This is a genomic window from Synechococcus sp. FACHB-909 (assembly GCF_014698945.1).
In the GTDB taxonomy this organism is placed as follows: domain Bacteria; phylum Cyanobacteriota; class Cyanobacteriia; order PCC-6307; family Cyanobiaceae; genus Cyanobium.
In genome coordinates, this window is the sequence record NZ_JACJTY010000006.1 from 161,370 (window position 1) to 250,079 (window position 88,710).

General features: G+C 70.0%; 109 protein-coding genes and 4 tRNA genes (1 of these 113 cut by a window edge). 47 read left to right on the plus strand and 66 right to left on the minus strand.

Going from position 1 to position 88,710, the window contains the following annotated elements; all coding sequences use genetic code 11:
* A protein-coding gene (locus H6G99_RS11210) for a sensor domain-containing phosphodiesterase (protein ID WP_190611574.1) crosses the window boundary here: on the plus strand, positions 1-146 show its 3' end. It extends 1,054 nt beyond the left edge of the window; the window shows 146 of its 1,200 coding nt (coding positions 1,055-1,200); the start codon falls outside the window, past its left edge; the stop codon is at positions 144-146.
* Between the two features lie 40 nt (positions 147-186).
* Here H6G99_RS11210 and H6G99_RS11215 read toward each other — a convergent pair whose 3' ends face one another.
* Together H6G99_RS11215 and H6G99_RS11220 are read right to left on the minus strand one after the other, a co-directional pair.
* The gene (locus H6G99_RS11215) at positions 187-372 is read right to left on the minus strand and encodes a leucine zipper domain-containing protein (protein ID WP_233133864.1); all 186 of its coding nucleotides are present in this window, start codon (positions 370-372) and stop codon (positions 187-189) included.
* An 83-nt stretch (positions 373-455) separates the two neighbouring features.
* Entirely contained in the window at positions 456-638 is a 183-nt protein-coding gene (locus H6G99_RS11220) for a DUF499 family protein (protein WP_143594048.1), read from the minus strand.
* Positions 639-836: 198 nt separating this feature from the next.
* Between H6G99_RS11220 and H6G99_RS11225 the strand changes: the two genes are divergently transcribed.
* From H6G99_RS11225 to H6G99_RS11235, 3 genes are all read left to right on the plus strand, one after another.
* Complete coding sequence (locus H6G99_RS11225) at positions 837-1,382, plus strand: DUF4236 domain-containing protein (RefSeq protein ID WP_094584979.1); 546 nt, start codon at positions 837-839, stop codon at positions 1,380-1,382.
* A 353-nt stretch (positions 1,383-1,735) separates the two neighbouring features.
* Positions 1,736-2,185, plus strand: coding sequence for a hypothetical protein (locus H6G99_RS11230; RefSeq protein WP_094584980.1), 450 nt, complete (start codon positions 1,736-1,738; stop codon positions 2,183-2,185).
* Positions 2,185-2,664 carry a hypothetical protein gene (locus H6G99_RS11235; RefSeq protein ID WP_094584981.1) on the plus strand — a complete coding sequence of 160 codons (480 nt, stop codon included), beginning with the start codon at positions 2,185-2,187 and terminating at the stop codon, positions 2,662-2,664. The genes H6G99_RS11230 and H6G99_RS11235 overlap by 1 nt, the downstream gene beginning before the upstream one ends.
* A gap of 114 nt (positions 2,665-2,778) precedes the next feature.
* On the opposite strand, the gene H6G99_RS11240 is transcribed toward H6G99_RS11235, so the two are convergent.
* Positions 2,779-3,438 (minus strand): alpha/beta family hydrolase, encoded by a 660-nt coding sequence (locus H6G99_RS11240; protein ID WP_094584982.1) that lies wholly within the window; start codon positions 3,436-3,438, stop codon positions 2,779-2,781.
* A gap of 11 nt (positions 3,439-3,449) precedes the next feature.
* Between H6G99_RS11240 and H6G99_RS11245 the strand changes: the two genes are divergently transcribed.
* Positions 3,450-4,019, plus strand: a complete 570-nt coding sequence (locus H6G99_RS11245) for a hypothetical protein (protein ID WP_094584983.1) — start codon at positions 3,450-3,452, stop codon at positions 4,017-4,019.
* 40 nt (positions 4,020-4,059) lie between these two features.
* Here the strand turns inward: H6G99_RS11245 and H6G99_RS11250 are convergent, their stop codons facing one another.
* Complete coding sequence (locus H6G99_RS11250) at positions 4,060-4,317, minus strand: hypothetical protein (protein ID WP_353617232.1); 258 nt, start codon at positions 4,315-4,317, stop codon at positions 4,060-4,062.
* A gap of 63 nt (positions 4,318-4,380) precedes the next feature.
* Positions 4,381-4,620, minus strand: coding sequence for a DUF433 domain-containing protein (locus H6G99_RS11255; RefSeq protein WP_094584985.1), 240 nt, complete (start codon positions 4,618-4,620; stop codon positions 4,381-4,383).
* 171 nt (positions 4,621-4,791) lie between these two features.
* Between H6G99_RS11255 and H6G99_RS11260 the strand changes: the two genes are divergently transcribed.
* From H6G99_RS11260 to H6G99_RS11270, 3 genes are all read left to right on the plus strand, one after another.
* Complete coding sequence (locus H6G99_RS11260) at positions 4,792-5,052, plus strand: hypothetical protein (RefSeq protein ID WP_094584986.1); 261 nt, start codon at positions 4,792-4,794, stop codon at positions 5,050-5,052.
* 82 nt (positions 5,053-5,134) lie between these two features.
* Positions 5,135-5,497 (plus strand): UPF0175 family protein, encoded by a 363-nt coding sequence (locus H6G99_RS11265; protein ID WP_094585076.1) that lies wholly within the window; start codon positions 5,135-5,137, stop codon positions 5,495-5,497.
* Positions 5,461-5,970 (plus strand): PIN domain-containing protein, encoded by a 510-nt coding sequence (locus H6G99_RS11270; RefSeq protein ID WP_094584987.1) that lies wholly within the window; start codon positions 5,461-5,463, stop codon positions 5,968-5,970. Before H6G99_RS11265 ends, H6G99_RS11270 begins: the two co-directional genes overlap by 37 nt.
* A gap of 4 nt (positions 5,971-5,974) precedes the next feature.
* Here H6G99_RS11270 and H6G99_RS11275 read toward each other — a convergent pair whose 3' ends face one another.
* Both H6G99_RS11275 and H6G99_RS11280 read right to left on the minus strand, forming a co-directional pair.
* Complete coding sequence (locus H6G99_RS11275; RefSeq protein WP_190611575.1) at positions 5,975-6,286, minus strand: chaperone modulator CbpM; 312 nt, start codon at positions 6,284-6,286, stop codon at positions 5,975-5,977.
* On the minus strand, positions 6,279-7,256 hold the full coding sequence (locus H6G99_RS11280; protein WP_190611576.1) for a DnaJ C-terminal domain-containing protein: 978 nt from the start codon (positions 7,254-7,256) through the stop codon (positions 6,279-6,281). The genes H6G99_RS11275 and H6G99_RS11280 overlap by 8 nt, the downstream gene beginning before the upstream one ends.
* A gap of 91 nt (positions 7,257-7,347) precedes the next feature.
* On the opposite strand from H6G99_RS11280, the gene H6G99_RS11285 reads away from it, so the two are divergent.
* Positions 7,348-7,845 carry a hypothetical protein gene (locus H6G99_RS11285; protein ID WP_286191111.1) on the plus strand — a complete coding sequence of 166 codons (498 nt, stop codon included), beginning with the start codon at positions 7,348-7,350 and terminating at the stop codon, positions 7,843-7,845.
* A gap of 105 nt (positions 7,846-7,950) precedes the next feature.
* Here H6G99_RS11285 and arsB read toward each other — a convergent pair whose 3' ends face one another.
* From arsB to H6G99_RS11305, 4 genes are read right to left on the minus strand one after another with little or no spacing between them, the layout of a single operon-like run.
* Positions 7,951-9,012, minus strand: a complete 1,062-nt coding sequence (gene arsB / locus H6G99_RS11290; RefSeq protein WP_286191112.1) for an ACR3 family arsenite efflux transporter — start codon at positions 9,010-9,012, stop codon at positions 7,951-7,953.
* A 35-nt stretch (positions 9,013-9,047) separates the two neighbouring features.
* Complete coding sequence (locus H6G99_RS11295) at positions 9,048-9,869, minus strand: hypothetical protein (protein ID WP_190611577.1); 822 nt, start codon at positions 9,867-9,869, stop codon at positions 9,048-9,050.
* A gap of 48 nt (positions 9,870-9,917) precedes the next feature.
* On the minus strand, positions 9,918-10,976 hold the full coding sequence (pstS, locus tag H6G99_RS11300) for a phosphate ABC transporter substrate-binding protein PstS (protein WP_190611578.1): 1,059 nt from the start codon (positions 10,974-10,976) through the stop codon (positions 9,918-9,920).
* 11 nt (positions 10,977-10,987) lie between these two features.
* Positions 10,988-12,115, minus strand: coding sequence for a DUF389 domain-containing protein (locus H6G99_RS11305; protein WP_190611579.1), 1,128 nt, complete (start codon positions 12,113-12,115; stop codon positions 10,988-10,990).
* A gap of 84 nt (positions 12,116-12,199) precedes the next feature.
* Between H6G99_RS11305 and H6G99_RS11310 the strand changes: the two genes are divergently transcribed.
* The gene (locus H6G99_RS11310) at positions 12,200-12,742 is read left to right on the plus strand and encodes a hypothetical protein (RefSeq protein ID WP_094584994.1); all 543 of its coding nucleotides are present in this window, start codon (positions 12,200-12,202) and stop codon (positions 12,740-12,742) included.
* Here the strand turns inward: H6G99_RS11310 and H6G99_RS11315 are convergent.
* Entirely contained in the window at positions 12,709-13,098 is a 390-nt protein-coding gene (locus H6G99_RS11315; protein ID WP_190611580.1) for a DUF8680 family protein, read from the minus strand. The two genes, H6G99_RS11310 and H6G99_RS11315, sit on opposite strands and share 34 nt — an antisense overlap.
* Before the next feature lie 112 nt (positions 13,099-13,210).
* Here H6G99_RS11315 and H6G99_RS11320 point away from each other — a divergent pair, with 112 nt between their 5' ends.
* From H6G99_RS11320 to H6G99_RS11345, 6 genes are all read left to right on the plus strand, one after another.
* On the plus strand, positions 13,211-14,194 hold the full coding sequence (locus tag H6G99_RS11320) for a glycosyltransferase family 2 protein (RefSeq protein ID WP_190611581.1): 984 nt from the start codon (positions 13,211-13,213) through the stop codon (positions 14,192-14,194).
* 95 nt (positions 14,195-14,289) lie between these two features.
* Entirely contained in the window at positions 14,290-15,714 is a 1,425-nt protein-coding gene (gene rimK, locus H6G99_RS11325) for a 30S ribosomal protein S6--L-glutamate ligase (protein ID WP_190611582.1), read from the plus strand.
* A 24-nt stretch (positions 15,715-15,738) separates the two neighbouring features.
* The gene (locus H6G99_RS11330) at positions 15,739-16,536 is read left to right on the plus strand and encodes an ABC transporter ATP-binding protein (RefSeq protein ID WP_190611583.1); all 798 of its coding nucleotides are present in this window, start codon (positions 15,739-15,741) and stop codon (positions 16,534-16,536) included.
* Positions 16,537-16,572: 36 nt separating this feature from the next.
* Positions 16,573-18,774, plus strand: a complete 2,202-nt coding sequence (locus H6G99_RS11335; protein ID WP_190611584.1) for a mechanosensitive ion channel family protein — start codon at positions 16,573-16,575, stop codon at positions 18,772-18,774.
* A complete protein-coding gene (locus H6G99_RS11340; RefSeq protein ID WP_190611585.1) occupies positions 18,767-19,354 on the plus strand; it encodes a hypothetical protein in 588 nt (195 codons plus the stop codon). Before H6G99_RS11335 ends, H6G99_RS11340 begins: the two co-directional genes overlap by 8 nt.
* A 24-nt stretch (positions 19,355-19,378) precedes the next feature.
* Positions 19,379-20,029, plus strand: a complete 651-nt coding sequence (locus tag H6G99_RS11345) for a PCC domain-containing protein (RefSeq protein ID WP_094585000.1) — start codon at positions 19,379-19,381, stop codon at positions 20,027-20,029.
* Between the two features lie 9 nt (positions 20,030-20,038).
* Here H6G99_RS11345 and msrA read toward each other — a convergent pair whose 3' ends face one another.
* Positions 20,039-20,662 carry a peptide-methionine (S)-S-oxide reductase MsrA gene (gene msrA, locus H6G99_RS11350; RefSeq protein WP_190611586.1) on the minus strand — a complete coding sequence of 208 codons (624 nt, stop codon included), beginning with the start codon at positions 20,660-20,662 and terminating at the stop codon, positions 20,039-20,041.
* Between the two features lie 86 nt (positions 20,663-20,748).
* Here msrA and H6G99_RS11355 point away from each other — a divergent pair, with 86 nt between their 5' ends.
* The 3 genes from H6G99_RS11355 to H6G99_RS11365 all read left to right on the plus strand — a co-directional run bounded on the left by H6G99_RS11355 (position 20,749) and on the right by H6G99_RS11365 (position 22,643).
* Positions 20,749-21,030, plus strand: a complete 282-nt coding sequence (locus H6G99_RS11355; protein ID WP_094585002.1) for a hypothetical protein — start codon at positions 20,749-20,751, stop codon at positions 21,028-21,030.
* A gap of 329 nt (positions 21,031-21,359) precedes the next feature.
* Positions 21,360-21,578 carry a hypothetical protein gene (locus H6G99_RS11360; RefSeq protein ID WP_143594049.1) on the plus strand — a complete coding sequence of 73 codons (219 nt, stop codon included), beginning with the start codon at positions 21,360-21,362 and terminating at the stop codon, positions 21,576-21,578.
* 129 nt (positions 21,579-21,707) lie between these two features.
* Positions 21,708-22,643, plus strand: coding sequence for a phycobilisome rod-core linker polypeptide (locus tag H6G99_RS11365; RefSeq protein ID WP_094585004.1), 936 nt, complete (start codon positions 21,708-21,710; stop codon positions 22,641-22,643).
* Positions 22,644-22,660: 17 nt separating this feature from the next.
* On the opposite strand, the gene crtD is transcribed toward H6G99_RS11365, so the two are convergent.
* Positions 22,661-24,220, minus strand: coding sequence for a C-3',4' desaturase CrtD (crtD, locus tag H6G99_RS11370; RefSeq protein ID WP_190611587.1), 1,560 nt, complete (start codon positions 24,218-24,220; stop codon positions 22,661-22,663).
* Positions 24,221-24,692: 472 nt separating this feature from the next.
* On the opposite strand from crtD, the gene H6G99_RS11375 reads away from it, so the two are divergent.
* On the plus strand, positions 24,693-25,328 hold the full coding sequence (locus H6G99_RS11375) for a hypothetical protein (protein ID WP_190611588.1): 636 nt from the start codon (positions 24,693-24,695) through the stop codon (positions 25,326-25,328).
* 101 nt (positions 25,329-25,429) lie between these two features.
* Positions 25,430-26,371, plus strand: a complete 942-nt coding sequence (locus tag H6G99_RS11380) for a fructosamine kinase family protein (RefSeq protein ID WP_190611589.1) — start codon at positions 25,430-25,432, stop codon at positions 26,369-26,371.
* A 52-nt stretch (positions 26,372-26,423) separates the two neighbouring features.
* Here the strand turns inward: H6G99_RS11380 and H6G99_RS11385 are convergent, their stop codons facing one another.
* Positions 26,424-26,798 carry a CAAD domain-containing protein gene (locus H6G99_RS11385; RefSeq protein WP_190611590.1) on the minus strand — a complete coding sequence of 125 codons (375 nt, stop codon included), beginning with the start codon at positions 26,796-26,798 and terminating at the stop codon, positions 26,424-26,426.
* Between the two features lie 43 nt (positions 26,799-26,841).
* Between H6G99_RS11385 and H6G99_RS11390 the strand changes: the two genes are divergently transcribed.
* From H6G99_RS11390 to H6G99_RS11400, 3 genes are all read left to right on the plus strand, one after another.
* Positions 26,842-27,309: a M67 family metallopeptidase gene (locus tag H6G99_RS11390; RefSeq protein WP_353617234.1), complete on the plus strand. Its 468-nt coding sequence runs from the start codon at positions 26,842-26,844 to the stop codon at positions 27,307-27,309.
* A gap of 22 nt (positions 27,310-27,331) precedes the next feature.
* Positions 27,332-28,501, plus strand: coding sequence for a molybdopterin-synthase adenylyltransferase MoeB (moeB, locus tag H6G99_RS11395; RefSeq protein WP_190611591.1), 1,170 nt, complete (start codon positions 27,332-27,334; stop codon positions 28,499-28,501).
* Positions 28,502-28,622: 121 nt separating this feature from the next.
* Positions 28,623-29,294, plus strand: a complete 672-nt coding sequence (locus tag H6G99_RS11400; RefSeq protein ID WP_190611592.1) for an ion channel — start codon at positions 28,623-28,625, stop codon at positions 29,292-29,294.
* A gap of 24 nt (positions 29,295-29,318) precedes the next feature.
* Here the strand turns inward: H6G99_RS11400 and H6G99_RS11405 are convergent, their stop codons facing one another.
* Positions 29,319-30,482, minus strand: a complete 1,164-nt coding sequence (locus H6G99_RS11405) for a cob(I)yrinic acid a,c-diamide adenosyltransferase (RefSeq protein ID WP_190611593.1) — start codon at positions 30,480-30,482, stop codon at positions 29,319-29,321.
* 71 nt (positions 30,483-30,553) lie between these two features.
* Between H6G99_RS11405 and larE the strand changes: the two genes are divergently transcribed.
* Positions 30,554-31,423: an ATP-dependent sacrificial sulfur transferase LarE gene (larE, locus tag H6G99_RS11410; RefSeq protein WP_190611594.1), complete on the plus strand. Its 870-nt coding sequence runs from the start codon at positions 30,554-30,556 to the stop codon at positions 31,421-31,423.
* A 61-nt stretch (positions 31,424-31,484) separates the two neighbouring features.
* Here the strand turns inward: larE and speD are convergent, their stop codons facing one another.
* Positions 31,485-31,979 carry an adenosylmethionine decarboxylase gene (gene speD / locus H6G99_RS11415; protein ID WP_190611595.1) on the minus strand — a complete coding sequence of 165 codons (495 nt, stop codon included), beginning with the start codon at positions 31,977-31,979 and terminating at the stop codon, positions 31,485-31,487.
* A gap of 88 nt (positions 31,980-32,067) precedes the next feature.
* Positions 32,068-33,159: a DNA replication/repair protein RecF gene (gene recF, locus H6G99_RS11420; protein ID WP_190611652.1), complete on the minus strand. Its 1,092-nt coding sequence runs from the start codon at positions 33,157-33,159 to the stop codon at positions 32,068-32,070.
* 91 nt (positions 33,160-33,250) lie between these two features.
* Between recF and H6G99_RS11425 the strand changes: the two genes are divergently transcribed.
* Positions 33,251-33,324, plus strand: a tRNA-Arg gene (locus H6G99_RS11425).
* Here the strand turns inward: H6G99_RS11425 and H6G99_RS11430 are convergent.
* From H6G99_RS11430 to H6G99_RS11465, 8 genes are all read right to left on the minus strand, one after another.
* On the minus strand, positions 33,325-33,804 hold the full coding sequence (locus H6G99_RS11430) for a GNAT family acetyltransferase (RefSeq protein WP_094585015.1): 480 nt from the start codon (positions 33,802-33,804) through the stop codon (positions 33,325-33,327). It abuts the tRNA gene before it with no gap.
* A gap of 16 nt (positions 33,805-33,820) precedes the next feature.
* Positions 33,821-36,823, minus strand: a complete 3,003-nt coding sequence (ppc, locus tag H6G99_RS11435) for a phosphoenolpyruvate carboxylase (protein ID WP_094585079.1) — start codon at positions 36,821-36,823, stop codon at positions 33,821-33,823.
* A gap of 26 nt (positions 36,824-36,849) precedes the next feature.
* The gene (gene gshA / locus H6G99_RS11440) at positions 36,850-38,013 is read right to left on the minus strand and encodes a glutamate--cysteine ligase (protein WP_190611596.1); all 1,164 of its coding nucleotides are present in this window, start codon (positions 38,011-38,013) and stop codon (positions 36,850-36,852) included.
* Entirely contained in the window at positions 38,010-39,575 is a 1,566-nt protein-coding gene (locus tag H6G99_RS11445) for an anthranilate synthase component I family protein (protein ID WP_190611597.1), read from the minus strand. The genes gshA and H6G99_RS11445 overlap by 4 nt, the downstream gene beginning before the upstream one ends.
* 68 nt (positions 39,576-39,643) lie before the next feature.
* Entirely contained in the window at positions 39,644-40,075 is a 432-nt protein-coding gene (locus tag H6G99_RS11450; RefSeq protein ID WP_094585018.1) for a photosystem I reaction center subunit II PsaD, read from the minus strand.
* Between the two features lie 103 nt (positions 40,076-40,178).
* The gene (locus H6G99_RS11455; protein ID WP_190611598.1) at positions 40,179-41,582 is read right to left on the minus strand and encodes a sensor histidine kinase; all 1,404 of its coding nucleotides are present in this window, start codon (positions 41,580-41,582) and stop codon (positions 40,179-40,181) included.
* Positions 41,573-42,841: a rod shape-determining protein RodA gene (gene rodA / locus H6G99_RS11460; RefSeq protein ID WP_190611599.1), complete on the minus strand. Its 1,269-nt coding sequence runs from the start codon at positions 42,839-42,841 to the stop codon at positions 41,573-41,575. Before rodA ends, H6G99_RS11455 begins: the two co-directional genes overlap by 10 nt.
* 4 nt (positions 42,842-42,845) lie before the next feature.
* Positions 42,846-43,952 (minus strand): Mrp/NBP35 family ATP-binding protein, encoded by a 1,107-nt coding sequence (locus H6G99_RS11465; protein WP_190611600.1) that lies wholly within the window; start codon positions 43,950-43,952, stop codon positions 42,846-42,848.
* A gap of 193 nt (positions 43,953-44,145) precedes the next feature.
* Between H6G99_RS11465 and hemF the strand changes: the two genes are divergently transcribed.
* Positions 44,146-45,171 (plus strand): oxygen-dependent coproporphyrinogen oxidase, encoded by a 1,026-nt coding sequence (gene hemF, locus H6G99_RS11470; protein ID WP_190611601.1) that lies wholly within the window; start codon positions 44,146-44,148, stop codon positions 45,169-45,171.
* On the opposite strand, the gene H6G99_RS11475 is transcribed toward hemF, so the two are convergent.
* Together H6G99_RS11475 and H6G99_RS11480 are read right to left on the minus strand one after the other, a co-directional pair.
* Positions 45,098-45,973 (minus strand): dehydrogenase, encoded by an 876-nt coding sequence (locus H6G99_RS11475; RefSeq protein WP_094585023.1) that lies wholly within the window; start codon positions 45,971-45,973, stop codon positions 45,098-45,100. The genes hemF and H6G99_RS11475 overlap by 74 nt on opposite strands.
* Before the next feature lie 4 nt (positions 45,974-45,977).
* Positions 45,978-46,529, minus strand: a complete 552-nt coding sequence (locus H6G99_RS11480; RefSeq protein ID WP_190611602.1) for a cofactor assembly of complex C subunit B — start codon at positions 46,527-46,529, stop codon at positions 45,978-45,980.
* A gap of 92 nt (positions 46,530-46,621) precedes the next feature.
* Here H6G99_RS11480 and H6G99_RS11485 point away from each other — a divergent pair, with 92 nt between their 5' ends.
* Complete coding sequence (locus H6G99_RS11485) at positions 46,622-47,287, plus strand: ribonuclease D (RefSeq protein ID WP_094585025.1); 666 nt, start codon at positions 46,622-46,624, stop codon at positions 47,285-47,287.
* 36 nt (positions 47,288-47,323) lie between these two features.
* On the opposite strand, the gene H6G99_RS11490 is transcribed toward H6G99_RS11485, so the two are convergent.
* Together H6G99_RS11490 and H6G99_RS11495 are read right to left on the minus strand one after the other, a co-directional pair.
* Positions 47,324-47,581 (minus strand): DUF8658 family protein, encoded by a 258-nt coding sequence (locus H6G99_RS11490; protein ID WP_094585026.1) that lies wholly within the window; start codon positions 47,579-47,581, stop codon positions 47,324-47,326.
* Positions 47,582-47,621: 40 nt separating this feature from the next.
* Entirely contained in the window at positions 47,622-48,872 is a 1,251-nt protein-coding gene (locus tag H6G99_RS11495; RefSeq protein ID WP_190611603.1) for a lipid-A-disaccharide synthase-related protein, read from the minus strand.
* Between the two features lie 44 nt (positions 48,873-48,916).
* Between H6G99_RS11495 and H6G99_RS11500 the strand changes: the two genes are divergently transcribed.
* A tRNA-Cys gene (locus tag H6G99_RS11500) sits at positions 48,917-48,987 on the plus strand.
* A gap of 105 nt (positions 48,988-49,092) precedes the next feature.
* Entirely contained in the window at positions 49,093-49,278 is a 186-nt protein-coding gene (locus H6G99_RS11505; protein WP_143594051.1) for a hypothetical protein, read from the plus strand.
* Positions 49,279-49,374: 96 nt separating this feature from the next.
* Here H6G99_RS11505 and H6G99_RS11510 read toward each other — a convergent pair whose 3' ends face one another.
* The 3 genes from H6G99_RS11510 to H6G99_RS11520 all read right to left on the minus strand — a co-directional run bounded on the left by H6G99_RS11510 (position 49,375) and on the right by H6G99_RS11520 (position 50,977).
* Positions 49,375-50,013, minus strand: a complete 639-nt coding sequence (locus tag H6G99_RS11510) for a class I SAM-dependent methyltransferase (protein WP_190611604.1) — start codon at positions 50,011-50,013, stop codon at positions 49,375-49,377.
* A 266-nt stretch (positions 50,014-50,279) separates the two neighbouring features.
* Positions 50,280-50,801: a hypothetical protein gene (locus H6G99_RS11515; protein WP_190611605.1), complete on the minus strand. Its 522-nt coding sequence runs from the start codon at positions 50,799-50,801 to the stop codon at positions 50,280-50,282.
* Positions 50,798-50,977 carry a DUF8639 family protein gene (locus H6G99_RS11520; protein WP_190611606.1) on the minus strand — a complete coding sequence of 60 codons (180 nt, stop codon included), beginning with the start codon at positions 50,975-50,977 and terminating at the stop codon, positions 50,798-50,800. The genes H6G99_RS11515 and H6G99_RS11520 overlap by 4 nt, the downstream gene beginning before the upstream one ends.
* Positions 50,978-51,040: 63 nt before the next feature.
* Between H6G99_RS11520 and H6G99_RS11525 the strand changes: the two genes are divergently transcribed.
* Positions 51,041-52,042, plus strand: coding sequence for an aldo/keto reductase (locus tag H6G99_RS11525; protein ID WP_190611607.1), 1,002 nt, complete (start codon positions 51,041-51,043; stop codon positions 52,040-52,042).
* A gap of 5 nt (positions 52,043-52,047) precedes the next feature.
* On the opposite strand, the gene H6G99_RS11530 is transcribed toward H6G99_RS11525, so the two are convergent.
* Both H6G99_RS11530 and purM read right to left on the minus strand, forming a co-directional pair.
* On the minus strand, positions 52,048-52,710 hold the full coding sequence (locus H6G99_RS11530; RefSeq protein WP_190611608.1) for a DUF8655 family protein: 663 nt from the start codon (positions 52,708-52,710) through the stop codon (positions 52,048-52,050).
* Positions 52,711-52,806: 96 nt separating this feature from the next.
* Positions 52,807-53,841: a phosphoribosylformylglycinamidine cyclo-ligase gene (gene purM / locus H6G99_RS11535; protein ID WP_190611609.1), complete on the minus strand. Its 1,035-nt coding sequence runs from the start codon at positions 53,839-53,841 to the stop codon at positions 52,807-52,809.
* Between the two features lie 434 nt (positions 53,842-54,275).
* Between purM and H6G99_RS11540 the strand changes: the two genes are divergently transcribed.
* Together H6G99_RS11540 and H6G99_RS11545 are read left to right on the plus strand one after the other, a co-directional pair.
* The gene (locus H6G99_RS11540) at positions 54,276-54,770 is read left to right on the plus strand and encodes a septal ring lytic transglycosylase RlpA family protein (RefSeq protein ID WP_094585033.1); all 495 of its coding nucleotides are present in this window, start codon (positions 54,276-54,278) and stop codon (positions 54,768-54,770) included.
* Between the two features lie 58 nt (positions 54,771-54,828).
* Positions 54,829-56,424, plus strand: a complete 1,596-nt coding sequence (locus H6G99_RS11545) for a bifunctional pantoate--beta-alanine ligase/(d)CMP kinase (protein WP_190611610.1) — start codon at positions 54,829-54,831, stop codon at positions 56,422-56,424.
* Here the strand turns inward: H6G99_RS11545 and H6G99_RS11550 are convergent.
* From H6G99_RS11550 to H6G99_RS11595, 10 genes are all read right to left on the minus strand, one after another.
* On the minus strand, positions 56,421-56,963 hold the full coding sequence (locus tag H6G99_RS11550; protein WP_190611611.1) for a low molecular weight protein-tyrosine-phosphatase: 543 nt from the start codon (positions 56,961-56,963) through the stop codon (positions 56,421-56,423). The genes H6G99_RS11545 and H6G99_RS11550 overlap by 4 nt on opposite strands.
* Positions 56,960-57,622, minus strand: a complete 663-nt coding sequence (gene cpcF / locus H6G99_RS11555; RefSeq protein ID WP_190611612.1) for a C-phycocyanin alpha-cysteine-84 phycocyanobilin lyase subunit CpcF — start codon at positions 57,620-57,622, stop codon at positions 56,960-56,962. The genes H6G99_RS11550 and cpcF overlap by 4 nt, the downstream gene beginning before the upstream one ends.
* Entirely contained in the window at positions 57,622-58,443 is an 822-nt protein-coding gene (locus H6G99_RS11560) for a HEAT repeat domain-containing protein (RefSeq protein WP_190611613.1), read from the minus strand. The genes cpcF and H6G99_RS11560 overlap by 1 nt, the downstream gene beginning before the upstream one ends.
* Positions 58,444-58,560: 117 nt before the next feature.
* A complete protein-coding gene (gene cpcA / locus H6G99_RS11565) occupies positions 58,561-59,049 on the minus strand; it encodes a C-phycocyanin subunit alpha (RefSeq protein WP_015109240.1) in 489 nt (162 codons plus the stop codon).
* Positions 59,050-59,109: 60 nt separating this feature from the next.
* The gene (gene cpcB / locus H6G99_RS11570; RefSeq protein WP_015109239.1) at positions 59,110-59,628 is read right to left on the minus strand and encodes a C-phycocyanin subunit beta; all 519 of its coding nucleotides are present in this window, start codon (positions 59,626-59,628) and stop codon (positions 59,110-59,112) included.
* A 352-nt stretch (positions 59,629-59,980) separates the two neighbouring features.
* A complete protein-coding gene (locus tag H6G99_RS11575) occupies positions 59,981-60,832 on the minus strand; it encodes a phycobilisome rod-core linker polypeptide (protein ID WP_094585038.1) in 852 nt (283 codons plus the stop codon).
* Positions 60,833-61,029: 197 nt separating this feature from the next.
* A complete protein-coding gene (gene cpcA, locus H6G99_RS11580; RefSeq protein ID WP_015109240.1) occupies positions 61,030-61,518 on the minus strand; it encodes a C-phycocyanin subunit alpha in 489 nt (162 codons plus the stop codon).
* A 60-nt stretch (positions 61,519-61,578) separates the two neighbouring features.
* On the minus strand, positions 61,579-62,097 hold the full coding sequence (gene cpcB / locus H6G99_RS11585) for a C-phycocyanin subunit beta (protein ID WP_015109239.1): 519 nt from the start codon (positions 62,095-62,097) through the stop codon (positions 61,579-61,581).
* A 450-nt stretch (positions 62,098-62,547) separates the two neighbouring features.
* Positions 62,548-62,805, minus strand: coding sequence for a rod-capping linker protein CpcD domain-containing protein (locus H6G99_RS11590; protein WP_094585039.1), 258 nt, complete (start codon positions 62,803-62,805; stop codon positions 62,548-62,550).
* Positions 62,806-62,848: 43 nt separating this feature from the next.
* On the minus strand, positions 62,849-63,694 hold the full coding sequence (locus H6G99_RS11595; protein ID WP_094585040.1) for a phycobilisome rod-core linker polypeptide: 846 nt from the start codon (positions 63,692-63,694) through the stop codon (positions 62,849-62,851).
* A 291-nt stretch (positions 63,695-63,985) separates the two neighbouring features.
* Here H6G99_RS11595 and H6G99_RS11600 point away from each other — a divergent pair, with 291 nt between their 5' ends.
* Positions 63,986-64,414 (plus strand): hypothetical protein, encoded by a 429-nt coding sequence (locus tag H6G99_RS11600; RefSeq protein ID WP_143594052.1) that lies wholly within the window; start codon positions 63,986-63,988, stop codon positions 64,412-64,414.
* Between the two features lie 16 nt (positions 64,415-64,430).
* On the opposite strand, the gene H6G99_RS11605 is transcribed toward H6G99_RS11600, so the two are convergent.
* The 12 genes from H6G99_RS11605 to psbB all read right to left on the minus strand — a co-directional run bounded on the left by H6G99_RS11605 (position 64,431) and on the right by psbB (position 73,490).
* Positions 64,431-65,024 carry a chromophore lyase CpcT/CpeT gene (locus H6G99_RS11605; protein ID WP_094585042.1) on the minus strand — a complete coding sequence of 198 codons (594 nt, stop codon included), beginning with the start codon at positions 65,022-65,024 and terminating at the stop codon, positions 64,431-64,433.
* 9 nt (positions 65,025-65,033) lie between these two features.
* Entirely contained in the window at positions 65,034-65,267 is a 234-nt protein-coding gene (locus tag H6G99_RS11610) for a hypothetical protein (RefSeq protein WP_094585043.1), read from the minus strand.
* 31 nt (positions 65,268-65,298) lie between these two features.
* A tRNA-Phe gene (locus H6G99_RS11615) sits at positions 65,299-65,371 on the minus strand.
* A 30-nt stretch (positions 65,372-65,401) separates the two neighbouring features.
* On the minus strand, positions 65,402-65,878 hold the full coding sequence (locus H6G99_RS11620) for a ComF family protein (protein ID WP_094585044.1): 477 nt from the start codon (positions 65,876-65,878) through the stop codon (positions 65,402-65,404).
* 249 nt (positions 65,879-66,127) lie between these two features.
* On the minus strand, positions 66,128-66,400 hold the full coding sequence (locus H6G99_RS11625; RefSeq protein ID WP_094585045.1) for a DUF2470 domain-containing protein: 273 nt from the start codon (positions 66,398-66,400) through the stop codon (positions 66,128-66,130).
* Between the two features lie 146 nt (positions 66,401-66,546).
* Positions 66,547-67,896: an FGGY-family carbohydrate kinase gene (locus H6G99_RS11630; RefSeq protein ID WP_190611614.1), complete on the minus strand. Its 1,350-nt coding sequence runs from the start codon at positions 67,894-67,896 to the stop codon at positions 66,547-66,549.
* Positions 67,871-69,130: a methionine adenosyltransferase gene (gene metK / locus H6G99_RS11635; protein WP_094585047.1), complete on the minus strand. Its 1,260-nt coding sequence runs from the start codon at positions 69,128-69,130 to the stop codon at positions 67,871-67,873. The genes H6G99_RS11630 and metK overlap by 26 nt, the downstream gene beginning before the upstream one ends.
* Before the next feature lie 29 nt (positions 69,131-69,159).
* A complete protein-coding gene (locus tag H6G99_RS11640) occupies positions 69,160-69,966 on the minus strand; it encodes an HAD family hydrolase (RefSeq protein ID WP_094585048.1) in 807 nt (268 codons plus the stop codon).
* Positions 69,967-69,988: 22 nt separating this feature from the next.
* On the minus strand, positions 69,989-71,065 hold the full coding sequence (locus H6G99_RS11645) for a 30S ribosomal protein S1 (protein WP_094585049.1): 1,077 nt from the start codon (positions 71,063-71,065) through the stop codon (positions 69,989-69,991).
* A gap of 127 nt (positions 71,066-71,192) precedes the next feature.
* Positions 71,193-71,678 (minus strand): transcriptional regulator NrdR, encoded by a 486-nt coding sequence (gene nrdR / locus H6G99_RS11650; protein ID WP_094585050.1) that lies wholly within the window; start codon positions 71,676-71,678, stop codon positions 71,193-71,195.
* 132 nt (positions 71,679-71,810) lie between these two features.
* On the minus strand, positions 71,811-71,906 hold the full coding sequence (locus H6G99_RS11655) for a photosystem II reaction center protein T (protein ID WP_010314684.1): 96 nt from the start codon (positions 71,904-71,906) through the stop codon (positions 71,811-71,813).
* 24 nt (positions 71,907-71,930) lie between these two features.
* Positions 71,931-73,490 (minus strand): photosystem II chlorophyll-binding protein CP47, encoded by a 1,560-nt coding sequence (gene psbB, locus H6G99_RS11660; RefSeq protein ID WP_094585051.1) that lies wholly within the window; start codon positions 73,488-73,490, stop codon positions 71,931-71,933.
* Positions 73,491-73,682: 192 nt separating this feature from the next.
* Between psbB and H6G99_RS11665 the strand changes: the two genes are divergently transcribed.
* On the plus strand, positions 73,683-74,153 hold the full coding sequence (locus H6G99_RS11665) for a 2Fe-2S iron-sulfur cluster-binding protein (protein ID WP_190611615.1): 471 nt from the start codon (positions 73,683-73,685) through the stop codon (positions 74,151-74,153).
* A 27-nt stretch (positions 74,154-74,180) separates the two neighbouring features.
* Positions 74,181-74,288, plus strand: a complete 108-nt coding sequence (gene psbM / locus H6G99_RS11670) for a photosystem II reaction center protein PsbM (protein ID WP_015109223.1) — start codon at positions 74,181-74,183, stop codon at positions 74,286-74,288.
* A 7-nt stretch (positions 74,289-74,295) separates the two neighbouring features.
* Here the strand turns inward: psbM and H6G99_RS11675 are convergent, their stop codons facing one another.
* On the minus strand, positions 74,296-75,147 hold the full coding sequence (locus H6G99_RS11675) for a universal stress protein (RefSeq protein ID WP_094585053.1): 852 nt from the start codon (positions 75,145-75,147) through the stop codon (positions 74,296-74,298).
* A 71-nt stretch (positions 75,148-75,218) separates the two neighbouring features.
* On the opposite strand from H6G99_RS11675, the gene H6G99_RS11680 reads away from it, so the two are divergent.
* The 6 genes from H6G99_RS11680 to H6G99_RS11705 all read left to right on the plus strand — a co-directional run bounded on the left by H6G99_RS11680 (position 75,219) and on the right by H6G99_RS11705 (position 79,388).
* Positions 75,219-75,683: an acyl-CoA thioesterase gene (locus H6G99_RS11680; protein ID WP_094585081.1), complete on the plus strand. Its 465-nt coding sequence runs from the start codon at positions 75,219-75,221 to the stop codon at positions 75,681-75,683.
* 36 nt (positions 75,684-75,719) lie between these two features.
* On the plus strand, positions 75,720-76,886 hold the full coding sequence (locus tag H6G99_RS11685) for a DNA-processing protein DprA (protein WP_190611616.1): 1,167 nt from the start codon (positions 75,720-75,722) through the stop codon (positions 76,884-76,886).
* Between the two features lie 28 nt (positions 76,887-76,914).
* On the plus strand, positions 76,915-77,850 hold the full coding sequence (prmC, locus tag H6G99_RS11690; protein WP_190611617.1) for a peptide chain release factor N(5)-glutamine methyltransferase: 936 nt from the start codon (positions 76,915-76,917) through the stop codon (positions 77,848-77,850).
* Positions 77,847-78,440, plus strand: a complete 594-nt coding sequence (locus H6G99_RS11695) for an L-threonylcarbamoyladenylate synthase (protein ID WP_190611621.1) — start codon at positions 77,847-77,849, stop codon at positions 78,438-78,440. Before prmC ends, H6G99_RS11695 begins: the two co-directional genes overlap by 4 nt.
* A complete protein-coding gene (locus tag H6G99_RS11700) occupies positions 78,440-78,592 on the plus strand; it encodes a hypothetical protein (RefSeq protein ID WP_158219515.1) in 153 nt (50 codons plus the stop codon). The genes H6G99_RS11695 and H6G99_RS11700 overlap by 1 nt, the downstream gene beginning before the upstream one ends.
* Positions 78,593-78,734: 142 nt before the next feature.
* Entirely contained in the window at positions 78,735-79,388 is a 654-nt protein-coding gene (locus tag H6G99_RS11705; protein WP_190611623.1) for a TMEM165/GDT1 family protein, read from the plus strand.
* 6 nt (positions 79,389-79,394) lie between these two features.
* On the opposite strand, the gene H6G99_RS11710 is transcribed toward H6G99_RS11705, so the two are convergent.
* The 5 genes from H6G99_RS11710 to minD form a co-directional block, all read right to left on the minus strand.
* Positions 79,395-79,730 carry a hypothetical protein gene (locus H6G99_RS11710; protein WP_094585058.1) on the minus strand — a complete coding sequence of 112 codons (336 nt, stop codon included), beginning with the start codon at positions 79,728-79,730 and terminating at the stop codon, positions 79,395-79,397.
* Between the two features lie 61 nt (positions 79,731-79,791).
* Positions 79,792-79,863, minus strand: a tRNA-Thr gene (locus H6G99_RS11715).
* Positions 79,864-79,886: 23 nt separating this feature from the next.
* Positions 79,887-80,090, minus strand: a complete 204-nt coding sequence (locus tag H6G99_RS11720; RefSeq protein ID WP_233133869.1) for a response regulator transcription factor — start codon at positions 80,088-80,090, stop codon at positions 79,887-79,889.
* 61 nt (positions 80,091-80,151) lie between these two features.
* Positions 80,152-80,547, minus strand: a complete 396-nt coding sequence (gene minE / locus H6G99_RS11725) for a cell division topological specificity factor MinE (protein WP_190611624.1) — start codon at positions 80,545-80,547, stop codon at positions 80,152-80,154.
* Positions 80,548-80,552: 5 nt separating this feature from the next.
* A complete protein-coding gene (gene minD / locus H6G99_RS11730) occupies positions 80,553-81,386 on the minus strand; it encodes a septum site-determining protein MinD (RefSeq protein ID WP_190611625.1) in 834 nt (277 codons plus the stop codon).
* Positions 81,387-81,476: 90 nt separating this feature from the next.
* On the opposite strand from minD, the gene H6G99_RS11735 reads away from it, so the two are divergent.
* The 3 genes from H6G99_RS11735 to H6G99_RS11745 are packed head-to-tail and all read left to right on the plus strand — an operon-like array spanning position 81,477 to position 83,678.
* Positions 81,477-82,475: a phospholipase D-like domain-containing protein gene (locus H6G99_RS11735; protein ID WP_190611627.1), complete on the plus strand. Its 999-nt coding sequence runs from the start codon at positions 81,477-81,479 to the stop codon at positions 82,473-82,475.
* Positions 82,468-83,064 carry a chromate transporter gene (locus H6G99_RS11740; protein ID WP_094585062.1) on the plus strand — a complete coding sequence of 199 codons (597 nt, stop codon included), beginning with the start codon at positions 82,468-82,470 and terminating at the stop codon, positions 83,062-83,064. Before H6G99_RS11735 ends, H6G99_RS11740 begins: the two co-directional genes overlap by 8 nt.
* Positions 83,064-83,678, plus strand: coding sequence for a chromate transporter (locus tag H6G99_RS11745; protein WP_190611628.1), 615 nt, complete (start codon positions 83,064-83,066; stop codon positions 83,676-83,678). The genes H6G99_RS11740 and H6G99_RS11745 overlap by 1 nt, the downstream gene beginning before the upstream one ends.
* 18 nt (positions 83,679-83,696) lie before the next feature.
* Here the strand turns inward: H6G99_RS11745 and H6G99_RS11750 are convergent, their stop codons facing one another.
* From H6G99_RS11750 to ctpZ, 3 genes are read right to left on the minus strand one after another with little or no spacing between them, the layout of a single operon-like run.
* Positions 83,697-84,374 carry a septum site-determining protein MinC gene (locus H6G99_RS11750; RefSeq protein WP_190611630.1) on the minus strand — a complete coding sequence of 226 codons (678 nt, stop codon included), beginning with the start codon at positions 84,372-84,374 and terminating at the stop codon, positions 83,697-83,699.
* 25 nt (positions 84,375-84,399) lie between these two features.
* On the minus strand, positions 84,400-85,674 hold the full coding sequence (locus H6G99_RS11755) for an HD domain-containing protein (RefSeq protein WP_190611632.1): 1,275 nt from the start codon (positions 85,672-85,674) through the stop codon (positions 84,400-84,402).
* Positions 85,671-86,969: a carboxyl-terminal processing protease CtpZ gene (gene ctpZ, locus H6G99_RS11760; RefSeq protein ID WP_190611634.1), complete on the minus strand. Its 1,299-nt coding sequence runs from the start codon at positions 86,967-86,969 to the stop codon at positions 85,671-85,673. Before ctpZ ends, H6G99_RS11755 begins: the two co-directional genes overlap by 4 nt.
* A gap of 50 nt (positions 86,970-87,019) precedes the next feature.
* Between ctpZ and petB the strand changes: the two genes are divergently transcribed.
* Together petB and petD are read left to right on the plus strand one after the other, a co-directional pair.
* Positions 87,020-87,694, plus strand: coding sequence for a cytochrome b6 (petB, locus tag H6G99_RS11765; protein WP_015109205.1), 675 nt, complete (start codon positions 87,020-87,022; stop codon positions 87,692-87,694).
* Between the two features lie 57 nt (positions 87,695-87,751).
* Positions 87,752-88,234 carry a cytochrome b6-f complex subunit IV gene (petD, locus tag H6G99_RS11770; RefSeq protein ID WP_094585067.1) on the plus strand — a complete coding sequence of 161 codons (483 nt, stop codon included), beginning with the start codon at positions 87,752-87,754 and terminating at the stop codon, positions 88,232-88,234.
* Positions 88,235-88,710: the final 476 nt, after the last annotated feature.

Below are 88,710 nucleotides of genomic sequence, written 5' to 3' on the forward strand. Positions count from 1 at the left end.
TGATTGACACGGGTCTCCATGAGCACATCACCGACACCTACATCAGCCTGGCCACCGGCCAGCGCTGCCGCACCGTGGCCACGAGGTTGGAGCACGCCAGCGGCGCTTCCTTCGTGCTCTGTATTGATCAGCGCCTCAAACCCTGATCTGATCGCCAGAAAACCACCAGTCCACGGTCCTGCTGATTCAACGGTCGACTCCAGAGCGCGAGGCCGTGATCGAGCGGTACCGGGCCAGCCCCTTGTAGGGGCAGCCCAGGCTGATCCCGGCTTGCGCCGCAAGGGTCTTGAGCTGCACGCCCCCATCGAGATGCCGACGAATCAGGCGTTCCCGACTGATCGGCGTCAGACGGGCCAGTGGGAGGCCATGCATGGGGTGTGAGGTCTTGGGAGGAGCAATGACACCCTGACCTTGGCGACCACTCACCCAATCGTCTGCTGAACAACCTGGTGGGACTACACACCTAGCCCCCTGGTCGGGTGGGTGTTGGCGAAGAACAGAGCCGGGTTCTTGTAGAGCTCTGGTGCAGTGCCCTTGAGCACCTGGCTGAGGTCGGCCGCGAAGTCCTCATCTCGCATACGCCCCTCCAGCACGTCGGACCTTGGCCGGCAGAGCTCGTAGATTGTGGGAGGGCTCATGGAGAGGGTTCGTTCACCAGGGCTGGCTGACCTTTTGCGCAATGCCTCCATTGAGGCATTCGCCCAATGTTGCCTGGTTGAAAGCGGGTCTGCCGAAAACAAGAGCACGCAAGTTGGGTGCCATTGAATGGTTCGCGATGGTTCTTGGCCTTGGGGTGGGTCCCGACCAGATCAGCAGCCTCGATTTTTGCAGTCCCCATGCCCTTCCGCTTCCGCCGCAGCGCCCGCCTCGGCCCCCTGCGGCTCAATTTCGGCAAGAGCGGCCTCAGCTCCATCTCCCTGGGGGGCCGCGGGGCGTCCATCAACATCCCGGTGGCCCGCGCCGGTGGCCCCCGCACCACCGTGGGTTTGCCCGGCACCGGGCTTAGCTGGAGCGTGGAGCACGGCGTCGGGGTGCCCTCGGCGTCGCCGGAGGGCCTGCCCAACAGCCGCCGTTTCCGGCCCGGCCAGCTTGAGGCCTTCCGGCAGGGCTGCCTGGGTGTGCTGCAGGAGCAGCTGTTCGCGCCCGGCTCCCTAGGCCAGCGGCTCTGGGACCACAACCTGATCACCCGGCTGCTGGCCGATCCCGCCATCGGCAGCCGCACCCAGGGGCTGCTGGCCGTGATCGAAACGCCGGAGGCGATGCAGGCCTACCTGCTCCGCGCCCAGAGCCAGGACGACGTGAAGCGCCGGGCCCATCGCTGTGTGGAGGCGGTGCAGGAGGCGCTTCGGCTGGTGAACGCCCGGGGGTGGCTCAGGGACTAGGCCGCCAGGCGGCTCATCCAGGAGGGCCGGCGCTGGTCCGGTGCGCGTGGGTCCGGCAGCCGGGGGCTCTGTCAGGGATGAATGTCTCGGTTGAAATTATGGCCCTGGCATAACCGCCAATAATCTTGAGCGCGGACTTGCGCCGTCGCCGGCTGGCCGCTGAGCTGGCCTGCCGCCGGGTCAATTCCGGCATCGCGATCGGAGACCTGTGAATCGATTCATGACCGGCCCAAGGCCTGTGCTGGCCATCCATCCGTCTCCGGTGCTGTGCTGGAGGTCGCGTCTCTGATCCGATGACCAATAGCGAGCAAGGGGAGCTGAGCCTCCTCCTGCCAGACCCTGAATCGACGCCGGTGGCGTCCGATCCAGCCCAAGCCCCACTGGCCTGCAAAGGCATCCGCTCCACCAGGGATTTCCCCGCCGATCTCAGCGCCCTGAGCCGGGAGCAGATTGAGCACCACTACCAGGCGATGCGCAACAGCCACGCCTCCCTCACCCGCTCGAGGGCCCAGCTGCAACGCCGCTCCAGGGAGCTCACGGTGGCTCGCGAACGGTTTCTGGAGACCCTGCGCAGCTATGAGGGCCGGTTGATGGCCCTGGGCCAGGAGAAGGCGGAGGCCCTCCGCATCGCCCAGGACATGCACCGGGAGTTGGAGGCCTTCGAAGACAAACAACAGGCCCTCGACGGCCTGTTGCAAGAGCTTGATGCCGCCAAGGATGAGGCCGGCTACTGGAGCATCTTCAGCATCACAAGGCTGATCGAGCGCATGCGCCGCCTGCTGCGCGGAGGAAGAGAGGGCTGATGGGGGAACTGAGCGATCGCTTCGGCGAGCTGATGGCGCGCATGGCCAAGGGCGATGCCGATCTGTTCCGCACCGTGGGCCAACAGAACGCCGCGATCCGCCAGCTGGTGGAGGAAATCGCCCCGGCGGAGGCCATCGGTGCCTTGAGTGAGTCCCCCCAGCCCTTGCTGCCGAAGGACCAATGCCATCCAGCAGCGCTCAAGGCCCGCTTCCGCACGGCCGCAGCGGCCCATGCCCATCTGGAGGCCGCCCTGGGACCAGCTCCCACCAAGAAGAAAACCTGGGACCATCTGAGCTCCGTGTTTGCGAATGGCGCTTGGCCCGCCCCTGCACGCTCGCTGTCGGTAGCGGGAGCTGGTCGTGGCGGCGTCAGCGAGGAAGCTCTGGCCCAAACGGAAGCCCGGCTGTTGCGGCGTATCGATCAGCTGGAAGAACGCCTGATTGGTTTGATCGAAACGCTGCTGTCAGGCAAGCCCTGATGACAGCGCAGCCTGAGCCCCGTTCTCAACCACGACGACCAAGGCAAGCGATCCGGCAGCTCAGGATCTGCCGGACAAACTGAGACGCGAGGACGTTCTCCCTGGCCGGAAGGCTCACCCCTTCAGCACCCCCCTCAGAAACCCATCACTCCAAGCCACCGCCGTCGCCCAGTTCTCCGCCTCGCTGAGGCCCGAACTCCGGGTGGGCTTGAAACTGTGGTCCCCACTCGGGATCCAGAGCACCTGCAACGCCGGCGAGAGGTCGTAGGTCTCCACCTCTTCGCGGCGGCCGAACGTGTCCCGTTCCCCCTGCAGGATCAGGGTGGGCGTGTTCAGGGTGGCCAGGTGCTCGGTGCGCAGCTGCAGCGGCTTGCCGGGCGGGTGGAAGGGGTAGCCCAGGCAGAGGCAGCCCCGCACCCCGTCGCTGGCGGCCAGTTCATCCACCAGCAGGCTGGCCACCCGCCCGCCCATCGACTTGCCGCCGATGAACAATGGCCGCTGCGGACTCTCGCCCGTCTCCAGCCGCACCTGCTGGCGGAACGCCTCCTGCAGCACCGGCATCCGCTCGGGCCCCTGGCGCCGGCCCGTTTCCCGCATCCGGGCCATGTAGCCGAACTCGAAGCGCACCACCCGCCAGCCCGCCGCGGCCAGTCCGCCGGCGATCGCCGCCATGAACGGGCTGTCCATCGGTGCCCCGGCCCCGTGGGCCAGCAGCACGGTGGCCGGCGCGTCGTCGGGGCCGTCGATCAGGCGGAGGTCGGAGCTGGTGCCCATACAGTCAGACCATGACACGCCGGATCGGCCACACGCTGCGTCGCGCTGCACGGCTTGGGGCCCTGGGGGCCATCCTGCTGCTGGCGGCCGGATCGGTGACGGCGGCCGGATCGACATGGGCCGATGGGCGCGGACCAAGCCCGGTGCTCCGCCTCGACGGCATCGGCCCGTTGCGTCTCGGCATGGGCCGAGCCGAAGCCGTCGCCACCGGCTGGCTCTCCGATCCGGGCCCCGGCTGCAAGCTCGGCGGCCCGCCCTATCCGATCGTCTACAAGCTGCAGGGGCCCAAGGCGCCGGCAGGCATCGACGGCACCGCCCAGTTCGAACGGGGCACGTTGCGGGTCTTCGCCTTCTCGGCCGGTGTTCGGACGACGTTCGGCGTTGCCATTCCCGGCGGCACCGTGGGCGACCTGCTCAAGCGCGCCCGCGCCGCCGGCCTGTCCGCCACCTCGGTCTACGACGAGACCTTCGCCGGGCGGTTCGTCACGGTGAATCGGGGCGGCAAGCAGGTGCTCGGTGCGTTTGCCGAAAAGAGCGCGATCGCCACGCTCGCGGTGCCCTACGTGCCGGTCTGCGAATAGGGGCGAACCTGCGGGCGGAGGGCAGGGGCGATTGGCGGCTTCAGGGAATCAACAGTTCCCTGTAATCGCCGCTCATGGTGGTCGCAACAGCAGCCCGGATGGCTTGCGTGGCCCGGCGAATCCTTGGCCAGCTGGTGGTGGTCAGGACCAGGATCGCGATGCTGCGGTCCTGGAGGTTCTGCTGATAACGAAGGTTGGTATCGGTCGTGATCAGCAGCTCGTAACCCTCCTGCTCCGCCAGCCGGATCAGTTCGCCATTGGTGACGGTGGACCAGCCCAGCTCGTAGGCCGTGGCCACGACGTGGCCTTCCAGATACCTGCGCAGGGGAACCGGTGTCCCCTGATCAAACAGGATCCGCACTCAGACCACCGTCGCCGCCGTGCTCCGGGCAACATGCTCCAGAACCAGCCGGGCCTGCGCGACGCTGACGCCAGGAAAGAGCTCGACGAACTCCTCAAGGGAAACGCCGTCTTCCAGATTTTCGAACAGGGCCGCCACCGGAATCCGGGAGCCGCGAAACACCCAGGCACCACTAACGCGCAGTGGATCGTGCTCCACGGCTGAACAATCCGCCCAGTCCAGATCCGATCCAGTGGCCATGGGTCCAGCCGGCAGCCGACGTCTTCAGGGTAAACAGCTCGCCCGTGGGTGGTCGTGGCGCGGCTGTCTCTTCACGGCAGCTCCAGCCAATCCCGCAGGGTCAGATCCAGAGGGTCATGCCGTCCAGTCGTTCCCCCCTGGCACCAGAATCCGAGAGCCTTCCTTCCAACCATGGGCGCGATCCTGCTCACCGTTCTGACCGTGCTGCTGGGCTATGGCCTCGGCAAGGGCGTCCCCCGGCTGGTGCAGGGCTCGGGCCGTCTGGCGCGCCGCTCCCGCTTCAGCCAGTTGGCCTTCGGCTGCCTGCTGCTGGTCCCCTGGCTGGTGGGGATCGTTCTGGTGGTGCAGATCCCCCTGAACCCAGGGCTGCTGCTGCCGGCCATCGGCTACGCGGCCGGCATGGCCTGGGGGCGCCGCAAGGTGGGGCTGTAGGCGGGCGCCACTGGCCCCTGGCTCAAGCCCATGGCAAGAGGCCATACCATTGTCCTATCGGTTCTTCCCTGCAGGAATGGCCATGCGTGCGGTAAGCGTCAGCGGCCTCAAGAACAATCCGGCCGAGGCGCTGCGGCAGGCCAAGAGCGACATGGTGGTGGTGCTGAACCGCGATCACCCCGATGCCCTGCTGGTGGGCCTCGACCAGGGGGGACTGCTGCAGGCACCCGGTGTCAGGGCCGCCCTGGCCACGGCCCTGTTCCGCGACGGTGAGCTCTCCCTGGCCAGGGCCGCCCGCGTGGCCGACATGGACACCGCCACCTTCATCGCCCATCTCTCGCGCCTCGGCATCGCGGCGATCCGCCTGACGGAAGCCGAAACCCGCGCCGATCTCGACACCCTGGAGCAGTGGCTGCAATCGTCATCAGCGACGCCAGCCCCCTGATCGGCCTGGCCCAGGTCAACGGGATCGGCTGGTTGCGGGAACTGTTCGGAACCGTGCTGCTCCCCGCCACCGTGGCCGATGAGGTGCTCACCGGCAGGTTCACCGATCAGGAAGCCAGGATCACCGCCGCCGTTGAGGCCGGCTGGCTGACGATCACGCCGGACCCCCAGCAGGGTCTGGAGTTGCCCGACCTCGACGAAGGCGAAGCGGCCAGCATCCGCCTGGCCCTCTCCAGACCCGGACCGGTGCTGCTGTTGATCGATGAACGGGCCGGAAGGGCCGTTGCCCACGAGCTCGGCCTGAAGGTTGCCGGCACCGCCGCAGTGATTGGCCTGGCCCGTCTGCGGGGCCTGATTCCATCGGCCCGGGCGGTGTTTGATGCGCTGCACAAAAGTGATTTCCGCATCGCTCCGGCCGTGATCACGACGGTGCTGAAGCGCTGTGGCGAGATCGACGACGACTCCGCCAGCTGAAACCTCACCGCGGCAACTGCGATTCCAGCTCCCGTAGCCGCCCTTCGAGGGCCTCGATCCGCTCCAGGTAGGTGAGGGCCAGGGCCATCCCGGACACGTTGAGGCCGAAGTCGTCGCGCAGGCGGGCGGCGCGGCGGGCCAGGCGCACCGTGTGCACGTGGAAGGTCCACACGGGCGCGTGCTGGGCGCAGCGGAACACCCCGAACTGCACCAGCTCGATCACCTCCTCGTGCCCCAGACCCGAGGCGGCAAGCAACTCCTCGAGGGCGACGGTGCACCCCTCGTCGTCGTCGGGAATCAGCAGATCGTCAGCCATCGGTGGAAGGTCCTTCGAGGTTGTGGCGGGGGCTAAAGGCGGAGGCTTCGGCGAGTTCGCGGTACAGCGCCTGCTCCCGTTCGCCGATCTTTTCGGGCAGAACGATCTGAATCACACCGTAGAGATCGCCCGCCCCCTCGCGCCGGTGGGGCAGGCCCTTGCCGGCCAGGCGCAGCTTCTGGCCGCTGCGCATCCCCGGTTTGAGGCTCACCGCCACCGGGCCGTCGAGGCTGGGCACCGTGATCTCGGCCCCCAGGGCCGCCTCCCAGGGGGCGATCGGCAGCTCCAGGTAGAGGTCGTGGCCCACGGCCTTGAAGCGGGGATGGGGCGCCAGCCGCACCTCCAGATAGAGATCGCCGGGGGCACCGCCGGCGATGCCGTCGCCCCCCTTGCCCGGCACCCGCAGCCGCTCCCCCTCCATCACGCCGCGGGGCACCCGGATCCGGCCGCTGCGGCTCTGCTTCTCCACCCGGCCATCGGCCCCCAGCACCGGAACGCTCAGCGAGAACGACACCTCCGTCCCCCGGGCGGCCTGCTCCAGGCTCAGCTCGGTGGCCACCTCCACGTCCTGGCCGCGGATCGGGAAGTCCGCCCCCTGTCGCCGGGGTCCGCCGGTGCCGCCAGCGAAGCCGCCGAAGCCGCCACCGCCGAAGCCCATCCGCTCGAACAGATCGGCCAGGTCCACCTCCTGCTGGCTGCCGCCGCGCGAGAAGCGGCTGTCCCATTCCGGGGAGGGATGGAACTCTTCGCCGGGGCCATGGCGGCCGAGGTCGTCATAGGCCTGGCGCTTCTCCGGATCCGAAAGCGTCTGATAGGCCTCGCTGATCTCCTTGAAGCGCTCCTCGGCCCCCTCCTCTTTGGCGACATCGGGGTGGTATTTGCGCGCCAGTTTTCGGTAGGCCTTCTTGATCTCCTCGGCGCTGGCCTCGCGCTCCACCCCCAGGCTGGCGTAGTAATCCTTGAACTTCATCGCAGCGTCCCTGCCCGGTGCCCGGGATCGGGGCCATCCTCCTATGCCCCTGCTGATCGCCCTGGCGGCGGTGGCCTTTCTCTAGGCCTCGGTGGGCCACGCCGGCGCCTCCGGCTACATCGCCGTGCTGGCCCTGGCGGCTGTGCCGGCCCCCGAGATCCGCGCCATCGCCCTGTTGCTCAATGTGCTCGTGGCCAGCGTCGGCACGCTGCAGTTCGTCGCCGCCGGTCACTTCCGCCGCGATGTCTTTGTGCCCCTGGCCCTGGCGTCGGTGCCCGCGGCCCTGGTCGGCGGGGCCATCACCCTGCCGGCCGTTCTGCTGCGCCAGCTGATCGGGGCGGTGCTGCTGTTCTCCGCCTGGCGACAGGTCGGCCAGCTGCCCGCCGACCCGGGGGCGATGCGGCCCTGGGCCTGCTGGCGGGGCTCACCGGCACCGGCGGCGGCCGTGTCGGTGGCCTTCATCCTGGTGAACTCGATCGCCGGCCTGGCCGGCCTGGTGCTGCGCCATGGCGTGGCCGCCATGCCGGATCCTGGGGCCCTCGCGCCGCTGGTGGGGGTGGTGCTGGTCGGCGGCACGTTGGGGGCCTAGGGCGGCAGCCGGCGCTTTCCATCGCCCTGGATCCGCCGGTTGCTGGCGGTGGTGCTGGTGATCGCCGCTTGGAAACTGCTGGCCTGCTGAGCCTGAGGCGGCCGTTCAGCCGATTGCCCGGGCCGGGAAGCGGCGCCGCAGCCACAGCGACACGTAGACCAGCGCCACCAGCACGGGCACCTCGATCAGGGGCCCGATCACCCCGGCCAGGGCCTGGCGGGAGCTGACCCCCCAGACGCTGATGCTGACGGCGATGGCCAGCTCGAAGTTGTTGCCGGCGGCGGTGAACGCCAGGGTGGCCGTTTTCGGGTAGCTGAGCCCGTTGCGGCGGCCCACCGCGAATGCCACGCCCCACATGATCGCGAAGTAGAGCAACAGGGGCACGGCCACGGCGGCCACCGTGAGCGGATCGGAGGTGATCGCCTGGCCCTGCAGGGCGAACATCACCACGATCGTGAACAGCAGGCCGTAGAGCGCAAACGGGCTGATGAACGGGATGAAGCGCTGCTCGTACCAGCGGGGGCCTTTGAGGCGCAGGCCGATGCGGCGGCTGAGGTAGCCGGCCAGCAGAGGGAGCCCCAGGAACACCAGCACCGCCGCGGCGATCTCCGCCATCGAGAAGGCCACGTCCTGGGTGGCCAGCCCCAGCCAGCCGGGCAGAACCTTCAGGTAGAAGCCACCCAGCAGGGCATAGGCCAGCACCTGGATGATCGCGTTGATCGCCACCAGCAGGGCGGCCGCCTCCCGGTCGCCCCGGGCCAGATCGATCCAGATCAGCACCATGGCGATGCAGGGGGCCAGACCGATCAGGATCAGGCCGGTGCGGAACTCCGGCTGGCCGGGCAGGAACAGCCAGGCCAGCACGAACATCAGGGCCGGCCCCAGGCCCCAGACCAGCAGCAACGACAGCCGCAGCAACCGCCGATCCCGCGCCGCCCGCCCCAGCTCCTCGTAGTGCACCTTGGCCAGCACCGGGTACATCATCAGCAGCAGTCCCAGGGCGATCGGCAGGGAGGTGTTGCCGATGCGCACGGCATCGAGCCAGCCCTGGATGGCCGGGAAGAAGCGACCCAGCAGCAGGCCGCCGACCATGGCCAGCAGGATCCATAGCGGCAGGTAGCGGTCGAGCAGCGACAACCGGGCCAGCACGGCCCTGTCCTCGTCCATGCGATGGCCCCGCTGATTAGATCAACGCTACTTGATTAGCCCGTTGGGCCTGGCTCCGCCACCCGCCTGAGCCGCTGTGCGGCATGGGCGACGGGGTGCAGCGAGACGTTCTCCACCGACAGCGCCTGGCTGGCCCCGAACGGGTTGTCGAGATCCGTGATCAGCAGCAGCAGCTTGATCAACAGCAGCGAGATCACCCCGATGAAGAACAGGGATTCGGCGAAGGGCTCGATCCGGGAGAGCACCAGCCCGACGATGAGCACCCCGGTGCCGATGTAGGCGACTCCATAGACGGAGGGGACGAACGTGGTGGAGCGGATCACGTCGATGCGCTGCACGCCGCGGCGGATGTGGGCCAGCTCCAGCAGCAGGCGCGCCTGCAGCGGGGCTGGATTCCAGACGCCCAGCCGTTCGATCGACAGCTGCAGCGTGTCCAGCCGCTCCAGCAGCAGCAGGGTCGGCCCCGCCTCCCGCATCCAGGTCAGCAGCGATTCGCTGAAGTCCGCCAGCAGGGCCAGGGTTCCCTGCACCTCGGCCTCCGGCTGCCGCAGCCCCAGGCCCTGCACCTCGAGGGCGAGGCATTCCAGGGCGGCGGCCAGTTCACCGGGCAGCTTCTCCCCTTCCTTGTAATCCGTCAGCACCCCATTCAGCAGGAAGCCCAGCAGGAACACCTCCGAGGCCACCAGGGCGGAGAACAGGGGATTCGGTGTCAGAACCTCCCAGTGCTCCTGGTGCACCAGCACCCGGCAGGCTTCGATGGCCAGCAGCACCAGGCCCACCCGGCCAAAGAACCAGAGGCGCCGCAGCAGGGGCCTGGGGTCCGGCTTGGTGGCCGGATCCCTGGAACTCGCGCTCATCACGGCAAACCGAACCGATGCCAGTCTCGGCGGCGATACCGGCCTGGATCAGTCCTTGATCTTGGCCACCTCATCCCGGGCCCGCTTCAGCACATCGCCGCTGAGGGGGACGAAGCCCAGCTCGGCCGCCTGCTTCTGGCGCTCTTCCTCCAGGGCCCAGAGCAGGAAGGTGCGCACGGCTTCCGCCTTCTGCTCTCCCTGTCCACTCTGGTAGGCCAGGATCCAGGTGAAGGCCACGATCGGGTAGCTCTCCGCCCCCTCGGGGTTGCAGTCCTCGCCAGCCAGGCGCTCATCGAGCTTGATGTTGTTGAGGGCCGCCGCTCCGGAGCTGGCGTCCGGCAGAACGAACTTTCCGGCCTTGTTCTGCAGCGCCGCCGGCTTCACGGTGCCCCGCAGGTACGCCTGGTTGACATAGCCGATTGTTCCGGCGGTGTTCTGGATCACACCGGCCACGCCTTCGTTCCCCCGGCCCGCGAGCCCGACGGGCCACTGCACCGCCTTGCCGACGCCCACCTTCTTCTTCCATTCCTCCGAGAAGCAGGCAAGCGCGTTGGTGAAGTTGAAGGTGGTGCCGGAGCCATCGGAGCGGTGCACCACCGTCAGGGGCCGGTCGGGACAGCCCAGGGCACTCCAGTTGGTGATCTTGCCCAGGAAGATGTCGGCCAGCTGGGCCTGGGTCAGCTTGAGACCGGGGCAGTCGGGATTGTTGTAGGCCGGGCTGATCGTGCCGCCCAGCATGGGGATCTGCACGGCGCCGCGCTTGCCGGCCGTGCCGGCCTTGAAGTCTTCGTCGCTGAGCGACTCGTCGGTGGCGCCGAAATCCACCGAGCCGGCCAGGAACGAGCGCACCCCCTGCCCGGACCCCACAGACTGGTAGTTCACCAGCGAGCCTTTGGCGGTCTTGTAGTCGGCGGCCCAGCGCTGGTAGGCGGGCGCCGGGAAGGAGGCCCCGGCCCCGTTCAGCGAGGGCAGACCGCCGCCGCCGGAGCCGCAGGCGCTGAGGCCGAGCGCCAGGACGCCGAGCCCCCCCGGGAGGCCGGCGCGACGCAGGCGTGCGAGGGTCCGCAGGTGGGGAAGGGGCACGGGGCTGGCAACGTGTTGTTCCATACATTTACTGCTTACTGGGACGTCGGGCCGGCCCCCTCAGGTGTCTCGTCCGGGGCCTCCACCTCCTGTCCGCGCGGCAGCGGCGGCACGGGGGGCGGCGGCAGCACCTCCAGCTCGGGGGGGTTGGGTGGGGTGTCCGGGCCGATCAGATCCACCGCCGTGCGTTGCATCACCAGCCGGAAGCGCAGCGGTGCCTGGGTTTTGTTGATGAATTCCTGCACGGCGGACACCTGCCCTGCCGTCGGCAGGTCCGGATCGGTCACCCGCACCCGGGCCCGGATCAGCGGTGGGTTCTGCTGCCAGTCGATGCTGAGGCCCACCATGTCGATGGCGGGATCGCCGCCGAGGGTGATCGTGCTGCTGCGCAGTCGTTGCTCGATGGCGGCCTCCAGCTGCTGGGCCTTGTTCTCCTGGCGGGTCTGGTTCACCAGGCGGAAGAAGCTGCTGCCCAGGGGAATCACCAGCAGGGCGGTGAGCGCCACGCTGGTGAGGCCCAGGCGGCTGTGGAACAGCCGACGCCGGTACACCTTCTCGAGGGTCCCGAGGGACGCCATCGCCCCCACCATGATCCCGAGCAGGTTGGTGGCGAACAGCAGCAGCGCGCCGTAGGCCTGCATCCAGTCGGAGGAGGCCAGCAGGATCCCCACCACGCACATGGGCGGCACCAGGGCCACGGCGATGGCCAGGCCGGCCAGGGCCGAGATGGCGTCCCTGCGCAGCTTGGCGTACATCGCCACCGCCCCGGCCACCAGCGCCACCCCCAGATCCAGCAGGTTGGGGCTGGTGCGGTTCATCACCTCGCTGCCGAAGCTCGGGAACGCCACCAGATGGCCCACCGCCATCGCCAGCAGCACGCAGATCACCACCCCCAGCATCAGAGTGCGCAGGGCCCGCAGGAACATCGGCAGCCGCCCCCGCAGGATCTCGAAGGCCATTGCCTGCAGCGGCATGATCCAGGGGGCCACCACCATGGCGCCGATCACCACCCCGGGGCTGTTGGCCAGCAGGCCGAGGGTGGCGATCAGGGTGGCCCCCACGGTGAGCACCACGAACACCTGGCTGAAGCTGGCGTCGTGCTCGAACTCCTGCTGCAGCGCGGCCAGCCGGTCGTCGGCCGCTGGGGCGGGGGGGGAGGTCATGGCCGTAGCGGGCTGTCGCAGCGCACCCATCCTGATGGCCTGCTGAGATACGTTCCACAGCTACGGCCACCTGCTCACGCTTGGATGACACGGCGGAAGCCGGGACCCTTCACCCTCTGGCCGCTGGCCATGGCGCTGCTCGCACCCTCGGCTGCCCAGGCGAACAGCTGGACCTACCAGCGGCTGGTGGAGGCCTTCGAGCAGCGCGGCTTCAGCGTGCTCGGTAGCCACCCCCGCTGCGCCGAGCGAGGGCTGTACGGGCTCTACCTGCGCGAGAGCCGCCGCATCGTGGTCTGCCCCCGCGGCAACCTCGCCGACACCCTGCTGCACGAGGGGTGGCACGGGGTCCAGTCCCGCTGCCTGCGGGGCGCCCCGTTCCTGGGCGAGGAGGACCTGCGCCGGGGCCTGAGCCGCCGCGACCAGCGCGACCTGGCCCGGCTCTACGACGGGGCCCGCTGGCAGCGCGAGGCCGAGGCCCGGGTGATGGCCCGCCGGGATCCCGCCGCCTATTTCCGCCTCGTGGACGAGCTCTGCGGTTCAGCCGCTCCCCCACCGGCCGTCCCGCCGGCCCCGGCGTCACCGGAGAGCGCGCCTCAGGGCCAGGCGGTGAAGCGCACCGGCTCATAGCGGGCGATCGACACCCGCCAGCCCCGGATCGCCAGGGCGGCCAGTTCGGTATGGAAATCGGCCGTGGCGCCGCCGCCGACCCAGCGGGCCTTGAGACGGGGCAACGGCTCCTGCAGGGCCTCCAGCGGCAGCTCCACCAGCAGCAGGCTGCTGTCTCCGGCGGCCCGCCGCAGGGCGCCCTCCTCGCTGCGCTGCCAGAGGCGCAGCAGCAGCTCCAGCACCAGCGTGCGGCCGTCGTCGCCGGGTTCCGCCGCTTCAGCCGCCGCCACGGCCAGGGACTTGCCGTTCAGGGGCAGGGCCCGCGTCCCTTCCTGCTCCAGCAGGGCCAGCGCCACCAGATAGGGAGCATCCGCCATGACCATCGCCCGCACAGAGCCCCCAGCCTGCTGGATCGTCTGGAACCGGGGCTGATGCCACCGACAGAAGCCGGGGATGTCCTGTAGGAATGACGTCGAAAGTGATCAGACCATGGGCCCTGGCGACGTCACGGTGGTTGTCGTTCCCCGTGAACGGTTCAGCGATGCGCTGCGATCGCTCGATTCCATCGAACGGAACACCGACCGTCCGTACGAGCTGATCTACATCGACGGGAACTCCCCGGCCGACCTGGCCGGGGCACTGCAGCGTCGCGCGGCGCAAGGGAACTTCCGCCTGATTCGCAGCGAGCAGCACCTCTCCCCCAATGCCGCCCGCAACCTGGCCCTGCCCCACGTCACAACGAAGTACCTGGTCTTCGTCGACAACGATGTGATCGTCACCCCCGGCTGGCTCGGGACCCTGGTGGCCTGCGCCGAGCGCCACGGCTGCACCGCCGTCTGTCCCCTGACGTTTGAGGATGAGGCCTTCAGCGTCGTCCACCACGCCGGTGGCGAACTCCTGTGGAGGTCCATGGGGCAGGGGCGCCGCTGGCTCACCGAACGGCGCCCCTGGAACCATCTGCCGCTGGCCAAGGTGAGCCAGCCCCTGGTGGCCGGTCCCACCGAACTCAATGAGTTCCACTGTGTTCTGGTCCGGACGGACTTCTTCGCGCAGAACGGGCCCCTCGACGAGGCGCTGCTGAGCATGGCCGAGGAGACGGACTTCTCGATCGCCGTGGCGGAAAGCGGTGGCTCGATGGTGTTCGAGCCGGCCAGCCGGGTGAGCTACATCCCCCCCTCCCCCGAGAACCTGCTTCCGTCCGACAGGCCGTTCTTCGAGCTCCGCTGGTCCAGTGACTGGGTCAGGAGAAGCGTTGACCACATGGTGGCCAAGCACAACCTCGACCCGCTGTCGCCGGTGGCCAAGCACTGGCTGCGCTTTGTGTTCCAGCACCGCCATGCCTGTGCCACCGGCTCCAGGACGATGCCGGCGATGGACATCCTGTTCGGCGATTTCGGCTCCACCCTCGGCAAGCGGGAGAAGTGCGATCAGCTGCTGCGCCGGCTTTCGCCAGGCTCAGGCGGCGGCCGCTGAGCGCCGCCACCGTCCCCGTCGGCCGTCGACAAGGGGGGGCGCTCCGGCGAGCATGGCGGTTCGTGGGCCCGTCCCACGCCACCCGCCCCGGAGCCATGGACAGCGTCGACGGCAAGATCATCGTGGGCAGCGAGGAGTGGTGCAGCTTCCCGGACGCCGGGCTGCCGGCGATCAAGGCCCGGGTGGATTCCGGTGCCGCCACCTCCGCCCTCCACGCCACCAACATCGTTCCCTTCGAGCGCGACGGGCGCCCCTGGGTGAGCTTCGAGGTGCATCCCCTCCAGGGTGATCGGGTCGTGGTGGTGCGCCACGAGGCCCCGGTGGTGGCTCGGCGGGAGGTGCGCAACACCAGCGGCGTCTCAGAGAACCGCTACGTGATCCGGGAGCGGCTGGTGCTCGGCGAGCAGAGCTGGGAGGTGGAGCTGACCCTCGCCAACCGGGATGCCATGGGGTATCGGATGCTGCTCGGTCGCCAGGCGATGGTGGGCCGGATCCTGGTGGACCCGGAGGGCAGCCACCACCTGCGCAGCCTCAGCGCCGAGGAGAGCCGGGCCCTCTATGCCCATGTCCGCCCGCGCGATGCCGGCCTGCGGATCGTGCTGCTGGCCAGCAACCCTGATCTCTACAGCAATCGCCGCCTGATCGAGGCCGGCGAGGAACGGGGCCACCACATGCGGTTCCTCAACATCCGTCAGTGCTACATGCGCCTGGATCCCCGCAACCCGGAGGTCCACTACCGCGGCGGTGACGTGCTCGGCGCGGTGGATGCGGTCATCCCCCGCATCCGTCCCAGCGTCACCTTCTACGGCTGCGCCGTGACGCGGCAGTTCGAGTCAATGGGGGTGCCGTCGCTCAACAGTGCCCAGGCGATCACCGCCTCCCGCGACAAGCTCTTTGCGTCCCAGGAATTCGTCCGCGCCGGGCTCAACACCCCCGTCACGGGCTTCGCCGATTCCCCCCTCGACACGGTGGACCTGATCCGCATGGTGGGCGGTGCCCCCCTGATCGTGAAGCTGCTGGAGGGGGCCCAGGGCAAGGGCGTGGTGCTGGCCGAAACCCAGAAGGCGGCCGAGAGCGTTATCAATGCCCTCCAGAGCCTCGACGCCAACCTGCTGGTGCAGGAGTTCATCAAGGAGGCCGGCGGCACGGATCTGCGCTGCTTCGTGGTCGGCGGCAAGGTGGTGGCCGCCATCGAGCGCACGGCCGCCGAGGGCGAGTTCCGGGCCAACCTCCACCAGGGGGGAACGGCCCGGACGGTGCAGCTGGAAGCGGCGGAGAAGCAGATGGCCGTCAAGGCCTGCAAGGCCCTGGGGCTGGATGTGGCCGGCGTCGACATCCTGCGCTCCCACCGCGGCCCCCTGCTGCTGGAGGTGAACTCCAGCCCGGGACTCGAGGGGATCGAGACCGCCACAGGCCTGGATCTGGCCGGCAAGATGATCCGCAAGCTGGAACGCAAGCTCGGCTGGGGACGGCCCCCGGCCGATGGCGCCATGGAGGCCCAGCCCGCGGCCCCGGCATGATCGCTCCGGCATGAGCGCCGCCCCATGAGCACCCCCCCATCGGCCTACCTGGAGCTGGAGGCCGTCGAGGCCTGGCTGGGGCCCCGCCGCGTCTTCGAGGACCTCTCTCTGCGGCTCTACGGCGGCGAGCACACCGTGGTGCTGGGCCCCAACGGCTCCGGCAAGAGCTCCCTGGTCAAGCTGCTCAGCCGCGAGCTCTACCCCGTGGTGAAGCCCGGCTCCTGCCTGCGGATCTTCGGCAGCGAAACGGTGAATCTCTGGCAGCTGCGGGGCCGCATCGGCCTGGTCTCCCAGGATCTGCACGCCGCTTACGTCGGTCGGGTTCCAGCTGACGATGTGGTGCTCTCCGGCTTCTTCGGTTCGGTGGGCATCGGCCGCAGCCAGGTGGCCACCGAAGCCCAGCGGCGGCGCGTGGCCGAACTGATGGAGCAGCTGGGGCTGGCCGACCTGGCTGATCGTCCCTACGGCCAGCTCTCCGAGGGGCAGCGGCGTCGCCTGCTGCTGGCCCGGGCCCTGGTGCACGGACCCGAGGTGCTGGTGCTGGATGAACCCACCAACGGGCTTGATCTGAAGGCGAAACACCAGTTGCTGGCGATCCTGCGCGACCTGGCCCGTGCCGGCACCACCCTGCTGCTGGTGACCCACCAGATCGAGGCGGTGCTTCCCGAGATCCGCCGCTGCGTGCTGCTGCGCGAGGGCAAGGTGGTGGGCGACGGCCCCACCGACGCCCTGCTGCAGGACGCCCCCCTCAGCGCCCTGTTCGACACCCCCCTGCGGGTGTGCGAGGCGAACGGTTACCGCCAGGTGTTGCCGGCGGGCTGAGCCGTCATCATGCGGGACATGTGCCGCGGCTTCCGGATGCCCCGTCCGATCCGTCTGCCCCGTCCGGTCCGCCTGCTGCTGGCGTTCCTGATCGCCTGCCTGCTGCCGCTGACGGGCCTTGCGACGGCGGCGTTATCCGCGGGGCCGGGGGCCCCAGCTGCCGCCCAGCTCCGGGCCACCTACGTACCCCTGGAGAGCCAACCGTTCCATGGCCAGCTGCTGGAGCTGAAGCAGCAATGGACCGATGCCCCCCTCAACCAGGTGGTGGGGGACAGCCCGCGGGCCACCCTGCTCAATTTCTACGTGGTGATGGCCCAGGTGAACCGGGACATCGCCCGGATCGAGGCCAAGGCTGAGGCGACACCCGGGCTGTTGTTGTCCAGCGCCTTGCGTCACGAACTGGCGCTGATCAACAGCTACTTCGAGGAGGCGGTGAAGGCCCTGGATGTGTCAGAGATTCCCCAGAGCATCCGGGCGGATTTCGCCGATGAATATGCCCTCAAGCTCAAGGTGATTCTCGATTACGTCTTCACCCACAGCCGCAAGCCTTTCGAGATTCCTGATGCGGCCGGGATGAAGGCCCTGAACGATGGACGGGTGAACCCCAGCGCCAGCTGGACCATCCCGGGCACCTCCATCACCCTGACGGATGAGGAGCCGGAGGATGGGCGTGATCGCGGCTACCGGTTCTCCGCCTTCACGGTGGCCCAGATCCCCAGCCTTTACGAGGAGATCAAGGATCAGCGAGCGCCATCTGCGGGCCCCTCGAGCCTGCTGACGCCAGCCATCTATGACGCCTTCAGCCTCCGGCCCGGCCATCTCCTGCCACCGAAGTGGTATCTGAGCATTCCCCGGAGCCTCCGGCAAACGGTGCTGGAGTCCCATCTCTGGGACCAGACCCTGTTCCAGATCGTGCTGGGTCTGCTGGCGCTGGTGGCCTTCGCCTTCGTTCAGTTCCGTCTGGTGCTGGCACTGCTGGCCACCTACCGGATGACCGAACGGGCCGCCAGCCAACCACGCACACCGATGCAGATCTGGCAGGTCGACAACATCGCCTGGCAACGGGTGTTGCTGGCGGCCGTGGCCCTGCCCATGGCCCGTGTGGTGGAACTGCTGCTGGACCACTACGTCAACGTCACCGGCCTGCCCCTGCAGGTGTTGATGTACCTGCTCTACACGCTCTACTTCTGCTGGGCGGGGTTGTTCAGTTTCTTCCTGATGGAGGCCCTCGGCCGCAGCCTGGCCGAATGGGTCACGATCCTGCGCGGGCGGCGCAACGCCCTGCAGCTGAGCCGTGTCAGCAATCTGGTGATGCCCGTCTGCCGGGTCATGGGCGCCATCATCGGCGTCTCCCTGATGTACCGGCTGCTGATCCTGCTGGGCCTGCCGGGCTCCACCGTCCTGGCCTTCTCTGCGGTGCCCGGCCTGGCCATCGGCCTCGGGGCCTCCAAGCTGCTGGGCAACCTGTTCGCCGGCCTGTCGATCCAGACCGACCGCCCCCTGCGGGTGGGGGAGTTCTGCCGCATCGGCAGCAACCTCGGCTACGTCACCAAGATCGGCCTGCGCTCCCTGGAGCTGCAGACCCACGAGAGCCGCATCACCATCCCCAATTCGGTCGTCGATGAGGAGACGATCGTCAACTACTCCCTGCGCTCGGATCAGGCGCACGATGCGGTCCTGCATGTCTTCGAGCTGCATCTGCCCCTGCCGGCCGAGCTCACCCCCGACCAGCTGGACGACCTGGTGCATTACGGCCGCCTGTACCTCACCGATCTGCCGGGATTGTCCGCCGCCCAGGTGTTCCTTGACCAGGCGACAGCCGATGGGGAGCTGCTGCTGCGCTGCTGCGGTCAGATTCACGCCCCCAACTGGACCGACTACCTCACCCTGCGGGAAGCGGTCCTGCTGCGGCTGCGGCAGATCCTCGATCAGGTGATCCGCTCCCGCATGGTGATCGGCGTGGCCTACGACACCAGCCCCGAGCAGCTGCAGCGCATCCCGGAACTGATCGCCTCGCTGTTCGATGCCGAGCCCCTGGCTGCCTTCCGGGCCTGCCGCCTGATGGCCATCAACGACTTCAGCTACGACTTCACCTACGACTACCGCTCCTCCCAGCCCACCTATGCGGCGTTCAAGGATGAGGTGGCCCGCCTCAACCGGTCCCTGCTGGCCCTGTTCGCCGCCGAAGGCATCGAGATTCCCTATCCCACCCAGGCGGAGGTCCAGCTGAATGGCTGAGCTGACGCTCCAGACCCTGGCGGGCTGCGGCCTGGCGATCGGCGCCTATCCCCGCTTCCGCTACGACGCCCGAGGCGGCGGCGGGCTGGGCGAGCTCACCGCGGCGGATCCCGCCGGTATGGGCATCGGCCCTGGCACCGGCAGCCTCTGCTTCGATCCGGCTGGCCTGAGGATCCCGCCGCTCGACTGGCGCACCACCCGCTTCCTGGGGCTGCCGTTGCCCCCCGGCCTGGCGATCACGATCCACCCGGAGCGGCTCAAGGGCCGCATCGACGGCGCCACCGGGGCGATGGCGCTGCACTTCCAGGCCCGCTTCCGCTTCGCCATCGGCTCCCTCTACCGCGCCCCCGACCTGATCGTCGCCACCACCCTCAGCACCGGTCCGGTGCAGGGCCGCCGCCACCGGGCCAGCGGCCAGCCCCTCGACGGCGACGGCCGGGCGCTGCTGGTGGGGGTGGCCAGCATCGCCCCCAGCGGCGACCCCTGGCTCGACCGGTTCCTGGGCTTGCCCGACGAGGCCCTCGCCCTGCTGCGCTGCCGCCTGGTGCCCAAGGCACCGGAAGCCCAGGACTTACCTTGACCCCCTGCCACGCCCGATCCCGCCATGCACCCCCTGCCGCTGCATCTCGGCCCGGGCAGTGATCTGCGCGCCAGCCTCGAGCAGCTGGCGATCGAAGCCGGCGCCTCCGGCTTCGTGCTCGGCGTCGTCGGGGACCTCTCCCAGGCGGCGTTCCAGTGCCCGGGGCTGGAGGAGCCCACCGTGCTGCAGGGCCACCTGGAGATCATCACCCTGCAGGGCACCGTGGCGCCCCAGGGGGTGCACCTGCACCTGAGCCTCTCCGACGGCGACTGCCAGGTGTGGGGCGGCCACCTCGAGCACGGCAGCGTCGTGCTGCGGGGCGCCGACCTGCTGGTGGGCTTCCTGCCGCAGCCCGGAGCACCCCAGGATCCGGCGCAGGCCGCCGTGGCGACCGCAGCGGCCCGGCCCACCGTGCCCGCATCCCCGGCCCAGCCCCGGGTGGAGATCGCCGTGCGCAGCGGCTGCCCCTATTCGGCCCGGGCCCTGCGCATGCTGCGCACCCTCGGCATCCCCCATGGGGTGCAGCTCGCCGACGACGACGCGGCGCGGGCGGCGGTCGCCGAGCGCAGCGGCCTGACCTCCATGCCCCAGGTGTTCATCGATGGCCAGCCCATCGGCGGCTACGACGCCCTGGCCGATCTCCACGGCCGCGGCGAGCTCGACCACCTGCGCTGAAGGGGCCCCCTAGCGGGACAGCTCCGGAAACTGCTCCTTCAGCCGGGCCAGCTTCGGCTGGTCATGGGCGACCACGTAGGGATGGGTCGGGTTGCGGGCGACGAAGTCCTGGTGGTAGGCCTCGGCCGGGGTGAAGCCCCGCCAGACCTCCACCGTGGTGGCGATCGGCCGGGGCAGCGCGCCGGAGCGATCCAGCTGGGCGATGGTGGCCTCAGCCACCCGGCGCTGTTCCGGGTCGGTGGGGAAGATCGCCGAGCGGTACTGGGGGCCCACATCCGGACCCTGGCGGTTGAGCTCGGTGGGATCGTGGGCCACAGAGAAGAACACCTTCAGCAGCTCCCCGTAGCTCACCCGGGCTGGGTCGTAGGTGATGCGGATGCCCTCGGCGTGGCCGGTGTCGCCACCGCTCACCCGTTCGTAGGCGGCGGTGGCCGGGCTGCCGCCGGCGTACCCGGTCACCACCTCGGTGACGCCCCGCACTTGCTCGAACACCGCTTCCATGCCCCAGAAGCACCCTCCTGCCAGCACCGCCGTGGCGCGTGGCGGTCCGGCCGCAGACAGCGGCAAGGCCAGCAGGCCGGCAGCCACAGCACCGATGGCGGCGGCTGAGGTGAGGTGTGGTGGCAGTCGCATCCTTCGGTACCCGGTGGCTGGAAGGATTACCGGCCGGGGCCCTTGACGGATTTACCCGTAAGGTCGATCAGAGCGAAGGAACCTCCATGGCTGCCCGCCTCGCCATCGGCCCGGTGGACGTGAGTCCGGAGGTGCGCGAGTGGGTGGATGCCGAGACCCTGCAGCGGCTGGTGGCTCGACACCGCCGGGGCGACTGGGGCGTGGTGGATTCCCGCGATGCCCGCGACAACACCATCGCCGCCTACCGGCAGCAGGGGTCGCTGCGCAGCGTCTTCGATCTCGGCCAGGGGCTGCAGGTGTGGATCCTCACCCATGACCTCGGCACCGATCGGCTGCATACCCTGGTGCTGCTGCCCAGCGACGAGTAGACCGCTGCCCCGTGGCCTTGCCTTCACAATTTCTTTCGTCAGCTTGTGTTGCCTCCCCTCTGGACGTTGCGGCTGGATGATGTACAAGGGTGGATAGGTCGTGGGAAGAATGGTGACGATCGAGCTCCCGCAGCCCAGGCGTCAGTCCCGTTCCTCCGGAGAGGCCCGCTCCTCAGGCGAGGTGCGCTCTTCCGCTGAGGGGTGGTCTCCGGCTGACGAACTGGCCGCCCTTGAAACCGTCTGGGCCAGCCTCTGCCAGGACGCGGCGAGCCCCGCCCCCTCCCTCCAGCTGCCGGTGATTTCCCGCTCCAACCCCAGCCTTGCGGCTGATGGTCGGCCCCAGCGCCAACGCCAGCCTCGCCGAATTGATTCCGAGCGGATCGCCTCCTGAAGAGCTTGTTGCTCTTTCGCAATCTTTTTCTTTCGCAATCATTCGGGCGAAGGTGCAAACCTTCGTGGTGAAGGAATGTATGGATCCTTTTCCAGGCACTGAGCGCTGTAACGATTCTGTTTGTTTTCCCAGGAATCGGCTGAGAATCGCTGCTTGACATCGCCGGCGGGCAAGGCCTTCCGGGGAATCCCTTTCCGTTGGTCTCCCGCACCGGTACCTGCCTGAATCCGCCAGGCGGGCCGCCCGCGGCGATGCTCCTCCCTCTGCCCTTTGCGTTGTTTCCACCATGGCCCTGGTCCAAGCCCCTTCCCTTGGTATCGAGCGTTTCGCGGATGACCGCAACAAGGAGAACTGGTCAAAAGCCTCCCAGCAGGATCGCGATGGCATCATCCGTCTGGTGTATCAGCAGGTGCTGGGCCAGCAGTATGTGATGCAGAACGAGCGCCTGGTCGGTGCTGAATCTCTCTTCCGAAACGGTTATCTCACCGTGCAGGAATTCGTGCGCACCCTTGCCAGGAGTGGTCTGTATCGCTCCCGTTTCTTCGAGTCCTGCAATCCCTACCGCTTCATCGAGCTCAACCACAAGCATCTCCTCGGCCGGGCTCCCCACAACAAGGCCGAGATGCTGCATCACTTCACGATCCTGCAGGAACAGGGCTACGACGCCGAGATCGATTCCTACATCGACAGCCCCGAGTACCAGGAGCGCTTCGGTTCCGACGTGGTGCCCTATCTGCACGGCTGGGACTATTCCGCCGGCCACCAGGGGCAGCAGTTCTCCTGGCTGATGCAGCTGGCCGGTGGGGCGGCGGCTTCGGTGAAGGGAGACAGCGCCGGCACCCGCTTCAAGCTGGGTCGGGCCCTGCACCAGGACCGGGCCGTGACGGTGACGGTCCTCCGTCCCCGCTTCAGCGGTGAATCCTTCTTCCAGGCCAACCTGGCCCAGGGCGGCGCCAGCGTTGATGGTCCGGTCTCCCGCAGCGGTCAGCCCACCGATCCTTCCCGCGGCCATCGGGAGGAGGCCCTGGTGGTGTCGGCCGGGGTGCGCGGCACCAGCTCCCCCAGTGGCCGGGTGGCCACCATCACCGCCACCGGGCTGGTGAACAACGCCGTGGTGCGCAGCGGTGCCTACGTGATGCGGGTGCCCTACAGCCGCATGAACGAGGCCCTGCAGCGGGTGCAGCGTCTGGGCGGCCGGGTGGTGCGCGTCAGCGTCAACTGAGCTGACGCTTCGGGGGGTCAGGGCCGCAGGTCCACCCCCCGCCCGGCCAGCAGCTGGCGGCAGGCCATCAGGGCCGAAAGGCTCACCCCGGCGGTCCCCTCGCCGGGGTGGATGGCATCGCCGCACAACCACAGACCCGCCAGGGGGCTGCGGCTGGCCAGGCCGAAGGGTCCGAAGCGGCTGGGGTGCTGGCCCAGGCCGCCCACGTAGCCCCAGGGCCGGCCGGTCCAGCCGGCAAAGCCCCGGGGGGTGGCCAGCTCCCCGTGCAGCCAGTCGGCGGGCCCCACCCCCAGCAGCCGCTCCAGGCCCCGCTGGATGGCGGCCATCGCCCGCTGCTTATGGGCCTGGTACTCGGCCTCGTCCCCGCCGAACCAGGGGCGGGCCGGGGTGAACACGCTGGCGATCACCGTGGCGCGCCCGGCGGGGGCCCGGCCGTCCCCCTCCTGGCTGACGGACACGAACAGGGAGCCGGGGTCAGGGGCCTCCAGCTGCAGGTGGCTGGGGCACCCAGGCGGCAGCCTCTTCCTCTCGACGGCCCCGTAGAACACCAGGGCGCCGCTGGGTTCGCTCAGGGTCTCAAGCCGCCTGCGGTAGCCGCCGGCCAGGGCCTCCCCCAGCAGGGCCGGCAGGGTCTGGGGGGGCAGGCTGACCACCACGTCCGGGGCGCTCAGGTGGAACGCCTCCCCTAGTGGTCGCCTGTCACCTGGCGGAGCCCCGCCGCGATGGCCCGTGATCCGCCAGTCGCCCCCGGGCTGCTCCGGTGGCTGCAGCCGCTCCACCCGGTGCCGCAGCCGCAGCCGGCCGCCGTGCTTGCTGAGGGCGCTCCCCAGGGCCTCGCTGAGGGCCTGCATCGACCCCTCCAGGTGCCAGAGCCCAAGCGGTTCCTGCACCATCGCCAGCACCGTGGCCCCGTAGAGGGCGGCGGTGCGATCCGCCGGTTCCTGGGAATAGAGCCTCAGCTGCAGATCCAGGAAGCGCCGCAGCCGCCCGTCGGCGGCGCAGCCGGTGAGCCGCAGCAGGTCGGCGATGGTGGCGGTGGTGAGCAGGCCGCTGGCCAGAGTCCCTGCCCCCAGGGCCCCCAGCAGCTGGGCCACATCCCACCAGGAGCGCGGCGGCAGCACCGGATCCCGCGACGCGAAGGCCCAGTTGCTCCGGTGCAGGGCATCGCAGAGGGCCCAGAAGCGTTCACTGCCTGGGAACTGGCGCAACCGTTCCTGCCGCCAGCGCTGCGGATCGCGCCAGATCGCCACCGGCTCGAGGCCATCGGCCAGGTCCACCACGCAGCCCGGATCCAGGGGCACGGCCGCCGGCGGCGCCACCCCCAGATGGCGAAACAGCCGGGCATGGATGCCGGCGGGGGCGCCGTCGCCCTCCTCCAGCCCCGCCACCTGGGTGGCCCCCACATCGAACACGTACGGACCGCGCCGGAAGGTGCCGGCGCAGCCGCCGCTCTGGTGATGGGCTTCGAGCAGCTCCACCCGCAGCCCCTGTTTCGCCAGCAGGGCCGCCGCCGTCAGGCCGGCGATGCCGGCGCCCACTACCACCGCATCGGCACTGGATCTGTCGCTGGACGTCAACCTGCCTGGATGCCTTGTTCGCCGATGCTGGCAAGGCGGATGACCTAGGCGTGGATCAGGGCGATGGGCGCGGCATCGCACCCGATGACGATGAACGGGCAGGACTGCAAATCGTGGGTGAATGCGCAGCCGCACTGCAGCACATAGGCATGGAGATTTCACCATCCACCGCCATCCTCCGGTCTGCAGGGGCTGCAGAGTCCCGGACCCGTCGCCCATGAACCACGGCGCCGCAACGGATCTGCCATGGATTTCCAGGTTGTCATCAGTGCTATAGCAGAAGACAGCGACACCCCATGGGAGTGTCCTGCTCCCCGGTGACAAGAGGGTGCAGAGACTTAAGGGAAACGGTGATAGCTTGAAATTTGCCTATAGCTATCTCTTGATACTCCAGGGTCCGATCACCATGAAACATGTCCGTGCACCCCTCTCCTTTCTGAGAGGAATGTCGACCCTTGATGCCCCCGTGAGGATGTGGGTCGGTGCCGCCGTCGTCTCCACCATCGCCACCGCTTTCACCCTGGTACCAGCCCAGGCGGCCACCTCAACCACCTGCGCAGCTCTGCTGGGAAATCCTTCTATCTCACTGACGACCGGAGACAAGATCGTTTCCAACATCATCTGTTCTGGTGACGTGACCGGCAGCAGTGATGTACTGATCAACTTTGGTGTGAATGGGCCGATCTATGAGTTCAGCTCGGATATCATCAGGGGTGGAACAGGGCCGAATACAGCTGGTGGCATCAGCTACACGATTGCCATCACCTCCGACCAAGCGTTCAATTCCGTGGCCTTGACGGCCGCTGGGATCAACTTCGCGGCCTCCAAGCAGATTTACGCTGGCGGCGATCTCCTGGCCACCCTCGGCGTTGGAGAGGTGACCACTTTCGCGGCCAATCAATTTCTTACCACCCTCAATATCGTCGATTCCTGGTCGGTCGGCTCCGGCGAGTTCGCTACCCTTGAGGACATCAACAACCTTTACACCCAGAAGCCCGGTCGAGGCCCGTCCGAGGTCCCCGGACCGCTGCCCATCCTTGGCGTCGGTGCTGCCTATGGAATGAGTCGGAAACTGCGCGCCCGTCTTCGAGGGGCCTTCCCTTCCTGAAGCTGCTGGCTGGATCCAGCGCACACCAGGCAGCAGCTGGGGCGACCGGACCGCCTGAGGCCCGGATCAGGCAGCCTCGTAGCGACCCCGCCGAGGCGACGATGCCCTCACCCGCCACCCTTATCCCCTGGCTGGCCGAGCAGCTCGGCGTTGAGCCGGTCGGCTGGAGCGCGGTGGGTGGCGGCTGCATCCACAGCGCCTGGCGACTGGATCTGGCCGATGGCCGCAGGCTGTTCGCCAAGACCAACGGGGCCTCCGCCCTGCCGATCCTGGAGGCCGAGGCCGAGGGTCTGCGGGGCCTGGCGGCGGCGGCGGGCGAGGAGGGCCCACGGGTCCCTGTCCCCCTGGCCTGCGGGGTGGCGGGATCGTCGGCCGTGCTGGTGCTCCCCTGGCTCGACCTGGCGCGCGGCCGTTCTGCGGCTCATGAGCCGCAGTGGCGCCGCCTGGGTGCAGCGCTGGCGGCTCTGCACCGCCAGAGCCTGACCCGCACCTGCGTGGTGGGGGATCGGGCCGGGGAGGCCTTCGGCTGGCCCCGGGACAATGTCATCGGCTCCTTCCCGCAGCGCAACGGCTGGGAGGCGGACTGGGGCCGGTTCTTCGTGGAACGGCGGCTGGCCCCCCAGCTGGAGCACCTGGCCAGCAGCGGCCACCCCCTGCGGCGGGCCGCCGCGCTGCTGGAGCGCGCCGGCCAGTGGCTGGGGGCACACCGTCCGGAGCCCTGCCTGGTGCACGGTGATCTCTGGAGCGGCAATGCCGCCGTCACCAGCGAGGGCCAGGGGGTGATCTTCGATCCGGCGGTCCACCGGGGCGACAGGGAGGTGGACCTCGCCATGGCGCGGCTGTTCGGGGGCTTCCCCGAGGCGTTCTTCGAGGGGTACCAGGAGACCTGGCCCCTGCCCTCAGGGCACCGCCCGCGACGCGAGCTCTACAACCTGTACCACCTGCTCAACCACGCCAACCTGTTCGGCGGCAGCTACGTGGGACAAAGCGAGGCCTGCCTGGACTCCTTACTGGAGCGCGGCGAGGGCCAGGGGTGGGGCTGAGAAAGGACACGGGGACGTCGCGACGCCCCCGGAGTTGCTGACGCTCAGGTGCTCAGCTGAGGTATTCCTTGCGGAGCGACTGGAGCTTCGCCATCACGGCGGAGCGCTTCTCACCGGTGGTGAGGTTCTTCCAGCTCCAGCTGCCGACCACCACGAGGCCAAGCAGTTCGAGCAGGCCCGGGACGATCGGCAGCAGGTTGATGGTGTCGAGCACGCCTTTGATCAGGATCTGGGCCACGATCACGGCCAGAAGCACGCCGGAGGCCTTGCCGATCCGACCCACCTGGCTCCAGTCGACCTTGTCGAGGGTTTCGTTGACCTTGCCGATCACTTCGCTGTAGCGCTCGCTGAAATCCACCTCGGGGGCGCCGCTGGTGGTGCTGTCGTCCTGCATGGTCTCCTTCACTTCGGTCGTGCTGTCGATCATGGAAGGAGAGGTCTCCTGACGGAATGATGCATAACGTACCGGTGTGACCCCAGAGACGCCAGAGGAGCTAGGCCTCGGTCGGCAGGCGCTGACGGTGCTGGAGGCCGTCCTGCTGGCGGCCGCCCCCGAGGAGGGCTGTGCCCTGCTGCTGGGTCGCCGCGACCCCTGGCGCGTCGAGCAGGCCTGGCCCTGCCTCAACGTCTGGGAGCCACCGCCGGAGCGCCGCCGCCGCTTCGCCCTCGATCCCCGCGAGCAGCTGCAGGCGCAGAAATGGGCCCGGGCCCGGGGGCTGACGGTCCTTGGCTCGGCCCACAGCCACCCGCTCTCGGCGCCGGTGCCCTCGGCGCTGGATCGCTCCCTCGCCTTCGCCCCCACCCTGATGCTGATCCTGGGGCAGGCCGATGGCCCCGCCGCGTCGGCAGCCGCTGGGGACGGGCCGTGGTCCCTGGCCTGCTGGTGGTTGCCGGAGCAGGGCAGCCCCCGGCCGCTGGCGTGGAGAATGGACGGTTAGTGCGTCGTGGATCTCCACCGCCATGCTTCCTCCCGACACCAGCGCCGTCCAGCTCAGTCCCGATGAGGTGGTGCGCTTCTCCCGCCACCTGATCCTGCCGGAGATCGGCATGGAGGGGCAGAAGCGGCTCAAGGCGGCCTCGGTGCTGTGCGTCGGCACCGGCGGTCTCGGCTCTCCCCTGCTCCTCTATCTGGCCGCCGCCGGCGTCGGTCGCCTGGGCATCGTCGACTTCGACGTGGTGGACCACAGCAACCTGCAGCGCCAGGTGATCCACGGCACCAGCTGGGTGGGCAAGCCCAAGATCGAATCCGCCAAAGCCCGGATCCACGAGATCAACCCCCACTGCCAGGTGGATCTCTACGAAACGGCGCTCACCAGTGAGAACGCCCTCGAGATCATCGCCGGCTACGACATCGTCTGCGACGGCACCGACAACTTCCCCACCCGCTACCTGGTCAACGACGCCTGCGTGCTGCTGGACAAGCCGAACGTCTACGGCTCCATCTTCCGCTTCGAGGGCCAGGCCACGGTGTTCAACTACCAGGGCGGGCCCAACTACCGGGATCTGTTCCCCGAACCGCCGCCGCCGGGCATGGTGCCCTCCTGTGCCGAAGGCGGCGTGGTGGGGGTGCTGCCCGGAATCATCGGCGTGATCCAGGCCACCGAGGCCGTCAAGCTGATCACCGGCATCGGCACCAGCCTCAGCGGCCGCCTGCTGCTCTTCGATGCCCTCAAGATGAGCTTCCGGGAGCTGAAGCTGCGCCCCAACCCGGAGCGTTCCGTGATCGACAAGCTGATCGATTACCAGGAGTTCTGCGGCGTGGGTGGCTCGGCCCCCGGCCAGGAGGAGGCGGGCAGCGTGGCCACCATCAGCGTGGGCGAACTCAAGACGCTGCTCGATGGCCCCCAGGACGACCTGCTGCTGCTTGATGTCCGCAATCCCCCCGAGGCGGAGATCGCGGTGATCCCCGGCGCCGTGCTGGTGCCCCTCGATCGCATCGAGAGCGGCGAGGCGATCGAAGAGGTGAGGCGGCTGGTGAGCGGCAAGCGCCTCTACGTCCACTGCAAGCTGGGCGGCCGCTCCGCCAAGGCCCTGATCGCCCTCGGACGCCACGGCATCGACGGGGTGAACGTGCAGGGCGGCATCGACGCCTGGAGCCAGGAGGTGGATCCTGACGTTCCGCGTTACTGATCCCCTCTCCCCCGCCAGGCAGCGGTGGCTGGAGCGCCGTCGCGCCGAAGCCCGGCGCCTGATCGCCCTCGAGAAGCGCTTCCTGCCGCTCCTGCTCTCGGCCCTGCTGCCGATCCTCGTGATGCCGCTCACGGCCACGCGGGGCTGGCCGGGCCAGGTCCTTCTGGCCCTGGTCTTCAATCTGTTGATCCTGCAGTCGATCCTCACCCTGCCGGTGATCGCCGGGGTGAGCTACGCCAGGCTGCGCCAGGAGATCTTCCGGGGGATCGGGGTGGTGGGGGGCGCCGGACTCTGGTTGCCGGTGCTCACCGGGACCTGGCACGGCGGTCTGTTCCGGGCCGTGGAAATGGTGCTGCTGAGTCTCTTTTTCCTGGCCACCTCCATGCGGCTGGTGCGCCTGCTGGCCCGGGTGCCACGGGTGAACGTGCAGGTGATGGCCGGCGCCGCGGCGGGTTACCTGCATCTGGGTCTCACCGGCGGTGTGCTGGCCACCGCCACCCAGGTGCTCGTCCCCGGCAGTTTCAGCCTCGGCGCGGCCGCCAGCCACCAGGTGCTGCTCGATCGGCTCACCTACTTCAGCTTTGTCACGATCGCCGGCGTCGGCTATGGCGACGTGCTGCCGGCCAATGCGGTGGGGGAGCGCTTCGTCATCCTGCTCAGCGTCGCCAGCACCCTGTACGTGGCCCTGCTGGTGGGCCTGCTGCTGGGTCGGTTCATCGCCTCGGAGGAGGTGGAGATGCTCGAGGAGGACGAACTGGTCCTTGACCGGGTCGATGGGCCCGGGACCCCCTGATCCGCTGTCCCTCGACCGGCCGCTTCAGTAGTCGACGCCGCGCTTGAGGTCGACGCCCCGCTCGGCGTAGTGCTTGTGGCACACCATTTCCGAGTGGACGCTGGCCAGATCGAAGTAGGCCGGCCGGCTCTTGCAGCGCCCCGTGATGATCACCTCGGTCTCGGTGGGCTTGCGCAGCAGGGTCTGGACGATCGGCTCCACCGGCAGCAGCTCCAGATCCACGGTGGGGTTGAGCTCGTCGAGGATCACGGTCTTGTAGAGGCCGCTGGCGATGGCGGCCCGGGCGATCTCCCAGGCCCGTTCCGCCTCCACATAGTCGATCGGCTGCTGCTGGCCGCGCCAGACGATGGCGTCGCGGCCCGAGCGCAGGTGATCCACCAGATGGGGGTAGCTCTCGCGCAGGGCGGCGATGGCCGCGTCCTCGGTGTAGCCCGCCCCGCCCTTGAGCCACTGCAGGATCAGCACCCGGTGGCTCTTGTCCTGGCTGATGCCCCGGCCGATGGCCTGCAGCCCCTTGCCCAGGGCGCTGGTGGATTTCCCCTTGCCTTCGCCGGTGTAGATCTCCAGGCCCTCCAGACCCTGCTGGGGGCCGCTGTGGGCCCGCATCTCCGAGTGCAGATCGGCCAGCTGCACCAGCTGGCGTGGGGCGCCCCGGCCGGTGCAGATCATCTCCATGCCCGCCGGCTTGGTGGCCAGGGTCCGCACCACCTCATCGGTGTCGAGCAGGCCCAGGTCGAGCACGGGGTTGAGTTCATCGAGCACCACCACCGAATAGAGGTTGCTGGCGATCGCCCCCTTGGCGATGTCCCAGCCCCGCTGGGCTTCCTGATGGTCGAAACGGGTGGCCTCCGCGGCACTGAAGTAGTCCCCCCGGCCGGTGCGCACCTGGTCGATCAGGTGGGGAAAGCCCTGCTGCAGGGCCTCGATGGCGCTGTCTTCGTCGTAGGCGCGGCCGGGGCCCTTGAGGAACCGCAGCAGCAGCACCCGGGTGCGCTTCTGCTCGCAGATGCCCAGCCCGATGGTGCGCAGCACCACCCCCAGGGCGGCCTGGCTCTTGCCCTTGCCTTCCCCGTCGTAGACGTGCAGCTGGCCGTGGGCCCGCTCATCGCTGCCGGCGGCGGTGCGGATGCCGATGCCCCGTCCGGTGCCGCGCTGCGGGGTCTGGGTGCTGCGGGCGGCGGGGGTCATCGGCGGGCGGTGGGGCGCATCGGCGGGGGGATCTGGTCCGGATGCTACCGAGCCTTGCCAGGATCTACGCCATGCCTGCCACCCGTCGCCTCAGCCTGCTGGAAGCCCTGCCGGCCCCGCTGGAGCGGGGACTGGAGTCCCTCTGCCACCAGCTCGACGCCTTCCCCCAGGTGGTGGTGGCCTACTCCGGCGGTGTCGACAGCGCCCTGGTGGCCGCCCTGGCCGGCGACTGTCTGGGGGAGCGGGCCCTGGCGGTCACCGGCGTCTCGCCGGCCCTGGCCCCCCACCTGCGCCGGGAGGCCAGCGACCAGGCCCGCTGGCTGGGCCTGCGCCACCGGGAGGTGGCCACCGCGGAACTGGCCGACCCCGCCTACGCCAGCAACCCCCAGGACCGCTGCTACGCCTGCAAGCGGGAGCTGCACCGGCTGCTGGCCCCCATCGCCGCCGCCGCCGAGGGGGCCCAGGTGCTCGATGGCGTCAACCTCGACGACCTGGGCGACCACCGGCCCGGAATCCAGGCCGCCCGGGAGTTCGGTGTGCGCTCCCCCCTGGCCGAGGCCGGCATCGACAAGGCGGGGGTGCGCCAGCTCTCCCGTGCCTTGGGCCTGCCCTGGTGGGACAAACCGGCCCAGCCCTGTCTCGCCTCCCGTTTCCCCTACGGCGAACCGATCGACGCCCCCCGGCTGGCCCGGGTGGCCGCCGCCGAGGACTGGTTGCGACGGCACGGATTCCCCGAGCTGCGGGTGCGCAGCCAGGGGGAGACGGCCCGCATCGAGATCCCCGCGGCCGGGTTGCCGGCGGCGCTGGAGCGTCTGGCCCATGGAGAGCTTCGCCCCGAGCTGGTGGGGGCGTTCAGGGACATGGGGTTCACCGCCGTGGCCCTCGACCTGGAGGGGCTGGTCAGCGGCAAGCTCAACCGCGCCCTGGCGCCGGAGCAGTGATGGACGCAGAAAATGTGCCGGGGAGGGTGTCCCCGGCAGTTGGTGGTGGATTCACCGGCGCTCAGGCGCTGGCGAGGTGGGGCTCCCTCTGGCTGTCGATCAGGGCCTCGGGCGTCTCGCGCCGGAAGCTGGTGAGCTTGTGGCGGCCGGCCCCCAGCTCCTCCCACAGGACCTGGCAGGCCCTCTCCGGCATGGTGTGGTCACCGCAGGTGAACACGTCCACGGCCGCATAGCCCGACTCAGGCCAGGTGTGGATGGAGATGTGGGACTCCGCCAGCAACGCCAGGCCCGTGACGCCCTGGGGTTCGAAGCGGTGGGTGATCAGGTTGAGCAGGGTGGCACCAGCGCGTCTGGCTGCTGTCGTGATGGTGTCCCTGAGGAAAGCTTCGTCGTCGAGCCTTGCGCAATCGCAGTCGTAGAGCTCGAGGATGCAGTGTTTCCCTACCGCGTCGGTGGTGTCGCCAGGGGCGGAGACGGGGCTTGCAATGGCGTGGGTGGGGGAGGCGGCGGGCTTCCATCCCGGGTTGGGATGCAGGCTGGAAAGGGTCTGGTTCATCGAATCCGGTCAAACAGGTCTCACCATACGCGCCGGAGCGCGGAACTGAGGTTCGCCAGGCTGCCTGCGGCAGCAGGGAGTTCGGGCCTCAGGCCACCAGCGCTCCGCTGCGCAGTTCCACCACCTGGCTGCGGGCCCGCCAGCCCGTGCTGAAGGCCTCCAGGTGGGTGGCGCTGACCAGACACTGGTGGCCGTCCCCCACCGCCTCCAGCAGCAGCTGCTGGCGCCCCGGGTCGAGTTCGGCCAGCACGTCGTCGAGCAGCAGCAGCGGCGGCTGACCCACCACCTTGCCCACCAGCTCCAGCTCCCCCAGCTTCAGGGCCAGCACCAGGGTGCGCTGCTGGCCGGCGGAGCCGTAGCGCCGGGCGGCCTGGCCGCCGATCAGCAGGGCCACCTCGTCCCGGTGGGGACCCACCTGGCACTGGCCCAGCCGCTCCTCCTGGGGCCGCTGCTGGCGCAGCTGCTCCTCCAGGGCCTGGCGCCAGGGGCCCTCCTCGTCGCTGGCCTCGGCCAGCACGGTGCCGCTGATGTAGTCGAGCTGGAGCGGTTCGCCGGCCCCGCCGATGCGCTGCTGCCAGGCCGCCGCCAGCGGCTCAAGGCGCCGCAGGGCCCGCTGGCGGCGGCGGTGCAGGCGGGCCCCGACCAGGGCCATCTGGGCATCGAAGGCCTCCAGCAGCTCCGGCTGTTGGCCGGCGCCCAGGCCGCGGCGCAGCAGCTGGCTGCGCTGCCGCAGCAGCCGCCCGTAGCGGCTCAGCAGGGCGCCGTAGACCGGCTCCAGCTGCAGCACCACCCGGTCCAGCCACTGGCGCCGCAGGGCCGGCTCGCCCCGCACCAGATCCAGGTCGAGGGCGCTGAAGCCGACGCAGCGCAGGGGGCCGATCAGGTCCAGCTGCCGCTCCAGCCGCTTGCCGTTGCGGAACGCCTGGCGTCCGCCGCTGCGCCGCAGCTCCAGCTGCAGGCTGTCGGCTTCATCGGTGAGGGCCCCCAGCCGGCTGAAGGGGTGACCGTGGCCGATCAGATCCCGGTCGACGCTGCAGCGGTGCGAGCGCAGGCTGGTGAGCAGTTCCACCCCCTCCAGCAGATTCGACTTGCCCTGGCCGTTGCTGCCGATGACGAGCAGACGGGGCGCCTCCAGTGTCAGCTGCAGGCCGTCGATGTTGCGGAAGTGCCGGAGGTCCAGGCGGTGCAGCCGGATGGTTCTGGGGCGGTCAGCCGCTAAGGTACCGCCATCGGAGGCCAAGGTTCCCCAGGGGGCCGGAAGCGCCGTGGCAGGGCATGTAGCTCAGTTGGATAGAGCGTCAGATTCCGGTTCTGAATGTCGGGGGTTCGAGTCCCTCCATGCTCGTCAGCCCAGCCCCTCCTCTCGTCCGCTCCGCAGGTCGAGACCCATGGCCCGGATCCCTCCGGGGTCGACCACGAACCCGGCACGGGTGAGGGCCGTCACCGCTTCGGGCGGGGCGGACAGGGAGATGCTGCAACCGCTCAGTTCCCGCCGCAGGCGGGCCAGGGCGGCCTGAACCAGGGCGCCGATCACCTCATCCCGGCAGGGGTCGCCCGGATCGGCCACCAGGTCCCAGAGGTTGGCATTGAGGGCCTGGTCACTGGTGGCGCGCACGAAGCCCACCAGCTGGCCGCCGGGGTTGAGCACCACCAGATGCCAGGTGCTGCGGGCCAGTACCCGTTCCCATCGGTCCGGGCTGCGGGGGGCATCCCCGCAGGCCACCAGCAGGCGGTTGAGGCAGGCCGGATCGGGGTCGTGCTGTTGCAGCAGGGCGTAGCCCTCCCGCAGGCGGGGAGTCGGGGGCTGGCTGCGGAAAGGGATCAACAGAGAGTCCAGGGAATCAGCCCGTGTTGCGCATGCCGGCGGCGATGCCGTTGATGGTGAGCAGGGCGCCGCGCAGCAGCTCGCTGCGGCTGTAGGTGCGGCCGTCGCCGCCTGCCGGCCCGTCGCCGGGCCCCTCGCTCATCGGCGGCTGCCGTTTCTGCTCCCGCAGCCGGCGCAGCAGCGCCACCTGCAGGTAGCCCAGGGGGATGATCGTGCGGTTGCGCAGGTCGACCGAGAGCTGCAGGGCCGGGTCGCCGTCGAGGAGCCGGCTGTGGTTGCTGATGCGCAGCACCAGGGAGTGGGTGAGGGCGAACTCACTGGCGATCGCCTCGAAGATCTGGGCGAACACCTCCTTGTTCTGGGGACGCCCCAGGGAGGTGACGTAATGGCCCGCCAGCTCCAGGTCGACCTTGGAGAGGGTCATCTCCACCTTGGAGATCAGCATGCGGAAGAACGGCCAGCGCTGGTAGAGCAGCTGCAGCAGCTCCATCTGCTCGCCGTCGGCATCCAGCTCGGCCTGCAGGGCCGTGCCCACCCCGTACCAGCTGGGCAGCAGGAAGCGGCTCTGGGTCCAGCCGAACACCCACGGGATGGCCCGCAGGCTGGAGAGATCCTTGGCGCCGCTCTTGCGCCGGGCCGGCCGGCTGGAGATCTGCAGCTTGCTGATCTCCTCGATCGGTGTGACCTGCTGGAAGAAGGCCACCAGGTCGGGGTTGTCGTGCACCAGGGCCCGGTAGTGGTCGCGGGAGCGGGCCGCCAGCCGCTCCATCAGCACGTTCCAGGTGGGGGTGTCGTCCACCGGGGTGCTGACCATGCTGTTCTGGAGCACGGCGGTGGTGACCGTTTCCAGGTTGTAGAGGGCCAGTTCCGGCAGGGAGTACTTGGAGGCCAGCACTTCCCCCTGCTCGGTGATCTTGATGCGTCCCTTCAGGGTGCCGCTGGGCTGGGCCAGGATCGCCTGGTAGGCGGGGCCGCCGCCCCGGCCCACCGAACCGCCGCGGCCATGGAAGATGCGCAGGGCGACGTCGTGGGCATCGGCCAGCGACTGCAGGGCGATCTGGGCCCGGTGGATCTCCCAGTTGCTGGAGAGGAAGCCGGAATCCTTGTTGCTGTCGGAGTAGCCCAGCATCACCTCCTGGAGGGGCTGCTCGCCGTCGCTGTTGCTGATCAGCAGCTGGCGATAGAAGGGGTCGGCGAACAGCCGCCCCATCACGGCCGGGGCCCCCTGAAGGTCTTCGACCGTCTCGAACAGGGGGATCACCAGCAGGGCCGATTTCTGGGCCATCGGATCCACCAGCCCCGCCTCCTTGGCCAGGAGCACCACCTCCAGCAGGTCCGACACCGTGTGACTCATGGAGATCACGTAGGTGCGGCAGATGCGCCGGCCGAACTCCTGCTGCAGCCGCTGCAGCATCCGGAACACGGCGAAGGTCTCGGCGGTGGGGGCGCTCCAGCGGGCCGCCGGCGGCAGCAGGGGCCGGCGGGTCTTGAGTTCGCTCAGCAGCCATTCCACCCGCTGCTCCTCGTCCATCTCCCCGTAGGGCACCGGCAGCAGCAGGTAGCGGCTGAGCTCGTCGATGGCGTCGCTGTGGCGGGTGCTCTCCTGGCGGATGTCGAGGCTGGCCAGGGAGAAGGCGAAGATGTGCACCTGGCTGAGCAGGTCCTGCAGCGCTTCGCAGCTCAGGCCGGTGGCATCGAGGCTCTCCTTGATCAGCTCCAGGTCGGTGCGGAATTCCTCCACCGAGGCGTAATGCAGTTCCTGGGGGGGGGCCGGCTCCATCAGGCTGCTCAGTCCGGCCTCGTAGCCGGAAGAGCCGTCGCATGGGGATTCCCAGCCCGCCTCGGCCAGCTGCTGGTTGCGCTGCTGGGTGAGCCGCAGGCGCTCGAGGGTGTAGCTCAGCTTGAGCCGGTAGGGCTCGAGCCGGTAGCGGGCGGCGCGCTCCTCGTAGATCTCCGGGAAGCGCAGCCGGTCCATCTCCAGGGATTCCAGCAGGGCGGGGCTCACCTGGCTCCACTGCATCGAGATGCTGAGCTGGTCGCGCAGGACCGACACCGCCTGGATGTAGCGGGCCAGCATCAGCTGCCGCTGGAAGCAGGCCGTGCGCCAGGTGACGTCGGGGGTGACCGAGGGGTTGCCGTCCCGGTCGGAGCCCACCCAGGAGCCGAAGGTGCAGAAGGCGTCCTTGGGGGGCTGCACGTCGGGGTAGCTGGCGGCCAGGGCGGCGCGGATGCGCTGGCGCAGCTGGGGCAGGGCGTCGAAGAGCACCTGCTGGAAGTAGTGGAGGGCGTAGTCGACCTCGTCGATCACCGACGGCTTGAACTGGTGCAGCTCATCGGTGCGCCACCACAGCCGGATCTCCTCCTCCAGCTGCTGGCGCAGCCGGTCGTTGTCGTCCGGGTTGCCCTGGCCGTTCACCTGCAGCTTCTGGATCAGGGCCGCCACCCGCCGCTGCTTGTGGCGCACGGTGTGGCGCACGATCTCGGTGGGGTGGGCCGTGAACACCAGCCGGATGTCCAGTTCCCGCAGCAGGCCCTCCAGCTGTCCCGGCGGCACGTTCAGGGCCCGCAGGCGCTCGAACAGCTGGCGGAAGGTGGCCGGATCGCTCTGGCTGGCCAGGGGCGGCAGGAAGGGATCGTTGCTGGCGGGGGCGGGGGCCCGCTTGATGCTTTCGAGGTAGCTGTCCTCCTCGATGTGCTGCTCGAGGATGTTGACCAGCTGGAAGTAGAGGGAGAAGGCCCGGGCCGCGGCGATCCCCTCCGCCAGGTCCATGGCCTTGATCAGCGCCACGATGCCGTCGGTGTCGACGGCGGAGCTGGCCTCAGGGTCGAGGCCCGGCGCCACCGGACCACTCAGTTCCTTGAGCCGCAGCAGGCGTTCCACCTGCTCTGGCGGGCATTCGCTGCGCAGCACCGTCTGCCAGAGATCCTCCACCAGTTCCAGCCGCTCGGTGAGCAGTCGGATCACCCCGGGTGAGGCCTCGGCGGGAACGACCGAAGGCTCGGTCAGGTGGAGCCGCATGGGGGCGGTGGGCGCGGGGGTGCTGTTCATGATCCTCCAGGAACCTCGGCTGCTTCTGTCGCCAGCCATGCGTCCAGCGCCTTCTCCCGGGACGCAAGCGCCACGGCCTCGCTGCCGATGATCGCACCGATGCTTTCGCCCCGCCCATGGCGCGCCAGCCATCGCATCGCCTGGTTGCCGCCGGCGAGGAGGTCGTGGAGGGGCGCCAGCCAGCGCGTCAGCCCCAGCTCCGCCGCCAGCGGCGCCATCGCCTCCAGCTCGGTGGCGATCCAGTCGCGGGCCTCCAGCGTTTCCCCGGTGCGCCAGTGCACCAGGCGGGCCTGGAGGCTGGTGCGGGCCGCCGCCCGGTCGTTGGCATCGGCGATCGCCTCCAGTTCAGCGGCCCCGAACCGGCTGGCGGCCAGGGGATCCTGGCCCAAGGGATCCCGCAGCAGCTGCTGCAGGCGCAGTTCGGTGAAGGCGGTGACCGCCAGCAGCAGCAGCGGATCGTCGATCAGGTCGCAGATGCGGATCTCCAGGCGGTTGAGGCCATGGGGCCGGTCGTCGCCGTTGGGCCGCACCGATGTCCAGAGGTGACGCACGTTGCGCATCGCCCCGGCGGCCAGCTGCTCCTCCATCCAGTCGATGTAGTGGCCGTGGTCCCGGAACAGGGGCACCAGGGGGGGCGTGATCGGAAACTGCAGCCAGCGCTGGGAGTGGGCCCCGGTGACCTCTCCGTCGAGGAAGGGGGAGCTGGCGCTGAGGGCGAGCAGCAGGGAGGCTTCGCAGCGCAGCAGGCGCAGGCCCGCGAACAGGGCGTCCATGTCCGTCAGGCCCAGGTTGATGTGGACGCTGGCGGTCACCACCCGGGTGCCGTAGGTGGCCTCGATGTAGGCGTGGTAAGGGTTCTCGGGGTCGGAGCGCTCGAAGCTGCGGCTGTCCCCCAGGCTCAGGGTGCTGCCCGGCAGCAGGGTGAGCCCACGGGGCTCCAGCCAGCGGCGCAGGCGACGGCGCGGTTCCAGCAGCAGCTCCAGCTGGGCGGTGTAGGAGGCCTCCGGCGGGGTGACGTACTCGAGGTTGCGGTGGTCCGGCTCGGTCATGAACCCCGCCAGTGCGGCGGCCGCTTCGGCGGAGCAGCCCACCACCGTGCCGTCGGCCCGACCGGTGTACATCTCGACTTCGAAGCCCTTCAGCAGCAGGGGAGCGCTCATGGCGTCGCGTCGGCCCCGTCGGCCACGGCCGGCTCCAGGCAGGCCAGGGCCTTGAGCATGCCGCGCGCCTTGTTGCGGGTTTCCTGGTACTCCGCTTCCGGGCGGGAGTCGGCCACGATCCCGGCACCGGCCTGCACCTGCACCCGCCAGCCGCCCTTGGGGTGGGGCAGCACCACCATGGTGCGGATCGTGATGGCCGTGTTGAGGGCTCCGGCCAGATCCACCGCTCCGTAGACGCCCGAGTAGGGCCCGCGGGCATCCGGCTCGAGGGCATGGATGAGCTGCATGGCGCGGATCTTGGGGGCTCCGCTCACGGTGCCCGCCGGGAAAGACGCCATCAGCAGGTCCCAGATGTCGTGATCCTCGGTCAGCAGCCCCTCCACCTCGCTGACGATGTGCATCACGTGGGAGTACTTCTCGATCACCATCAGTTCGGTGACCTGCACCGTGCCGGCCCGGCAGACCCGGCCCAGGTCGTTGCGGCCCAGGTCGACCAGCATCACGTGCTCCGCCCGCTCCTTCGGATCGGCCAGCAGCTCCTCGGCCAGGGCCGCATCCTGGGCGTCATCGGCGCCACGGGGCCGGGTGCCGGCGATGGGCCGCAGGGAGGCCTTCACCCCTTCGGCGCAGGGCTCCGCCTTCACCATCACCTCGGGACTGGAGCCGATCAGGTGCCAGTCGCCGAAGTTGAAGAACGCCATGTAAGGCGAGGGGTTGACCATCCGCAGGCTGCGGTAGAGATCGAAGGGGTCGTGGGTCACCCGGGCCTCGAACCGCTGGCTCAGCACCAGCTGGAACACGTCGCCGGCGGCGATGTGCTCGGCCGCGGCCGCCACAGCGCCCTGAAACTCCTCCTGGCCCCGGTTGCTGCGGGTGGCCAGCTCGGCGCCGCTCGCCTCGTGCCAGGCCAGCGGCTTGACGTGGGCCGGCAACGGGGCGTGCATGCGGGCCTCAAGGGCCTCGATGCGGGCCGCCGCCCGGTCGTAGGCCTCACCGGGATCGGCCCCTGCGGAGAGGTCCACGTAGGCCACCGCCGTGATCTGGCGCTTCACCTGGTCAAACACCAGCAGGCTGTCGGCCAGCATCCAGCAGCCGTCCGGCGGGGCCCCGTCCGGGGCGTCGTGGACCGGCACGCTGGGCTCGATCCAGCGGATCAGCTCGTAGCCCCAGAAGCCGAACAGCTGGGCCACCGCCGGCAGGCCCTCCACCGGGCCGGGGCGCAGGGGGGCCAGAGCCTCCCGCAGCAGGCTGAAGGGGCTGCCCTGGAGCTGTTCGCTGCGGCCATCGCGCCAGCGCCTCTCGCCCCGGTCACCGCGGCAGGTGAGGGTCCAGAGCGGGTCGGTGACGACGAAGCTCCAGCGGCCCAGCTGCTCGCCCCCCTCCACCGATTCCAGCAGCACCCCATGGCTGCCGCCCGCCCCCACCTTCAGCCAGGTGGTCAGGGGGGTCTCCAGGTCGGCGGGCCAGCGCTTCCAGAGGGGCAGGAGATTGACGGCCAAGTCAGCGCCTGCCTCCCCACCGGCGATCCGGGCGAGGAAGGCGCTGCGATCAGAACCGGGCATCACGGCGACAGGCAGGCAAAAAAAACGGGGCTCTCGGCCCCGCCGTTATAGGTGCTGGCCGGCCAGGCTCAGGCCTCGTGGGTGGCCTTGCCGCTGAACTTGAGGCTGGCGGGGTTGGGGTTGGCGCCGATGCTGCGGGGGGTGTGGCCCACCATGGCGCGGCCTTCGTTGACCTTCTCGGGGAAGACGCCGTCCTTGGGGTGCAGGAATTCGGTGTCGCCGCCCGGGTAGATCCGGTAGATCTTGTAGTCCTCGATCCGGGGCTTGAACTTGGTGCGCAGCTGGGTGCCGAGGGCCAGGCACTGCTCCTTGCGGGCGAAGTACATGAGGTTCTCGCCTGCGTTCATTTCAGCGGCGCCACCGGTGGGCAGCTCAAACACCTGGGCCTTGCTGCTGCTCCAGGTGATGGCGTACTTCTCCTCGGTTTCGGCGGAGTTCAGCAAGCCACCAGTGCTGCCGATGTACTTCGGGAGTTGACCGTTGAGGGCCGTTTCAGGCATGGCTTGAAGACCGTTTCAGGCGGAAGCTAGCACCGTGGTTTTGGGCATCCGAGTACCCCCGGCGGACTCTTCACACCCGTCAACAAACCTGGCTGTCGCCGCCTCAGCCGCCGCGCTCGGCGGCCGGGAAGAACACGGTCAGGTTGCTGCCGCCCCGCTCGGTGAGCCGGCCCCCCAGCCGGTGGAAGAGCCGCTGGGTGGCCTGGCGGCTGAGCTGCAGGCTGCCGGTCTCCGGGTTCCAGCTCAGCACTGGACCCACCGGCATCGGCACGGCCGCCGCCAGCCCATCCGCCTCACGGCTCTCGGGATCGTCGCTGCTGAGCTGGAGCTTCAGCCGCGAGCCCGCCGGCAGCAGCCGCAGCCGCACTTCACTGCCGCTGGGCAGGCTGCGGCTGAACCGGTCCATCAGGCCGCCGAGCATGGTCTCCAGCCGGCTGGGATCGCTCATCACCGGCGGCAGGTCTGGGGCGATCTCGAGCACCAGCCGCAGGTCGCGGCGCCCAAGCTGGCGTTGCCAGAGCTCCTCCAGCTGGACCAGCAGCCGGCTGAGGTCCGTGCGGGCCAGTTCGCTGTCGCTCAGGGGCTGGCCGCTGCCGGGCTGGCGCTGCAGTTCCGCCGCCAGGAAGATGAGGCCGAAGCGGTCGATCTGTTCGCTGCACTCGCCGTCGATCTGCTCCAGCCGCTGTCGCACCACCGCCGGCAGGTCGGTGCGGCGCAGCAGGGAGCGGATCAGGGTGCGGATCGTGGCCAGCGGGGTGCGCACCTCGTGGGTGAGGGCTTCGAGCAGGGCCAGTTCGCTGCTGACGGCGTCGCCGCCCTCGCTGCGTTTCTCGCCGTGCACGAGCGGCTGCAGGGTGACGCTGGGGGCCATGGCGGCCAGACGCTGGGCCAGCAGGGGCCAGAAGCGGGTGCCCAGATCGGGATCGTTGCCGAGCGGGCCCAGCAGCTGCAGGCGGCGGCGCAGCCCCAGGCCCGCGGCCGGATCGTCCTGGGCCAGGCGGCGATCGAGCAGTTCCAGGGCGGCCGAGAGGACCGGGGCGTCGAAGCGCACCACCAGTCGGCGCTCCTGCGGGGGGCCGTCCAGGGCCAGGGCCACCTGCAGCACCGGGGTGATCAGCACCAGCAGCGGATCGGTGCCGTCGTCCTCCCGCAGGCTGAGGCGCTGGAAGCCCCCCGGCCGGCCCGCCGTTCCCCTGGGAGGCGTGCCGTGGGCGGCCGGCAGGGGCGCCATCCCCGGCAGCAGCGGCAACCCCGGGGGCATCAGGTTGCCCACCTCGGCGGGCGTCCAGACCCAGCCGTCGAGCCACTCCAGCAGGGCAGGTTCGTAGAGGGCCGGCAGGGGGGCCGCCAGCCACACCCCAGGCTGGGGAGGGAAGGCCCCGAGCAGGTCCGCCTGCACCGTGGCCAGGGCGGCCCACCACTGGCGCCGCACGCTGTCCTCATCCCCCCGCCCGGCCGGGACCCCGGCCGCCAGCAGGCGGCGCAGGTCCCCCAGGCTCACCACCATCGCCGCAGGCTGCGGCTGCGCCGGGCCACGGAGGCGCAGAGCCCGAGGCTGATGCAGTTGACGAGCATGGCCGAACGGCCGTAGCTGAGGAAGGGCAGCGGAATGCCGGTGATGGGTCCGAGGCCGATGGTCATATTGATGTTCACCACCACCTGGAACATCAGCATGGCGCCGATGCCCACCACCACGAGGGATTCGTAGTCGCTGGAAGCCCTCCCTGCGATCTGCAGCAGGCGCCAGATCAGCACCACGAAGCCCACCACCACCAGCATCGAGCCGATGAAGCCGGTTTCCTCCCCCAGGGCGCTGAAGATGAAATCGGTGTGCTGCTCGGGAATGAAGCGCAGCTTGGTGAGGGAGCCGTTCATCAGGCCGGTGCCCCACAGCTGGCCGGAGCCGATCCCGACCTTGCTCTGCAGCAGGTGGTAACCGCCGCCGAGGGGATCCTGGGCCGGATCGAGGAACAGGGTGAGCCGGGCCCGCTGGTGGGGCCGCAGGCCGTGCTCCCACAGCCAGGGGGTCCCCACGGCGAACAGTCCCTGGACAGCCAGCACCAGGGCCAGCCCGATCCTTTTCCAGGGCAGGGAGCGCCAGGCCACCCAGCCCATCAGGGGGATCCAGCCCAGCAGCAGCCAGGGCAGGGTGCCGGCCATGATCGCGGTGAACAGGGGCGAGAGCAGCAGCAGCAGCCAGGTGGCGGGCATGCCCGACCAGAACAGCATCACCAGCAGCACCGCACCGAAGACCAGCGACGTCCCCAGATCCGGCTGCACGAACACCAGCAGCCACGGCACGCTGATCATCCCCACAGGTCGGAGCAGATCGATCGGCCGCTCCACCGGGTACTTGGAGAGCACCCCCGCCAGCAGCAGGATCGCCGACACCTTGGCGAACTCCGAGGGCTGGACGTAGAAGCCGCCGATGTTGATCCAGCTCTGGGCCCCGAGGGCACTGACCCCGATCACCCGCACCGCGATCAGGCTCACCACCATCAGGATGTAGATCGGCCACTGGAACCGGGCGATGCGGTCCAGGGGCACCCGGGCCAGCAGCAGGGCGATGACCAGGCCCACCGCCGCGGTGATCCAGTGCTGGTACCAGTCGGTGGTGGCCTGCTGGCGCTGGGTGCTGGCGATCAGGGCCCCCGCCAGCAGGGTGAGGGCGATGGGGATGCCCCAGAGGAGGGGGTCGAAGCCGGGGCCCCGCCGTTTCGGCCCCTTGGCGGCGAACCCACCGCGCCGGGGGCTGAGGACCGCCATGGCTTCAGGCGAGGGCCGGGCTGAGGGCGCAGCCGGCACTCAGCCGTTCGGCCAGCTCGCTGAAGGCGCGGCCGCTGGCCGAGCCCGGTGCCGACAGCACCACCGGCAGGCCCCGCTCCCCGCCCTCGAGCACGGGCATCTCCATGGGCAGCTGGGCCAGCAGGGGCACGCCCGCCTCGTCGGCCAGTCGCTGGCCGCCACCGCTGCCGAACAGGGCGTAGCGGCGATCGGGCAGATCGGGGGGGATGAAGGCGGTCATGTTCTCCACCACCCCGAGCACCGGCACGCCCATCTGCAGGAACATCGCCAGGCCGCGGCGGGCATCCTGCAGCGACACCAGCTGGGGGGTGGTGACGATCACCGCGCCGGCCATGGGCACGGCCTGGGCGAGGGTGAGCTGGGCGTCGCCGGTGCCGGGGGGAAGATCCACCACCAGCACGTCCCGTTCGCCCCAGTTCACCTGATAAAGGAACTGGCGGATGATTCCGTTCAACATCGGCCCGCGCCAGACCACCGGCTGGTTCTCCTGGATCAGCAGGCCCATCGACACCATGACGATGCCGCAGGTCTCGATCGGCTCCAGGACCTGGTCGTTGCCGCTGCCCGACACCTGGGGGCTGCGGTCGGCCACGCCCAGCATGGTGGGAGCATTGGGCCCGTAGATGTCGGCATCGAGCAGGCCCACCCGCAGGCCGGAGGCGGCCAGGGCGCAGGCCAGGTTCACCGCCACCGTGCTCTTGCCCACGCCCCCCTTGCCGCTGCTGACGGCGATCACTTGGCGCACGCCGGGGATGCCCTGCCGTTCCGGCAGCTGGGCCCCGCCGGGGCCGTGGCCGGCGGCGCCGATCGGGCCCGAGGAGGGGGCGGCGGCGGGCTGGGCCAGTTCGATCTGCACGTCGTTGATGCCCTCCACGGCCAGCAGGGCGCTGCGGGCTTCGGCGGCGATGCGCTCCCGCTGGCTGTTGGCGAAACCGGGCAGGGCGAGGCGGAACACGGCCCGGCTGCCCTGATGCCGCAGGTCGCTGATCCAGCCCAGCTCCAGCAGGCTGCGGCCACTGCCGGCGTCGCGGAGTGGCTGCAGGGCCTCGAGGAGGGTGTCGGCGCTGGCCATTCGGCGGCGTCAGGGTCGGGTTGGACGGCGATCCTAGGGGCGGCCCCCCGGGCCGGTCGGGCCGGCCGCGGGCTCCTGCGGTGGCCCTGCGGCCCCTTCCCGAGCCCGTGACAGACGCTCTCGAACCCTTGTGGGACCCCCCGACGGGCTGAAAAGGTGTGCGGATGTTCCGCGTCCGCCGCGCTGCCGTTCCATGGAGATGCCACCTGCCGATTCCCGCAGCCGCGCCAAGGCCCTGCTGATGGGCCTGCAGGACTCGATCTGCGCGGGTCTCGCCAGCCTCGATGGCGGGGCCGACTTCGAGGAGCAGAGCTGGGAGCGACCCGAGGGCGGCGGCGGCCGCTCCCGGGTGATGAAGGACGGCCGCGTCTTCGAGCAGGGCGGCGTCAACTTCTCCGAGGTGGAGGGCGAGCGCCTGCCCCCCTCGATCCTGTCCCAGCGTCCTGAGGCGGAGGGTCACCGCTGGTTTGCCACCGGCACCTCGATGGTGCTGCACCCCCGCAACCCCTACGTGCCCACGGTGCACCTCAACTACCGCTACTTCGAGGCGGGGCCGGTGTGGTGGTTCGGCGGCGGCGCCGACCTCACCCCCTACTACCCCTTCCTGGAGGATGCCCGCCACTTCCACCGCACCCTCAAGGGGGCCTGCGACGGGGTGGATCCGGCCTACTACAAGGTGTTCAAGCCCTGGTGCGACGAATACTTCTTCCTCAAGCACCGGGGCGAGACCCGCGGCGTGGGCGGCATCTTCTACGACTACCAGGACCCCGGCGGCGTGCTCTACAAGGGCGGTGACCCCGAGGGGCCGGCGGCGGCGGCCAGCGCGGCCGTCGGGCCGCTCCACCAGAACTGGGAGCAGCTGTTCGCCCTGGCCTCGGCCTGCGGCAACGCCTTCCTGCCGAGCTACGTGCCGATCGTGGAGCGCCGCCATGGGCTGGACTGGGGCGAAGTGGAGCGCCAGTTCCAGCTGTACCGCCGCGGCCGCTACGTGGAGTTCAACCTGGTCTTCGACCGGGGCACGATCTTCGGCCTCCAGACCAACGGACGCACCGAGTCGATCCTGATGTCGCTGCCGCCCCTGGTGCGCTGGGAGTACGGCTACACCGCTGCCGAAGGCAGCCGCGAGGCCCTGCTGACCGAACTGTTCACTCGTCCGCAGAACTGGCTTGAAGACCCTTCCCTGGAGGAGCGCTGCCTACCCCACCAGGCGGTGGGCTGAGGGGCATGGCGGTGGCCGGGCTGCGGCCCAGGCCCACCTCCAGGGCGGTCACGATCCGCTCGGCGATGGCCATCACCGTGGCGGAACGGGTGGCGGGGTTGCGCAGCGAGCGCTCCAGCTGGCCCTCCAGCTTGCCCACCTCCAGCAGGGCGATGCCGCGCCTCGGTCCCCCGAGGCCGCCGCGGAAGGCCATGGGGAAACCGCCGAAGGCCACGGCCAGGCTTTCGTCCAGCGAGCCGAAGGGGCGATGCAGGGGCGGGATCAGCCCCGACCCGATGCCGTCGGGTCCCCAGGCATCGAAGTGGATCTCCAGGGCATAGCCGCCGCTGGCGGCGTGCTGGCGGCCCACGCTCCAGTTGGTGCTGGGGTGGTTGCCGTCCGGGATCGTGCGGAAAGGTGGGCGGTAGGAGCTGATGCGCAGCCCCCGCTGCTGGCCCAGGGTCACCACGGCCTCCGCGACGACCATGTTCCAGTAGAGCTCGTCGCTGATGCCGGGGTACATCGGCGGCGCCCCGGCGGCCACGGCGGCGCCGCTGGTGCCGGCGCCGTTCATCCCCTGGGAATCGGCATGGCCGGCCAGCACCAGGATGGGGGTGTCCGGATCGACGGGGCGGGTTCCGATCCAGTCCCGGCCCAGGCGGCTGCGGGGACCGGTGATCGGATCGAGGCTGGCCAGCGCCGGTGCCTGGATCGGGCTGGCCGGCACGGCCGCTTCGGCGCCATGGGCCAGCGGTGTGAGGGGGCCGAGGCTGCCGATCAGCAGGGCAGGCCCCAGCAGCCAGGTCGGACGACGGGAACCCATGGGCTCAGATCGGCGAGGAGAGCAGGGAGCCGTCGCTGGCCAGCTGGAGCCCGGGGCCCAGTTCCCGCTCGATGGCGATCAGTTCGTCCCGGTGGGCGCGCAGGCGCAGGGTGCTGCCGCCGTCGCTGTCGCCGCTGATCAGGCGCATCTCCAGGCTTTCGGGCCGGGCGGCCCGGCGCCGGTAGACCACCCCGGCCAGGGGCCCCACCAGGGCCAGCAGCAGGGGCCACCAGCCGAGGGAGGGCAGCACCTGGCGCAGCACCAGGCCCAGGCAGGCGGCCCCGACGCTGCCCAGCAGCGAGAGCAGCAGGGCGAGGGGCAGGCTGGAGCGCACCTGGCCGCGGAACCGCAGCAGCTGGCGCTCGGGATCGCCGGCCTCGGTCTGCCAGCCCCGGGCGGTGAGCCAGTCGGAGAGGCCCTCGAGCACCTGCACCGGCGGCTGGGGGGAGTGCACGTCCACCACCGTGGTGCGGTCCTTGCTGGCGGCCCTCAGAAAGAAGACCAGGCCGATGGCCATCAGCAGGGTGAGCAGGAGGGTGGAACCCAGGGTGGGCATGGCGGCGAAGCCTTTCGGGCCCGCATTCTGGCCCGGCCGGCCCGGTCGGCGGCCGCCGTGGGCGACGATGGCCGCCTCCCCCCTGTTCCCCCATGGCCCAGACCCCTTCCAGCGGCAGTGCCAGCCCCGGTCCGCCGGCCCGTTTCGCCGTCTTCGACCACGACCTCGACGCCGCCTGGGCGGAGCTGTTCGGCAAGGCCCGGGCCCTGGCGATCGACACCGAGGCCATGGGGCTGATCCATGGGCGGGACCGCCTCTGTCTGGTCCAGATCTGCGACGACGACGACAACGTCTGCTGCATCCGCGTGGCCCGGGGACAGACCGAGGCGCCGCGGCTGAAGGCCCTGTGCGAGAACCCGGCCATCGAGAAGGTGTTCCACTTCGCCCGCTTCGATGTGGCGGCGCTGGCGGAGAACCTCGGCATCGCCGTGGACCCCGTCTTCTGCACCAAGGTGGCCAGCCGCCTGGCCCGCACCTACGCCCCGCGCCATGGCCTCAAGGACGTGGTCAACGAGCTGGTGGGGGTGGAGCTCGACAAGCAGGCCCAGAGTTCCGACTGGGGCCGGGTGGAGGAGCTCAGCGACACCCAGCTGGCCTATGCCGCCGGTGACGTGCGCTGGCTGCTGGCCGCCCGGGACAGGCTGGAGGTGATGCTGCGCCGCGAGGAGCGCTGGGAGCTGGCTCGCCGCTGCTTCGCCTGCGTGCCCGTCTTCTCCGCCCTCGACCGGCAGCGGTTCAACCAGGTGTTCGAGCACTGAGCCCGGACGCGCTGGGCGGCCCGTCTGTGGTGGCGCTCAGTCCTCGATCATGAACAGGTCGTCTTCCCCGACCGAGCGCAGCTGGCCGTCGAACAGCTGACCCCGGTCGAGGCCGCTGGCCCTGGTTTCCTCCAGCAGGCGTTCTGCCAGGGCCAGCTTGCCGGCCGTGTCCCGGAGCCCTTCCTTGGCCGCCAGGATCTCCACCCGCCGGCGGGCCGCCGCCAGGCTGATGCCCAGCTGGGTGGCCAGATGACCGCAGGCGGCGTTGAAGCTGCGGTCGGGGATGCCGGGCATCGGTGCGGAGGACAAAGGGGCGGTCGGCCCCATCATCCCCCTACCCCGGCAGCAGCCGCTCCCGGATCAGGGCCGCCAGCCGGGCACTGCCGCCGGCCGGTCCCATGCGGCGCCGGCCGATGCGGCCCAGCCGGGCCCGCTCCCCATCGTCGGCCAGCAGGGCGAGCAGCCGGTGGCGCAGCTCGGCTGGGCCATGGCAGGGCTGCACCGCTCCCCCCAGGAGCCGGCTCTGGCGGCGGGCGAAGCCGGCCTTGAACTGGGGCCCTGGCCCCGGCAGCGACAGGGCCGGCACCCCCAGCCCCACCAGCTGTTCGGTGGCGGTGCCGGCGGTGGCCAGCCCCAGCTCCGCCAGCGGCGCCCAGGCCGCGAACCGGCCCGGACCCACCAGCAGCTCGAGGGGGCCGCGCCGCCAGAGGGCCGTGGCCCCGGAGCCCTCCGGCGGTGTGCCGGGGACGAAGCCCGCCGCCGTCAGGGGGGCGGCCAGTTCGGCGGCGTCGGGACGGGAGCCGGTGGCCAGCAGCACGCTGATCGGGGGGGACCCCTCGGCCGGCGGCAGGGCCGCCAGCAGGCCGCGCAGGTTGCCGAGGGCTTCGGGCAGACGGCTGCCGGGCAGCAGCAGCAGGCGGCGCCGTCCCTGCAGCCAGGGGGGCAGCGGCGGGGCGGGGGCGAAGCCATCCATCATCGGATTGCCCGGGGCGACGGCCCGCACCCCGTGGCGCCGCAGCCCCCGGGCGGTGAGGCGATCCCGCACCGCCACCAGCCGGCAGCGGCGCCGGCCCATCAGGGCCCATTCCCAGGGATCCCATTCGCTGCCCTTGGCCCGGTGGTAGCCATCGGCCAGGGGGGAGCGGCCCCAACCGGAAGGAGGCGGTGAGGCCCAGGTGTGGTCGCTCTTCGGGGTGCCGAGGAAGCCGTAGGGGCCGCCCCCGGCCCAGGCCAACAGCAGGGGCAGCAGGTCGCCCACCGCCAGGATCGGCAGACCCTGCCGGCCCCAGCGCCGCACGATCCGCCACTGGTGCCAGCTGAGCAGCGGCAGCCCGGCCGCCAGGTCCTGCAGCAGCCCCGTCAGGCTCTGGTTGCTGAAGCCGCCGCTGGGCAGCGGCTGCCGCGGGCCCACCCGCCGCAGCTCCCCGGCCGCCTCGGCGCCGGCGTAGGCCTGGCCGACCCCCACCAGCGGCAGCACGTCGACCTCCAGCCCGGGGGCCTGCTGCCTGAGGGCCTCGATCAGCCGCAGGGCGATCAGATCCTCCCCATGGCCGTTGCTCAGAACCAGCAGACGGGGGGAGGACATGCCATGGCTGATACGATCCGCTGCGGGGAGTTTGCTCCCCGGCAGGCGGCATGGCCAAGTGGTAAGGCAGAGGATTGCAAATCCTTTATCCCCAGTTCGAATCTGGGTGCCGCCTCTGCAACAACCGGGAGTCTCCTGGCCGCTCCCCAGTGCGTGGGCGGCCGGCACGGTGACCGCCCATGGGTGGCAGACTGCACCGGACACGCCGATGAGGACTGCGGTGGCAGCCAATTCCCCGGAAGAGCCGGATCCGTTCGTGGCTCTGCTCAGCGAGGAATGTCTGGAGATGCTTGAAAAGATCCAGGCCTATCGCGAAAGAATTCAGCTTCCCTCCACACCCAGAGCGATTCTGGAGGATGCCATCATCGAGTATTACACCGCACTCAAAAGAGTCGGTAACTGGTGAACGGATGTTGGTGATCGGCCCGCCGTCATCCAGGTCCCACCGCCGTCATCAACCTGACTGATTCTCAGCCCGGCTGATCCCCAATCCATCAGCGCCTCAAGGGGCCTGATCGTCCCGCCGGCCCGGCGGCCGGCGTGGTCCCTCCCCGAGGATCAGATCCGCCCGCTTCCTGTGCAGACTCATGGAGGCTTCCGTCAGCACGACCCACTGGGCCAGGGTGGAGCAGTGCTCGCTGAAGGGCGGGAGATCCAGACGCAGGGGACGCCAGGCGCCCGCATCGATCTCCTGATTGAGTCTGGACTGGGGCAGATCATCATTGGTGACGATCAGCCAGCGGTACTTGCTCTTGAAGTGGTCGAGATACTCCCGCACCAGCGTGTTGGGAAGGTGCTGCAGCACATCCTTGACAAGGATCAGATCGGCAGGGGGGAGGCTGGTCAGGTCCTCGAACAGCTGGAAGTGAACCGTGTCGCTGGCATGGCGTTCGCGGTTGGCCGCCACCACCGAATCGACGATGTCGACGCCTGTGTAGGTGATGTCCCCCCAGTGGATCAGGCGGGAGAACTGCCAGTCGCCGCACCCGAAATCAACGACGCTGCCGATGTCGTTGAGGCGCAGGAAGCGCTGCAGGGTGGCGATGTATTCGCCGTTGAACTCCGGCCGGGATCCCTGTCCCGAGCCTCCCCCCCAGGTGTCACGTTGATAGATGCGGGTGAAGGCGTCCTTGGTCGACATGCCGTCCGGCGGGTCGTCGGCACCCTAGCGGCGACGTTCGATCGACCCGCCGTTGCCTCTCAGGGGAGAACGCCCATGAGCAGCGAGATGATGGCGAAACCCACAACGCCCACCAGGGCCAGCAGGGACGTGGATGGGGGCATGGCCATCTCCCGGACGGATCAATCATAAAGAGAATCTGAAGAGCGGCGTTCCTGTCTGTGGCCTTCGTTGCCGATCGTCATTTCCGTCTCCCTCGCCCTCTCGCCCACCCGCTCCCGGTCGGCTCAGGGGGCGGCCTCCACCCGCCACTGCCGCCCTTCCGGGCCGGTGGCCTCGCAGCGAAAGGAGCGATCGTCGAGCAGGCACTGTCCGCTGGCCAGCTCGGCCCTGGTCAGCCCGAGCGCCGCCTCCCCGTCACCGAATCCCGCCTGACCCACGGCGCTGACCCGCAGCCGCACCGGCCAGCGCGGCTCACAGCGGCTCCGGTGGCAGGCCATGGCGGCGGAGCCTTCCGCCAGCACCCCGGCGAAGACGAGCTGGCGGTCGAGAAAGGAATGGTCGCCACCGGGCTGCAGGAACCGGACACTGAGCAGACCCTCCATCTGCTGGTCCAGCCGCAGCAGGCGGCAGCTGGCCGGGGGCGGCACCGGGCCCGTGCCGGAGGGGGTGATGACGCGGCAGCGGCGCAGGGGCCTTTCCCAGCGACCGAAATCGTCGCCGGACAGTTCCCGGGCCCCCAGGGGCGCCCAGAGGACGCCCAGGACCACCAGCAAGGCCAGTCCCGCCAGGCCCGGCCGGAGCTTCAATAGCCCGAATCGGCGACGCAGATGCCCTGGCAGCTGATCCCGTTGCTGGCGGTCCGGCCGCAGTGGTGGCAGAGCACCGGATCGGCGGCGGGGCCAGGGGGCGTGGCTGCGGCGGGCTGGTCGGCGGCGGGCCTGGCCGGGGAGGGCGCCGGCCCGAGGGCCGCTGGATTGGTCATCGCGTGTCCCCGGGGGGAGGATCGGATCGATCATGGCTACGGACCGGGACCTGCGTGATCGCCATGGCCGACCCTGCCGCCATCCTGCCCGCTCCGGAGTCGTCCGTCCCCGGGGTCGGGGTCGGCACCTGGGCCTGGGGCAACCAGTTCCTCTGGGGGTACGACCCCGCCCAGGACGAGACCCTGGCCGCCTGCTTCCGCCGCGCGGTGGAGCTGGGGCTGACGTTCTTCGATACGGCCGATTCCTATGGCACCGGCCGCTACGGGGGACGCAGCGAGTCGCTCCTGGGCGAGTTCGTCGAGGCCCTGCCGCCGGCCCGGCGCCAGCGGCTGACCGTGGCCACCAAGCTGGCCCCGTTCCCCTGGCGCCTGGGCCGCAGCGGGTTCGATCGGGCCTTTGAGGCGTCCCGGCGGCGGCTGAGGGGCCACCTGGACAGGGTGCAACTGCACTGGAGCACGGCCCGCTATGCCCCCTGGCAGGAGGGGGCCCTGCTGGAGGGACTGGCGGATCTGGTGGCAGAGGGCCGGGTGGGCAGCCTGGGGGTCTCCAACCTGGGGCCCCGCCGTCTGCGCCGGGTGCACGAACAGCTGGCCCAGCGCGGCCTGCGTCTGGCCAGCCTGCAGGTGCAGCTCTCCCTGCTGGCCCCTGAGGCGCTCGCAGACCAGGGGGTGGCTCCGGTCTGCCGGGAGCTGGGCATCGAGCTGCTCGCCTACAGCCCCCTGGCCCTGGGGCTGCTGGCCCAGTCCCCGGGGGAGGCCCGGGCGGCGCTGCCTCCGGGACCGCGGGGCCTGCTGTTCCGGCGCCTGCGGCCCCGCATCCAGCCCCTGCTGCAGACCATGGAGCGGATCGCCCGCGTCCACGACGCCCCGATGGCGGCCGTGGCGATCAACTGGTGCCGGGCCCACGGCGCCCTGCCCCTGGTGGGCATGCGCCGGCCCGATCAGGCCGAAGCGGCGGCGGCCGCCGCCACCTGGTGCCTTGAAGAGGAGGAACGGCGGGATCTGGACCGGGTGGCGCTGCGCTGCGAGGCGCGCATGCCCGCCAACCCGTTCCAGAGCGGCTGACGACCTCAGGCGCTGAGGGCGTCGGCCGGGTCGGGACTCAGCACCACCGGCAGGGCCGCCGGCCGCGGCTGGGGGGCTTCGGCCCGCTGCAGCAGCCGGACCACCTGGGGATCGGCCGTTTCGCCGCTGAGGGCGCCGTCCTCACCGGGGCCGCAGGCGCTGAGGGCCTCCTGCAGCAGGGAGTCGAAGGTGGAGCCGGGCAGCCGATGGCGGGCCAGTTCGAGGAAGGCGCGGGCCAGGGATTCGCCCGCGGCCGCCCGCAGCGCCGGGTTGGAACGCCGCAGTTCCTGCTCCTGGGCGATCGAGTTGAGAAACCGCTGGGTGATGTCGCGCTTGGTGGTCGCCCGGATCCGGGTGTCCTGGTCGGCCTCGCTCAGGTGGGTCTGGGCCTCCAGCTCCTGCAGACGGCGGTTGAGGCTGTCGAGAACGTCCTGGGCCTCCTTATTTATTTGGGTGAGCTGGCCGTCGGAGAGCCGCGGCAGGTCGGCCACATAGACCTTGCCGTGGTCCCGCAGGGTCAGGAAGGTGGGGCGCTGGCCGCCCGTGCCTTCGCGCTGCAGCGGGGCACCGGCGTCCCGCAGGCGGGGACGGGGCTGCTGGGGGCGCTGGGGCGGGATCGGGCCGGCGGAACTGCGGCGGCGCGTGATGCGTCTGGACGTATCGAACATCGGGCAACGAACTCTTCGGAGCGGGAGGGAGCCTGGTCGTGTCGGCAAAGACGCTGACGACCTTAGGAAAAGCGATGCATCAGGACCTGAGCCGCCTCAGTGCGGCAATCCGGCCAGGGGAATCTCGCCGGGGTCGCCCGCCGCGACGCCGCCCAGCTCCCAGGCCGTATGGCCCGAAGAGCGACAGAGCTCGAGGGTGGCGCTCAGGGCCTCGGGCGGCACCACCAGACAGAAGCCGACCCCGAGATTGAAGGTGTTCCAGAGGTCGGCCTCCGGCACCTGTCCCTTCTCCTGCAGCCAGCGGAACAGGGGCGGGCGCTCCCAGCTGCCCGGGTCGACCACGGCGTGGACCCCCGGCGGCAGGCAGCGGGGCAGGTTCTCCGGCAGGCCACCGCCGGTGATGTGGGCCATGGCGTGGAGGGGCAGGCCGGAGCGGCGCAGGTCCTTCACCAGGGCGGCATAGAGAAGGGTGGGGGTGAGCAGGGCGTCGATCAGCCCCTGGCCGGTGGCGGGCAGCGGCGTGGCGGTGTCGACGGCCTCGGCCTCGAGGATGCGCCGCACCAGGCTGAAGCCATTGCTGTGGACACCGCTGCTGGCCACCGCCACGATCCGGTCGCCGGCGGTCACCCGGGTGCCGTCGATCCGCTCGTCCTCCTCCACCACCGCCACGCAGAACCCGGCCAGGTCGTAACGTCCGGTGCCGTAGAAGCCAGGCATCTCCGCGGTCTCGCCCCCCAGCAGGGCACAGCCGCTCTGACGGCAGCCATCGGCGATGCCCTCCACCACCTCGGCCATGGCCTCGGGGCCGAGCTTGCCGGTGGCGATGTAATCAAGGAAGAAGAGGGGCTCGGCGCCGCTGGTGATCACGTCGTTGACGCACATGGCCACCAGATCGATGCCCACCCCGTGGTGGGCGCCGTGGGCCTGGGCCAGTTCGAGCTTGGTGCCCACCCCGTCGGTCCCGGCCACCAGCAGCGGACGCTTCATCCCGGCCGGCAGCCGGCAGAGCCCGCCGAAGCCCCCCAGTCCGCCCAGCACCTCTGGCCGTCGGGTCGTCTCGACGCTGTCCCGGATGCGTTCCACGAAGGCGCGGCCGGCGGCCACGTCCACGCCGGCAGAGCGGTAGTCCATGGGCAAGGGTCAGCGCTGCACCGATCCTGCATCGGCACGGGGCCGCGACGGGCCGGAAGGGCGCTGGATGGCCCCTCCGCGTGGACGATCCCGGGATTGGCCCACACTTCCATCGCCGCGGCTTATGAAACCAATCAAATCCACTGATGTTTCGATAGCGCCGATGGGCCAGTCAGGCCAGTGGACGCCTGGAAGGGTGGCAAAGATGAAGAAAACTGATCGATCCAAGGGGGCGTCAGGGGTGCTTTGGGGCCCTGCGGACTTCGGATAGTTTTCCGGGGTCGTCATTTTCTGTAAGGAATTCGCCAGGCCCATTCGGTCCCGTTCACCTCAGCCAACACCGCTTCAGGTTCCGGTTGTCGTCAACGTCCGAATGCAGTCACCGAGGAAGTCCCTTCCCCGCCTGTCTGCTCCGCCGGTGCATTCCGCCTGTCATGCGAGTCACTCAACTCCTGGGCACCGCCGCCCTCCTCTTCACCAGCAGCATCGCCCCGGCCCAAGCCGGCTCCCTTACTGCCCCGCAGGCGCCAGGGAGTTCCGTTGCCATTCGCCCCGCCGACTTTCCCTCCAACTGGGATCGCTTCGTTGAAGAGATCCGCACCGTCCCCACGGCCAGCAACCTGGTCGCTTCCGCCGGTCGGGTCACCACCGGTGAGGCCAGCTGGTACGGCCCCGGTTTCTTCGGCAACCGCACCGCCAGTGGCGAGGTGCTCCGCCCCGGCACCCTCACCGCCGCCCACCGCACCCTGCCCTTCGGCACCATGGTGCGCGTCACCAACCTCTGGAACGGCCGTTCCGCCGTGGTGCGCATCAACGACCGCGGTCCCTTCCATGGTCGGCGGGTGATCGATCTGGCCCACGGTGCCGCCAAGGAGCTTGGCCTCACCGCCAGTGGCATTGCCGACGTGAAGCTGGAAGTGCTGCCCTGACTCCTCGCTCCGGCCGCGGTCGGAACGTTGTCCATCAGCCCATCCGCCAATCTGGCGGATGGGCTTTTCCTTTGTGCCGGTGCGACTGCTTCAGACCCTGGCCGACCTGAGCGACTGGCGCCGCGGCCAGGCCGGGCGGCCGCTCCATTTCGTGCCCACCATGGGCAGCCTTCACGAGGGCCATCAGCAGCTGTTGCGGCGGGCCTCGGCGGCCGTCCCCGCTGGCCGGCCCGCCGTGCTGCTGAGCGTGTTCGTCAATCCACTCCAGTTCGGGCCGTCCGAGGATTTCGCCCGCTATCCCCGCGATCTGGCCGCCGATGCGGCCCTGGGGGCGGCGGCCGGCGCCGAGGCCCTCTTCGCCCCCTCCGTGGCGGAACTGTTCCCCGACGGCGAGGAGGAACTCACCAGGGTGGTCCCTCCGGCCGGCCTGCGCCGGTCCCTGTGCGGCCCCGGACGCCCCGGCCATTTCGAGGGGGTCGCCACCGTCGTCTGTCGCCTGCTGGCCCTGGTGCGGCCCGATCGCCTCCTGCTGGGGGAGAAGGACTGGCAGCAGCTCACGATCCTGCGCCGCGTCGTCGCCGATCTGGCCCTGCCGGTGACGGTCCAGGGCTGCGCCACCGTGCGGGAGGCGGATGGGCTCGCCTGCAGTTCCCGCCATCGCTACCTCAGTGCCGCCGAGCGTGAGCAGGCGACGGCGCTGCCGGCCGCCCTGGGGGCGGCGCTGGCGCTCTGGCGGGGCGGCACCGCCAGTGCCCCGGCACTCACGGCGGCGGTGACCGGGGAGCTGGAGGCGGCGGGACTCGGCGTGGAGTATGTGCAGCTCGTCCATCCCTTTACCCTGGCTGCGGTGTCCGGCGCCGCCGGGATGTCCCTGCTGGCCGCCGCCGCCCGCTGCGGCAGCACCCGCCTGATCGATCACATCTTTCTGATGAACCGCCCGCCGATCGTCGCCATCGATGGCCCCGCCGGGGCGGGCAAGAGCACGGTCACCAGGGCCTTCGCCCGCCGCCTGGGCCTGGTCTATCTCGACACGGGCGCCATGTACCGGGCCCTGACCTGGTGGGTGCTCCACCGGGGCGTGGACCCGGCCGACCCCGACGCCATCGCCCCCCTGCTCGCCGACCTCGACCTGCGGCTGGAGAGCGACGCCGCCGGGGAGCAGCGGGTGCGGGTCAACGGCCATGAGGTGAGCGAGGCGATCCGTGGCCCGGAGGTCACCGGGCAGGTCTCCACCGTGGCCGCCCACGCCTGCGTGCGGGCGGCCCTCACCCGCCAGCAGCAGGCCATGGGCCGGCGGGGCGGCCTGGTGGCGGAGGGCCGCGACATCGGCACCGCCGTTTTCCCGGAGGCCGAGTGCAAGGTGTTCCTCACGGCCACGGTGGCGGAGCGGGCCCGTCGACGGGCGGCGGATCTGGCCCAGCGTGGCTTCGAGGTGCCGGCCCTGGCGGAACTGGAGGCCCAGATCGCCGAGCGGGATCACCGTGATTCCAGCCGGGCCGAAGCTCCCCTGCGCCAGGCGGACGACGCGGTGGAGCTGGTCACCGACGGCCTGGCCATCGACGCCGTGATCCAGCGGCTGGTCGACCTGTTCCGCGAGCGGGTGCCGGAGGACGCCTGGCCGGGCCCGTCCCCCCTGGAGGGGACTGCGCCCTAGCGGGTGCCCTGGCCGGGGCCCTGATCGGCCTTCAGGGCCTCCAGCAGGCCGCCGCAGGCGTCCTCCAGCAGGTCCAGCACCCGATCGAAGCCCTCTTCGCCGCCGTAGTAGGGATCGGGCACCTCCTCGACGCTGTAGCGGCGGCAGTAGCGGGTGAGTGGGCCGATGCGGGCGGCGGGCTCCTCCCGCCCGGCCAGGCCCTGCACCGCCTCCAGGTTCTGCCGGTCCATCGTCAGCACGTGGTCGAAGCGGCTCAGGTCGTCCGCCGTGATCTGGCGGGCCCGGCTGGGCAGGACGATGCCCCGGCGGGCGGCGGCGCTGCGCATACGGGCGTCGGCGGGGCGGCCCACGTGCCAGTCACCGGTGCCGGCCGAGTCCACCGTGAAGGCCTGCTCCAGTCCCTGGCGGGCGATCAGGTGCAGGAAGACCCCTTCGGCGGCCGGGGAGCGGCAGATGTTGCCGAGGCAGACGAACAGGATGCCGGTGGGGCGGCCGTCTTCGGAGCGGCTCGTCCCGGCGGTCGGATCAGGGGAGGTCATTGGATGTCCAGTCGCTTCAGGGCCACACCGGCCCGCAGGCGCACCACCAGAGTCTCCTCCTGCTCCGGCTGCACGAGCTGGCTGAGGCCCGCCACGGCCCGTTGGCGGTGGGGATGGGGCGGGGACAGGGGCAGGGCCAGGCCCTCGAACCCCACGGCCACGGCATAGCGCACGACCCATTCGCCGTCGCTGCGGCCCGCTTCGAGGGCCTCCAGGCAGCGCAGGCGGATCCCTTCCCGCTCCTGCTCGGCCAGGCTCTCCAGCCGCAGGGCCCCCAGGCCACTGGCGGCGGCCCGGCGCACGCTGGGCCCGACGTCGGTGGCCAGGGCGTCCTCGAGCACGTCCAGCCCGCGCGGGTCGCCGATGCCCGCCAGGGCCCGGACGGCCCAGGCCCTGGCGCCGTAGTTGTGGGCATCCAGATTGGCCAGCAGGGGCCCGACAGCCGCCGTGCCCATGGCGATCAGGCCGTCCACGGCGGCGACGGCGGCCCCGGGATTGTTGAACCCCAGCACCTGCACCAGCTGGGGCACCGTGGCCAGGGGGTCGTCGCAGTCCGTCAGCAGGCGGGTGGCCGCCACCAGCTCCTCGGCGCTGCCGGCCCGCTCGAAGGCCCGGATCCGGTCGGCTGCGCGCTGGGAATCTCCGCTTCCGGCCGTCATCACAGCAGGGCGTCCATCGCCATCAGGAGGGCCTCATCATCGCTGTCCGCCTCACTGCCGCTGCCGGAGCCGCGGCCATGCTCGACCAGCCCCCGCAGGGCGATCAGCTTGAGGCTGTTCTCGGCGAAGGTGCGCCGGATCGGCTCCAGGGCGGGCCGCCATCCCACCGCCCCCAGATCCATCAGGGCCGCACGGCGCACCTGCAGCTGGGGATGCTGCAGCAGCTGGAGAAGTTCATCCGCCCAGAGGGTCTCCCCGGTGAGCTGCAGCAGGGCGCGACAGGCGGCGCTGCGGACCAGAGGCCTGTCGTGGGCGGTGAAGGGGCGGATCACGTCCAGCACCTCCGGCCGGGCCTCCCCGATCGCCCCGAGGGCCTCCAGCATCGCTTCGCAGGGCTCCTGCAGCCGGGGGCTGTCGCTGCGGCAGGCGCCGGCGACGTCGGGGCCACTGGCCAGCCGGCGGACCAGCAGAGGCACCGCTGCCGTCGCCCCCAGCTCGCCGAGGGAGCGGGCCGCGGCCTCCCGCAGGCCGTCGTCGGCGTCGTCGAGCACCGCCAGCAATTCGGGCACCGCCCGCGGGTCGGCGATCTTGCCCAGGGCCCGGGCCGCATTGCGGGCCACGGCGTTGTGCTCGACACCGGCACCCGGATCCCGGGGCTGGCGCTGGGTGAGGGCGGCGAGCAGCAGGGGAACGGCCTCCGGGTGCTGGCTGCGCATGCGCCCCAGCCACCAGGCCGCGTAGTACTGACGGGATTGGTCGTCGGTCTGGCGAAGCTGCTCCAGGGCCTCGGCTTCGCTGATCGGTTCGCCGTCACCGGCCATGGCTCTGCGCACGTGCGAGGGGGCTCGGGGAATGCTGCCATCCCCGGGGCCGGCGGGATCCGGCCAGAAAAAAGGGTCCCCCGAAGGGGACCCCGAGACAACGATGGCCGCGAGAGCTCAGACGAGAGCGCTGATGGCGTAATCGATGTAGTTGTTGGCGATGACGCCGGCATCGCCGGAGACGCCGTGGTTGGCCTTGATGTAGGTCAGGGCTTCGACGTACCAGGAGGGGGAGAGCTCGAAGGTGCGGTTGATCTCGTCGAGACCAGCGACCAGGTACTCATCCATGGGGCCGGTGCCACCGGCGACCAGGCAGTAGGTGACCATGCGGAGGTAGTAGCCGATGTCACGGGCACACTTGGCCTTGCCGCGGGCGTCGGAGGCGTAGTTGCTCCCCTGCATCTGGGTGGTGTAGGGGAACTTGTTGTAGACGGCCTGGGCGGCGCCGTTCACCAGGGAGTCGGCGTTGGCGGTGAGGGCCTTGGCAGCTTCCAGGGCGTTCTTGGCGCGCTCGAAGCGGCCGAAGGCGGCGTTGAGCTCGGTGTTGGACAGGAAGCGGCCCTGGGAATCAGCGGCTGCGACGGCCTCGGTGAGGGGAGTCTTCATGGGGAGGGTGTTAAGGAGAAGGTGAACCGAAAGATGAGGCGACGATCAGTCGACGACTGATCAGGCGACAGCAGCGGCTGCGCGATCGAAGTAGGTGCCGATTTCGGACATCAGGGAGGAGCAGTCGCCCTGGGTGATGCCGTTGCGATCGTTGGCGATGGCGATGGCGGCGTCCTTCATCTTGCGGATGCCTTCGGCGACGGAAGCGCCGGGCACGCCGAGGGCCAGGTAGGTCTCGCGGAGGCCGTTGAGGCAGCGATCTTCCAGGACGGAAGCATCACCGGTGAAGACGGCGTAGGTGACGTAGCGGAGAACGATCTCCATGTCGCGCAGGCAGGCAGCCATGCGGCGATGGGTGTAGGCGTTGCCGCCGGGGGCGATCAGGGCGGGCTGCTGATCGAACAGATCGCGGGCCGCGTTGGTGACGATCTTGGAAGCGTTGGAGGTGATGCGGTTCACGGCATCCATGCGCTTGAAGCTGTCAGCGACGACGCCGGAAAGGGCATCGATCTGACCAGCGTTGAGGAATTCGCCGCGGGCATCAGCCTGAGCAACGACCTTGGTGAAGGCGTCGAACATTGAGTTAGCTCCTGTTCTCGACGTCGAACGTCGTGGTGGGGTGGGTAAGGGGGGTGGGAACGCCAAGGACGTTCACCTGTGCTGGGCACGGACTTATTGTCTGAAAGAATCGCGCCAGGATCCGTGAAGTTTACAAAGGGTCATCGGTAGTCGTTGGCCTTCTCTGGCCGGGGTCAGTCGTGGGCCTGTTGGGCACGCCATCTAGGACCTGATCTGTGCCTTCATGAACACTCAGGAGCTGCGATCCTGCAGCGATCCCGGTGCAGCCAGGCCATGAAAAAGCCCCTTTCGGCATCACGCCGAAAGGGGCCGGGAGGCAGAAGGCCGTGGACCTGAGCGGTGGAACTGACCGTCAGTTCACAGGGGTCACGCTGGCGACCCGTCCGCCCTGGCGATGGATCATCTGCTGGGCTTCCAGCAGTTTGTTGAAGGGCACGAAGCGAACGGTGTTGCTGCGCTTGTGCAGGCGGTACTCGTTGAGTCCGGTCACTTCGATGCGGTACACCTTGGCCTTCTGGCCGATGCCCTTGGCCATCTTGGTGATCGATTCATTGGCCACCTGGCTGGGCTGGAAGGCCGAACCCTTGGCGTTGGGGCTCACCACGGGAACGGCGCGGTTCTGGTGCAGGGCCTTGCCGAGTCGGAAGTTGGTGCCGGCGGTGTCTCCTTTGACCGAAGCTGCGGCGCCCCGGGCCAGCTGCATCAGCCAGGAGAACTGACGACCCTGCTGGCCGGCGGAGTAGTCCCAGCCGGTCAGGTAGGGAACCACTTCCTCCCCGAAGCGCTCCTGGTATTCGGCGCTGTCGATGTAGGAATCGATCTCGGCATCAACACCCTGCTCCTGCAGGATGGTGAAGTGATGCAGCATCTCCGCCTTGTTCTGGGGGGCACGGCCCAGCAGATGCTTGAAGTTGAGCTCAATGAAGTGATACGGGTTGCAGTTCTCGAAGAACTTGGCACGGTAGAGGCCACTCTTCGCCACGGCACGCACGAATTCGCGCACGCTCAGATAGCCGTTGCGGAAGAGGGATTCAGCACCCTCGAGACGCTCGCTCTCCATGATGTACTGGCGTCCGAGCACCTGCTGATAGACGGTGCGGATGATTGTGCTCTTATCCTGATCGGACGCATTTGACCAGTTTTCCTTGTTGCGGTCGTTCGCGAAGCGTTCGATGCCCAGATAGGGCGCATTGACGAGGGTCATGGATGGCGGGCCAGAAGGGGGAGGACTGCACGCGTACGGTGCGCCGTTCTGATCCTATGAGGAAGTCCGCACAGGATTTCAAGATGATGTTCGATCGTTACAGCAGATGAGAGCCCGCAAACGCCACAACAGGTGAATCCGGCCAGAAAAAAAGGGTCCCCCGAAGGGGACCCCGAGACAACGATGGCCTTGAGAGCTCAGACGAGAGCGCTGATGGCGTAGTCGATGTAGTTGTTGGCGATGACGCCGGCATCGCCGGAGACGCCGTGGTTGGCCTTGATGTAGGTCAGGGCTTCGACGTACCAGGAGGGGGAGAGCTCGAAGGTGCGGTTGATCTCGTCGAGACCAGCGACCAGGTACTCATCCATGGGGCCGGTGCCACCGGCGACCAGGCAGTAGGTGACCATGCGGAGGTAGTAGCCGATGTCACGGGCACACTTGGCCTTGCCGCGGGCGTCGGAGGCGTAGTTGCTCCCCTGCATCTGGGTGGTGTAGGGGAACTTGTTGTAGACGGCCTGGGCGGCGCCGTTCACCAGGGAGTCGGCGTTGGCGGTGAGGGCCTTGGCAGCTTCCAGGGCGTTCTTGGCGCGCTCGAAGCGGCCGAAGGCGGCGTTGAGCTCGGTGTTGGACAGGAAGCGGCCCTGGGAATCAGCGGCTGCGACGGCCTCGGTGAGGGGAGTCTTCATGGGGAGGGTGTTAAGGAGAAGGTGAACCGAAAGATGAGGCGACGATCAGTCGACGACTGATCAGGCGACAGCAGCGGCTGCGCGATCGAAGTAGGTGCCGATTTCGGACATCAGGGAGGAGCAGTCGCCCTGGGTGATGCCGTTGCGATCGTTGGCGATGGCGATGGCGGCGTCCTTCATCTTGCGGATGCCTTCGGCGACGGAAGCGCCGGGCACGCCGAGGGCCAGGTAGGTCTCGCGGAGGCCGTTGAGGCAGCGATCTTCCAGGACGGAAGCATCACCGGTGAAGACGGCGTAGGTGACGTAGCGGAGAACGATCTCCATGTCGCGCAGGCAGGCAGCCATGCGGCGATGGGTGTAGGCGTTGCCGCCGGGGGCGATCAGGGCGGGCTGCTGATCGAACAGATCGCGGGCCGCGTTGGTGACGATCTTGGAAGCGTTGGAGGTGATGCGGTTCACGGCATCCATGCGCTTGAAGCTGTCAGCGACGACGCCGGAAAGGGCATCGATCTGACCAGCGTTGAGGAATTCGCCGCGGGCATCAGCCTGAGCAACGACCTTGGTGAAGGCGTCGAACATTGAGTTAGCTCCTGTTCTCGACGTCGAACGTCGGGATTGGGTGGGTAAGGGGGTCGAGTCTGGAGCGTCAGTCCGGGGGGAGGGCTGACGTCGACTGCGTCGTTGCTTTCGATGATCGCCTGGCCAGGGCCGGGCATCGCTCCGAAAGACCTACCTATTGTTGGGGAAGGCGTCCGGTGGATGGGGGTGCCTTAATAAATGGTCACCACCGCCTGGATCCAAACGGCCGCAATGGTTCTGGCCATCTGGCCGGCCGCTGGGGTTCAGGCTGGACGGTTCATCCAGCGGATGGGTGTAATGCCCGGTGTCCCGAGTCTCGAATCCGGCCCATGCACCCGGCCCATGCACCCGGCCCATGCACCCGGCCCATGAACAGGGGCCCATGAAAAAGGGCCCCCTCGGAGGGGGCCCCATCGAAAGGCCGGACTGTGGTCTGGTCCTGGGCTGGCCTCAGCCTTCGGCCTTCGCCTTGCCCTTGCGGGGGGCCGGCGCCTCGGCGCCCGTACCGCCGCCGGTCACGGAGACGCTGACGATCTTGCCGCCCATGGCGTGGACGAGACGCATGGTCTCGTTCATGCGGGTGAACGGCACGTTCATGACCATGTCCGCGGTGCGGGAGTAGTCGTTGTTGTTGACGCCGGTGACGGTGAACGCCACCTGGCGGGAACTGTTGAGGCCGGTGCCTCGGGTACCTGCGGAAACCTTCATGGATTCGGAGGGGTAGGGGGGTAAGGCTGAACGGGAGCCCGGCTCAGTTGACCGGGGTGATGCTGGCGATGCGGCCGCCTTCGCGGAGGATCTGCTGCTGGGTCTGGAGCAGCTTGTTGAAGGGGATGAAGCGCACCCGGTTGCTGCGCTTGTGCAGGCGGTAGTTGTTGAAGCCGGAGATCTCGACCCGGAAGGTGCGTCCCTCTTCACCGGCGCCCACGCCCTGGCGGGTGACGCCGTCGGTGGAGACCTTGCGGAAGACGCTGCCGCGAGCGTTGGGGCTCACCACCGGCATGGGGGCTTCCGCATGCACCGAGGGGTTGAGGCGCGACTGGTTCTTGAGCAGATCGCCCCGAACCGAGGCGCCCACACCCCGGGTCAGCTGGAGCATGTAGGAGAACTGCAGGCCCTGCTGGCCGGAGGAGTAGTCCCAGCCGTGCAGGTAGGGAACCACCTCCTCGCCGAAGCGGTTCTGGTACTCGGCGCTGTCGAGGTAGGAATCGATCTCGGCGTCGTAGCCCTGCTCCTGCAGGATCGTGAAGTGATGCAGCATCTCGGCCTTGTTCTGGGGCGCCCGGCCAAGGAGATGCTTGAAGTTCAGCTCGATGAAGCGGTAGGGGTTGCAGTTCTCGAAGAACTTGGCCTTGTAGAGCCCGCTCTTGGCCACCTGGCGTACGAACTCCCGCACGCTGAGGTAGCCGCGTTTGAAGAGGGACTCCGGACCCGAGAGCCGCTCGCTGGTCATGACGTACTGATTGCCGAGCACCTGCTTGTAGACGGCGCGGATCAGGGCGGCCTTGTCGTTTTCGGTGGCGTTCGTCCAGTTTTCCTTGTTGCGGTCGCTGGAGAAACGCTCGATGCCCAGATAGGCAGCGTTGGCAAGTGTCATGAGCGTGGGTGCCGGGGGAGAGGCGTTGGAGAGAAGGTCGGTGGGCAGGGCGCTTGGTCTCTGCGGATTGCAGCTGCGGATCTGCGACTGCGAATCTGCAGTGGCGGATCTGCAGAGGCCTTCGGGGACGGCTGCAGGAAACGTCCCGATCATGGGCTGCAAGGCGGATCCTATGGGCCTGTCCGCTCGCCACGACAGGGTTTTCAGAATCGTTACAAATCCCCCTGCCGGGGCCACCCCTGGCGGGTCGGCCCCACGCCGATACCATCCGGCCATCATCCCGGTGCCGTCATGGCTTCTGTTGTGTCCCCATCCGAGGACTCCTCCCTCCGGTTGGCCGATCAGCTGCAGGTGTTGTCCCAGGTGGCCGAAGCGCTCACCTACCGCCTGCTGGAGCTCGAGGAACGGCTCGGGGGCCACGAGGATCGCATCGGTGCGCGGTTGGAGGAGGTCGCCGACCTCGAGGCCACCCATGGGGCCGCCATGGACGAGCGCCTGGGGGATACCGAAGAGCGCCTGGCCAGGATCGAGGCGGCCCTGCGGGGTCTGGATCGCGCCGGCACCTCCCGCCATCTGCAGGCGGTGCAGCCGCCGGCTCTCCAGCAGGAGCCGCCGGCCTCCCTGCCGGTGGCGGAATCCTTCGATCTGGGCCAGGAGGAGATCGATCCCTTTCTGGACGAGGGGGAGCAGCCCTTCATGGACGAGCTGATCGCCGGCTGAAAGGGCCCCTGCCCGATCAGATCTCCAGCCAGGCGGCGGGCAGTTCGCCGCGGTAGTCGTCGGTGCGTTCGAATTCGAAGGGGCCGGCCAGGGATCCCCAGAGCTGCTCATGGGTGGCCGGGTCGTGGCCCCGGTCGATGGTGCGCATGCCCCGGGAATCGATCTCGAAGCTGCTGACCAGGTAGGCGAGGCTTCCCTTGCGCTCCACGAGGCAGCGGCAGCCGGGTTCCACCTCGCCGGCGAACCCCTCGCCCACCTCCCGCACCACGTAGGTGCAGCCCTCGAGGGGCAGGAGGTCGCTCTCCGCGATGCTGCGGCGTCGCTCTTCATCCTCGATGGCGCCCCAGAAACGCTGCTCGTCCTGGAGGGCCTGGTTGTGGATGATCAGGTCGCCGTCGCGGCGCTCGGCCCGCAGCACCCGGATCCTGTAGGGCGTGCCGGGTGAGATGGCGTAGGACTGCTCCAGCAGCAGCGAGCCCGGGGCCAGGTGGGGCAAGGGCCGGAACTTGACCAGGATGTGGGCGTAGATGGGCGGATTGTCGAAGGCCTGGCTCTGGTTGCTGAAGCCACCGCTCAGGAGCTGGAGAAGGCGGGCGAGGGAGCTGCTCATGGGCGCCACCTAAAGGTCGAGGAGGCGGATCCTGAAGGCCCCCACCTGGCGGGCCATGGCCGGATCAGCTTCGGCGAACGGGTGGCCAGCCACCCGGCCGAGGATCGCCTCGAGCTTTTCGGCGGTCGAGAGCCCGTGGGAGGGATCCTGTCGACTGTGCTCCTGCCAGGCCTCATCGAACGCCTGGGCGAAGCTGTCGGCGTTGTTGAAGATCTGGCTGGAGGTCGAGGGCTGATGGGGCATGGTGATGGGCTGCAGAGCAGTCCGCACGCAATGCCAGGACCCAGATTTGAACTGGGGACACGGCGATTTTCAATCGCCTGCTCTACCAACTGAGCTATCCCGGCCCGTCGCCGAAGCGACGCTGGGATCTTAGATCACGGCCCGCTGGGGGGGCGGCCCGTCCGGGTGCGCCCCCGGGGCGTACGGGCCAGGCAGAGGAGTCCCACCACCTGCCAGCCGAGGGTCTCCAGGGCTGTGGCGGCGCTGCAGCCGGTGGCCCCGCTGGTGAGGATGTCGTCGACGATCAGGACCGGCCGGCCCAGGGCTTCGCCGAGGCGGGGGCCCCGGCGACAGCGGAAGGCCCCCTCCTGGTTGGCCAGGCGCAGGGTCCTGCCGAGGTGGTGCTGGCCCAGCACGGGCCGTGACCGCTCCAGCAGATCGGCGCGGCGATAGCCCAGCTGGCGGACGAGCTCCTGGCACACCAGCGCCGGCAGGGGATTGCCCTGCCGTTTCCAGCTCGGCACCGGCACCATCAGCGGCCGCTGCCGCCACTGGGGCAATCCCTCCGCCAGCACCTTCACGAGGGCGCCGACCCCGGCGGGCTCAGGCCGCTGCCGCAGCCCGAGCAGCAACCGCCGCAGCTCGCCGTCGTAGGAGCCGGCCGCCCACCAGAGCAGGGGCTCGTTGCCCCTCAGGGCCCCGGCCGGCAGGGGCAGGTTGCGGCGGCAGTCCGGGCAGGCCGCTCCGCCCCCGTGCTGCGGTGGTTGCAGGCCACGGCACAGGGGGCAGGGGGTGGCGGCGAACCAGTCGAGCGGAAGCCGGCTCAGGCGTGCGAGAAGGGTCAGGGGTCCGGCGCCGCCGGCGGCGGCGCAGTCGCTGCTTCAAGCCTTCCCGGGGAGCGACCGCAGCATGGCCACCAGGGTGCGGTGGGCGTCCTCGCTGTCGGTGAGGGCGTGGTCGAAGGGCACCTCCACCCGGGTGCCGTCCACTTCCAGGCGCATCGCCTCGGGCTCCACGGCCACCATCCTGGCCTCACTGGCCTCGGTGCAGCCGCCGTAGTGGCGGGCGTAGGCCAGGACGGCCTCGGCGTGGTCGTCGTTCATGTGCTTGCAGATGCGGTCGCTCACTGCAGCGGTGAGGGGATCGGCGGCCATGGGTTCAGGTCGGTTGGGGGAATTCTGGGATCAGGCGCCGGCGAACCGCTGCCAGAGCAGCAGACCCAGCCGCACGCCGCTGAAGCCCACATAGCCGGCCAGCACGACGAACAGGGCCATGGCGAGGATCGATTTGAGACGTTCGTTCATGGCCGGGGCGAGACGGATTCGGCCCCCATCCTGGAGCTGGCCCGCGCCAGCAGGGCCATGCCCAGGGCCGCCGTGCGTTTCGGTCGGTTCAGAACCGGGATCCCCAGGGCGCGCGACCGCAGGGCCCGCCACTGGCTGTTGCGGGCGCCGCCGCCGACGCTGATCACCCGCCGCAGGGCCGGGGCCCCCAGCTGCCGCAGCCGCCGCCAGCCCGCCACCTCGATGGCGGTGAGACCCTCCAGCAGGGCCTGGAGATAGCGGGCATCACTGGCGGGCCTCGGCTCCAGGATCGGCTCCAGCGCCGGGTCGTCCACCGGGAAGCGCTCGCCCCGGCGGCTCAGGGGCCGCAGGGCCAGCCCCGTGGGACGACCCGGCGTGATCTGGCGGCTCAGTTCGGCGATCTGGGCGTCGTCGAAGAAGCGGCGCAGGATGCCGGCGCCGGCGTTGGAGGCTCCCCCCGCCAGCCAGCGGCCGCCCACCCGGTGGTTGCTGAGCCCGGCCCCGGCCAGGGGGGCGGCCACGAACTGCTTCAGCACCAGGGTGGTGCCCAGCACGGTGATGCCGTCGCCCTCCTGGGGATCGGCGGCCAGCACCGCGGCGTTGGCATCGGTGCTGCCGGCCACCACCTGGCAGTCCGCCGGCAGGCCCAGGCAGGCCGCCGCCGCCGGAGCCAGCCGCCCCAGGCGGCTGCCGCTGCTGCGGATCCCCGGCAGGGCACCGGCACCCAGGCCTTCGGCCACCCCCGGGAGCCAGCGGCCCTGCTGCAGGTCCCAGCCCAGCCGCACGTTGTTGCCCTCCTCGCCCCAGCGCCAGTCGTCCAGCAGCCAGCCCATCAGCCAGTCGGCCTGGTGGCGCAGCAGCAGGCCTTGGGCGAGGCCCGTCTCCCGGGCCAGGGACTGCAGACGCAGGGCCCGGGCCAGGCTGCCGCTGCTGCTGGCGGCGGGATGGTCGGCCCACGCCCCGCTCTCCGCGTCCCACGCCCCTTTCCCCGCGGCCAGCAGGGTGGCGATGGCCCCGGCCTGCTCCGGACAGGCCTGGTGGTAGGGGAGGGCGTCCGCCAGGGGCGGCGGCAGCAGGCGGCCTCCTGGACCGCAGGCCAGGAGCGTGCCGGAGGTGCCATCGATGGCGACGGCCCCCACCTGCCGGCGGACCTCCTCGGGCACGGCCGCCAGCAGATCGATCAGGCCCTGCCGCCAGGCCTCGGGATCCTCGAAGCGGCCCGGGTAGGGGGACTGCCGCTCCAGAACGGGGCTGGCGGGGTCCCCGCCGGGGGCGCCGGCCTCGGCCAGAACGGCCAGGCGCAGGCCGCTGCTGCCGAGGTCAACCCCCAGATACAGCGCTGACACGGCTCGCCGTGGCCTGCTTCAGGGTGGCGGCGATGGCGGTCACGTCCTCCCAGGGGAGGTCGAGGTCCTTGCGGCCGAAGTGGCCGTAGGCGGCGACGTCCTGGTAGAAGCGTCCGCCCCGCTGCTGGGGCAGTTCCCGCAGGCCGAAGGCTTCGATGATGGCGCCGGGGCGCAGGTCGAAGTGCTCCTGCACCAGGGCGGTGAGGTCGGCGTTGCTGAGGGCGCCGGTGCCGAAGCTCTCCACCAGGATGCTCACGGGCCGGGCCACGCCGATGGCGTAGCTGAGCTGCACCTCGGCCTTGTGGGCCAGGCCGGAAGCCACCAGGGCCTTGGCCACGTAGCGGGCGGCGTAGGCGGCGGAGCGGTCCACCTTGGTGGGGTCCTTGCCCGAGAAGGCGCCGCCACCGTGGCGGGCATAGCCGCCGTAGGTGTCGACGATGATCTTGCGGCCCGTCAGCCCCGCGTCGCCCTGGGGGCCGCCCACCACGAACTTGCCGGTGGGGTTGACGTAGAAGCGCGTGCCCTCCGTGGTGGGCTTGAGGGGCAGATCGGCCGTGGCGGGCAGCACCACGTGGGACCAGAGGTCCTCCCTGATGCGTTGCTGCACCGCCTTCTCGTCGCTGATGCCCTCCACTTCGGCGGTGTGCTGGGTGGAGATCAGGATCGTGTCGATCGCCACGGGGCGGTCGTTCTCGTACACCACGCTCACCTGGGTCTTGCCGTCCGGGAGCAGGTAGCCGAGGCTGCCGTCATGGCGCACCTGGGCCAGCCGCAGTGCCAGCCGGTGGGCCAGGCTGATCGGCAGCGGCATCAGCTCCGGCGTCTCGTCGCAGGCGTAGCCGAACATGATGCCCTGGTCGCCGGCGCCCACCTTGTCGAGGGGGTCGCCGTCGTGGTCGTCAGCCTCATCCACACCCTGGGCGATGTCGGGCGACTGCTGATCAAGGGCGATGAGCACGGCGCAGCTGCGGGCATCGAAGCCGCCGGCACGGGCGCCGCTGTAGCCGATCTTCTCGATCACGCCCCGCACCAGGGTGTTGAAGTCGACGCGGGCGTTGGTGGTGACTTCCCCGGTGATCAGGCAGAGGCCGGTGTTCACCACGGTCTCGCAGGCCACCCGGCTGGAGGGATCCTGGGCCAGCAGCGCGTCGAGCACGGCGTCGCTCACCTGGTCGCAGATCTTGTCGGGGTGGCCTTCCGTCACCGATTCCGAGGTGAAGACGAAACGGCTCATAGGGGAGTGGGGTCAGTCGATGGCTGAGCTTATTCCCCCCGGTTCGCCGGTCCTGGCACCACGGCGAGCTCCTGCCAGTGGTCCAGCTGCAGGAAGGAGCCATCCAGCGCCACCGGCCTTCGCCAGCCCGCCCGATAGCCGAGCACCACCGGCACCCCGGCGGCCCGCGCCATGCGCAGGTCGCTGTTGGCGTCGCCCACCAGGGCGCAGCACTCTGCCGCCACACCCAGTTCCTCGCACAGGCCGTGGATGGCGGCGGGGTCGGGTTTGCGGGGCTGGTGCTCGGCGCTCCAGATGGCGTGCACGTAGGCGGCCAGATCGTGGGCGGCCAGGAAGGCCTCGATGCCTTCCACATGGTCGTTGCTGATCACGGCGCAACGCACTCCCGCCTGGCGCAGGGCCTCCAGCAGGGGCCGCAGGCCGGGGGTGGGGGCCGGCCGCTGTTCACTCCCCTGGCCGTGGAGGCCATCGGTGCTGGCGAACACCGCCTCGGCCATGGCCAGGGCTTCGGGCCAGCCGAAGCCCACCTGGGCCAGGGCGGTGCCGGTGGCCACCAGGTTCTGGTCGCGGCTGCCGACCGCCATCGTGCCGGCCGGGTGGATCCCTTCGGCGGAAAGGCCGTAGGCACGATGCAGAAGGGCGCCCAGGTCGCGGAGGCGCTCCGGGTCGCCCTCGGCCTGGCCGGCCAGGGCCAGACAGTGAAAGACCCTGGCCTGAGCCAGGGCCTCGAGCATCGGTTCGCTGTGGCTCATGGTGCCGTCCTTGTCGAACAGCACCACCTTCAGTGGCCCGTCCCCGCAGGGCAGCGGGGTGCCCCGCAGGGAAAGGTGAACCATCGTCAGCGGATCCGAGCCGTGCTCATTCGAGGGAGACACCCATGGGCTCGCTGTCCTCGGCCTGCTCGAGCAGCATCTGCTTGTAGCGGGCGGCCATCTCCTCGGCCTTGTCGAACACCTTCTGGGGATCGCTGAGCATGTCGCCCGGTTCCGGCTCGAGGGCCTTGGTGGACAGGGAGATCCGGCCCCGCTCGGCGTCGAGATCGATGATCATCACCTTCATCTGATCGTTGACGTTGAGCACCGTGTGGGGAGTCTCGATGTGCTCGTGGCTGATCTCGGAGATGTGCAGCAGTCCGCTGACGCCGCCGATGTCGATGAAGGCGCCGTAGGGCTTGATGCCCCGGACGGTACCCAGCACCACTTCGCCCACTTCCAGGCGATTCATCTTGCGCTCCACCAGGGCGCGGCGATGGCTGAGCACCAGACGGTTGCGCTCTTCGTCCACCTCGAGGAACTTGAGGGGGAGGAAGTCGGCCACGAGTTCCTCCTTGGCCTTGCGGGTGCTGATGTGGCTGCCGGGGATGAAGCCCCGCAGACCCTCCACCCGCACCAGGGCGCCGCCGCGGTTGGTGGCGAACACCTCGCTGTAGATCGTGGCGTCCTCCTTCTGCAGCTGGCGCACCCGTTCCCAGGCGCGCTGGTACTCGATGCGACGGACCGACAGCGTCAGCTGGCCGTCCTCGTTCTCCTCGCTGAGGATGAAGAACTCGCGCACCTCGCCGGGTTCGAGCACGTCGGAGAGGTGCTCGACGCGGTTGATCGACACCTCCTGGAGGGGCATGAAGGCGGCGGTCTTGGCGCCGATGTCGATCATGGCGCCCTTGGATTCCAGGGCGAAGACGGTGCCGTTGACGACGTCGCCGGGCTTGAAGTTGTAGTCGTACTTGCTGAGCAGGGCCGCGAACTCGTCCAGCGTGAAGCCCACACCGTCGCCGTCCCGTGCGCTGACCCGGCTGCTGGAGTCGTCGGCGCTGGGCACCTCTTCCGGGATCGCCAGATCGAGATCGGCTGTGGTCTCGATGTCGGCGGCCTCCTCGCTGCTGATCGGCGTGAGGGCCTCGAGGGTGTCGGCTTCGGAAGAAGGAGTGAGGGTCATGGAGCTGGGGCGGTCTGCCGGTGGCAGTGCGAAGGAACGGGATGGCTGCCCGCCTGCAGCGCACACCCGATCGATCACTCTATCAATGGACCGGCGCCCCGATCGGCTCGCGGGCCTGGGGCCGGGTTCAGCCCACCACCGCCAGCCGGCTCTTGGCCTTGCCGCGGCTGCCCAGCCCTTCGAGGGTGGCCACGAAATCGCTGACGCTCTGGAACTGGCGATACACGGAGGCGAAGCGCACGTAGGCCACCTCGCTCATCTCCCGCAGGCGCTGGAGCACCAGCTCGCCGATCTCGTTGCTGCTCACCTCGCGGCCGACCCGCTGCTGCAGGGCCAGTTCGATGTCGTCAACGACGGCCTCGAGCCGGGCCGGTTCCAGGCCCGTCTTTTCGCAGGCCCGCAGCAGACCGTGCAGCAGCTTGCTGCGGTTGAAGGTTTCGCGGCTGCCGTTGCGCTTGACCACGGTGATCGGAACGGTCTCGACCCGTTCGTAGGTGGTGAAGCGGAAATCGCAGTTGAGGCACTCCCTTCGCCGCCGCACGCTGCGCCCGGAATCGGCGGCCCTTGATTCCAGAACGCGGCTATCGGTGTGTTGGCAGGAGGGACATTGCATCCCCGGGCACGCGTCCAAGTGTTCGGAGTGTAAACAGCTACGCGCGCAAAGAGAAGGGGGGGCTCCCGGTTGGGGCCCTAAGCATGAAAAAACCCCCGGTTTCCCGGGGGCTGCATCAATCAGGAAGGCTGGTCACTTGCCGATTTTCGGGGGATCGCGGAAGGCGATCGCGAAAAACAGCGTGGAAATGGCCAGGGCCAGGATCAGGATGTAGGCGAAGCTCTCCATGGGAATCCTCGGGGGGACTGGCGGTCAGCTGAGGGTGGAACCGGCCGGGGGCACGTAGCCCTCGGGCAGGCGCCGGGTGGAACGGTCGCCCAGTTTGGCGAACAGACCGAACTCCACCTGCTCACCGAGATCGGGGTCGATACCGGCGAAGACATCACGGTAGAGGGTGCGGGCACCGTGCCAGATGTGGCCGAAGAAGAAGAGCAGGGCGAAGCAGGCGTGGCCGAAGGTGAACCAGCCGCGGGGGGAACTGCGGAAGGTGCCGTCGGAGTGGTAGGTCTCACGGTCGAACTCGAAGGCCTCGCCGAGCTGGGCCTTGCGGGCCAGCCGCTTGACATCCGCCGGGTCGGTGAAGGTCTGACCGTTGAGGGCACCGCCGTAGACGGTGGCCGTCACACCCTGCTGCTCGAAGGAGTACTTCGCTTCGGCCCGACGGAACGGGATGTCGGCGCGGACGATGCCCTGCTCGTCCTGGAGCACCACCGGGAAGTTCTCGAAGAAGTTGGGCAGACGACGAACCTCGAGGTCATGGCCTTCCTTGTCGGTGAAGGCGATGTGACCGATCCAGGAGGTGGGCAGGCCGTCACCGTTGATCATCGGGCCCACGCGGAACAGACCACCCTTGGCGGGGCTGTTGCCGACGTAGTCGTAGAAGGCCAGCTTCTCGGGAATGGCCGCGAAGGCCTCCTGCTTGGTGGCGCCGTTGTCGATGGCCGTCTGGACGCGGCGGTTGATCTCGGTCTTGAAGTAGCCCTGATCCCACTGGTAGCGGGTGGGGCCGAACAGCTCAACCGGGGTGGCTGCCGAGCCGTACCACATGGTTCCGGCCACGATGAAGGCCGCGAAGAACACCGCGGCGATGGCGCTGGCCAGCACCGTCTCGATGTTGCCCATGCGAAGGGCCTTGTAGAGGCGCTCCGGGGGTCGGGTGGTGATGTGGAAGATGCCGGCGATGATCCCGACGATGCCGGCGGCGATGTGGTGCGCCACGATCCCGCCCGGGTTGAAGGGGTTGAAGCCCTCGGGTCCCCAGGCGGGCTGCACCGGTTCGAGGTGGCCCGTCAGGCTGTAGGGATCGGAGATCCACATCCCCGGACCGAACACACCGGTGAGGTGGAAGGCGCCGAAGCCGAAGCAGCCGAGACCCGCCAGGAGCAGGTGGATGCCGAAGATCTTGGGAAGGTCGAGAGCGGGCTCCCCGGAGCGGGGGTCCTGCCAGATCTCGAGATCCCAGTAGGTCCAGTGCCAGATGGCGGCCAGGAAGAGCAGGCCGCTGAAGATGATGTGGGCGGCGGCCACGCCCTCGAAGCTCCAGAAGCCGGGGTCGACGCCGGTTTCACCGGTGACGCTCCAGCCTCCCCAGCTGCCCGTCACGCCCAGGCGGGCCATGAAGGGCATGACGAACATGCCCTGGCGCCACATGGGGTTGAGGACCGGGTCGGAGGGGTCGAAGATCGCGAGCTCGTAGAGCGCCATGGAGCCGGCCCAGCCGGCTACCAGGGCGGTGTGCATGAGGTGCACGGCCAGCAGTCGGCCCGGGTCGTTGATGACGACCGTGTGCACCCGGTACCAGGGCAATCCCATTGGGGGGTCAGGTCTGGGTTGACAGTTGCCGAAGCCGGTCGCCGGGGCGATGGCGGCTAAGGAGACGCTCGGTGGATACCGATCCGTGCTGGCGATGGTAAGGGTTGCGGGCAACGGCACGGGGCCCAGGTAACGGACCGCAACGGCGCACCTCACAATGGGAGCCGTCCAGTTCCCCCAGAGGCTTCCGCCATGCCCGTGATCCGGTTCGTGCGTGAGCAGCGTGACGTGGAGTGCTATCCGGGGGAGAACCTCCGCGAGGTCGCCCTGCGCGAAGGCATCGAGCTGTACGGCCTCAAGGGACGGCTGGGCAACTGCGGCGGCTGCGGCCAGTGCATCACCTGCTTCGTGGAGGTGGTGGAGGGCGGAGCGGCCAACGCCCTCACGGAGCAGACGGCGGTGGAGCAGCTCAAGCTGAGACGGCGTCCCCAGGGCTGGCGGCTGGCCTGTCAGGCCCTGGTGCAGAAATCGGTGATGGTGCTCACCAGGCCCCAGGTGGGACTCGCGGACCGGGAGGGCGACCTGGCCCGGGCCCGCACCCAGGCCCTGCCGGAGGGTCCCACCGCCTGGCCCCTCCCCCCCGAGGAGGAGGAGCCGGAGGGGGAGGCCGGCCCATCCGCAACGAGCGATGAAGGGGGCGTCCTTCCCGCCGATGGGCGGTGATACCTTCTCAGAACCTCTCCAGCAGTCATGGAAACCAACGACCTCGGCTTCGTTGCCAGCCTCCTGTTCGTTCTGGTTCCCGCCGTTTTTCTGATCATTCTCTACATCCAGACCAACAGCCGCCAGGGCGGCTGAGTCGGCCTCAGCGCGCCCGTCCCTCCGGTTCCCGCACCAGCAGGACCGGAGCCGGAGCGTGCACCCGGATGTAATCGCTGACCGAGCTGCCCAGCAGCTTGTCGAGATCCACCAGGGCCCGGGCCACGAGCGGCCTGCGGTCCTGGGAGGCAATCACCACCAGATCCGCCTTCGCCTCTTCGGCGGCGGCACACACACCGCGGGCAATGTCGCCCGTGAGATGCACGCCCTTCATCTCCACGCCGAAGCTGCGGGCCCGTTGGATCGCCTTCTGCAGCACGTCGTCGCCGGGGGTGCGTCCCCCCCGCGAAGGGGTGATGTCCTGGCGGGACACATGCACGCCGGTGAGGCTGCCGCCGGGGATGCCCTGGACCAGCTCGCAGGCCAGCCGCAGGGCATCGTCGCCGACCCCGGTGCCGTCGATGGCCACCAGGACCCGGTTGATGGCCTTCACGTAGAGGTCGTCCCGGACCAGCAGCATGGGCCGGGTGGAGAGCTGGAAGACGTACTGGCTGGCGCTGTTGCCGAGGATCGACTGCAGCCGGCCCAGGCCCCGCGATCCCATCACGATCAGGTCGGCCTCCAGCTCATCGGCCACGTTCAGCACGGTCAGCTTGGCGTCGCCCTCCCGCACCAGGGTGTTGACCTCGCCGGGGCTGAGACCGAGACGCTCGATGGCCTCCTTGATCAGCACCTCGGCCTGCTGGCGGTGGCTCTCCAGATCCAGACCCCCCTGCTCGGGAATCACGTGCAGCAGGTTGATCCGGGCCTGACGGCAGGGGGGGATGTCACGCAGGATGCGGACCATCTCCTCCACATGACCCTTGCCGGAATCGGCGATCAGCAGGTTGCGGAACACGGACGTCAAAGAGGCTCTGGATCAGCCTATGGCTGATCCTCTGTCCGCAGTCCCCCGTGGTGAAGACCGTGATGCAGCGCTCCGAAGCGGGTTGGTGGTGCCTGAACCGGCGGGTGCTGCCGCAGCACACCGACCACGCCGGCGTGATGTGGCACGGGGCCTATCTGGCCTGGCTGGAGGAGGCCCGCGTCGAGGCCCTGGCCCGGGCCGGCCTCCACTACAGCGACCTGTCGGCCCGTGGGCTGGAGCTGCCGGTGGTGGGCCTGCGCATCGATTACCGCCAGGCCCTGCTCCACGGTGACGCGGTCGCGATCCACAGCCGGGTGCTGCCGCGGGAGGGCGTGAAGCTTCCCTGGCAGAGCCGCTTCCTGCGCCCGGATGGGGCGCTGGCGGCCGAGGCCTGCGTCGACCTCGTTCTGGTGGATCTCTCCGGGGGTGCGGCGCGGCGCCGGCTGCAGCGGCGGCTGCCGCAGGACCTGGAGCAGGCCCTGGCCATCCTGCGGGAGGGACCACCCGACACCGGGATCCAGCCATAGTACGTTTGTACTGCTGATCGGACGCCGGCGCGGGCCATGGGAGATCTGGTGCAGGGGGCGTTCCCCCGCAGGCTGTCTGCGGTCTGGGACCGGCAGCAGCGGCTGTGGTGGCTGCTCTGGAGCCGCTGCCCCGGCCTCGGTTGGCAGCGCCTGCGGGCCCTTGAGGCCGGCTGTGGTGGGTTGGCCGCCGCCTGGGCGGCTTCCGCTGCCGAGCTGGCGGCGGTGCCGGGTCTCGGTGAGGGGCTGGTGGCGGGGGTGGAGCGCTTCCGCCGCCGCTGGGGGCCCCGGCCCCTGGAGGCCTTTGCGCCCCGGTGCCGCTTCGGCCGCGGCGTGCTCGTCCCCGGCGATCGGGGCTGGCCAGCGGGCCTGGGGGAGCTGCAGCGGCCGCCCCTGCAGCTGTGCTGGCAGGGACGGGGCAGCCTCTGGCCCCACCTGGGCCAGCGCCGTTCGGTGGCGGTGGTGGGCACCCGCCGCCCGTCCCTTCACGGTCTCTCGATGGCCCAGGCCATCGGTGCTGCCCTGGCCGAGGCGGGCTGGCCCGTTGTGAGCGGGCTCGCGGAGGGCATCGATGGGGCCGCCCACCAGGGGTGTCTGGCGGCCGGAGGGGCCCCGGTGGGGGTGCTGGGCACACCGCTGGGTCGCGCCTATCCCCTCCATCACGCACTGCTGCAGAGCCAGGTGGCCCGCCAGGGTCTGCTGGTGAGCGAGCTGGCGGAGGGCGCCGCCGTGCGTCCCGGCAGCTTCGCCGCCCGTAACCGCCTGCTGGTGGCCATGGCGGCGGCGGTGGTGGTGGTGGAGTGCCCGGTTGTCAGCGGGGCGCTCCACTCGGCCGAGCTGGCCTGGCAGCTGGAGCTGCCCCTGTGGGTGGTGCCCGCCGATGCCGGCCGGGCCTCGGCCATGGGCAGCAACCGGCTGCTGGCCAGGGGGGCCACACCCCTGCTCCTCCCCGCCGACCTGATCGACCAGCTGGGTCCCGGTCCCCTGGCCCGCCGCGGGCCCCGGTCGGCACCGCCAGGGGAGCCGGCGGATGCCGAGGTGATGGCGGCCGAGGGCCTGCTGGCGGCGGTGGGCGGAGGTGCCAGCCTCGAGCAGCTGAGCCTGGCGCTCGATCGCCCCATGGCCGAGCTGATGCCCCGGCTGCTGGAGCTGGAGCTGGCCGGGCGGCTGCGGGCCGAAGCGGGCCTCTGCTGGCGTCCCTGCTGAGGCCGTCGCCCCTGATTAGGCTCCCCCCATGCGTTCCCAGGCCGGCACCCCCCCGATCTCCGCCCCCCCGGCGCCCGGGTCCGAGGCCCTGACGGTCACGGGGGCGGAACTGCTCGAGTGGCGCCGCCGCCTGCTGGCCCGGGGCGGCGCCGCCGCCGACCTCGACTGGCTGCTGGATCTGGGCGGCGGGCTGCGCTGGAGCCAGCTGCAGTCGCTCTGGTGTCACCCGCAGGCCACCATCCGGCTCGATCGCCCGCTGCAGGCGCTCGAAGCCCTCTGGCGCCGCCACCGCCACACCCACGAGCCCCTGCAGTACCTGGTGGGCCGTTGCCCCTGGCGCGACCTGGAACTGCCGGTGGCGCCCGGGGTGCTGATTCCCCGGCAGGAAACGGAGCTGCTGGTGGACCTGGCCCTGGAGCTGCGGCGGCCGGCCCCCCCCATCGCCTGCTGGGCCGACCTGGGCACCGGCTCCGGTTGCCTGGCCATCGCCCTGGCCCGCTGCCTGCCCACCAGCCGGGGCTTTGCCGTCGAGACGAGCGCCGAGGCCCTGGCCCAGGCCGGCGCCAACCTCGCCCGCTGGGACCTGCAGCGCCAGGTCACCCTGCTGGCGGGCGACTGGTGGCAGCCGTTGCAGCCCTGGTGGGGGGAGCTGGATCTGGTGGTGAGCAACCCCCCCTACATCCCCAGCGCCACCCTCGCCGGCCTGGAGCCGGTGGTGCGCGATCACGAACCCCGCCTGGCCCTCGATGGCGGCCCCGACGGGCTGACGGCCCTCCGCTCGATCGTGGCCGGGGCCCTGCAGGCGCTGGCCCCTGGCGGCCTGCTGCTGCTGGAGCACCACCACGACCAGAGCGAGGCGGTCGGCGAGCTGCTGCGCGCCGCCGGTCTGGAACGCCCCGGAGTCCACGCCGACCTGGAGGGCCAGGCCCGCTTCGCCAGTGCCTGGAGGCCCGGCGCCCGATGAACGGTCCCGCCGATCTGGCCAGGTGCCTGGCGGCCGGGGAGGCCGTCCTGTTCCCCACCGACACCCTGCCGGCCCTGGCCTGCCGGCCCGCGGCGGCCGCCCTGCTCTGGCGCCTCAAGCAACGGCCCGCCGACAAGCCCCTGATCCTGATGGGGGCCGACCTGCCCCAGCTGATCGCGGTCCTCGGGGTGCCCTGGCAGGAGGCCTGGCTGGAGCAGGCCCGGTCCAGCTGGCCCGGGGCCGTCACCCTGGTGCTGCCGGTCACCGGAGCCCTCACCGACCATCTCCACCCCGGTGGCACCAGCCTCGGCCTGCGCGTGCCGGCCTGCGAGCGGGCCCGGGAGCTGCTGCGCCTCAGCGGTCCGTTGGCCACCACCAGCGCCAACCGCTCCGGCCAGCCTGCGGCCACCACGGCGGCGGAGGCCGCCCGCCAGTTCCCCGGGCTGGCCCTGCTGGAGCCCCTGCCCTGGCCCCCGGGGTCGGGGCAGGCCAGCACCGTCCTGGCCTGGCGGGGGGAGGAGTCCAGCGACGACCCCTGGGCGGTGCTCCGCTCCGGGGCCACGCCGGCGCCGGGCGCTGGAGGCGCCTGATGCTGCCGCTCCTGCTGGTGGTGCTGCTGGGAGTGTCCCTCAGCCACTGGACGCTGGTGCCCCTGGTGCACCTGGCCACCCCCATCTTCGATCTGGGCTGGCTCGGCTGGCTGCTGCTGGCCCTCGGCCTGTGGCTGTTCGCCGGCGCCTGATGGCCCCCCGCTGACGTGACGCCCGCCCAGCGGCCGCCCGGGGCCGGCCGGCACCTAGCCTCCCCACCGATTCCCCCGGCATCGCCCTTGCCCGCGGCCGGTCCCGTTGTCCAGCGCCGATGGAGGCGTGCCCGACGCCCCCATGACCCTTCCCCCCGCCGGTGATCCCGGCCTGGCCGCCTTCGGCTCCAGCCTCACGGCCATCACCCTGGCCGAGCTGGGCGACAAGACCTTCTTCATGGCCCTGATCCTGGCGGCGCGCCATCGCCCCCGCTGGGTGTTCGTGGGGGCCTTCGCCGCCCTCACCCTGGTCACCCTTCTGTCCCTGGGGATGGGGTACGGCCTCAGGGAGTGGCTCCCCCAGGCCATCGTTCCCTGGCTGGCAGCGGCCCTGTTCCTCGGCTTCGGCATCAAGCTGCTGGTGGATGCCGCCGGCCTGCCCGCCGATGCCGCCAAGGAGGAGGCCCAGGAGGCCAGGGAGGCGATCGACGCCGCCGAGAGCGATGGCAGCATCCGTGGCCCGGGGGCCGTGATCTGGGAAGCCTTCGTGCTGGTGTTCCTGGCCGAACTCGGGGATCGCACCCAGTTCGCCACCATCTTTCTGGCGGCGGCGCCGGCCTTCACCTTCGCCGGCCTGCTGGCCGGCACGCTGCTGGGCCATGCCCTGGTGACCTGGCTGGCGGTGGGCGCGGGCCAGTGGATCGGCGGCAGGATCAGCGAGAGGGTGCTCTACCGCCTCAGTGGTGGCCTGTTCCTGGCCTTCGGCCTGCTGTCGCTCTGGCAGGCCATCGGCTGACGCCCTTCAGCGGGAAGCGGGTTGCTGCAGATCCCAGCGGAACAGCCCCCGCAAGGTGGGCTGCTGGAACGGGCCTTCCTCCATCGTCGGGGCGAAATCCACCCGTTCGTTGACGGGAACCGTCAGGGGGCGCGCCGGTGGGCCGACGGCCGGCAGCGTTCTGGACCCAGCCGCTGGCGCCGGGCCGCTGGGATCGGCGTAGCGGGTGCGGATGCCGGGACTGCCCAGGATCTCGGCGCCGGAGCGGGCCGGCGGCAGGGGCGGTGGCGGGCCCGGTGGGACCTGGGCCAGGGCCCCCGGCAGGACGATCAGCCCTGCCACCAGCCAGGTGTGGCTCGCCATGGCCTCCCGTGCGCTGTGCTGCGCCGATGGTAAGGGCGGTGGCGGTGCCCATCCCCTGGCAAGCCGGCTAACGGATTTGAACCGATGGCCTTCGCTTTACAAAAGCGCTGCTCTACCACTGAGCTAAGCCGGCATGGGCCCTTGGCCCAGCCCAGCCTATCCCTGGGCCAGGGCCCAGAGCAGCAGCTGGGTGCGGCTGCGGCAGCCGGTCTTGGCCAGCAGATGGGAGACGTGGCACTCCACCGTGCGCGGGCTCAGCACCAGCTGGGCGGCGATGTGGCGGTTGCTGTCGCCCTGGCGCAGCAGATCGAGGACCCGTTGCTCCGCTGGGGTGATCGCCACCGGGAACGCTTCGGCCACGGCCTGCCATCGCTGCACTGCCTGCAGGATTCCCGCCGGCCGTCTCCCGGGCGGCGGCGTCTCAGTCGGGATCGGCGGGGGAGGGCTCTTCGGTCGGTTCGCTGGCCAGGGGAACGGCCAGCTCCTGCGGCGCGGCTTCGGCCTCGGGCGCCTGGGCCATGCCCACGGCGGCGGCTGCCGCCACCAGGGCCGGCAGGGGACGGGCCCGCTTGATCGGCAGGTTGGCCACCAGGGCGGTGACACGGTCCTCGGTCTCCAGGCTCACGTCGCCTTCCTCGATGTCGATCTCCACGTAGCGCTGCACCACCTCGAGGATTTCGCGCCGCATCTGCTCCAGCAGTTCGGGATTGAGATCGCTGCGGTCGTGGGCCAGCACCAGCTGCAGCCGCTCCTTGGCCATGGTGCCGCTGGGTTTCTGGCGCCCCAGCAACCGTTGGATGAAATCGAACAGCGTCATGGTGCTCAGAAGAGACCGGTGGTTTTGCGGATCTTGTTCATCAGCCGGGCGCGCAGGCCCCTGCGGGCCTTGGAGGGATCCTCCAGGGGAACGTCCTCGCCCCGCAGGCGCCGGGCGATGTTCTGGTAGGCCTTCGCGGCGGGGGATCCGTTGCCGTTGAGGGTGAGCGGTTCCCCCCGGTTGGTGGACACGATCACCTGCTCGTCCTCCACCACCAGGCCCACCAGGGGCAGGGCCAGGATGTCGGTGACGTCATCGACGCCCAGCATTTCCTGGCTGGCCATCATCTTGGGCCGCACCCGGTTGAGCACCAGTTGCACCGGCGTCACGCCCCGGGTGTTGAGCAGGCCGATCACCCGGTCGGCATCCCGCACGGCCGACACTTCCGGCGTGGTGATCACGATCGCCTCGCGGGCCGCGGCGGCGGCGTTCTTGAAGCCGTCCTCGATCCCTGCCGGGCAGTCGATCAGAACGAAATCAGCCCGCTCCGCCACCATCGCCACGATGCGCTGCATGTCCTCGGGGGTGAGCCACTCGAGCATCCGGGGATTGCCGGCGGGCAGGAGGGAGAGATTCGGTTCCTGCTTGTGCTTCACCAGGGCCTGCTCCAGCCGGCAGGTTTCGGCCAGCACCTCCTGGGCGGTGTAGACGATCCGGTTCTCCAGGCCGAGCAGCAGATCGAGATTGCGGAGGCCGAAATCGGCATCGAGAACGACGGTGCGCTCCCCCAGCCGGGCCAGGGCGATCCCCAGGTTGGCGGTGAGGGTCGTCTTGCCGACGCCCCCCTTGCCGGAGCAGATGAGGATGATGCGAGGGGAGGCTGACGTCACGGCGTCCACGGGCGTCGGCGCAGGCTAATCCCACCGGGCGGAACGGCTGTGCCAAGGCCTGGAACTGCCGCTAGAAAGGCCCATCCCCTCCACGCTGCGATGACCACTGCCCCCCACCGGCCCCAGAGGCTGCTGGTGATGCCCGACGACGGTGTGGACGCGGTGGTCGCGCTGATCGAGACCGCCAGCGAGCAGCTGCTGCTCAAGCAGTTCAAGCTGCAGTCGGAGGCGGTGGAGGAGGCCCTGCGGCGGGCCCGGGAGCGGGAGGTGGAGGTGCGGGTCATGCTCAACCCCCACACCTCCGGCGGCGACCGCTGGAACGACGAGGCCTTCGCCCGCCTCCAGGGCTGGGGCATCGACACCGCCTGGACCAGCGAGGCCTTCCCGGTGACCCACGAGAAATCGATGGTGGTCGACCGGCACACCGCCCTGGTGGCCACCTTCAACCTGGCCGACAAGTACTTCACCGAGACCCGCGACTACGGGGTGCTCACCTACAACCCGGCCGTGGTGGCCCAGGTGACCGCCGGTTTCGAGGCCGACTGGCAGCGCGTCTTCTTCCAGCCCGACCTGGGGGTGGGCCTGGTGTGGAGCAGCGCCCACAGCCGCGGTCAGATGGCCCGCATCGTCGATGCCGCCACCCGCACCCTCTGGATCCAGCACCCCAAGTTCGTCGATGCGGTGATCCTCGAGCGGATCATCAGTGCGCGGGAGCGGGGGGTGAAGGTGCGGGTGCTGTGCGGCGGCAAGCACGGCATCAGCGACTGGGACATCTACGACACCTTCTCCTCCCTGCGGGTGATGCAGCGCTTCGGCGTCAAGGTGCGGCGCCAGCAGCGGCCCAAGCTGCACGCCAAGCTGATCCTGGTGGATGGGGCCTTCGCCCAGACGGGCTCGATGAACATCGACCGCAGTGCCTTCGATCTGCGCCGCGAACTGGGCATCGAGAGCGATGCCCCCGAGGTGGTGGCGCGGCTGCGCGAGATGTTCGAGACCGACTGGGAGAACGCCGACAAGTACAACGCCCCCGATCCCCTCGACCCCAAGTATCACGAGGAAGGGGAACTGCCTCCGGATCCCCATTTCGTCCATGACTGAGTCCCCCGCCCCCGCCCCGACGGACGCTCCGCCCGGGCTGGGGCAGCTGTTCACGGGCATGTTGATGGTGGCCCTGTCCGCCTTCGGCGGCGGCCTCTCGGCCTGGAGCCAGCGGATCATCGTCGAGCAGCGCCGCTGGATGAGCAACGAGGAGTTCCTCACCGGACTCACCGTGGCGCGGCTCTTCCCCGGCCCCAACCAGATCAACATGGCCGTCTACGTCGGCACCTTCTTCCGCGGCCTGCCCGGGGCCCTGGCGGCCCTGGCGGGGATGCTGCTGGTGCCCTTCACCCTGCTGATGGCGATCGGGCTGCTCTATTTCCAGTTCCACAGCCTGCCCGCCCTTGATCGGGTGCTGGCGGGGGTGGTGGCGGCGGCTGCGGGGATGGCCCTGTCGATGGGCTTCAAGATCCTCGATGAGTACTGGAAGGATCCGATGGCCCTGCTGCTGGCGGCGGTCACCTTCGTGCTGATGACGTTCTTCCATGTGCGGCTGGTGCCGCTGGTGCTGGTGGCCGGCCCCCTGGCGATGGCCTGGTACTGGCCGCGGCGGTCCCAGCCCGGGTCCCCGGCCGGAGAGCCCCGCTGATGGCGCCCCTGCTGCTGGCGGCCGCCGCCGAGGCGGCCAGCTGCGCCCCCATGCGCCTCAACGATCTCGGCCACCTGCTGCAGGTGATGGGCACCTTTCTTGGCCTGTCGCTGTTCTCCCTGGGGGGCGGCAACACCCTGCTGGCCGAGTACCACCACCTCAGCGTCGTCCAGTACTGCTGGCTGCGGCCCGCCCAGTTCGCCGACATCTACGCCCTGGCCGAGGCGGCCCCCGGCCCCAGCTCCATGATCGTGGGGCTGCTCGGCATGGGGGCCGGCTGGCCCGAGGGGCCCGGCTGGGCCCTGCTGAGCGCCTACGGCGCCGAGATCGCCATCCTGCTGCCCTCCACCCTGCTGATGGTGGTGGCCTGCCTCAGCTGGAACCGGCTGCGGGAGTCCCCCTGGCGGGTGACCTTCGAGCGGGGCCTGGGCCCGATCACCCTCGGCATCCTGTTCGCCGTGGGGGTCAAGATCCTCCAGACCGCCGACACCAACGCCCCCGGGGTGGTGGTGTCCCTGCTGGTGTGCGTGCTGATGCTGCGCACCCGGATCTCGCCGCTGTGGTTCATGGCGGTGGCCGGCGGGCTCGGGGCCTTCGGCCTGATCAACCGCTGATCAACCGCTGATCTCCGCTCAACCGCTGAAGTCCGGTGCGGCCGGATCGATGCGGATCTCCCCCTCCACCAGCGTGGCCTGCTCGGCCAGCCCTGGTGGCGGCAGACCCTCGGGGCCCCTTGCCACCACATCGGCGATGCGCAGCTGCAGGGGTCGCAGCTGCAGGGCCACGATGCGCGCCTCCCGGTTTCCGCTGACGCCGGCATGGGCGACGCCCCGCAGCCGCCCCCACACCAGGACATTGCCGGCGGCGCTGATCCGGGCGCCGGGGTTCACATCCCCCAGCAGCAGCACCGAACCTTCCCCCTGCAGATGGTCGCCGGCGCGCAGGGTGCCGCGATGCACGAGCAGGTCGGGTGCCGGTGCCCCCGGGGCCGCGGCGGATGGCGCCGGCCGCGGCGGGCCCGGATCGGTGTCGAGGCCGAGGGCGGCAGCGGCCACAAGGGTTTCTGGCCGGCGGCTGGCGACGCGCACCAGTTCCAGCTGCACCGAACCCAGCAGCTCCTGCAGATGGCGCAGGTCCGGCAGCCGCAGCAGCCAGCGGCCCGCCTCCAGCACCACGGAGCCCGCCGGCGGCTGGCGACTGCCGAGGGCATAGCGCACCTCCTCGACGGCACTGGCGGATCCCTCCTCGGCCGGCAGCCGCAGCAGGTGGGGCTGCTGGCCATCGATCGCCTGGATCAGTGCGGCTGCCACGACGATGTCCTGCGGTGCAGCGAACCTAGAGGTCCCGCCGGCCGGCGTCGTCCTGCCGCCGCACCGCCAGGGTCTCCCGCAGCGCATCGCTGACCCGGGCCGGATGGATCAGCCAGGCCATGTCGACGGTCTGGCAGAGGCTGGCCACCAGGGGCGAGCGCTGCTCGAGGGCCTGCAGCCGCTGGCCGTCCCAGAGGCGCAGGCCCCCGGAATAGGGGTGATAGCCCCGGCTCTGGCGCTGCTCCAGGGCGCAGCAGCCGTCCGCCACCAGGCCGGCGCGTTCGCACAGCCCCCTTGCCACCGCCAGCAGTTCGATCTGGCTGGCCGGGGAGAGGTCGCTGACGTCGGTGGCCTTGGGCAGGCGCCGCTCCAGCAGCCGCCCGCAGGGATCGGCCAGCTCCTCGGGCCCCTCCTCCCGCCAGCGCACCAGGTGGTAGCCGGTGCGGATGTCGTCGTTGGCCAGGTAGCTGTCCAGGTCGAGGTGATCCCGGTCCCAGAGCCAGCGGGCCATGGTGGCGTCCGCCCAGACCAGGCCCGGGCCGAGCCTGCGGGCCACGCTGATCACCCGGTTGAGCAGCCAGTTGCAGACGATGTTGAGCCGGTGGTTGTAGACGCTCCGGTACATCAGATGGCGCACCACCAGGTAGTGCTCCACCGCCATCAGGCCGCGGGGGTGGAGGGCCAGATCCCCGTCGGGCGCCAGGGTGAGGCTGGCGAGGATCCGCTCCAGATCCAGCTGGCCGTAGCGGGTGCCGGTGCTGTAGCTGTCGCGCAGCAGGTAGTCGAGGCGGTCGCAGTCCAGCTGGCTGCTCACCAGCGCCTTGATCGCCCGGCTCGGGTGGCGGCCGTGCTCCAGCAGGTCGGCCACCAGGGCAGCCCGGCCCGGTGCTCCGTCATCGAGGCGGTCCCGCAGGGCGGCATGGTCGCGGATCAGCCGGCCCGACCAGGTCTCATGCCGCAGGCCGAACATCTCCTCGCCGGAGTGGCTGAGGGGCCCGTGGCCCACGTCGTGCAGCAGGGCGGCGGCATAGAGCACGTCCCGGTGCCGGGACAGGGAGGGGTCGAGCCGCTCCAGCTGCTGCAGGGCCAGCCGCGCCACCGCCAGCACGCCGAGGGAATGGGTGAAGCGGCTGGATTCCGCTCCGTGGAAGGTGAGGAAAGCGGGCCCCAGCTGGCGGATGCGCCGCAGCCGCTGGAAGGGGGCGGTGTCGATCAGGTCGATCACCAGGGCCTCGGCCGGATCCTGGCGATCGAGGCGGATCGCCCCATGGAGGGGATCGTGGTAGGTGCGCTGGCTCATGGGACCGGGGCCGACAGACCGGCGACCAGCAGCCCGGCCGCGTCCTGCAGCCAGGTGTCCCCTTCCCCATCGGGCTCCAGCGGCTCCGGCTGGGGCAGCCGCACGTCCGGTTCGATGCCCTGGTTCTGGATGTCGCGACCGCTGGGGGTGAGGTAGCGGGCCACGGTCACCGCCAGGCCGCTGCCGTCACTCAGGTTGATCAGGGTCTGGATCAGCCCCTTGCCGAAGGTGCGGCTGCCGGCCAGGCGCGAGCGGCCGCTGTCCTGGAGGGCCCCGGCCAGGATCTCGCTGGCGCTGGCCGTGCCGGCGTTCACCAGGGTGAGCATGGGGCCGCCATACAGCTGTCCAGGACCCGCCTGCTGCCGGTCGGCGATGCCGCCCCGGTCCTGGGTCTCCACGATCGGGTCCCCGTCGAGCAGCCCATCAGCCACCGCCAGACCGGCGGCCACCAGGCCGCCCGAGTTGTTGCGCAGATCCAGGATCAGCCCCTCGATCGGCCCGCTGCCACCGGGGGCGGTCAGGGCGGCCAGGGCGGCCCGCACCTGCTGGGGCACCGGCTCGCTGAACTGGGTGATCCGCAGGTAACCGAGGCTGTGGCCCCCGCTGAGCAGGCGGTGGCTGCGGACCGGCTGCAGATCCACCTCGCGGCGATCGAGCAGCACCTCGCTCTCCTGTCCCGATGGGGCGCGCAGGGCCACGAGCACGTCGCTGCCGGCCGGTCCCCGCAGCCGGGCGGCGGTGCCGTCCAGCCCCAGCTCCTCGGCCGATGCGCCGTTCACCCGCAGGATCTCCGTGCCGGAAACGATCCCGGCGTCGGCGGCGGGGGAGGCGTCGAGGGGGGCGATCACCACGATCCGCTGGTCCCCCGCCCGCCGGCCCAGTTGCAGTCCCACACCGCTCACCCGCCCCTGGGTGCTGGAGCGCAGGGTGGCGAACTCCTCTGGGCGCAGCATCCGGGTGTAGGGGTCGTCGATGGGGGCCAGCATCGCCTCGATCGCCGCGTAGGCCTCCAGCGAGCTGCTGATCGGCTGCTCCAGGGTCTTCTGGCGCAGGCGCCGCCACTGCACCGCCTCCAGCTGCTCCGGATCGACGTAGCTCAGGTTCACCAGCCGCCAGGCCTCCACCACCAGCTGCTGGGCATCGTTGAGCGCCAGTGCCGGTGCGGGCATGCCGAGCGGCAGGCACAGGAGCAGGCAGAGCCCGGTCCCCACCAGGAGCCGGAGCGGCGCCAATCGGGTGCGCAGCCCTGTTGCAAAGCATTGAGCCGGCAGGGAGCGGCGGGCCGGGTCTCTCACGGGGGGGTCAGAACGATCGGTAGACTCTCGCAACCCAAGCCCCACGCTGCATGGCGAACTCGTCCACCGGCGCCAAGTCGTCCCCGATCTATGACTGGTTCGAGGAGCGCCTGGAGATCCAGGCCATTGCCGACGATATCTCCGCCAAGTACGTCCCCCCCCACGTCAATATCTTCTATTGCCTGGGCGGCATCACCCTGGTCTGCTTCCTGATCCAGTTCGCGACCGGGTTCGCGATGACCTTCTACTACAAGCCCACGGTGGTGGAGGCCTACAGCTCGGTCCAGTACCTGATGACCGACGTCAGCTTCGGCTGGCTGATCCGCTCGGTCCATCGCTGGAGCGCCAGCATGATGGTGCTGATGCTGATCCTGCACGTCTTCCGGGTGTACCTCACCGGCGGCTTCAAGCGTCCCCGTGAGCTCACCTGGGTCACCGGCGTCACCATGGCCGTGATCACCGTGTCGTTCGGCGTCACCGGCTACTCCCTCCCCTGGGACCAGGTCGGTTACTGGGCCGTGAAGATCGTCAGCGGCGTCCCCGCCGCCGTCCCGGTGGTCGGCGACTTCATGGTCGAGCTGCTCCGCGGTGGTGAGAGCGTCGGCCAGTCCACCCTGACCCGCTTCTACAGCCTCCACACCTTCGTTCTGCCCTGGCTGCTGGCGGTGTTCATGCTGATCCACTTCCTGATGATCCGTAAGCAGGGCATCTCCGGCCCGCTCTGAACCCCGTTCTTCCCCTTAGCCTTCCCCCACCGGTCACCAGCGCTCCGAGCTCCCACCATGCACATCCTCAAGAAGCCTGACCTCACCGATCCCAAGCTGCGGGCCAAGCTGGCCAAGGGCATGGGGCACAACTACTACGGTGAGCCGGCCTGGCCCAACGACCTCCTCTACATCTTCCCGGTGGTGATCCTCGGGACGATCGCCTGCCTCGTCGGCCTGGCCGTCATGGATCCGGCGATGCTGGGTGATCGGGCCGATCCCTTCGCCACCCCGCTGGAGATCCTCCCCGAGTGGTACCTCTACCCGGTGTTCCAGATCCTCAGGGTCGTCCCCAACAAGCTGCTCGGCATCACCCTGCAGACGATGGTCCCCCTGGGTCTGATGCTGATCCCCTTCATCGAGAGCTTCAACAAGTTCCAGAACCCGTTCCGCCGGCCTGTGGCCATGGGTGCCTTCCTGTTCGGCACCGTGTTCACCATCTACCTGGGCATCGGCGCCTGCCTCCCCATCGACAAGTCCCTCACCCTGGGCCTGTTCTGAGTCGTCGGTCGGCTTCCGCCACCCTCCATACCCTGCAAGCCGCGAGCCATCGCGGCTTTTTTTTGTGCCCGCTTTCCGGCAGCCCCTTGAGCGTGGGCCTGGGCCTCGCCTTTGGCGCTCTGTCCGGCAGGTCGGTCCGCACGGGTCTGGGGGAGTCCACAGGCCCTCGGCACGTCCCTCAGGGACGGCTGGCAGCGTCGCTGACCCTGCTCCGGTTGCTCAGCCCAGCCAGCCGCTCCAGTCCATCCTGCCGCCAGGGGAACAGCTCTGCTGAGCCCACCCCCGTCCCTGGGGCTGCTCCGATCTGGCGCTGGCCCCAGCTGGGCAGGCAAGGAACCGCTGATTTGGGCCCTCCCCCTGGTGTGCTCGCCCAAGGTGATATGATTTTGGACTGCGCCCCAGAGAGCGAGAGCTCGAGCGGGGGGCAGGCTTACGGGATCGAGAGGCGCGAGCCGACGGTGTTGTAAGTTTTCTGA

What these genes read in the sequence shown, in the direction of transcription:
- H6G99_RS11310 (WP_094584994.1), top strand. Translation starts at nt 12,200, where the DNA reads ATGACACGGCGGAAGCCGGGACCCTTCACCCTCTGGCCGCTGGCCATG.
- H6G99_RS11740 (WP_094585062.1), top strand. Translation starts at nt 82,468, where the DNA reads ATGACTGAGTCCCCCGCCCCCGCCCCGACGGACGCTCCGCCCGGGCTG.
- H6G99_RS11685 (WP_190611616.1), top strand. Translation starts at nt 75,720, where the DNA reads ATGGGAGATCTGGTGCAGGGGGCGTTCCCCCGCAGGCTGTCTGCGGTC.
- cpcA (WP_015109240.1), bottom strand. Translation starts at nt 61,518, where the DNA reads ATGAAGACTCCCCTCACCGAGGCCGTCGCAGCCGCTGATTCCCAGGGC.
- H6G99_RS11705 (WP_190611623.1), top strand. Translation starts at nt 78,735, where the DNA reads ATGACCCTTCCCCCCGCCGGTGATCCCGGCCTGGCCGCCTTCGGCTCC.
- H6G99_RS11540 (WP_094585033.1), top strand. Translation starts at nt 54,276, where the DNA reads ATGCGAGTCACTCAACTCCTGGGCACCGCCGCCCTCCTCTTCACCAGC.
- H6G99_RS11640 (WP_094585048.1), bottom strand. Translation starts at nt 69,966, where the DNA reads ATGGTTCACCTTTCCCTGCGGGGCACCCCGCTGCCCTGCGGGGACGGG.
- H6G99_RS11490 (WP_094585026.1), bottom strand. Translation starts at nt 47,581, where the DNA reads ATGCCCGGCATCCCCGACCGCAGCTTCAACGCCGCCTGCGGTCATCTG.
- H6G99_RS11295 (WP_190611577.1), bottom strand. Translation starts at nt 9,869, where the DNA reads ATGAGCGCGAGTTCCAGGGATCCGGCCACCAAGCCGGACCCCAGGCCC.
- H6G99_RS11385 (WP_190611590.1), bottom strand. Translation starts at nt 26,798, where the DNA reads ATGATCGACAGCACGACCGAAGTGAAGGAGACCATGCAGGACGACAGC.
- H6G99_RS11480 (WP_190611602.1), bottom strand. Translation starts at nt 46,529, where the DNA reads ATGCCCACCCTGGGTTCCACCCTCCTGCTCACCCTGCTGATGGCCATC.
- cpcB (WP_015109239.1), bottom strand. Translation starts at nt 59,628, where the DNA reads ATGTTCGACGCCTTCACCAAGGTCGTTGCTCAGGCTGATGCCCGCGGC.
- H6G99_RS11330 (WP_190611583.1), top strand. Translation starts at nt 15,739, where the DNA reads ATGAGCACCCCCCCATCGGCCTACCTGGAGCTGGAGGCCGTCGAGGCC.
- larE (WP_190611594.1), top strand. Translation starts at nt 30,554, where the DNA reads ATGCCTGCCACCCGTCGCCTCAGCCTGCTGGAAGCCCTGCCGGCCCCG.
- H6G99_RS11755 (WP_190611632.1), bottom strand. Translation starts at nt 85,674, where the DNA reads ATGAGCCAGCGCACCTACCACGATCCCCTCCATGGGGCGATCCGCCTC.
- H6G99_RS11680 (WP_094585081.1), top strand. Translation starts at nt 75,219, where the DNA reads ATGCAGCGCTCCGAAGCGGGTTGGTGGTGCCTGAACCGGCGGGTGCTG.
- H6G99_RS11530 (WP_190611608.1), bottom strand. Translation starts at nt 52,710, where the DNA reads ATGTTCGATACGTCCAGACGCATCACGCGCCGCCGCAGTTCCGCCGGC.
- H6G99_RS11560 (WP_190611613.1), bottom strand. Translation starts at nt 58,443, where the DNA reads ATGGCCGGTGACGGCGAACCGATCAGCGAAGCCGAGGCCCTGGAGCAG.
- psbM (WP_015109223.1), top strand. Translation starts at nt 74,181, where the DNA reads ATGGAAACCAACGACCTCGGCTTCGTTGCCAGCCTCCTGTTCGTTCTG.
- metK (WP_094585047.1), bottom strand. Translation starts at nt 69,130, where the DNA reads ATGAGCCGTTTCGTCTTCACCTCGGAATCGGTGACGGAAGGCCACCCC.
- H6G99_RS11345 (WP_094585000.1), top strand. Translation starts at nt 19,379, where the DNA reads ATGCACCCCCTGCCGCTGCATCTCGGCCCGGGCAGTGATCTGCGCGCC.
- pstS (WP_190611578.1), bottom strand. Translation starts at nt 10,976, where the DNA reads ATGGAACAACACGTTGCCAGCCCCGTGCCCCTTCCCCACCTGCGGACC.
- nrdR (WP_094585050.1), bottom strand. Translation starts at nt 71,678, where the DNA reads ATGCAATGTCCCTCCTGCCAACACACCGATAGCCGCGTTCTGGAATCA.
- H6G99_RS11465 (WP_190611600.1), bottom strand. Translation starts at nt 43,952, where the DNA reads ATGGCCAGCGCCGACACCCTCCTCGAGGCCCTGCAGCCACTCCGCGAC.
- H6G99_RS11625 (WP_094585045.1), bottom strand. Translation starts at nt 66,400, where the DNA reads ATGGCCGCCGATCCCCTCACCGCTGCAGTGAGCGACCGCATCTGCAAG.
- H6G99_RS11590 (WP_094585039.1), bottom strand. Translation starts at nt 62,805, where the DNA reads ATGAAGGTTTCCGCAGGTACCCGAGGCACCGGCCTCAACAGTTCCCGC.
- petD (WP_094585067.1), top strand. Translation starts at nt 87,752, where the DNA reads ATGCACATCCTCAAGAAGCCTGACCTCACCGATCCCAAGCTGCGGGCC.
- H6G99_RS11735 (WP_190611627.1), top strand. Translation starts at nt 81,477, where the DNA reads ATGACCACTGCCCCCCACCGGCCCCAGAGGCTGCTGGTGATGCCCGAC.
- msrA (WP_190611586.1), bottom strand. Translation starts at nt 20,662, where the DNA reads ATGCGACTGCCACCACACCTCACCTCAGCCGCCGCCATCGGTGCTGTG.
- H6G99_RS11380 (WP_190611589.1), top strand. Translation starts at nt 25,430, where the DNA reads ATGCCCTCACCCGCCACCCTTATCCCCTGGCTGGCCGAGCAGCTCGGC.
- H6G99_RS11710 (WP_094585058.1), bottom strand. Translation starts at nt 79,730, where the DNA reads ATGGCGAGCCACACCTGGCTGGTGGCAGGGCTGATCGTCCTGCCGGGG.
- H6G99_RS11375 (WP_190611588.1), top strand. Translation starts at nt 24,693, where the DNA reads ATGTGGGTCGGTGCCGCCGTCGTCTCCACCATCGCCACCGCTTTCACC.
- H6G99_RS11260 (WP_094584986.1), top strand. Translation starts at nt 4,792, where the DNA reads ATGGGCGCGATCCTGCTCACCGTTCTGACCGTGCTGCTGGGCTATGGC.
- H6G99_RS11320 (WP_190611581.1), top strand. Translation starts at nt 13,211, where the DNA reads ATGGGCCCTGGCGACGTCACGGTGGTTGTCGTTCCCCGTGAACGGTTC.
- H6G99_RS11595 (WP_094585040.1), bottom strand. Translation starts at nt 63,694, where the DNA reads ATGACACTTGCCAACGCTGCCTATCTGGGCATCGAGCGTTTCTCCAGC.
- H6G99_RS11550 (WP_190611611.1), bottom strand. Translation starts at nt 56,963, where the DNA reads ATGACCTCCCCTGATCCGACCGCCGGGACGAGCCGCTCCGAAGACGGC.
- arsB (WP_286191112.1), bottom strand. Translation starts at nt 9,012, where the DNA reads ATGGACGAGGACAGGGCCGTGCTGGCCCGGTTGTCGCTGCTCGACCGC.
- H6G99_RS11360 (WP_143594049.1), top strand. Translation starts at nt 21,360, where the DNA reads ATGGTCGGCCCCAGCGCCAACGCCAGCCTCGCCGAATTGATTCCGAGC.
- cpcA (WP_015109240.1), bottom strand. Translation starts at nt 59,049, where the DNA reads ATGAAGACTCCCCTCACCGAGGCCGTCGCAGCCGCTGATTCCCAGGGC.
- H6G99_RS11525 (WP_190611607.1), top strand. Translation starts at nt 51,041, where the DNA reads ATGGCCGACCCTGCCGCCATCCTGCCCGCTCCGGAGTCGTCCGTCCCC.
- H6G99_RS11485 (WP_094585025.1), top strand. Translation starts at nt 46,622, where the DNA reads ATGGCCCAGACCCCTTCCAGCGGCAGTGCCAGCCCCGGTCCGCCGGCC.
- rimK (WP_190611582.1), top strand. Translation starts at nt 14,290, where the DNA reads ATGGACAGCGTCGACGGCAAGATCATCGTGGGCAGCGAGGAGTGGTGC.
- H6G99_RS11240 (WP_094584982.1), bottom strand. Translation starts at nt 3,438, where the DNA reads ATGGGCACCAGCTCCGACCTCCGCCTGATCGACGGCCCCGACGACGCG.
- cpcF (WP_190611612.1), bottom strand. Translation starts at nt 57,622, where the DNA reads ATGACGGCCGGAAGCGGAGATTCCCAGCGCGCAGCCGACCGGATCCGG.
- H6G99_RS11265 (WP_094585076.1), top strand. Translation starts at nt 5,135, where the DNA reads ATGCGTGCGGTAAGCGTCAGCGGCCTCAAGAACAATCCGGCCGAGGCG.
- H6G99_RS11455 (WP_190611598.1), bottom strand. Translation starts at nt 41,582, where the DNA reads ATGGTGGTGAGCCTGGGGGACCTGCGCCGCCTGCTGGCGGCCGGGGTC.
- speD (WP_190611595.1), bottom strand. Translation starts at nt 31,979, where the DNA reads ATGAACCAGACCCTTTCCAGCCTGCATCCCAACCCGGGATGGAAGCCC.
- H6G99_RS11665 (WP_190611615.1), top strand. Translation starts at nt 73,683, where the DNA reads ATGCCCGTGATCCGGTTCGTGCGTGAGCAGCGTGACGTGGAGTGCTAT.
- H6G99_RS11305 (WP_190611579.1), bottom strand. Translation starts at nt 12,115, where the DNA reads ATGACCTCCCCCCCCGCCCCAGCGGCCGACGACCGGCTGGCCGCGCTG.
- H6G99_RS11510 (WP_190611604.1), bottom strand. Translation starts at nt 50,013, where the DNA reads ATGTCGACCAAGGACGCCTTCACCCGCATCTATCAACGTGACACCTGG.
- ppc (WP_094585079.1), bottom strand. Translation starts at nt 36,823, where the DNA reads ATGCGGCTCCACCTGACCGAGCCTTCGGTCGTTCCCGCCGAGGCCTCA.
- H6G99_RS11220 (WP_143594048.1), bottom strand. Translation starts at nt 638, where the DNA reads ATGAGCCCTCCCACAATCTACGAGCTCTGCCGGCCAAGGTCCGACGTG.
- H6G99_RS11655 (WP_010314684.1), bottom strand. Translation starts at nt 71,906, where the DNA reads ATGGAGAGCTTCGCCTACATCCTGATCCTGGCCCTGGCCATTTCCACG.
- H6G99_RS11495 (WP_190611603.1), bottom strand. Translation starts at nt 48,872, where the DNA reads ATGTCCTCCCCCCGTCTGCTGGTTCTGAGCAACGGCCATGGGGAGGAT.
- H6G99_RS11355 (WP_094585002.1), top strand. Translation starts at nt 20,749, where the DNA reads ATGGCTGCCCGCCTCGCCATCGGCCCGGTGGACGTGAGTCCGGAGGTG.
- H6G99_RS11315 (WP_190611580.1), bottom strand. Translation starts at nt 13,098, where the DNA reads ATGGCGGATGCTCCCTATCTGGTGGCGCTGGCCCTGCTGGAGCAGGAA.
- rodA (WP_190611599.1), bottom strand. Translation starts at nt 42,841, where the DNA reads ATGGCGGTCCTCAGCCCCCGGCGCGGTGGGTTCGCCGCCAAGGGGCCG.
- H6G99_RS11365 (WP_094585004.1), top strand. Translation starts at nt 21,708, where the DNA reads ATGGCCCTGGTCCAAGCCCCTTCCCTTGGTATCGAGCGTTTCGCGGAT.
- H6G99_RS11340 (WP_190611585.1), top strand. Translation starts at nt 18,767, where the DNA reads ATGGCTGAGCTGACGCTCCAGACCCTGGCGGGCTGCGGCCTGGCGATC.
- H6G99_RS11520 (WP_190611606.1), bottom strand. Translation starts at nt 50,977, where the DNA reads ATGACCAATCCAGCGGCCCTCGGGCCGGCGCCCTCCCCGGCCAGGCCC.
- psbB (WP_094585051.1), bottom strand. Translation starts at nt 73,490, where the DNA reads ATGGGATTGCCCTGGTACCGGGTGCACACGGTCGTCATCAACGACCCG.
- H6G99_RS11255 (WP_094584985.1), bottom strand. Translation starts at nt 4,620, where the DNA reads ATGGCCACTGGATCGGATCTGGACTGGGCGGATTGTTCAGCCGTGGAG.
- H6G99_RS11600 (WP_143594052.1), top strand. Translation starts at nt 63,986, where the DNA reads ATGGCTTCTGTTGTGTCCCCATCCGAGGACTCCTCCCTCCGGTTGGCC.
- H6G99_RS11475 (WP_094585023.1), bottom strand. Translation starts at nt 45,973, where the DNA reads ATGGGTTCCCGTCGTCCGACCTGGCTGCTGGGGCCTGCCCTGCTGATC.
- prmC (WP_190611617.1), top strand. Translation starts at nt 76,915, where the DNA reads ATGCGTTCCCAGGCCGGCACCCCCCCGATCTCCGCCCCCCCGGCGCCC.
- H6G99_RS11745 (WP_190611628.1), top strand. Translation starts at nt 83,064, where the DNA reads ATGGCGCCCCTGCTGCTGGCGGCCGCCGCCGAGGCGGCCAGCTGCGCC.
- H6G99_RS11575 (WP_094585038.1), bottom strand. Translation starts at nt 60,832, where the DNA reads ATGACCCTCGTCAATGCGCCCTATCTGGGCATCGAACGCTTCGCGAAC.
- hemF (WP_190611601.1), top strand. Translation starts at nt 44,146, where the DNA reads ATGGAGATGCCACCTGCCGATTCCCGCAGCCGCGCCAAGGCCCTGCTG.
- H6G99_RS11445 (WP_190611597.1), bottom strand. Translation starts at nt 39,575, where the DNA reads ATGCCCGGTTCTGATCGCAGCGCCTTCCTCGCCCGGATCGCCGGTGGG.
- purM (WP_190611609.1), bottom strand. Translation starts at nt 53,841, where the DNA reads ATGGACTACCGCTCTGCCGGCGTGGACGTGGCCGCCGGCCGCGCCTTC.
- H6G99_RS11605 (WP_094585042.1), bottom strand. Translation starts at nt 65,024, where the DNA reads ATGAGCAGCTCCCTCGCCCGCCTTCTCCAGCTCCTGAGCGGTGGCTTC.
- H6G99_RS11225 (WP_094584979.1), top strand. Translation starts at nt 837, where the DNA reads ATGCCCTTCCGCTTCCGCCGCAGCGCCCGCCTCGGCCCCCTGCGGCTC.
- moeB (WP_190611591.1), top strand. Translation starts at nt 27,332, where the DNA reads ATGCTTCCTCCCGACACCAGCGCCGTCCAGCTCAGTCCCGATGAGGTG.
- minE (WP_190611624.1), bottom strand. Translation starts at nt 80,547, where the DNA reads ATGACGCTGTTCGATTTCATCCAACGGTTGCTGGGGCGCCAGAAACCC.
- H6G99_RS11450 (WP_094585018.1), bottom strand. Translation starts at nt 40,075, where the DNA reads ATGCCTGAAACGGCCCTCAACGGTCAACTCCCGAAGTACATCGGCAGC.
- H6G99_RS11545 (WP_190611610.1), top strand. Translation starts at nt 54,829, where the DNA reads ATGGGCTTTTCCTTTGTGCCGGTGCGACTGCTTCAGACCCTGGCCGAC.
- cpcB (WP_015109239.1), bottom strand. Translation starts at nt 62,097, where the DNA reads ATGTTCGACGCCTTCACCAAGGTCGTTGCTCAGGCTGATGCCCGCGGC.
- H6G99_RS11610 (WP_094585043.1), bottom strand. Translation starts at nt 65,267, where the DNA reads ATGCCCCATCAGCCCTCGACCTCCAGCCAGATCTTCAACAACGCCGAC.
- H6G99_RS11645 (WP_094585049.1), bottom strand. Translation starts at nt 71,065, where the DNA reads ATGACCCTCACTCCTTCTTCCGAAGCCGACACCCTCGAGGCCCTCACG.
- H6G99_RS11695 (WP_190611621.1), top strand. Translation starts at nt 77,847, where the DNA reads ATGAACGGTCCCGCCGATCTGGCCAGGTGCCTGGCGGCCGGGGAGGCC.
- H6G99_RS11335 (WP_190611584.1), top strand. Translation starts at nt 16,573, where the DNA reads ATGCCCCGTCCGATCCGTCTGCCCCGTCCGGTCCGCCTGCTGCTGGCG.
- H6G99_RS11700 (WP_158219515.1), top strand. Translation starts at nt 78,440, where the DNA reads ATGCTGCCGCTCCTGCTGGTGGTGCTGCTGGGAGTGTCCCTCAGCCAC.
- H6G99_RS11280 (WP_190611576.1), bottom strand. Translation starts at nt 7,256, where the DNA reads ATGAAGTTCAAGGATTACTACGCCAGCCTGGGGGTGGAGCGCGAGGCC.
- H6G99_RS11215 (WP_233133864.1), bottom strand. Translation starts at nt 372, where the DNA reads ATGCATGGCCTCCCACTGGCCCGTCTGACGCCGATCAGTCGGGAACGC.
- gshA (WP_190611596.1), bottom strand. Translation starts at nt 38,013, where the DNA reads ATGAGCGCTCCCCTGCTGCTGAAGGGCTTCGAAGTCGAGATGTACACC.
- H6G99_RS11405 (WP_190611593.1), bottom strand. Translation starts at nt 30,482, where the DNA reads ATGACCCCCGCCGCCCGCAGCACCCAGACCCCGCAGCGCGGCACCGGA.
- H6G99_RS11400 (WP_190611592.1), top strand. Translation starts at nt 28,623, where the DNA reads ATGCCGCTCACGGCCACGCGGGGCTGGCCGGGCCAGGTCCTTCTGGCC.
- H6G99_RS11235 (WP_094584981.1), top strand. Translation starts at nt 2,185, where the DNA reads ATGGGGGAACTGAGCGATCGCTTCGGCGAGCTGATGGCGCGCATGGCC.
- H6G99_RS11245 (WP_094584983.1), top strand. Translation starts at nt 3,450, where the DNA reads ATGACACGCCGGATCGGCCACACGCTGCGTCGCGCTGCACGGCTTGGG.
- petB (WP_015109205.1), top strand. Translation starts at nt 87,020, where the DNA reads ATGGCGAACTCGTCCACCGGCGCCAAGTCGTCCCCGATCTATGACTGG.
- H6G99_RS11275 (WP_190611575.1), bottom strand. Translation starts at nt 6,286, where the DNA reads ATGGCTGACGATCTGCTGATTCCCGACGACGACGAGGGGTGCACCGTC.